Here is a 96,737-nt window from a genome sequence, read left to right as displayed (position 1 = left end):
CCTGTCAGGGCCGTCGCGTACCTCGCGCTAAGCGAACGCACGGTCGAACGCGCCAACCGGGCTGGGCAGCACCGTACCCCCGGTGAGATAGCGGTCTGCGGCGGCGGCGGATCGTCCCTCGGCGATTGCCCAGACGATGAGCGACTGCCCTCGCCCCGCGTCACCGGCGACGAACACTCCGGGGTGATCCGTCGAAAAGTCCCTCGCCCGCTCAAAGCTCCCCTCAGAGTTCATCGTGAGCGCGACAGCCGGGTCGTCGACTGCTTCGGGCCCGGTGAACCCCAGCGCGATCAACACCAGATCCGCCGCAATGAGACGCTCGGTTCCCGCAAGCGGCACGCGACCGGAGTCAGTGAACCCGGTCTCTGCGACGCGCAGGCCGGTCACGGCTGACTTCCCAACGAACTCGACGGTGGAAGCCAGATACTCGCGGTGTCCCCCCTCCTCGTGTGAGCTTGACACTTCAAAGATCGTCGGGTGTGTCGGCCAGGGCTGCCCCGTCGGCCTGAGCACCCCAGGCTGTTTGCCGATTGCGAGGCTCGTGACCGACAGAGCGCCCTGTCGATGCGCCGTACCGACGCAGTCGGCCCCCGTGTCGCCGCCGCCGATAACGACAACGTGCTTGCCCGCCGCGTCCACAACCGAGCCTGCGTGTTCCGCGGAAGGCAGCGCCCCGGACTGGACTCGATTCGCAGCGACGAGAAAGTCCATCGCGGGCATGATTCCGGACAACTCGCGGCCAGGCAACGCCAGTTCCCGCGGCACGGGAGCCCCCGTCGCGATCACGATGGCGTCAAAGCGTCTGCGTAGCTCCCCCCAGCTCATGTCGGTGCCGAGCTCAACGCCGCACCGGAATCGCGTGCCCTCCGCTTTGAGCTGCTCAATGCGGCGCGCCACGAGCGCCTTTTCGAGCTTGAAATCGGGGATGCCAAACCGCAACAGCCCACCGGGCGCTTCGTCGCGTTCGTAGACCGCGACTGTGTGGCCCGCGCGAGTGAGCTGCTGCGCGGCCGCGAGCCCCGCGGGCCCCGATCCGACGACCGCAACTGTTTTTCCGGTGAGCCGTGCGGGCGGTTGCGGTGTCACCCAGCCTCGCTCAAAGGCTTCGTCGATGATGTGGTTTTCGATCTGCTTGATCGTCACAGCGGGCTGGTTGATGCCGAGGACACACGCCGATTCGCAGGGTGCCGGGCACGCCCGTCCGGTGAACTCGGGGAAGTTGTTCGTCTCGTGGAGCCTGTCTATTGCCTCCCGACTTCGGCCCCGATGCGTGAGATCGTTCCATTCTGGGATGAGGTTGCCCAGCGGGCAGCCCTGGTGGCAGAACGACACCCCGCAGTCCATACAGCGGGAAGCCTGCCTCCCGATCACTGCGGCGTCGCCGCGCTCGACGACCTCGCGCCAGTCCATGAGCCGCAGCGCGACAGGCCGCTTCGGCGCGAGTTCCCGTTCGCGGACCTTCAGGAATCCGTGCGTATCAACCATGGGTCGCCTCCACAATCTCACTCCACACCAGCGCGCCGTCGGGGTCAGCCCCCGACGTCGTCGCCCGTTCGCGGATCTCTAGCACCCGGGAATAGCCGCGCGGGATGAGGCGGGTGAACCTCCGCGCCGTGCTCTCGGGATCAACGTTGAAGGCTTCGAGCAGCGCGGCGGCGGTGCGGGAGCCGGTCTGCTCGCCGTGACGGCGCAGCAGTGATCGAATCTTGGCAATCAGCGCAGACTCGGTAGGGTCCCCGTCAACAGCTCCGAGCGACTGCAGCACGAGGGCGCCCGAGGCGACCTCCGCCGCGTTCACGCGTGCGGGGTCGAGATCAAGGACCACGGCCTCGCCGCCGCTCATCCCAGCCCCGAAGTTACGACCAACGGGGCCCAGTACCAACGCAAACCCACCGGTGAAGTATTCGAGCGCGTGATCGCCGACGCCCTCGACGACGGCGGTCGCGCCTGAACCACGCACGAGGAAGCGCTCACCCACCGAGCCGGCGATCCACATCGCACCGCTCGTCGCGCCGTAGCCGATGACATTCCCGGCGACGACGTTGCTCCCGTCCGGCGTTTCGTCGGGGTGGGTGCGGATCGTGATCTCACCGCCAGAGAGGCCCTTGCCGACGTAGTCGTTCGCGTCCCCGATCAGCCTGAGCGTGATGCCAGCCGGCAGGAACGCGCCAAGCGACTGCCCCGCAGAACCCGTGAGTGTCACGTCGATCGTCTCGGGTGCGAGACCCGCGGCGCCGAAGCGCTGCGTGACCTCGTGGCCGAGCATGGTGCCGACCGCGCGATGCAGGTTGCGGATCGGGAGGTCAATCACCGTGGGGGCTCGCGAGTCAAGCGCGTCGCGCGCGAGGTCGATGAGGCGCACATCGAAATGCTCCTCGAGTTCGTGGTTCTGCGCCCTGCCGTTGCGGCGCGGCTCGTCCGCGTCGAACACGGGGCCACGTAACACGTCCGTCAGGTCAAGCCCCTCAGCTTTCCAGTGCCGCACCGCCTCGTCGACATCGAGCGCTGCCGCGTCACCGACGGCCTCAGCGAGCGAGCGGTACCCGAGTTCAGCGAGAATCTCGCGCACTTCTTCGGCGATAAACGTGAAGAAGTTCACGATGTGCGCCGCCTGTCCGGTGAAGCGCTCCCGCAGCTCGGGGTTCTGGGTGGCCACGCCGACCGGGCAGGTGTCGAGGTGGCAGACGCGCATCATGATGCAGCCGGAGACCACGAGCGGTGCCGTCGCAAACCCGAACTCCTCAGCGCCCAACAGCGCTGCGATGACGACGTCTCGGCCGGTCTTGAGCTGGCCGTCGGCCTGCAGCACCACGCGCTCGCGCAGGCCGTTGAGCATGAGCGTCTGCTGCACCTCGGCGAGCCCCAGCTCCCACGGTGAGCCCGCGTGCTTGAGTGAATTCATCGGGCTGGCCCCGGTGCCGCCATCGTGGCCGGAGACGAGGATCACGTCAGACAGCGCCTTCGCGACGCCGGCGGCGACGGGACCAATCCCACTCTGCGCGACAAGTTTCGTCGAGATGCGGGCTGCGGGGTTCGCTCGCTTGAGGTCAAAGATGAGCTGCTTGAGGTCTTCGATCGAGTAGATGTCGTGATGCGGCGGCGGCGAGATGAGCCCGACTCCGGGCGTCGCGTGCCTGGTGCGGGCAATCCACGGGTACATCTTGCCCGGTGGGAGCTGGCCACCCTCGCCAGGCTTCGCGCCCTGCGCGAGCTTGATCTGGATCTCGTCTGCGTGCGTCAGGTACATGCTCGTCACTCCGAAGCGGCCAGACGCGACCTGTTTGATCGCGCTTCGCCTGGCTGGGTCGGTGAGTCTCTCCTCTGCTTCCCCACCCTCGCCGGTATTCGAGCGCCCGCCGAGCTGATTCATCGCGATCGCGAGCGTCTCGTGCGCCTCCGGCGAGATCGAGCCGTAGCTCATGGCGCCCGTCGCGAAGCGGCGTACGATCTCGGAGACGGGCTCAACCTCGTCGAGCGGCACCGCGGGCCGCCGCGGGCTGAATCGGAACAGCCCGCGCAGCGTCATGAGCCGTTCTTGCTGCTCGTTCACGCGCGCCGTGTACTCGGAGAAGATCTCGCGCCGGCCCGTGCGGGTTGCATGCTGGAGCTTGAAGATCGTTTCCGGGTCGAACAGGTGCGGCTCCTCGCCGCGCCGCCACCGGTACTCTCCCCCAGTTTCGAGCCGTTTGTGCGCGAGCGGAGCGGTGTCGTCCGGATATGCCGCGCGATGGCGTGCGGCGACCTCTGCCGCGAGCACGTCAAGCCCGACGCCGCCGAGGCGCGAACTCGTGCCGGTGAAGTACCGGTCGACGACCTCACGGGACAGGCCGATCGCCTCAAAGGTCTGTGCGCCGCAGTACGAGGACACCGTGGAGATCCCCATCTTGCTCATTACTTTGAGCAGCCCCTTGCCGAGCGCCCCGATGAGCCTCCCGATCGCCTCCTCCTCGGTGAGGCCGGGGAGCAAGCCGTCGCGCACGAGCAGGCCGACGCTCTCCATCGCGAGGTAGGGGTTCACTGCGGCCGCACCATACCCAACGAGCACGGCGACGTGGTGCACCTCGCGCACATCCCCAGCCTCCGCGATGAGCGCGACCCGCATCCGTTCGCCCTCTCGAATGAGATGGTGGTGCACGGCCGACACCGCGAGCAGGGTCGGAACCGGCGCGAGATCCTTATTCGAGTCGCGGTCCGAGAGAATGATGAACTCGGCGCCAGCGCGGATCGCGGCGCTCGCCTCCCAGCACATCGCATCAAGCCGCTCTGCGAGCCCCCGCGCGCCGAAATCCACGGGGTATAGGCCGCGGATCGTCACTGCACGCTCGCGCTCGGGATCGTCCCCGAAGTGCTGAATCCGCGCGAGCGCCCCGTTGTCAATCACTGGGAAGTCGAGGATCACCTGCCGCGCGTGATCCGCTGACTGGCTCAGGAGGTTTTCCTGCGGACCAATTCCCGCGCGCAGACTCGTCACGAGTTCCTCGCGAAGCGCATCCAGCGGGGGGTTCGTGACCTGCGCAAACTGCTGCACAAAGTAGTCATGCAGGTGGCGAGGCCGCTCGCTGAGCACGGCGATCGGGGTGTCGGAACCCATCGCGGCGAGTGGCTCACCGCCAGCGGGCGCCATCGGGGTGAGGATAAGCCTGAGTTCCTCCTCCGTGTACCCGAAAGTCCGCTGTCGTCGACTGATGGAAGACGGTGGGTGCACGAGGTGTTCGCGCTCCGGCTCATCGGCGAGCCGGATCCGCGCCTCCTCGAGCCAGCTCCCCCAGGGAGCGAGGCTCGCAAGCTCATGCTTGACCGCATCATCCCCTCGGACGTGCCCCGTTTCGAGGTTCACGGCGAGCATCCTGCCGGGAAGCAGCCGACCGCGGCGCGCAACCCGCTCGGGGGCGAGGTCGAGCACACCCGTTTCGCTTCCGATGACGAGGAGGCCATCGTGCGTGACGAGATAGCGGCCCGGCCGCAGACCGTTGCGGTCAAGCAGCGCGACGAGTTCGCTCCCGTCGGTCGCGATCATCGCGGCCGGCCCATCCCAGGGCTCCATCACGAGGGAGTGATACTCGAGAAAATCGACGAGTTCTGCATCAAGCTCTGCGTTGGCCTCCCACGCCTCTGGCACCATCATCGCGAGGGCGTGTGGCAGCGACCGACCGCTCATCACGAGCAGCTCGAGCACCTCGTCGAAGCTTGCCGAGTCGCTACCTCCGGGCGAGCAGATGGGTAGCAGCGGCGCGATGTCGCCGAGCAGCGGGGACTCAAGCTGTGCCTCACGCGCACGCATCCAGTTCCGATTGCCCCGGACGGTGTTGATCTCGCCGTTGTGCGCCACGAGCCGGAGAGGCTGCGCGAGGTGCCACGAGGGGAACGTGTTCGTCGAATACCGGGAGTGCACGATCGCGAACCGGGAGCAAAACCGCGGATCCGCGAGGTCGACGTAGAACTCTGGGAGCTGTAGGGTCGTGACCATGCCCTTGTAGACGATCGTCCGTGTCGAGAGGGACGGGAGATACACCCCCGTTTCGTGCTGGATCCGCTTGCGCGCCCGGAACGCGCGGCGCTCAAGCTGTTGCGGGTCGCTCGCACTGCCAGTCGCCGCAGCAACGATGAGCTGCTCGATTGCGGGGGCGGCGGCCCGAGCGTTCTCCCCCAAGACAGACTCGTCTAGCCCGACCGGCAGCCAGGCGATGACGCGCAATCCCTCTTCCGCAGCGATCGCAGCGATGCAGTATCGAACCGCGCGGCGCTCGGTCGAGGGCCTGGGCAGGAACGTGAGCCCCGCGGCGTATTCCCCCGGTTCGGGCAGTTCCGCCCCAGCGGCTGCGCAGCGATCTCGGATCAGGTCGTCGGGCACGTCGCTGAGGATGCCCGCGCCGTCCCCGGTGCCCGCGTCGGACCCAACTGCCCCACGGTGCTCGAGGTGTTCAAGGGCTTCGAGTGCCAATTCGACGATCCGATGACTCGGCTCGCTGGTGAGAGACACCACTGCGGCAAGCCCGCACGCGTCGTGCTCGTGCGCCGGGTCGTAGAGTCCGACCGCAGGCGGCAAGCTCGTCGCGGTGACGCGTGTGGGGTCGATGGGTGTGCGCATCGACGTCCTTTCTCTCGGCGGGACGTCGGTGACCCGGTCGGATGCTGCTCTCGAAGGCATCGTTCCCCGGCCAAGCGGCCGCGATCCCCGCGGTTGCAGCTGCGGAGCTTTTGAATATAGCACCCGTTTATTCGGTCGACCGAATCTTTACGCGAAGTTTCTGCACATCGTGCGGCCCAAACGGAGCCAAAGCGCATGATTCTGCGGCCTCGCCGCCACCAGGCCGCACCATAGCCGCATCGGGCAAGGCACGGATGGTGCCTCGCCCGCCCGAGCGCCAGGGCTGCGTGCTCGTGCGACGCTATGCGGTTACGGGACGTCGCCGCAGAGCGGCGACGCTCACCCCAATTCCGAAGATAAGGAGCGCGCCGGCCCCGTAGAGCGCGGGCCAGGGCCGAGAACTACCGGACTGGGCTAGCGGCGTCCCCGAAGCGGTGGGTTCGGCTGGGCCGGGCGGCGTGGGTTCGGGCGGCGTTGGCCCTGGCGGCGTTGGGCCGGGTTCGAGCAGGGTCGATACTTCGAGCAGCGCCGGGTCGCTGACCCCCGCCGGATTGCGCGCGGCAAGCCGCACCGTGTACACCCCGCCGGGCACCAACCCCTCCACCTTGTGCGAGGTAGCTGCACCGTCAAGGGAAGTCGACACTACCGGCTGCGCACCGGCCGGCGCCGCTGTGCCCACGGCCGTGTGCGCAGTCGAGACTGCCACCAGTTCGACCTCCAGGTCGAGTGTCGTTGCCGCCGAGACTTGGTCCCATTGCAGTGTGAAGCTTGTCTGGGTGTGATCGCGAGCCGCCAATCGCTGCGGCGCACTCGGCTCGTGCGTGAGTGCCGTGAGCAGCGCCTCGGCGTCGACGAGCCCGGCACCAAAGACGTGTTCGTCCAAGATGCCGAAGCGTGTGTAGGGGTTCACCGGCCCGCCGTCTGCGCTTCCACGAGCGGACGCAAGTAGACGCGTGGTGAGCTCGGCACCGCTCAGGTCGGGCCGGTAGGACTGGGCCAACGCCGCTACGGCAGCGACATGCGGGGCGGCTGCGGAGGTGCCGTAGAAACGATACTCCGGGCGACCCGGCTCCCCTGCGTCCTGCCCAAAAAACGTCGTCTGCGTCCCGTCAACCGCCGCTATGTGCGGGGTGCCAGGCACCACTGGCTCGGGAAGCGGCGCGGCGGGCGCTGCCGCATCATCCCGCACGGGTTCGAAGAGCAGCGTCGACGGGCCGAGCGCACTGTAGTCACGCACGACACTGGGGTCCCGCCAATCCAGGGAGGCAACGCTCACCGCGCTGCCGTCGCCACCGTGCCCGAACGTTGTCGGCCCCACGACGTCGCTGACGCCGTCGCCAAGGAACGTGCGCTCGGCGATCTCGTCACCGCCCCGCTGGAAGCCGAACCGCACGGCGGGAGCCGGCGCGGTGGGATCGTGACCGGTGCGGACCAGGACTGCGCGCAACTCAGACCCCTGCGGCACCGTGATTTGCCCAATGGTGCTCGGGAGTTGCGCAGCGAGCTGCGGCGCTACGCCAACGAGCTCCGGGGTCTCCGCGCCGGCAACAACACGGAATATTCGCCACTCGTGGAATGTAGTGATGCCGAACATGGGCTCGCCAATGGATCCGAGCAATCGCATTGACACCTCGGAGTCGGTGTCCGATTCCCGTACCGTCAGCGTGTCATAGGGCACGGAGTTCGCGGGATCGGGATCGAAATCCATACAGTCGTACTCGTCAAGCGCTGCGAGCTCGTCGTCTTCCCCGGTGACGAGCCAGTCAGGGCAGGCCATCGGACGGTACGCGGTGGTACTCCAAGAGGAAATTGGCCGCCCCTCACTTGCCCCTCGCACCCCAAGACCAGTCCCGTTGCCAGCGGAAGTAAAGTAGGCGACCCCCTCGGCCTTCACCTTCTCGATCGTGGCTGAGAGCACACCCAACTGGTACGCAGGCTCCAGACCCCAGGAAATATCGTCCACGATGATGTCTGCGCCCGCGTTGGCGAGGTCAGCGACGTGGTCCGCCATTTCATAATCGCTCGTGCCAGCGTCCGCGAAGAGGAGCGTAGCTCCGGGAGCGATCCCGTGCACGAGCTGCGCCATCGCTCGGCCTTCATCTTCACCGCCGATGCCATCGGACAGCAGCGTCACCGGTGTTGTATAGCCGCACGGGTTTCCCGGGCCAGGGAGCGCGCCAGAGGCCACATCCTCCTCCCACGAGGTCGCAAGCGTCGTTGCGGCGAAGGAGTCCGAGATGATCCCGATCGTCACCCCGGTGCCGTCCACACCAAATAGCTCACGCGCCGAGTCCGCGCGCAGCGGGCTGTCCGCTTCGATAAGGATCGGCCCGCAGCTGTCTGCCGCCGCCGCCGCGTGCGGGAGTGATGCGGTCTGAGCGGGGGCGATTCTCCCCGTGAACGGACGAATTGCCGGGACGGCGCTCGCGACCCCGGGGATGGCGGAGAGCTCACCGAGCTGCGTGGGGTCGACGCGAACGGTTGCCGCGGGGAAGCGGTCAAATACCTCATCGATTTCTGCGAGCTTCGCGAGCGCAGCAAGCACGCGATCGCCCGGCGCCGCATCGAAGAGCACGGTGGCGGTGATGCGCTCAGCACCGTCAAAAGTGAGACTGCCGCCCCCGTCCACAGGAAGCGCGACCTCTGCTGCGAGCTTCTCCGGCTCCGTACTGCCCGCGCTCGCAGCGGCCACGATCTGATCTACCAGCGTGGTGCCAGTGTCGGGTTCGGAAGGTTCCTCGGCAGAGGCGGCCGGGCCGATCAGCGTGACGAGCAGCGGGACCGCAGCACAGACCGCAATCCCTTTCAGGAGAAGCGAACGCATGAGGCTACCTTTCGGAATCGCAGCGTGGGCCCCCATGCCAGCACGCCACTGTTGAGCGTAGCAAGAATTCCCGTTCACAGTCCAGTTTCCGCTCGACAGTCGACCGGCCCAGCAGCCAACGGCAGACGTCAGCGGGCCTGGCGCTTCGGGCGCTGCCGCCGTCACATGGTTGAGCCATTCCCCGCCCTCACTGCGGCTAGCCACTTTTTCGGCCTACCATGTTCGCACGTGTCCCGAGAAAGGCATTCGCGATGAAAACACTCTTCATCACAGCAGGCTGTGGCGGTAACCTCCCGCCAACCTTCGCGGTGGCCAACGCCCTCACCAGGCGCGGCGTCGAGATCGTCTTCGCCGGGTTGGAAGCCGACAGCATCGGGTTTCCCACGGCCAGCTTCGATGCGGCGCTTGCGGTGACTCCGGATCGCGGAGGCAAGGGCCTGCGAAAGGGCTTCGCAATGGCTGGCCTTCTCGCGGGACCGGCCGCCACCCGTACCGCGCGGACGCTCGTCGCAGCTGCACAACCCGACGGCACTGTCGTCGACTGTACGCTCATCGCTCCGCTGCGTGGCGCGCTCGCGGCCAGTCGGCCCGTCGCGGTGCTCTTTTACACCCTCGGCGACTACTGGGCCCAGCCATTCGATCGCGGCCCCGCCGGCCGCGGGCTCGCGCTGCTTGGGATGCGGCAGCGACCCGGCTGATGCTCACAGACGAGCAGCTCGACCCCAGCTGTTCCTCCCGAGGTATGCGTGGATACGCCTGGGTGGGAACGTCCGACACCGGCGTCGAACCCTCCGCAAGGAGTAGCCGCCGCCGGGTACTGGTGGTGCTCAGCGCCACGGATTGGCCGGGCATGCTTCCCACCTATCGGAGCTTTGTTGCGGCGCTCGCACCGCTACCAGTCGACGCTGTCGTCACCACCGGCGGGGTTGATCTTGGCGGTGAACTCCGGGGCGCCGGAACGTCGAGGTGCGTGGCTGGGTGCCGCACGAGACCCTGCTCCCCGCAACCGACCTCGTCATCGGTCATGACGGTCACTCGACAACGTTCAAGGCGCTCGCCCACGGCGTGCCAATACTCGTACTGCCGATCAATCCGATCTCGGATCAGCTACATGTCGGGCGCACGCTCGAGACTGCGGGGTTAGCGCGCCTGCTCGCGCGCACCGCGACAGCCAGTCAGATCCGCACATGCGTGACCGAGATGCTCGATGACGAGGAGTTGCAAGCGCGGGTTGCAGCCGCGGACCGCAGACTGCGGCGCGCTCCGCCAGGTGGCGAGGTCGCGGCTGCGCGGATCCTCGCCACCTTGAAGCGGACAGCTTGAACGATCGGGCGTTACGCGCCGAAGCTCGCGACGTCACCCACCAGGCGCGTGTTGTCCGCAGGCACGTCCTCGACAGCTGCGCGGGCGACCTCAGCGGCAAACTCCGCCACGTTGTAGAGCTTGCCGGCCTGCTCGCGACGCTCCTCGAGCGCGCCCGGGTTCATGCGGTTGAGCAGGGTCGCGGTGACGGTCCCCTCGATCATGTCGCCCGAGACGACGACGAAGCCGATGCCGCGCTCGGCAAGAGCGGGAATGCGCTCGCGCAGTGCGTCCTCGCCGGCACGCTTCGACAGCGCCACTGCTTCATACTCGGGCATCGTCGGCGTCGTACGGATGAAGTGTGCCTGGTGGCTCGTCACGAAGACGACACGCGATCCCTCACCCATGAGGGGCAGCGCGGCGTCGAGTACACGCAGCTGCGCGTCACGGTTGAGCTGCAGCGCGTAGTCCTCGGCCATCCCTGATTCCATACCACCGGAGGCGTTGAGCACGAGGATATCGAGCCCACCAAACTCCGCCTTGATGTCTGCCATCATGCCGGCGACCGATGCTTCGTCGGTGAGGTCTGCCCCCTGCACGAGCGCGCGCACGCCGAGCTCGCGCAGCTGTGCACCGAGCTTTTCTGCACGCGGCGCCTTGTTGCGGAAGTTCACGACAACGTCGGCTCCAGCCTCAGCAAAGTAGCGGACGGTATCGGCACCAACGCCACGGGATGATCCGGTAACGAGGGCCCTACGGCCTGCGAGGCTTCCGGCGTCGAGCGTTGGGGTGGCAGCGGTCTCAGTCACAGTGTGGTTCCCTCAGTGTGTGAGTGGGTGGGCGTTTGAACTCGTCTCAGCGTAGTCCACGAGCCGCGCGCTGGCCGCATGCCTCGCGCGGTTGCGGCAAGCCCGGAGCCGTCAAGCCCAAGGTTCGCTTCGAGCAATCAGGGGTGTACTCGGCACGCGATTCGCGATACGCTGCGAATAACTCGGCGGCAGTGCCAACCCAGATGGCGCGAAGCTTTACCGCCGAAGGCGAGGGAGGCTTCATTGGCCGATCGAACACTTAAAGGGTCCAGAATTGGCTCGACGAGCCTGCAGGGCGAGGCAGGCGTCGAGCTGTCGCCGCGCCGCACCGTCGAGTACATCACCGACAAGGGCGTCAGTTTTGCTGTCACGTTCGATGCCGATGCCGAGCCGCCGCCCGAGTGGACGGATCAGCGAAGCGGCGAGATCGGGTTTCTTGACGACGAGGCCGGCCGCACCGCGCGCGCTGAACTCGAAGCGAAGGAGTCCGCGCAGCGCACCCCGTGGGACATGCTCATCGAGCGCCGCTCCCGCGAGGAACTTGAGGAGCTCCTCGAGGAGCGGCTGAAGCTGCTGCGCGCCCGTCGCGGCACTGCGAAGTAGCGGTACCACCCAGGTCTAGCTGGCGCGGGCGTACCTGCGGCGTACGAGTGTGACGCTGCCGACAATTACTCCCGCGCCGCCTACGATCATCCACATCGTTGAGATGTGCGCTCCGAACCGGAGCGCCGGCGTCTCCCCAGTGACGAGCGGCACGTCAGCAACCATTGCGCCGCGTGTGAAGGTGTCAAGAGCGTCAAGGTTGCGCCCGTCGGGCGCGATGATCCGGCTCGTTCCAACGGTCGAAATGTTCACGACCGCGCGCCCCGTCTCGATCGCGCGGAGCCGCGCGATCTGCAGCTGCTGCACGCTCTCGTCGGTGCGACCAAAGTCGGCGTTGTTCGTCGGCGCGAAGATCACTTCCGCGCCCTCGTCGATCATCTGCTCGGCCTGATCATCGAAGATGATGTCGAAACAGATTGCGACGCCCGCGACGACCTCGCGGCCGAGCGCCTGGACGCCGTGCACCGGAGCGAACTCGCCGTGCTCGTATTCGAGCTGCACGAGATCGACGAGGTCGGGCGCGAGCGCACGGAAGAAGCTGCGGTTCGGCATGTACTCCGCGAACGGCACGGGGTAGCGCTTGTCGTAGCGGTTCCCGGCCTGCGAATCCTCGAGGCCCTCGGGCCCCCACACGACGGAGCTGTTCGTATAGGTGCCGTCGTCGCCAGCGAGGATCGTCCCGACGACGATCGGAGCCTCGGCGCGCCGGGAGAGCAGCGCGATCTCGCGCGCCCGCAGCGGATTGTCGGGGAGGGCAAACTCGGCCGAGTTCTCCGGCCACACGATCACGTCGACGCGATCGCCTGCGGCTTCAAGCTCGTCGAGGAGTTCCTCCGTGCCGCGCACGTGGTCGGCGTACACGTCGCCCGCTTCGCGATTGTCGAAGATCCCCGATTTCGAGTTGCCCTGCACCGCCCCAACGCGAAGCGTGCCGGTCTGTTCGAGGCCCGCGGGCGGCACGAACGCGAGCCCGAACACGGCGGCGGCCGCAACGAGCGCCGCAACCGTTCCGGATGCTGCCCTGCCGCCAAGCCCTGCCGAGGTGCGCGGCTGCGCAATGATCGCGACGATCACGGCGACCGCGAAGACGATGAGACCGCTCAGCCCGGCGAAGCCGAGCCACGAGACGAGCGCACCGAGCGGGCTGTCGGCGAAGAGGTGCGCGATGCGCGCCCACGCGAAGCCGTCATACGGCCAGTTCCCCTGCACGCCCTCACGCAGCACCCAAATGCCCGCAACCGCGAGCGCCTGCGCGAGTGGCAGCACCACCCGCGGCGGAAGATACTTCGCCAGCTTCCAGGGGCGTCCGCGGAGCGCAGCGAGCCCCCGGGTCGCCGCCGCGGTCGCGGCGCCCTGCAGCACGAACCAGGCAATCATCACGGCTGAGAGCCCGAGCCACGGCACAGGGCCCAGGTAGAGCGTCAGCCAGCTGAGTTGCGTCATCCAGAAGACCGCACCAGCGGCCGCGCCAGCGAGCATCGCGCCGCGAATGGACTGCTGCCACCAGCTCGCGACAATGAGAAACACCGCGGGAAACACGAGCGGCCAGACTGCGGCGCCCGGGTTCGCCACGTCGAGCAGCAGGCCGCCGAGCGCGGCAGCTGGCACCGCGATCCACCACGGAAGTCTCCCGGTCACGGACCGGGCCGTCGTCGGCACTGAGTCGAGGACCTCGGGTGTCATGACGAGCTCGACGCCTCAACGATGCCGCGGCGGATCGATCGCTTCGCGTCGCGGGCAAGCGCGCCGAGCACGCCCAGTCGCACCGCGTCGTCACTGAGATCCGGGTGCGCGATCGCAACGTCGCACGCCTGGGACACCTGGTCAAGGAGGTCAATGGTTTGCTTCGTCCAGCGCACGAAGTCGCCAGCGCCGAGCCCACTCGACTCAAGCACACGCTCGAGCGTCGCGCCCTTCGACCAGTCATACATGGTCGCGGCGAGACCGGCGTGCGGCATGTCGGCACGCGGCAGCCGGTAGTGTTCGGCGAGGTCGTCAAGGGCGACCCAGCGGTCGAGCACCCGATCAAAGGCCTGGCCGAACTTGCCGCCCGGGCCGCGATCCACTGCCTCATCGTCGCGGCGCGGCTCATAGCTCAGCGCGCAGCACATCGCGGCGAGACCATTGGCGTCGAGGCCACGCCACAGGTCATGCCTCAGGCACTCAGCGATCAGCAGATCGCGCTCACCATAGATGCGGCGCAGCATCTCCCCGTACGGAGCGACCTCGACCCCGCCGTCGCGCGTGTCTCCCGAGAGGTAACCCAGCTCGAGCAGCTCCTCCACGACCCGTTCAAACGTGCGAGCGATCGTGCCGGTGCGGTTCGCAACCTGCCTGCGGCCGCGCTCGAGCTGCCGACGCAGCTTCCTCGCGCGATCCTCCCAGCGTTTCTTGTCCGAGCCCTGCGCGCGCGCAGCGGCCTTCTCGTAGCCCTTGAGCGATGACTGTGCGGACTGCAGCTCCCGCGCCTGATCGACGACCGCGCGGTCGGCTTGGAACTGCGCAAACGAGAGCTCGAGGGCGTCGCGTGCCTGCGTATAGCTCAGGCGCTGCAGCAGGTTCACCGCCATGTTCGCGGTCGGCCTGAACGTCGACTTCACGGGGAACGAGCGGGTCCCCGCAAGCTGGGACAGCTCCTCCACGTCAACGGCGTCGCTCCACACCACGACCGAGTGGCCCTCGACGTCGATACCGCGTCGGCCCGCGCGGCCAGTCAGCTGCGTGAACTCCCCCGAGGTGAGCGGCACGCGCTGCTCACCGTTGAACTTGTCGAGCCGTTCGATGACCACCGCGCGCGCCGGCATGTTGATGCCGAGCGCCAGCGTTTCCGTCGCGAATACGAGTTTCACGAGCCGGCGCTGGAACAGTTCTTCAACGACAGCTTTGAAGGCTGGCAGCAGCCCGGCGTGGTGCGCGGCAACGCCGCGCTCGAGACCGGCGATCCACTCCCGGGTTTCTAGCACCCGGCGATCCTCTTCGCTCAGGCTGTCCACCAGCTTGAAGGCGACTCGACGGATCTCCTCGCGTTCCTCGCGGGTCGTGAGGGTGATGCCCTCGAACATGCACTGCCGCACGGCCTGGTCGCAGCCGTTGCGACTGAAAATGAACACAATAGCCGGGAGCAGCTGTGTCTCGTCGAGCGCGCGCGCGATGTCGCCGCGCGAGATCCGCCTGGTCCGCCGCTGTGGTGGGCCGCCGCGCGAACGACCGCGATCACGGCCACCGCCGCCGTCACGCCCGCCGTCGCGACCTCCCCGGCCACCGCGTCCGCGCCCGGACAGCATCCAGAGTTCCGGGTTCACCTTGCCAGCGCGCGCCAGCTCGCCCTCGCGGTCCACGAACAGGGGCATGAGCGCCTTCGTGGTGAGCACGTGCTGGTAGAGCGGCACGGGACGGTGTTCCGAGAGCACCACGTCGGTTTCGCCGCGGACCGCGTGCATCCAGTCGCCGAACTCCTCTGCGTTCGAGACCGTCGCCGACAGCGACACGAGCCGAACCGTCCGCGGCAGGTGCAGAATGATCTCTTCCCACACCGCCCCGCGGAACCGGTCACCGAGGAAGTGCACCTCGTCGAGCACGACGAAGGCGAGATCGGTGAGCGTCTTCGAATCGGCGTAGATCATGTTGCGGAGCACTTCGGTGGTCATGACCACGATCGGTGCATCGCCACGGAGGTTTACGTCGCCGGTGAGGAGGCCGACCTCGTCCTCGCCGTATTCAGCGCAGAGTTCGTGGAACTTCTGGTTCGAGAGCGCCTTGATGGGCGTCGTATAGAAAATCTTCGTGTTCCGCTCACGGCGAGCCAGATAGACGGCGAACTCTGCCACGGTCGTCTTTCCGGAACCCGTCGGCGCAGCAACGAGCACGCTGCGCCCGGCTTCAAGCCGCTCGCAGGCGTTGCGCTGGAACGGGTCGAGCGGATACTCCAGGCGGGATTCGAAGTGCGCGAGTGCGGTGTCTGCGGCGCCAGCTTCGGGCCCTGCTACTCCCGCGTCTGGCAGGGAGGGTGCGTCATTCACGAGTCTTGGCTCGCCTTTCGAGGCTTGGTGTTCTGGGATGCCGAGGAGTCCTCGTCGTCGAGTTCGCTGAGGTCAGGCTCGCTCATGTCGATGCCATACTCCTCGAACTCTTTCGCCCTGCGTTTGTCGAGTCGGCGATCGTGGATCAGGGCGATCCCGACGGCGATGAAGTACAGCAACACCATCGGGGCCGCGAGCAGGAACATGCTCCAGAGATCGGCGGCCGGGGTGGTGAGCGCAGCGAACAGTACGATGATGAGGATCGCGACTCGCCAGCTCTTGAGAATCGTCTTCCCCCGGATGATGCCGACAAAGTTCAGCATGACGAGCACGACGGGCATGACGAAGCCAACGCCGACCGCGAGCATGAGTTTCACCGCGAAGTCAACGTAGAGCCTCGCTTGCAGGAAGAAGGCGTCCTCACTGGGCTGGAACGTGGACATGAGTCTCACGATGTTCGGCAGCACCATCCAGGCGGCAAAAATCCCCGCGAGGAACAAAGGGACCGCTGCACCGAGGAAGCCGACCCCGTAGAGCTTCTCTTTGCGGGTCAGACCCGGCGCGAGGAACGCCCAGATCTGATAGAGCCAGATCGGCGCGGTGATGATGACGGCGATGAACAGCGCAATCTGGATACGAAGGTCAAAGCCCTCGGTGATCGCACTGTACGTGAGCACGGCCTCTCGACCCTGCAGCTTGAGGTCGTTGATGGGCTTGCGCAGCAAGTCCCAGACAGGGTTGACGAGAAAAAACCCGCCGACGAGCCCGAGGACGAGCCCGAGGGCGGCAATAATCAGGCGCTTTCGGAGTTCGACGAGGTGCTCTCCGAGACTCATACGCCCCTGCCGGTTGCGCGTCTCGCGCCCCTCTTTCGCCATGGCGACAGTGTACCGTTTTCCCGCTGCGAAGATCGTGGCTACTCGCCGTATGCCGCGAGCGCCGACTCCGCCCACGCGCTGACCGCCGCTCGGGCAGCCACCGGGGCGACAATCTCGATCTCGCCCGGCCCGTGCTGGGCGAGCCTCACCGCGGCTCCAGCGTGCCAGGCGTCGATCCGCACGAGCGTTGTGCCCGGGGTCGCTACGACGTCTCCGCCGGTCACCTGCTGGGGCGCGAAGCCGCGGATCGCGCCGAGAAGGCGCGTGGGAACGATCGCGAGAATCTCACTGCTCTCGCGCGCGCCAGCATCGATCGATGCGGGATCAGTGGCGCCTGTCGCAACTCCATCCGGCGGAGCGGCCGCTGCGGTGAGGCGTTCGTCGAGCACGGTCAGGTCACTGAGTTGCGGCACGCTGAAGGTCCGCTGGGCCGAGCGCTCAACGTTGAAGCCGTGGAGGTACCAGGTGCCCTCGCGCTCGGTCAGGGAGCCGGGGTGGACCGTGCGGCTGCTGACGGTGCCTGCAGCGTCGCGGTAGCTGAAGCGCACGGCACGCTCCGCTTCGATCGCGCGGACAAGCACCGCGAGGTCGCCCTGTGGGTCTTCCTGCGAGACGACGACCGCCGGCAGCTCAGCTGTGCCCATCATCGCGCCGAGCCGTTCACCGAGGTCAGCCGCGAGGCGCGCATCCTTGGCCGTGAGCAGGGGCCGCAGCGCGGCAAGCCCGGCCAGCAGGGCGGCGGTCTCCACACCGGTAAACCTCGGGGTTTCATCGACGGCGACGGTCTGCGTGAGCGAGACGATATCGTGCTCCTCGAACGCGTCCCAGTCGATGTCGAACAGGTCGTTGTGCTGGTACGCGAGCGTCTCACCAGGGATGCCCGCTGTGCCGAGAAACCCGATGAGGGAGCGGAGCATGCGTGGATCCGCATCAAACGTGCGGGCGAGCTCGGCGATCGGCGTCGGCCCGTGTTCGCGGAGGTACGGAACGAGCGAGAGCAACAGCAGCACGCGGTCGCTCGCCAGCATCTGACGGGACATCACTCCCCCTCCTGATCTGCGGCACTGGGAAAGCCGCCGTGCGCGGTGTCGACGGCGCGCAGCAACGCGATCACCGCGTCACGAAGCACCGGCGGATCCAGCACCACTGCCTCCGCACCGTAGCCGGCGATCAGGGCAGCAAGCTCGTGCAGGTCAACCGTGCCAAACTGCAGCACCCGCGAGCCGTCGTCGACGGGAACCACGGCCGCGTCACGGGAGAATCTCGCGTCGGCACGCGAACCGGGCTGCACCCGGAGCAGCACCTGGGTGTCCCGTTGGATCTGGTGCATGTCGGCGACGGCACGCTCGACGAGCGCCGCGGCGTCGCCTGGACGCGCTGCCTCTTCCGGGCGTCGTTCGCGCGCGACAACCTGCCCCGAGATCCGCGCGAGCAGAAACACGCGCGTGGCATCGCGGTCGAGGTCGTACGCGATGAGGTGCCAGCGGCCCTCGAAGCGGTGGAGCTGCAGCGGGTACACCCGCCGGCCGAGAGGAACCTCGCGCTGCGGCAGCTGGTATGAGAACTCAGCAATTTGGTGGGCCTCGATGGCCGCGAGCAGCGCGGGCGCTGACGGCTCAGACGTGCCGAACCCTGCACTCACGCCGAGGCTGAGGGGATCGCGCCCTCGGCCCAGGGACTCTACCTTCATCGCCGCGCGCCTGGCATCATCAGTCAGGCTGCCCTCGCGCCAGGCGAGCACCGCCATGCGCAGCATCATGAGCTCTCGATCGGTGAACGCGAGCCCCGTTGGCACCTGCAGTGCCGCCTTCGAGATGCGGTAGCGGGCGAGCTGGTTGTTGCCAGGCTCTCCCGGTGAGTCGATCGTTTCGACCGGGATGCCGAGCTGCCGCAGCTGCTCCTTGTCCCGCTCGAACTGTCGCTCGAGTGATGCAGGCTGCGCTCCCCGACGGTAGCGATCGGCATACCCATAGACGGACGACAGCAGCTCGTGCTTGGTCAGTCCCCCAGAACTCGCGACAAGCGCGAGCACCAGGCTAAAGACGCGTTCTTCGCTCGGAATCTGAGACCGGGCCACGACCGCCCCGTACTATCCCGCCGCGAGGATATCGAGCACGATCACCCGGGCGTTGTCGCCGCCCTCGGTGATGACAACCTGCGAGCCAACGGGCTTGCCAGTCAACTCTGCGCGGAACGCGAGCCCCTGCGCGGCAGACTCGGTCTCGCCGGGGAGCATCTGCGGGCCGCCGTCGGTCCACGTGTTCGTGAGGACGGAGCCGTCCCAGCCCACCGCGAGCATCTGCACGAGCAGGCGCCCCTCAGCCGACACGTCGTCGCCCTCGCCCGAAACGCGGACAGCTGAGGTCAGCCCAACCGGGGCTTCGCGCGGCGGGAGAACGAGCCCGGGCTGCCCCGTCTCATCGGTCACGACCGCGGGGAACCCGTTCGGGAGCCCCTTCTCGCGACCGGAAGCCTTGAAGCCGGAAACATCCTCGAGATCCATGACCGCGACGAGGGCTGACTCCGGGGTCCCACCGATCTGCTGGCGCAGGGGCAGCGCGTCCTCTGGGCTCATCGCGAGCACCACGCGCTCACCGGGCGCCGCACACTCAACGGCCGCGCTCAGCGGGTTCATCATGTCTGCTGCGAGCATGAAGAACTCGTTGGTTTCTGCTGCACCGCCGAAGCCGGAGCTCGCGAAGAGCTTCTCGCCCGAAGCCTGATCGTAGAACGCGAAGTTCACGGACGCGATGGTGTCGTTGCCGGCTACCTTCGCGCCGGCGGTGACGCCAGAGCTGTCAACGATCGAGCGCTGCGACACCGAGACCTCAGTCTCGGTCGGGATGGACACCTCCGGCTCAGTGCCGAACGCGCCGAGGACTACGACGCTGTCGCTGAGCGCGCCGGCGCCGAGCGTCGCGGCGCAGTCGCCACGATCCACCTCAACGGCGTCAGTCGAACTGCAGCCGGTGAGGACTGCGGCGGAGACAGCGACAGTAAGAACCGCCGGGGCAATGCGACGAAGCATGGAACACCTCTCGAGTGCGTCGAATGCGAACCTGCCCATCCTACCGGGTGGCCGCTGGGGTTCGGGCGTTAGTCGCCCGCGTGGTCAGGAGTCGCCGAGGGGGTGCCCTCAGCCGGCGCGTCGATTCCGGCGCGGTGATCCGCGATGCGCTGCGCCTCGCGCGCCTTCTTACGGAGAATCTTGTCGCTCTTCACGCGCTGACCGACGCTCTCCTCGCTCCAGGCGTCCAGGTCAGCGTCCGGGCCCATGTCGGGGAGCCAGTTGCCCATGTCGGCCTCAGAGAAGTCGCTCTTCGACGCGCGTCGCTTCAAGCTCGGCAACTGCGTGCCGGGAGCGAGCTTCCGCGCGGTCACCAGGAAGCCGGTGTGACCAACCATGCGATGGTCCGGGCGCACCGCGAGCCCCTCAACGTGCCAGCCGCGCACCATCGTCTCCGACGCCTGCGGGTGGGTGAACAGCCCCGACCGGCGGAGCTCCTCTACCGTGCGGGAGAGCTGGGTCACCGTCGCAACGTAACAAATGACGACGCCACCAGGTGAGAGCGCGTTCGCCGTGACGTCGACGCACTCCCAGGGTGCGAGCATGTCGAGGACAACCCGGTCGACCGACCCGGCCTCGAGCGCACTCGGGAGCTCCTCCTGCAGGTCGCCAACGCGCACCGTCCAGTTCGCCGGGTCCGCTCCGGCGTATGCGCGCGCGTTCGCACGCGCGATCTCCGCGAACTCATCTCGACGCTCAAACGAGTGCACCTCGCCCTCGGGGCCGACCGCACGGAGCAGGTGCAGCGACAGCGCACCCGAGCCGACGCCGGCCTCAACGACCCTGGCCCCGGGGAAGATGTCCGCGAGCGACACGATCTGGGCGGCGTCCTTCGGATACACGATGGCGGCTCCGCGCGGCATCGACATGACAAAGTCGGAGAGCAGCGGGCGCAGCGCGAGGTACTCCTCGCCGCTGTTGTTCTCGATCACCGATGCGTCCGGGATCCCGACGATATCCTCGTGGCGGATCATGCCCTTGTGGCTGTGGAACTCGGCCCCAGCCTCGAGCGTGATTGTGTTCATACGCCCCTTTGGGCCGGTGAGCTGCACGCGGTCGCCGAGGCGGAATGGTCCGCGCAGGGCCGGGGCAGGCTGCGCGCCTGACTGCTCGGGGAGGTGCTGGTCGTGTGCGTCGTGTGCGTTCATAGTCTCGGTGTTCTCCTCGGTTGCGAGGGTTGTGGCGCTCGCGCCGACGGATGCAGAGTGGGTGCGGTGCTGAGCCCAGAGCTGAGCAACCGCGGCCACGGTCAAGCCCGTGAGCGATGCACGTACCTCATGAGCGGCAGCGTCATCAAGCGGCACGAGCCCGGGTGTGGCGATCACGACGCAGCCGGCGGCCATCGCCGCTGTCGCGCCGGGCAGGGAATCCTCGAAGGCGATGCAATCGTGCGCAGCTACGCCAACGGCTGCAGCGCCACGCAGGTACGGATCCGGGTGGGGCTTCTCGTGTTCGACCTCGTCGCCGGCAATAATCGCGTCAAAGCTGCCCTCTGGCAGCAGCGCGACGACAGCATCGGCGATGCGGCGCACAGACATCGTGACGAGCACGTTCGGCACGCCCAGTTCCCGGAACTCGGCGAGCAGCTCCCGCGCACCCGGCATCCAGCGCGGCTGCTCCGAAGCGAGACCAACAATGAGCGCCTCGGTCCACTCGCCGATGATCTCGTCGACCGAGAGCGGGACACCCATTTCCTGAAAATGTGTCGCCGCGGCGGTGAGCCCAAGCCCGACGAGCTGAGTCTCGAGTCCCTCCGGGAAGCGCAGCCCGAAGCGTGCGAGCATCGCGACCTCGGCGCGGATCCACAGCGGCTCTGAGTCGATGATGGTGCCATCCATGTCCCACAGCGCAGCAGCGGGAATCAACGCGGTCGTCATTCCAATGATCTTACCGGGAGCTTTCGGAGAGAACGGGCCTCCTGAGCGCGTGCGGCTTGCCGGTCTGCGTCCTCGGGCGTGGGAGATAGTCTGGAGGGCGTGAATAATTCGACAGGACCTGACCTCGCGCCGCGCGTACTCATCGCAGCGTTCCAAGGTTGGAGCGATGCGGGTGACGCCACATCGGAGGCTCTGCAGCACCTCATTGGGTTGCAGCAGGCCGAGCTCCTTCACGTCATAGGCGGCGAGAGCTTCGTAGATCTCCAACTCCAACGCCCGCGGATGCAGCGTGACGAACAGGGGCAGCGTGTCATCGACTGGCCCGACACGCGGCTGTACGGGACGGTCCACCGGCCGTCGCCCACGCACGGGCTCGCAGCAGCCGAGAGCGCCGCAGACGCCACCCCAGCGCATGACAGCGACGCGATCACACGCATCGACGGCAGTCCCGTGCACGACCTCTTCTTTATGCCCGGCTACGAGCCAGGCCGCGATTGGGAGAACTTCGCCGACGAGGTTGTCGAACTCGCGGAGGTGTGGGGCGTCGATCTCGTCGTGCTGCTCGGCTCCATGTACTCAGACGCTCCGCACTCCCGCCCGATCATTACGAGCGTCACCTCGGAAGACCCGATCCTGCGCGACCGCTACGGCGCCGAACGCAGCGACTACGAGGGTCCCGTCGGCATCGTGACCGCAATCGACATCGCGCTCGAGGCCGCAACCATTGACAGCCTCTCGCTGTGGGTGCAGGTGCCGCACTACGTGCACTCGGCGCCGTCACCAAAGGCGACGCTCGCGATTCTCGACAAGCTCGAAGAGCTGCTCGACATCGTCATCCCCCGCGGCGAGCTCTTCGCCCAGGCGACCGACTGGGAGAGCAATATCAACCGGATCGCTGAGAACGACGACGATATGACCCGGTATATCCGCAGCCTCGAAGAGGCACGGGACGACGCGCTTGCAGCGGAGACCACGGGCGATGCGCTCGCGGCCGAGTTCGAGAAGTTCCTCGAGCAGGACTCTCGCGGGCAGTTCGGAGCGATCGACGCCGAGACGCTGTCCGGCAGCGACGGTGAACCGGAAGCCGACGACCCTGCAGACACCGACGGCCCGTCTGACGCCGCACCGCCAGCCGGCCCCGCAGGCCCCTCAGACGCCGACGGCCCAGCCAGCACACGCTAACTGGGCCATCGGGCGACTCGTCTGGCGTTACTCGCCGGGCTGGAGCTGCACACCGAGCAGCGCATGCACGGCGTTGGCGATCAGGCACGGATCGTCGACACCAGCATCGAGCGCCGCGTCGAGCGTCGCGAGCATCACGGGGGTATCGAGGTCGTTCGCCATCGCTGCACGAAGCTGCTGCAGAACGACCGCGGCGGACGCAGGCTCCTCAGGAGTGCGCTCAAGGCCCTCGCGCCAGGCCGCGAGTCGACGCTCGGCCCGTTCGAGATCAGTGTCGAACCACTCCCACTCGGAGCGGTAGTGGTTGGCGAGGAGCGCGAGACGGATCGCCGACGGGTCAACGCAGTGACCCGCGTGCGCCCCGTCGAGCAGCTTCGACACAAACACCAAGTTGCCGCGTGACTTCGACATTTTATGGCCGTCGTATGACACGAGTGCCGCGTGACAGTACGCGTGCGCGAGCGGCTTGCCCGAGATCGCGGTGGCGTGCGCAGCGGTGAACTCGTGGTGCGGGAACACGAGGTCGTGCCCGCCGCCCTGCACAGTGAACAGCTCGCCGAGCGCCTCCCGTGCGATCACGGTGCACTCGATGTGCCAGCCGGGACGGCCAACGCCGACCGCAGATTCCCAGCTCGGCTCACCGTCGCGTGCGGCGCGCCACAGCAGCGGATCGAGCACGTCACGCTTGCCCTCGCGTTCGGGGTCTCCCCCGCGCTCTGCGCTCAACGTTTCGAGCAGGTCACGCTCGTACGGGGCAACATCTCCGAGCCGCCACTGCGATTCCTTCTGCGCACCGCGAACGTCGAAGTAGATGTCGTCGCCCTCCGCATCAGGCGTCGGCACGGTGTACGCGAAGCCACGCTCGATGAGCTGCTTCACACCGTAGGCAATCTCATCGATGGCTTCGGTCACCGCAACGAAGTGAGCTGGCGGGATCATGCCGAGCCGGTGCATATCGGAACGGTAGAGCCCGATCTGCTCGTCGGCAAGCGCGCGCCAGTCGACACCGGTGTCGTTCGCCCGCTCGAGCAGCGGGTCGTCGATGTCGGTGATGTTCTGCGCGTACACCGTCTCGATGCCAGCGTCGTGCCAGGCACGCTGCATGATGTCGAACGTGAGGTAGGTGAAGGCGTGACCAATGTGCGTCGCGTCGTAGGGCGTCAGCCCGCACACGTACAGCGTCGCGCGGTCGTCTTGGATCGCAGGGTGTTCCATGCGTCCCGTCGCCGTGTTGAACAGCTTCGGCGCTTCACCCGATCCCGGCAGTTCGGGGATCACGGGCGGGGTCCAAGTTCTCACGGGGTAGCTCCGATCGCAGCCTGGGCAGCGACCTCGCCGCCGGGGGTCAAGACTCCGGTAAGCAGCAGCGCGATGATCACGCCGCCGATGAGTACGCGGTAGATCACGAACGGCATGAAGCTGCGCTTCGAGATGTACCGCATGAAGAAGCCGATCACGACGAGCGCAATGGCGAAGGCGACGACGGTCGCAACAATCGTCATGCTCCACGGCGCCTGGTTCTCCGGAGCCTTGATGACTTTGAAGACCTGGTAGAAGCCAGAGCCGAGCACAGCGGGGATCGCCAGCAGGAACGAGTAGCGGGCTGCCGCCTCACGCTTGTAGCCCATGAAGAGGCCTGCGGTGATCGTGCCGCCCGAGCGGGAGACCCCGGGAATGAGCGACGCAGCCTGCGCGAGACCGTAGATGAGGCCGTGCTTCCAGGTGAGCTTCTCGATCGGGCGCACCTTCGAGCCGACCCTGTCGGCGACGCCGAGCAGCAGGCCGAATACAATGAGGGAGATAGCGGTGAACCAGAGCGAGCGCAGCGTCGTCTCAATCGCGTCCTGGAACAGCAGGCCGAGCACGACGATCGGGATGGTGCCGAGAATGATCCACCAGCCCATCTTCGCGTCAGGGTCGTTCCGCGGAACGGTCTTGCCTGACAGCGAGCGGAACCATCGCCCAATGATGCGCACAATGTCTCGCCAGAAGAAGACGATGACCGCCGCTTCGGTGCCGATCTGGGTGATCGCGGTGAACGCTGCACCGGCGTCGCCGATGCCCAGGAGTTCGCTCGTCACCCGGAGGTGTGCGCTCGAAGAAACCGGCAGGAACTCAGTGAGCCCCTGAACGATACCGAGGATGATCGCCTCGAAAATACCCATGCGGTGGTGGCCTTCCGTCTCATGGCACGCGCTGCGGGCCGTCGTCCAGACTAGCCCAAGCGCAACTGAGGGATCAGTAAGCGCGCAGCAAGTCCGCGAGCACGCGGTGTCCAAAATCAAGCGCGTCAAGGGGCACCCGCTCATCGACACCGTGGAACATCCCGGGGAAGTCGAGATCTGCCGGAAGCTTGAGCGGGGCAAAGCCGTACCCGGTGATTCCGAGCCGCGCGAGCGCCTTGTTGTCCGTGCCGCCCGAGAGCATATACGGGAGGACCTTCGCACCGGGGTCGTGCGCTTCGAGTGCTGCCTTCATTGCGTCGACGAGCTCACCCGAGAACGGCACCTCGAGCCCGATGTCCGAGTGGACGATCTCGATTTCGATGTCGTCGCCGACGATGCGCTGAATCTCCGCACGCACCTCTTCTTGTTCGGTCGGCAGCGTGCGCACGTCGACGAGCGCCTCAGCAGTGTCAGGGATGACATTGTGCTTGTAGCCGGCGGAGAGCACCGTCGGGTTCGAGGTGTTCCGCAGGCTCGCCTGGATGAAGCCGGCCCCCGCGCCGAGGCTGAGCACGAGCTCCTCGGGGTTGATCTCCTTCGGGTCCTCGCCAACAAGCTTCGCGATCTCATCGACGAGTTCGCGGGTCGTGTCACAGAGCGCGATCGGCCACTCGTGCCGACCGAGCGCGGCGATCGCCTCGGCAAGTCGGGTCACCGCGTTGTCGTGCCAGACGCGCGAGCCGTGGGCGGCCGTACCGCGAGCACGCAGCCGAATCCAGTCGAGCGCCTTCTCGCCCGTCTGGATGAGGTACGCGCGGTTGCCCGCGATGTCAATCGAGTAGCCGCCGACCTCGCTGATGGCGGTGCCGGCACCCGCGAACAGTTCGGGGTGGTGCTCGACAAGGTGGTGCGAGCCGTAGATACCGCCGTTCTCCTCGTCCGCGAAGAACGCAAGGATGACGTCGCGTCTGGGCTGTTCGCCGGCGCGAAGAATCTCGGCAATCGAGGTAAGGATCATGGCGTCCATGTCCTTCATGTCCACGGCGCCACGCCCCCAGAGCAGGCCGTCTTTGACGACCCCGGCGAAGGGATCGACGGACCAATTTGCCGGATCCGCCGGGACCACGTCGAGATGCCCGTGCAGCACAAGCGCTGGCAGGTTCGGTTCCCGGCCTGCCACGCGCGCAACGACGCTCGCTCGCCCAGGATCCGATTCGATCGTGACGGGATCGAGCCCGAGTTCACGCAGGTAGGCCGACACGTAATCGGCCGCTGGGCGCTCGGGATTCGCATCGCCACCACCACGGTTTGACGTGTCAATCCGGATGAGGTCGCGCGCGATCCGCGCCGTTTCGGACAGGTCTACATCGAGCTCGCTTGCCATGCCTCCACCATAGCGGGACGAACGCGATAGCCTCAGAACTATTCACACCAGCACAGCACCGATAGGCAATGATGCAAGCGAGCGCTCCCCTACCCCATGTTGCGGCGCAGGCCCCGGCGGTCACCGGCTTTCTCCTGGCAATCGGATCGGCCGCGTCGTTCGCGCTGTCAGGCATTTTCGCGAGCGCGCTGATGCAAGCCGGATGGTCCGCCGGCGCTGCGACCACGGCACGCATCGCGTTCTCTGCAATTGTGCTGCTCGGCCCAACGATTGCGCTCATGCGCGGTCGCTGGGATCTCGTGCGGCGCGCATGGCCACAGCTGCTCGCCTTCGGCGTCCTCGCTGTCGCAGGCTGCCAACTCGCGTTCTTTCTCGCGGTGCAGTACATTCCACCCAGCCTCGCCCTCCTCATCGAGTTCACGGGCCCCGTCATGCTCATGCTGTGGATGTGGGCCCGAAGCCGCGTGGCGCCGTCGTGGGTCACACTCGCCGGAGCCGGGATCGCGGTGCTCGGGGTCGTGTCGATCTCAGGCGTGCTCGCCGGGGTGTCGCTGCATCCGCTCGGCATAGCGTTCGCGCTCGTGGCCGCAGCGGGCAACGCAGCGTACTACGCAACGGGAGCAGCAAGCGACCACGGCATCCCCACGCTGCCCTTCGTCGGACTCGGGCTGCTCGTTGGCGCGGTGCCCCTCATCGTCGCCGGCGCCATTGGCATGCTCCCCTTCGAGGTGACGTCGGCTCCCGCCACCATCGCCGGCGTTTCCCTGTCGCCTTGGATCGTCGTTGCTGGCATGGTGCTCATCTCGACGGTGCTCTCCTACCTGCTGGGGGTCGCTGCCTCACGGCGTCTCGGCGCAACAGTGTCGAGCTTCACGGGCTACTCGGAGCCGCTATTCGGGATCGTATGGACCATCGTGCTACTCGCCGTCGTGCCCACTCCGCTGCAGTGGCTGGGAGCCGCCCTCATCGTCACAGGCGTGATCACGGTGAAGGCCGGTGAGCTGCGACACTCTCGAGCGCTCAAGCGCGCCACGCTCGTGCCTGAGTAAACTAGACTCGCCCAGTCCCCCGAGCAGAGGAAGATCGTGAACAGCTCCGCACTGTCCCAGCACACCGCGTGCTGACATCGCAGCCAAGAGATCCGAGATCCAGGCAGCGTTCAGCGCCCGCACACGTCTCAGGAGCTCTATGTCCAATTCACTTTTCTCTGCCCATCTTCGGTTTGACAGCGTGTCCAAGTCGTTCGGTGCGCGCCGCGTACTCACCGACATCTCGTTCGCCGTACCGGCTGGCAGTCGAGTCGGCCTGATCGGCGAGAACGGCTCAGGCAAGTCGACGCTGCTGCGCATCGCCGCGGGCCTGACCGGAGCGGACGCGGGCTCAGTGACAGCTATCGCGCCCGGTGGCCGAGCCGCGAGCATCGGACTGCTGCACCAGGAGCCCCCGTTCGGTCCGACGGACACGATCCGCACCGCGATCCACGCCGCTACCGCTCCGGTGCGTGCGGCTCTCGCAGCGCTCGAGCAGCTCAGCGAGGAACTCGCCGTGCACCCAGAGGCCCCCGATGCAGGCGACGCCTATGCGGAGGCGCTCGACACGGTTGAGCGCCTAAGCGCGTGGGAGCTCGATACGCGCGTTGAGCGGATGCTCGCCGGGCTCGGCATTGCGCAGATCCCGCGGGATCGCGCGACGAGATCGCTCTCGGGCGGGCAGCGCGCCCGGCTATCACTGGCATGGCTGCTGCTCAACGCGCCAGACGTTCTACTGCTCGACGAGCCGACAAACCACCTCGACGACAGCGCGAGCGAGTTTCTCACCCGCACCCTCACTACCTGGCGCGGCCCGGTGCTGTTCGCCAGCCACGATCGCGCGTTCCTGGACGAGGCCGCGACCGCGCTCGTCGACCTCGATCCGGCGCCACTGCCCGAATCCATCGCGGCAATACTGGTTCAGGACGGCACCGGCAGTGGGATTGGGATCACGAGGTTTACGGGGAGCTACACCGACTATGCCACCGCGCAGCGCGACGCACGCCGCCGCTGGTCGCAGCAGTATTCCGACGAGCAGGCTGAGCTGCGCCGTCTCCGTGCAGCTGTTGGCGACAATCAGATCGTTGGCCACATCGATTGGAAGCCGCGGTCGGAGTCCCGGATGGCCCAAAAGTTCTATGCGGATCGCAACGCGCGCGTCGTCGCGCGTCGCGTCAACGACGCTCGCTCGCGGCTCGACACGCTCACGGCGCGCCAGATCAGCCGGCCGCACGCACCCCTGACGTTCGCGGGTATCGCAGCCCCTTCGGCGACGAATGGCGCCGCACGCGAGCCTGAACGCTCTGCGGGCGGGCCTCCTGTGAGCTCGGGCAATACCGTCCCGGCGGTGACGCTCATGCGCGTGGCAGTCGAGGGCCGACTCCCGGCGACGTCGCTCGAGGTACTGGCGGGTGAGAAGTGGCTACTGACCGGCGCCAACGGCGCAGGCAAGTCCACGCTGCTCCGCACGATTGCCGGGCTCGTGCAAGCCGATGAGGGTGCGGTGACGATTGCGCCAGACATGCGCGTGGGCATCCTCGAACAAGAAAACATGTTCGCCGATCCGCGCGGCGTCGGCACGCATCGCACAGTCCAGGAGACCTACGTCGACGGTGTTGGGATCGAGCGGGCGACCGCGATCCCGCTCGAGCGGTTCGGCCTCCTAGCCCGCCGTGATGAAGCACAGCCGCTCGCAGCGCTGAGCACCGGTCAACAGCGCAGGCTCGCGCTCGCGATCCTCATCGCTGACCCGCCGGACATCTTGCTCCTCGACGAGCCGACGAACCACCTGTCCTTGACATTGGCTGGCGCCATCGAAGAGGCGGTCGCCGCATTCCCTGGGACTGTGATCGTCGCCTCGCACGATCGCTGGCTTCGGCGCCGATGGCAGGGATCGCATATCGAGCTCAAGCCGACATCGTGACGGTGCTTGCGGGGCGGCCCTACTGTGCGCCGCCCCGAACTCGCTGCTCGGTGTCGGGAAGCACCAGCCGTTTCGGTTTCCGTTGTGGAGACCCGAACACTTCCCACCGCGGCCAAGATTGGTCTGCTATGGTTGCACAATTCCAGCTTCGGGGGGCCGGAGACAAGCGGTCCGAGCCCTTCGAGAACACAAACTGCCGCTGCTTTGTACTACATGCCTTATTCTCCGCAAGAGCCCACGGCGTATCCGAGTCGACGTTCCATTAGGGAAGCTCGCCTCCGCGCCGAGTCGCGGGAGTCCGCAGCGTCAGCAGCCGACTCACACACAGCGACTGCGCACGCGGCACACACTGACACGGCAGCAGCGACAACAATGCCGGCTGCGCCAGCCGCAGCAGACGCACCCGCTCCCCCGGCAAATCCCGCTTCCTCGGCCGAGCCCGCTGCACCGTCGCAGCCAGCCACGCACACGAAGCAGACTGACCCGCTCAAGGGACTCCTCCTGACACCGCTGCCCGAGTTCACGCTGACATCCGGCACTCAGAGCACTCAGCACGACGCCGCAGCAACCACGTCGCAGACCCGACCGAAGCGCCGGACAGCCAGGAGACTCGCAGCCGCCACATTCTCAGTCGCGTGCGTCGGCACCCTTGCGCTGACGACCGCGCTGCCCGCATTCTCCTCGGCATTTGGTGACGCAGCAACGGTCGCCGCACGGACGGATCAGCAGCTGCAGAGTTCGGACGTCGTCGCCGGGCAGGACGCACTCGACGCGATCGGTTCGGTCGAGCTCGGCGTCGATCCCGGCTCCTACAAGCAAATCACTCCCGAGGCTGGGCTCATTGATCCGGCGCTGCTCGAGAACACCGAGATCCGCAACGCCTTCGACCGGGAGTTCCCACTCACCGACGGCTTCGCGTACCGCACCGCTCCCGTCGAGCAGTTCCACGATGCGCAAGACATTGCTGCCCCTGGCGGTACCCCAGTCCTCGCGATCGGCTCCGGTGAGGTTATCGAGGCGGGCTATGCGAGCGACGGCTGTGGATTCAGTGCGAAATTGCAGCACAAGGTCAACGACGAGACGCTCACCAGCCGCTACTGCCACATGCAGGTTGACTCGCACGACCTCAAGGTCGGCGACAGGGTCGAGATCGGTGATCCGATTGGGCGAGTCGGTAACACTGGCATGTCGTTCGGCGACCACCTCCACCTTGCACTTCGCCGCTCGGGCGTGCCCATCGATCCGCTCCCGTACATCCAGGAGCAGATCGAGAAGGCAGCCAAGCGCGCGGCAGCCGCCAAGTAGTCGGGCACCACAGCCCCATGGCGTTCCGAGCGCTCATCACCGGAGCCTCTGCGGGCCTGGGTGCCGAATTTGCCCGGCAGCTTGCGGCGCTCAAGGTTGATCTTGTGTTGGTCGCGCGCGATGGCGCCCGGCTCGAGCGTCTCGCCCACGTACTGAGAAGCCGGCATGGCGTCGCCGTGGACGTACTCACGGCAGACCTCACGCAAGCGAGCGACCTCGACACTGTCGCTGACCGGCTCGCAGACCCCGACTGCCGTGTCGACATTCTCATCAACAACGCTGGATTCGGCGTCTACGCCGGCTTCGAGGAAAGCCGCATCACCGACGAACGCAGGATGCACGAACTCCTCTCGTGGGTGCCCCTACGGCTCGCGCACGCGGTCGTGCCTGGGATGCTCGAGCGCCGCTCGGGCTGGATCATGAACGTCGCGAGCGCTGCAGCCTTCATGCCGAGCGGAACATACGGTGCGGCCAAGAGCGCGGCGGTGTCGCTCTCACGCTCGCTCAACGCGCGCTACCGGACTCGCGGAGTGCGGGTCACCGCGCTGTGTCCCGGACTCCTTGCGACCGAGTTCCATGAGCGCATGGGTGAGGATCACCTCCCCGCACTCCCACGCATCGCCTGGGCGGACACGGCGAAGGTCGCACGCGAGGGCCTCCGCGCGCTGCACCGCGGAACCCCCGTACTTGTCTCCGACTGGCGATATCGCCTCGTGCGCCCCCTGATCGCAGTGATCCCCGACCGGGTGCTCGAGCGCCTCGGGTCGACGAACGACCCACTGAGGTAGTTCCCCACCTGTGATCTCGGCCGAGGCCTCACAGCAACAACCGCCAACAGCAACAATCGCCAACGCGCCCTCTAGCCGCCGTAGCGTGGGCGAACACGGATCTTGCGGCACAGTAGTGGTCCGCAAGCCTCTCTGGAGTCCCTGAGAGCGTCTGAGAGCGTCTGAGTGACGAGACAGCCGCTTGCTGCCACCGAGAAGGAAGCCGGGTGGCCTACAAGCCACCTCGGCAAGACTGCTCCGCTTCCCTGCTGAAACGGGGAGGCCACGACCAGCACACGCTCAAGGCCAAGGCATCCCCCGGCCTGAATCGCTCATGAGCCATGACCTCAGCGAGGTCAGGAGTGATTTGCAGTACAAGGCTCATGACCTCGCTGAGGTCATGGCAGGTGAGCGTCCGTACTCGCTGAGGTCTACACCTGCAATTGTGCAGAGCAGGAAAAGCAGTAAGGCCCCTGCCGAAGCAGGGGCCTTACTGTTCTTGCGACTCGTGCGCGAAGGGGGACTTGAACCCCCACGCCCTAATACGGGCACTAGCACCTCAAGCTAGCGCGTCTACCAATTCCGCCATCCGCGCGAATCTTGTTCATTTCCTTGCGGCCGAACAGAGAATAACTTACCACGGAATCTCAACACGAAGCGAATTGAGCCGCGATTCCGGGAGTGTCACGACACGTCCTGAGGGGAACAACCGCACAAACACCTCAGACACGCCCGACATTCGCGGTCACCGCACGGGTTACCCGCACCAGGTCTTCGCCGCGGAGCTCGATATCGAGTCCACGTCGCCCGCCTGAGACGAGCACACGCTCTCGGGCTAGCGCCGAGGCGTCGACGACCGTTGGCAGCTGGCTGCGCTGCCCCAGCGGGCTGATGCCGCCGACAACGTATCCGGTCTTCCTCTCGGCGGTCGTGGGATCCGCCATCACGGCGCGCTTGCCTCCACAGGCGGCCGCCAGAGCCTTGAGATCGAGCGTTCCCGCGACCGGCACGACCGCGACAGTGAGCTGCCCGTCGACCTCGGTGAGCAACGTTTTGAAGACAACTGAGGGGTCAAGCCCGAGCTCTCTGGCGGCCTCTCCCCCGAAGTCCGTCTCTTCGGGGTCGTGGTGGTAGCTGCGAACCGTGAATGGCACACCAAGCTTCGTCAGAGCGCGCATCGCCGGAGTCGCCGCAGCAGCTTTCGCGGAGTCCTGCTTTGCCATGCCAGCAAGCCTACGGCCGCAGGCGCCGCCGCAGCAGGTCGATGCGCTTCTGCAACTGCGTCACGGAGGCCTGCGGCACTGCCGGACCACCGCAGACCCGTCGAAGCTCGTTGTGTACGTCCTTATGGGGCTCGCCGCTGACTCTGGCGTACATCCCGACCAGGCTCGAGAGAAGCTTGCGCTGCTCACCCAGGGTGCGGTGCAGGGCTTCGGGGGCCTCCGCCCGCTCAGGCGGGTGGTCCACGATGCCCTGGCTCGCCGCGCTGCGTCGGGCCTGCTTCGACTGGCGCTGCTGGAGCAGCGCTTTCACCTCTTGCGGTTCGAGGATGCCAGGGAAGCCGAGGAAGTCGAGCTCCTCCTCGCTTTCCACCTCCGCGTAGCCTCCGAACTCGGCGCCGTCGAAGACCGCCCGGTCGAAGTGGGCGTCAGACTCGAGCGCCTGGTACTTGAATTCGTCTTCGATGAGCTCGTCTGAGGCCTTGTCCTCGCGTTCGGCCTCGGCCATGAGGGCCGCTTCTGCGTCCCACATTTCCTCAGCAGACCCGGGGCCTTCAAGCACGTGATTGCGCTCTTTTTCAAGGGTCGCAGCGAGCTCCATGAGCGGCGGCACGTTCGGGATAAAGACTGACGCCACCTCGCCGCGACGCCGTGAACGCACGAAGCGGCCGATGGCCTGGGCGAAGAACAGTGGCGTCGATGAACTTGTTGCGTAGACGCCGACGGCGAGGCGCGGTACGTCGACACCCTCGGACACCATGCGAACCGCAACCATCCAGCGGGACGTTCCCGCAGAGAAGCTATCGATACGTTCCGATGAACCTGAATCGTCCGAGAGGATCAGCGCGACTTCCTCGCCCGAGATCTCGTGCAGCATGTGCGCGTACGCCTTCGCTGAGGCGTGATCCGTCGCGATGACGAGGCCACCGGCATCCGGAATGTGCTCCCGCACCTCCGTGAGGCGCCGATCCGCGGCCCGCAGCACCTTCGCCATCCAATCCCCCATGGGATCGAGGGCGGTCCGCCAGGCCTGGCTAGTGACGTCCTTCGTGTTGCCCTCGCCGAGCCGGGCTTCCATCTCCTCGCCGGCGCTGGTCTGCCAGCGCATCTTGCCCGCGTAGACCATGAAGATCACGGGCCGGACGATGCCGTCGGCAAGCGCGCGGCCGTAGCCGTAGTCGTAGTCGGTGAGCGACATCATCGTACCGTCACCCTGCGGCGCGTACTGTACGAACGGGATCGGCGCCTCATCCGAACGGAACGGCGTTCCCGTGAGCGACAGCCGACGTTTTGCGGTGCCGTAGGCCTCGCGGATCGCTTCGCCCCAGCTCAGCGCGTCACCGCCGTGGTGCACCTCGTCCATGATGACGAGCGTGTCGGTGAACTCAGTGAGGAGCCGGTGCTGCACGGGCTTCATCGCGACCTGCGCGTAGGTGACAACGACACCGTCGTAGTGTCTGCCGTACCCCAACCCGTCGCTGTTTGAGTAGCGCGGGTTCAGCCGAATGCCGGCACGTGCGGCCGCGTCTGCCCACTGCACCTTGAGGTGCTCGGTGGGGGCGACAACGATGATCTGGGAGATCGTCTTGTTGCCGCGGAGCGTCGCCGCGAGACGAAGCGCAAACGTCGTCTTGCCTGCGCCGGGGGTCGCCGAAGCGAGGAAATCACGCGGGTTACGTTCCAAGTAGAGGTCGATTGCCTCCTGCTGCCATGCCCGGAGACTGCCGGCGGTACCGCGCGCGGCCCGATCTGGATATGCGGGCGGCAGGTGCTCGGCGGCGAAGGTCCCCGGCAGGAGAGTCCCGTCTTCTGCCGATTCAATCACAACGTCCTAGACTACCTCTCAACGCTTAGACATGCCTCGGCACCCACCCCGGCTCCGCGCATCACGCTTGGCGACGCGCCGGGCACAGGGGCCGGTAACAAAGGGGTGCGCCCTACCCCACGTGTCGAGTAGCGTGGGAGCTCAGTAAGGAAAGGCACCGCAACGATGGTTCACGATGCAGTTCGCGCAGGCGAAGCCCCACAGCCACCGGCAGAGAATGTCGAGCTTCCCTGGTCACGTTTCGTTGCTATCGGCGACTCGTTTACCGAGGGACTTGGGGATCCCGACCCCGAGAGCCCTGGCGGGCTTCGCGGCTGGGCCGATCGCTTCGCTGAGGTCCTCGCGGAGCACAGTGAGGAGTTCTCGTACGCCAACCTTGCAGTACGGGGCAAGCTCATCCAGCAGATCATTGACGAGCAGCTCGACCAGGCGATGGAGCTTCGCCCCGATCTCGTCAGCGTGTGCGCTGGCGGCAACGATGTGATCCGTCCGGGAACCGATCCAGACGAGGTCGCAGAGAAACTCGACTACATCGTCTCGAGGCTGAAGGAGACCGGGGCAACGATCCTCATCTTCACCGGCGTCGACGTGGCCTTCCAGCCTGTCTTCCGCACGATCCGCGGCAAGGTCGCGATCTTTAACGAGAACGTTCGCAAGGTGGCGCTTCGCCATGACTGCTTCGTGGTCGATCAGTGGGCGATCGAGGAGCTCCAGGACAGCCGCTACTGGGCTGGCGATCGACTGCACCTCAACGCGCTCGGCCATCACACGATCGCCCGCACCGCGCTTGATGCACTCAACGTGCCACACGAACTGGAGCCGCTCGACCCTGAACCGCTCCCCGATCGCACCTGGCGACAGGCACGCAAGGAAGACGTCGTCTGGGCGCGCGAGCACCTCGTGCCGTGGGTTGTGCGACGCATCAAACACGTGTCCTCTGGTGACGACGTTGAGCCGAAGCGGCCGGAACCCTCAGCGTTGCGCCCGCGACACGGCAACGCTGACGACACGGAATAAGCCCTTCACCCTTTCAGCGCGGGCAAGTAGGCTGAGGCCATGGCTAACATCACCAAGCACATCGCAGACACCGTTACTCAGACCGGCGTGAACACGGCCTACGGCGACGCCGTCGAGGTTGACGGCGTCACGATCTTGCCTGTTGCCGTCGGCAGCTACGCCTTCGGTGCGGGCGAAGGGGGCGGTGGCGCTGGCGCAGATGCCACGATTTCGGGCGAGGGCTCGGGCGGCGGTGGCGGTGGCATGTCGCTTCCGATCGGTGCGTACGTCACGCGCGATGGGCACACCAAGTTTGAACCGAACCTCATCGCGCTCCTCACCGTCGGCGTTCCGTTCGTGTGGGTTGCGGGCCGCGCCATCGCGCGAATCATCCGCGCGCTCAAGCGCTAAGCGCCGATCGGGCAGGGCGCACCTGCTACTCGGCGAGCCACACCCACGGTTCACGCGGTAGCTCGGTTGGATCGAAGCGGGCGATGAGCTGCTCAGCCGTCACCCGTTCGCCACGGGATGCGATCCCGAGCGATTCGGCGAGCGTGCTGAGGACCGCGGCAGCGTCGGTGCCGCTCTCGGCCAGCTGCCGCAGCGTGACCGCACCGTCGCGCTTCGCGAGCCGTGCCCCGGTCGGGCCGAGCACCAGGGGAACGTGCGCGTATGCGACGTCCGGGGGTGTGCGAAGCCCGAGCAGCTGTTGCAGCAGAATCTGCCGCGGCGTCGACGGGGCGAGATCGTCGCCTCGGACGATCTGATCGACACCCATCGCATCGTCGTCGACGACCACTGCAAGGTTGTAGGCGACAGTGCCGTCGCCGCGGCGGAGCACAAGGTCGTCGATGTCTCCGGTCACCTGGCCGAGCACAAGGTCGTCGAAGCTGAGTGAAGACATCGCTGCCGGGGCCCGAAGCCTGAGCGCGGGCTGCCTGGGCGCGATCTCACCTCGTGCTGCCGCGCGTTCTGCCGGGGTGCGATCTCGGCAAGTCCCAGGGTACGCACCAGGCGGTGCATGCGGGGCGGTCGGTGCGGCGAGGATATCCCGCCTGGTGCACGTGCACTCGTAGACGAGCCCCGCTGCGTCGAGCCGCGCGATGGCCGCGTCGTGGGCTGCACCCCGCTCAGTCTGCAGGACGGGCTCACCATCCCAATCGATGCCGATGGCACGAAGGTCCGCAAGCTGCGCTGCTGCCGTGCCCGCGTCGCGAGCGCGATCCAGATCCTCGATCCGCATGAGAAAGCGTCGACCGGTCGAGCGGGCGAGCAGCCACGCGACCAGCGCGGTGCGGAGGTTTCCGAGGTGGAGCTCCCCCGATGGGCTCGGCGCATACCGGCCGGCTCCCTGCTGCTCATTCACCAGGCCATTCTCCCATGACACCCGACTGGCACCGCCGCGCTACGCTGGAGCCAGACGGCTAAAGGAGGCCCCGGGTGGACACGAAGAACGCGGATCTTGCTGCACTGCGCGACGCATTGGGCGAACGACTCGTGACGGAAGCGACGATCGTAAACGGCTACGAGAACGACTCATCGCGCGCCGTGTTCACGGGCGCGACGCTGGGTCTCGTCCTCGCGGAGACCGCGGACGACGTCTCCCTGGCGCTCGCGTGGGCGCACGAACGCGGGATCCCGGTGAGCATTCGTGGCGCCGGCACGGGGCTCGTTGGCGGCGCAAAGGCCTACGACGGCGGTCTCATCGTCTCGCTCGAGCGCATGAACCAAATCGTCTCGGTCTCCCCTGACGACCGCCTCGCGGTGGTGCAGCCCGGCGTCATCACCGCCGAGCTCGATGCCGCTGCGCACGAACACGGGCTGTTCTTCCCGCCGGACCCCGCAAGCGCACGCACGTCGACCGTTGGCGGGAACATCGCAACCAACGCCGGTGGACTGCGCTGCGTCGCGCACGGCGTCACCTCCGATTGGGTGTCGGCGCTGACGGTCGTGCTCGCGGATGGGCGGATCCTCCGGACCGGCGCGCTCACGCGGAAGAACGTCGTCGGATACGACCTCACCAGACTGTTCGTCGGATCGGAGGGCACGCTCGGCGTCATCGTGGAGGCAGCGGTTCGCCTGGAGTCACTGCCCGAAGGGGATCCTGTGACCTTCTGGGCCGAGTTCGATGGGTTGGCCGAGGCTGGCGCCGCCGTGACCGAGATCGTGAACTCCCCCGCACGGCCCGAGGTACTCGAGCTGCTCGATGCGCTGACCGTGCAAATCATCGAGGACGTGTTCCCGAGCGGCATGCGGATTCCCGCAGGCGCGCTCCTGGTCGGCCAAACCGTCGGCTCGGACGCCGCGAAACACGCTGAGACGATCCTTGACATCTCGCGCCGGCTGGGCGCGAGCGCCGCTCAGATCGCGGCCGACGATTCGCTCGTGGAAGCCCGCCGCATGTCAAACCCCGCGCTGAGCGCGCGCGGCCTCAAGGTATCGTGCGACGTCGGCGTTCCGGTGTCGGCGCTCGCCGAAGTGTTCACCGGCATCGCAGCGATCGCTGAACGTCACGGTATCGAGGTTGCGAGCGTCGCGCACGCAGGTGATGGCAACCTGCACTGCAAGGTCGCCGCCCCCGACACCCCGGCGGGTCTCGCCCAGGCCGACGCACTCATCGATGACATCACCCGACTTGCGCTCTCGCTCAACGGCACGATCACCGGCGAGCACGGGATCGGACTGGTCAAGCACCATGAGCTTCCGTGGCAACTCGACGAGGTGGCCCTCGATGTGCAGCGCGCGATCAAGCGCACGCTCGATCCCCGGGATATTCTGACACCGGGGCGGGCGGTGTAGCGCACAGCGCGCTGCTTGGTTCACCCGAGAGCGCGCGAAGTGGACCACTAAGTGGTCCAGTGGCAGCATCGAAGCATGCGTATTCTCTCGATCCAGTCTTCCGTTTCCTACGGGCACGTCGGCAACTCTGCCGCGGTGTTCCCGCTGCAGCGGATCGGCGTCGAGGTCATGCCGATCTTTACGGTGTGCTTTTCAAACCACACCGGGTACGGCGCGTGGCGAGGCCCCATGCTCACCGGCACCGATGTGCGGGAAATCGTGCTCGGGATCGAGGAGCGCGGCGGCCTCGTCGGAGTCGACGCTGTGCTGTCCGGCTACCAGGGTGGGGACGACATCGGCGACGCCATCCTTGATGCTGTGGCCCGGGTCAAGCGCCACAGCCCCGACGCGATCTACGCGTGCGACCCGGTGTTGGGGAACGCGAAGTCGGGTTGCCACGTCGCGCCCGAAGTGCAGAACCTCATCCGTGACCGGGTCATTCCCGCGGCGGACCTCATCACCCCGAACCAGTTCGAGCTCGGCTTCATCACGGGCACTCAGCCGGCGTCGCTCGAGTCGACCCTCGAATCCGTTGAGTTGGCGCGCGATCAGGGACCCCAGACCGTGCTCGTGACGAGCGTCGAGCGCCCCGAACGAGCAGCAGACAACGTCATGGAGATGCTTGCTGTGACGGGTGGCCGAGGCGCCGAGGCCGAGGCCTGGCTCATCGAGACGCCGCGGCTCCCGCTGAAGGCAAACGGTTCGGGTGACGTGACCGCGGCGCTCTTCACCGCCCACTTCCGCGCCACCGGCGATGCCGGTGAGGCGCTTGCTCGGACAACCGCGTCAGTCTTCACGCTACTCGAGAACACGCTGGCGTCCGGCGAGCGCGAGCTGCGGCTCGTCGAATCGCAGGAGGCGTACGCGCACCCGAGCATGCAGTTTCAGGCGCACCGAGTCCAGTAGTGCTCTGCGCGCGGGTACCGGTGCTCTGCGTGCTGGCACCGGGCGAATCTTCGGGTGCCGGGGTGGCCTTTGTTGTAGATCTCTCAACAAAGATCCGCGTAATTTCACCGAAATATTTGGATCGGAAACCCGCCTCTGCGACCCCAAAATGTCGGTGGTTGGTGGTGGACTATGTCCATGTCCACCTCAGCAACGCAGCGAGAAGAGCTCCTCTCGGAGCTCGAGAACATCGTGCGTGCCGAGCGGCAGCTCGCCGCCCGCCGCATGGATGTCATCGCTCGCGCGCTGCAGGCCGCCACCCACACAAACGCTGACGCGAAGGTCAAGACGCTGAGCGGCCCGAAGACCAACGCTGAGATCAGCTACCGGTCGCTCCGTGCCGAGGTCGCTGCGATCCTCCGCGTCACCGAATTCCGTGCCGATACCGAGCTGGGACTCGCCTCGTCGCTCACTGCCGACTATCCAGACACCCTGACCGCGCTCCGCGACGGCGAGATTGACCTGCAGCACGCGAAAGTGATCTCGAAATCGGGTTCGGTCATTCACGCGGCTGAAACGATGGTTCCACCGGTCGGAGCGGATGGCATCACATCACCTGCGGACGCGCTTGCCGCGGCGGTCGAGTCGGCCAGGGCCTCAGAAGATCTCGCTACGGAACATCGTGCGATCTACGAGCGGGCCGTGCTCGAGTTCGCACGCGAGGAGACACCGAATCGACTCACGCCGATTGCAGAACGGATCGCCGAACAGTGGTCGGTCGAATCCATCGATGAGCGGCATCACCGCGAGCGTCAGCACAGGCGCGTCATCGTGAACGACCGCGAGGACGGGATGGCTGACCTGGTCGCATATCTGCCAGCACTTGAGGCACACGCGATCAAGCACCGTCTCACCGACCTCGCAAAGAGCGGTCAGCGACAGGCTAAGAAGGCCGCGAGGGCGCGTGCAGCGGCAGGCGAGACTGCCCTCGATACCCCTCAGGCCGACACACGAACGCTCGACGAACGGCGTGCGGACGCACTTGCAACGCTGATTCTGCGCGACGCAGCAGGCACACCAGACACTGACGAGGCGTTGCTTCGAAACGCTGGCCCCGTCAAGACCCGGGTCCAGATCACCGTGCGGGCAGAGGCCATCGACGCGATCCTGGCTGGCACCGCCACCGGAGGCAGCACGACATTGGGCACGCGAACAGTGACCGAGCTCGTTGGCTACGGCCCCATCAGCCTCACAGAGTCACTGGCAAGTATCGGCGAAGCGAAGCATTGGAATGTGGCGGTCGTGCGCACGTGTGACGGCCAAGTATTGGGTGTGGACAGCTATCGAGTACCCGCAGTCATGCACCGAGAGCTTGCAACGCGGGATCTGCATTGCAGATTCCCAGGCTGTCGGGCCCCGGTCTACTACTGTGACCTCGATCACACAATTCCTGCTTCAGAGGGCGGGCCAACCGCGACAAACAACCTTGCGTTCCTCTGCTGCGGGCATCACACCATGAAGCACCACGGCGGCTGGCGAGTGAAACAGGTCGAGGGCGGTGTGCTGCAGTGGACGACCCCGTCTGGCCGATCCCTTACCGATCGGCCGCCGAACCAGCTGCCCGAACTCCGCGCAACCACAACACAGTCATGCACTCCCAAACCGAAGGGCCGGGGCCAACCGCGCCGCCAGGTGAGATTCGAGTCACCGGCAGAGGAGCCGTTTTGACCCCGGCAGTTGCCTGCCCGGGTACCCGGGCAGGCTCACGAAGCCCGAAGTCCGAAACCAGAAACCAGAGGCTCCAAGCCTGCTCAGCTGACGCCCGTGGCGAAACTGACTCCGGCCCCGGCGATGGCGATGCCAGCGACAGCGGCGGCCACGGACACCCCGAGCGTGCCGAACGCATTGGCCGTTGCCGCAGCCACCCGGCGTTCCTGCGCAAGCCGCACGGTGTCGAGGCTCGCCGTGCTGAACGTCGTAAACCCGCCCAGGCAGCCAATGCCTAACGCCAGCCAGAGCACGTACGCCCACGCCCCGCTCCCCGCGGAGGCAGCCACTGCCGCTTCCCCACCAGTCACCTGGCCGGCGCTCAGTCGCCCCAGCTCGCCCGACCCGAGAACGCTTCCCGCGGCGGCGAGGCCGTCCGCTCCTGCAGCCGCAGCGAGAGCCCCGATGAGCAGCCCGAGCAGCAACGAACCCGTGATGTTCACAACCGTAATTCCCCACGGGAACGGTCGCGACCCGATCCAACGGTCGACCGCATATCGCGCCATTGATCCAACGCCGCCGCCGAGAGCGACCGCGAAAATGACGCCAACCGTGCACCAGTTCATGCAGCCTCGGTCGTTCCCGCGACGTCTGTTACCCCACGCCGCGTTCGCTCGCCACGCCGCGCTCGCCCGCCGAGCCATACCCCGAGCACAGTCGCTCCGGCACCGAGCAGCACCGTGCCGAGTGCAAGCAGCACGGCGGCTGCGAGCTGCCCGGTGAGCAGCAGGCCCGCAGTGCCAGCAGCAAACGCGCTGTAGGTCGTGAACCCGCCGCACAGCCCCGTGCCAAGCAATAGCTGGGCCACGGGCCGCTGACCAGCCAGCCGAGCGGTCACGAACCCGAGCAGCAGCGCGCCAGCCATGTTGACCGCAAAGGTCACCATGTTTCCGCCGAGCGGCAGCAGCTCTCCAGCGCCGAAGCGCAGCAGCGTGCCTGCGGCACCACCGACTCCGACCAGCGCAAGCGCGCGCAGCCACCCCACGGGAGCCGGGACTTCATCGGTGCTATTCGCCACGGATCCGATCGTACTCGCGAACTGCCACATCGGCCGCCGTGAGCTCGCGCGTGACCCGCGTCATACCGTGATGAAAGCCGCGCTCAGCGCATCCCGTCCCGACCCACGCACTGGCTTCGGGGTGCTCACACCAGACGGTCCAGTACCCAGCGTCGCCCAAAGCGCGGAGGCCCGCGTCGAAGCCAGCCCACCAGGCGGGCTGCGAGTACTCGTCGGCAACCGTACCGGTGACCGCAAGCGTCGCCACGCTCGCCGCGGTCTCCCAGGTGTCGTCCGGATGCCCGGTCGCCTCGAGTCGCACACCGATTTCCGCGAACCGCGCAGTTGCCTCAGCAAGGTCCCCGAGGTCAGGGACAGCTCCCGTGGGAAACTCGGAACGCATCCACGTCCGCGAGTACGGTGCGTATCCGGCGCGGTGATAGAACCTGAGTGCCCGATCGTTGCCGCCCATCACATCGATTACGCCCCTCGCTATCCCGCGCTCCTGCGCAGCAACCTCGACCACGGCGACGAGTTCACCACCGAGGCCGTTCCCTCGCGTTTCCGGAAGCAGCGACAGGCTCTCGAGCACCTCGACCCGCTCGCCGTCGAGCGTGTCCTCGAAGCTCAGGGCATATCCGACCGGCGCGCCATCATCGGTTGCGATCCAGAGCGACGCCTGCGGCGATCCGCCGATGGTGTCGAGGTAGTGCCCCCTCCGTTGCTGCCAGCTCCCGGCGCGCGGCCTGGTCGGCATCCCGGCCGCACCGGTCGCGACGTGGTGGTCAAACAGCGCGAGCCAGAGCGGTTCAAGGACGCTGGGGTCCGCCGCAAGCGCTGCGTGGGGGTCGTGCCGGTCGATGTGGATCATCCGTGAGTCCTCGTTCCGTCGTAACAGTGTGCGGCGTGCACTCGCTCAGGGACACCGCATCTCCTATTGTGGTCGGTATGGGTGCCAGGTGGAAAGACGTCGCGATCGCAGCAGGGCTCGCCGGGGGCGACGGGGTCGTACGACCCACGATTTTTGCGGAAATGAGCGCGCTCGCCGCTCGCACGGAATCGGCGAACCTCGGCCAGGGGTTCCCCGACGGGGACGGGCCGGAGTGGATCCGCGAAGCCGCGATCAATGCGATCCGCGAGGGCGAGAACCAGTACCCGCCCGGCCGCGGCATTGCGGCGCTGCGCGAGGCCATCGCCGCGCACCAGGCGCGGCACTACGGAATCGCGCTCGATCCCGACACCGAAGTCCTCGTGACCGCGGGCGCGACCGAGGCGCTCACGGCCGCCATCCTCGCGCTCGTTGAACCCGGCGACGAGGTGCTCACCCTCGAACCCTTCTACGACTCGCACGCCGCCGCAATCGCGATGGCCGGCGCCACCCACACGACCGCTCCCCTCGTTCCGCACGAGGGTGGTTTCAGGCTCGATCTCGAGGCAATGCGCTCGGCGGTGACCGTTGAGACGCGCCTGATCCTCGTGAACACGCCGCACAACCCGACGGGCACCGTGCTCTCGCGGGACGAACTGCAGGCAATTGCGGAGGAAGCCACACGCGTCGACGCGGTCGTCGTCACCGACGAGGTCTATGAGCACCTCACGTTCGACGGGGCGATCCACGTCCCCTTCGCGACCCTGCCGCACATGCGCGAGCGCACCATCACCATCTCGTCAGCGGGGAAGACCTTCTCACTGACGGGCTGGAAGATTGGCTGGGCGACCGGCCCTGCCCACCTCATTGAGGCCGTGCTCGCCATCAAGCAGTTCCTGACGTACACGGGCGGAGCGCCATTCCAGCCGGCAATTGCCCGCGCTCTCACCGAGGGTGACACTGATATCACCCGGTTACGAGACACGCTCAATGCGCGGCGTGAGCGCCTCGTCTCGGGGCTCGAACAGGCCGGCTTCACCACAGTGCGTCCCGCGGGGACCTACTTCGTGTGCGCGGACGCGACCCCGTTTCTGTCGGCCGGCGTGCCGGATGGCGCGGCATTCGCGCGCTGGCTCCCCGAGCACGTCGGTGTCGCTTGTGTCCCGCTCGCTGCGTTCTGTCGAGATGGATCCGCGACCGCAGCACAGCTACGGAACTGGGTGCGCTTCACCTTCGTGAAGGACGACGCAACGCTCGCAACGGCGCTCGAGCGGCTCGCGCGACTCCCGCAGCTCCCGCAGCTCTGAGGGGACGGCCTACCGGTGCCGGCTGAGACCAGCGCCGGCCCAGGCCAACGCACACTCTGAAGAGTGTCGACTCAGAACAGCGCCAACTCAGAACAGCGTCGGCTGCTCGTCGGTCGGGCGCGACGACCGCGTGGTCGAACTACCAGGGGCGCTGCCCGGAGCCCTGCCTGGCGCGCTGCCCGGCGCACTGTCGGGCCCGATCGGACGCAGCTCGCGGGAAATCTCTTCCGACCGGGCAATGACGGCGCGCACGAGTTCGGCATCGCCGGCGCGTGCCGGATCGAGCCACTCGTCATGCAACTCCCTGGGCAACACGAGCGGCATCCGGTCATGCACCTCGGCCGCGCCCCCGAGCGCGCCCCGGGTGACCAGCGAGTAGCTATCAAGATTCTCGGCGGCTGGCGAGGTCACCGCAGCCATTCCGAACTGCTCGCCCTCCGGAAGCGCGAAGCGCACCCCTTTCTCGAGGTACCAGTTCGCCGGCAGCAGCGCACGGTGTTGGAACGGCGCATGCCAGGAGCTGACCAGGCGGTCAGATCTGGAGTTAAAGGCGCTGAATTTCGCTGGCTCCCCACCAACGTGCAGCCACCACCAGCCGAGCACCAACTGGCGTTCACCGTCGTGGACCCGGATGAGCGGATTCAGGTTGTGCGCGTTACGTCCAGTAATGCGCGCACGACCGTGCCGCTCGGCCACCCACGCTTCGAGCAGTGCGCGCCCGTGGGCGGTATCGCCGGGCGGGATCGCCCCCAGACGCCCGGCGCGGTCACTCCTGTCGGAGTTCGGCCCGGAGAGCTCGAGCCCATAGCCAGCACACATGCGGCTAGCTTAGTCTCCGGCCTCGACCCGTTGCACCAGCCGAGTCAGCCGTTCATCGGCACCGGTAAAGCGGTCCGCGACCTCTCGGATGAGGGCTCGCATTGCAGCGCCGGCGTGTGTCGGCGCCATGTCTTTGCGGCGCGCGATACTCACGGTGCGGGCGATGCCCGGGTGGGCGATGGGAGCTACGCGGAGGGCAGGCCTGTCGATCGCGACCATTGCGGGCACGACGACGACGCCGAGTCCGCGTTCGGCGAAGCGGAGCGCGGCGTCCATCTCGACACCCTCGACCGCGAACGTTGGGGTGAGTTCGCGCGCCCGGAACTCGGCGTCGAGCGCGGCCCGGAGATCATAGTTTGTGGGGAACATGATCTGCGGTACGCGGGCGAGCGTTTCGAGCGAGACTGGAGTCGCGAGCTCGGGTGGCCACGGCGCGTCTGCCGCACCGGCGACGACGAGCTGCTCGGTCAGGATCGGCTCCCGCACGAGCACTGCACGCTCCGATTCCGAGGAGACACTCGTGACAATGAGCGCCAAGTCGAGTTGCCCCTCGACGAGCGCCACAATGAGGCTCTTCGAGCCACGCTCGAGGATCTCAATGTCCACGCCCGGGTAGCGCCGCCCGAACTCGGCGACAACCTCCACCACGATTGAGGTGCAGAGTGTCGGCGTTGCGCCGAGCCGAATTCGGCCGCGTCCGAGCCCTGCGAGCTCCGCCATCTCGCTTGCCGCCATTTCTGCGTCAGCGAGCATCCGCCTCGCGATGGGTAGCAGTCGCTCGCCAGCTGCGGTCAGGGTGACGTTTCCTCTGGCCCGGTGGAAGAGCTCGACGCCGAGGGTGCCCTCGAGTGTCGCAATCTGTCTACTCAACGACGGCTGCGTCAGGTGCAACGCCTCGGCGGCACGGGTGAAGTGGCTGGTCCGCGCGATCTCAACGAAACCGCGAAGCTGCTCAAGGTTCATGCGTACAAGCGTACGCCCTCGATAGCCAAACCACATCGTCCTGATGATAATCATTCATTGGACGAATGGCAGCCGCGTCTCTAACGTGATTCCCATGACAGCAACGCGTACCCAAGAACGACTCATTTCCACCTCAGCCCTCGTGATCGGAACCGGCGGCGCCGGCCTTCGCGCCTCGATCGAACTCGCCGAACGCGGCGTGCAGGTTCTCGCAGTCGGCAAGCGCCGCAAGCACGACGCTCACACGACGCTCGCGGCCGGTGGCATCAATGCCGCCCTCGGCATGATGGATCCCGAAGACAGCTGGGAGCAGCATGCCGCCGATACGCTGCGCGAGTCGTACTTCCTTGCCGATCCGCACATCGTCGAGATCGTCGCGAAGAACGCGGCCCGCGGCATCGAGGATCTCGAGCGCTGGGGCATGCCGTTCGCGCGTGAGGCCGACGGGCGGATCAGCCAGCGCTTCTTCGGCGCGCACCTCTACCGCCGCACCTGCTACGCGGGCGACTACACAGGACTTGAGATCCAGCGCACCCTGCTGCGCCGCGCACAGGAGCTGCAGGTGCCCATCAATGACTCGATCTACATCACGCGCCTGCTCGTCAGTGACGGCCGGGTGTTCGGCGCGTACGGCTTCGACATTGTCGACGGTACCCCAGTCGTCATCCACGCCGACGCCGTGATCCTCGCCGCAGGCGGCCACACGCGCATCTGGCGCAACACCTCCTCACGCCGCGACGAGAACACTGGCGACTCGTTCCGCCTCGCCGCGCTCGCGGGGGCAAGGATCCGCGACGCCGAGCTCGTGCAGTTCCACCCCTCGGGCATTCTTGAGCCGGCCGACGCCGCGGGCCTGCTCGTGTCGGAGGCCGCCCGCGGTGAGGGCGGGATCCTCCGCAACGCCCTCGGCGAGCGCTTCATGGAGAAGTACGACCCGGAGCGCATGGAGCTCTCGACCCGCGACCGCGTCGCGCTCGCGAGCTACACCGAGATCACCGAGGGTCGCGGCACCGCGAACGGCGGCGTGTTCCTCGACGTCTCACACCTGCCGCGGGAGCAGATCCTCGAGAAACTCCCCCGCGTCTACCGCAACCTCATCGACCTGCAGATGCTCGACATCACGCAGAGCCCCATCGAGATCGCCCCGACCGCGCACTATTCGATGGGCGGCGTGTGGGTGAGCGCCGAGGAGCATGCGACCGGCGTCGACGGCCTCTACGCGATCGGCGAGGCCGCGAGCGGCCTGCACGGCGCGAACAGGCTCGGCGGCAACTCGCTCATCGAGCTCCTCGTCTACGGTCGCCTCACCGGCGGCGACGCGGCCGACTACATCACGGGGCTCAGCGCGATCCGCCGCGACCCACACGCCGTTGCCGCCGCCCGCGCCGAGATGCAGGGGCTCCTCACCGGCACCGGCGAGGAAAGCCCGCGGCTGCTGCAGCGCCAGCTGCGCAACGTCATGACGGAACACGCCGGGGTCGTCCGCAGCGAGGCAGGCCTCACTGAGGGCCTCGCAAAACTCGACGCGCTCGCCGAACGCGTCGACAACCTCACCGCCCACCCCGACATCGCCGGCTTCGACGATCTCGCGCACGCCTTCGACCTGTACGGATCCATGCTCGCCGCCCGCGCCACCCTCGAGAGCGCGCGCGAGCGCCGAGAGACCCGCGGCGCCCACAACCGCTCGGACTTCCCCGAACAGTGTGACGAGCTGCGCGGCAACATGGTGTGGACACCCGACGGCGGCGTCGTGTTCGAACCGGCGAACGCGGCACCCGAATCCTTCCGGGCCCTCGCCGAGCAGGGCATCGACGACTCCCCCGTCGGCAAGCTCGCGGAGTAAGCAACCCAATGCGAATGGGCGAGAGGGTAGCGGCCTTCCCGCCCATTCGCACGCGTGGATCACTGAGCCCGGCGCGGCTCGGCTAGGCTCGGCGCGCCGGCACGGGGCTCGCTAGAAGTGGGTGCCGCCGTCGATCCGCACCTCGGTGCCCGTGATGAACTTGCCATCCTCACTCGCAAGCATCGCAACGACGCTCGCCACCGACTCGGGCCCGGCGTACCCCTGTCCGAGCACCGGGCTCATCTTCATGAACAGCGACATGTCGGCGTCTTCGGGCAGGCCCGGTCCGCGGTTCTGCCCGCTCTCGCCCGAGCCGTCGGTCATGCCCGAGGAGATCGACCCGGGCTGCACTGCAGTGAAGCGGATGCCACTCTTCGAATACTCCGACGCGAGCGCGTGCGTCATCGACTGCACGCCGCCCTTCGACGCCGCGTATGCGGCCATGTACGGGTGCGCGAAGTCCGCAGACGTCGAGCTAAAGTTCACGACCGCTGAGCCGTTCCCCTGCTGCAGCGCCGGGATCGCCTCGCGAATCACGATGAAGGCCCCGACGAGGTTCACGCGGAGCACCTGCTCGAATGACTCGACCGTGGTCTCATGCGTGTGCGATGAGCGCAGGATCCCCGCAGCGTTCACCAGCACGTCGAGGCCGCCAAGCCAGTCGACAGCGGCGGCGACGCCCTCGCGCACGGTCGCCTCGTCGGCAACGTTCATCACGACCGTGTGCAGTCGATCTGCGGCGGCTCCCGCGCGCACGACGGTGTCGGAGAGCCCTGCCTCGCTCATGTCGGCCGCGACAACACGGCCCCCCTCGGAGAGCATCCGGAGCACGGTGGCCTGGCCGATGCCGGAGCCGCCTCCGGTGACGAGCGCGCGGCGACCTTCATAGCGGTTCATGGTGAGTCCTTTCGGTGAAAGCCAGGGCCGCCTCAACGCACGGCAGCCGTGGCACGTCATGCCATCATGGCACGTTGTGTCATAGAGTGTAACCATGCAGCCCCAGGATTATTCCGCCGCAGCGGCAGACGCGCCCCCGGCACAGTCGCTCACCGAACGCCGCCGCGAGGCAACGCGTCTCGAGATCGCGCGCGCAGCCGCTGGGTTGTTTGCGGAGCACGGAACCGTACACGTCTCCGCCGAGGCGATCGCCGCTGCGGCCGGCATCTCACTCCGCACCTTTTACCGATACTTCAATGCCAAAGAAGACGCGATCGTCCCGCTGCTCACCTCTGGCGCCGAAAACTGGGTGCACCTGCTCACGACCGCACCCGAGCGCGATCCGCTGCAGCTTTTCCCGCGACTCATCGACGAGGTCCTCATCCCGACCAGTGCAGCGGAGCGCGAAGAGCTGCGCATCACCCGGGACGTGCTGCGCACCGTCGCCTCCGCCCCGACCCTGAAGGCCACCTGGTATCGGGTCAACCTCGACTCCGAGGCGCGGCTGCGGCCGATCCTCACCGAACTCCTCGGCGCAGACTGGGCTCCGTTCGAGATCCGCCTCCTCGCCACGATCGCCACCGACGCGATTCGCCTCGGCCTCGAGCACTGGGCCGCGAGCGAGACTGACCCGGACGGGTCAGCTGGCACACCCGCCGCGCTCGCGCAGCAGGTATTCGCACGGCTCGCCCGGGCCTTCGACACGCCCGGGGAGCCGCGTGGAGCAGGCGTGTTACGCTAGCTCCATGGAGATGATTGAGGTGGATGGCATCTAGCCATCGCGCTACCACTGACGTTCGCATGCCCGGGCTCGGCCCGCATGCTTGGAGCACCCTTCAGTAGCGCACACCCGCCGGTCCGGTTACACCGCTGGCGAACAGATCAGGCACTATTTCGGCACCCCATTTTGCGGTCGCCGACGAAGGACACTCTCCCATCATGAATCTCAAATCAGCTATCGCCCTCCGCGACCTCTCGTTCGAGTGGGCCGACGGCTCAATCGCACTCAATAGCGTCACCGGCTCGTTCAGCACCGGCCGCACCGGCCTCGTGGGGCGCAACGGCGCTGGCAAGTCGACGCTCCTCAAGCTCATTGCCGGCGAGCTCACCCCTACGTCGGGGCGCATCGATACCAGCGGCGATGTTAGCTACCTCCCGCAGACGCTCATGCTGCGCAGCGACGCCACGATCGCCGAACTCCTCGGCATCCACACGACCCTCGCAGCCATACGCGCAGTCGAATCCGGTGACGTCGACCAGCAGCACTTCGACGCCATCGGCGACGACTGGGACATCGAGTCGCGTGCCGACGAGGCGCTCGACCGCATCGGCTTCTCAGGCGCGGACCTCGATCGCCGCGTCGCCGAAGTGTCGGGCGGCGAGGCGATGCTCATCGCGATTACGGGGCTGAGGATCCGCCGCACAGCCATCACCCTGCTCGACGAGCCAACGAACAACCTCGACCGCGCCACCCGCGCAAAACTCGCCGAGTTCGTCGATGAGTGGCCAGGCACCCTCGTCGTCGTGAGCCACGACCTCGAACTACTCGAACGCATGGAGCACACGACCGAGCTGCACGCAGGCACGCTCACCACGTTCGGAGGCCCGTACAGCGAGTGGCAGGCGCACCAGGAGCAGGAGCAAGCCGCAGCACAGCAGTCGGCGAAGGCCGCGCAGCAGGCGCTGAAGGTCGAGAAGCGGCTGCGTCAAGAGGCGGAATCAAAACTCGCTCAGCGCGCACGAACCGCGAAAAAAACCCAGCGGGACGGTGGACTCCCCAAGATCCTCGTGAACAAGCGCGCAAGCAGCGCACAGGAATCCGCCGGCGCAATGAGATCCACACTCGACGACAAGGTGCTGGCGGCCCAATCTGCACTCGACGCCGCCGACGCACGAGTGCGTGAGGACGAACACATCCACCTCGTGCTGCCCGACCCCGGGGTGCCGCGCGGCCGCCGCATCGCCGAGTTCGCCGACGGCGACACCTCGGTGACCGTGCAGGGGCCCGAGCGGGTCGCCCTCGTCGGGGCGAACGGCAGCGGCAAGTCAACGTTCATTCAGAAGCTGCTCGACGGCACCGAGGCGAGCCCCGACCGCCCGTCGGGCAGGATCGTCACCGAATTCGTTGGGCATCTCCCCCAGCGCCTCGACGGCCTCGACGAGGACGCGAGCGCGATCGCGAACGTGCAGGAGGTCGCTCCGGCAACCCCCGCGGGCGCGATCCGCAACCAGCTCGCCCGCCTGCTGCTGCGCGGCGACAGCGTGGATCGCCCCGTGCGCACCCTCTCGGGCGGCGAGCGGTTCCGCGTGGCCCTTGCGAAGCTGCTGCTCGCGGAGCCGCCAGCGCAGCTCCTCATCCTTGACGAGCCGACGAACAACCTCGACATCGCGAGCGTCGAACAGCTCGCACAGGCGCTCGATGCGTATCGCGGTGCGCTGCTCGTCGTGAGTCACGACTTCGCGTTCCTTGAGCGCATTGGAGTCGACACGGTGCTCGAGCTCGATTCCGCTGGCCGGATGCACCGCCGAGGCGAACTCACGGACGTCAGGGACAGCTAGCGGCGCGTTGCCCCGCGGGTACCGCATCGGGTCGAGGGGTCCCACTCACGTGTTGAAGTGGGGTGGCTTCGGCCCGCCCGCTGCGGGGGGATGCCCGCGTCCAGCGCGCAGCTGGCGATACCCGCTTGCGGTGAGGGGTGTGCTTCGGAGCCAGAGGGTCGAAGCAATTCCCGTGCTCGTCACGGTCGCCACCCTCGCAAGGCGAAGGCACTCCCAGCTCGAGTCGCTCAGCAGCCATGCCCTCAGCGAAGTCAGGAGCTTTCTGCTGCTGATCGCTCCTGACTTCGCTGAGGTCATGTCGCTTGAGCACTCCTGGTCGCTGAGGCCTGCACCCTCACACATGGAGAGCCCCAGTAGTGACCCCGCGAGGGATGAAGGGCCGGCTGCGGGACGCTGCAGCGCGGCCGGCTCAGCTCGGCGGGCTCAGCTCGGCGGGCTCAGCTCGGGTAGCTCAGCTCGGCTAGCTCAGCTCTGGCTATTCGCCCGACTCCGCCTCAGGCGTAAAGAGCTCTTCGATGTGGCAGCCGAACACCGCCGCAAGCCTGAAGGCGAGCGGTAGCGACGGGTCGAAACGCCCCTTCTCGATCGAGAGGATGGTCTGCCGAGACACCCCCAGCTCTTCGGCGAGCCGCTGCTGCGACCACCCGCGGGCCTGACGGCGCTCAGGGAGGGAATTCTGCATTACTTCGCCGCCGAACGCTGCCAGAGGTAGCGCACACCGAAGTCGAGCATCGCGAAACCGATGACGATGGCGGCGACGAGCATCACCGGAGCGTCGATCTGCATAATGGAGAACCCGACTGCGCTGATGCCTCCGACGAGCAAGATGTCGCCAAATGCACCGCTTGCAGCCTTCTCGTACCAGACGGACTCGATCGACTCTTCGGGCCGCTCAACGGCGCCGGCGAGGGTCGAGCGGTCGACGAAGATCGCCCAGCCAAGCATCGTCGCGACGGGCAGCACCCCGGCAGCAACGAAGGCGAAGCCGATGCCTGGGCGGTCTGTGAGCGCGAAGCTCGCGAACAGCCATCCGATGCCTCCTGCGAGGAGCGCGCCCACGGCGATTGAGGCGAGGGCGAGGCCGGCGAAGCCACCGCCGAAGCGCGCACGGCCCCAGCGACTGGCGGCGGTCGTGGTCATCGTTGGAGTCGTGGAGTCTTGCATGGCGCGGTCCTTCGCTGTCTGCGTTGCATCGCACGGCCTGCGCGACGTACAGCAAACTTTACAGACAAGCTCACTTTACGTCAAACACGCTTTACATCCCGGGCGCCGTTCGCGACACCCTGCGGCTCGCTGTCCAGCGCGAGAACGCCGAGCAGCGCGAGCGCCGCGGGCGACGGATTGAACGCGCTCCACGCAAGGTACGACACCCGAGTCGGCCCGCCACCAAGGGCCACTGCGCGCACGCCCGGCTCGCCGGCGACAAGCCCCCGAGGAAGGATCGTCACCACTAGCCCTGCACGGACGAGGTCGAGGAGCAACGCAACGTCGAGCGCCTCAAACGCGACTTCACGCTGCACCCGGGCCCGGGCAAAGGCAAGGTCGGACTGCTCACGACCGGGGGTGCCAGCCGGGAAATCCGCAAACGTCGCCCCGCCGCCCTCGACGTGCGCCGCGAGCGCAGCAAGCGTGATAGCGGGGGCGCCACCACCAGGGCCTCCCGCAAGCGCGTGCCCCTCGGGCACGACGGCGACAAGCTTCTCTCGGGCGAGCTCGCGCGAGGCGACACCCGTCACCGGAGCCCCCTCCGGCAGCCCGAGCACCGCGACATCGAGCGTGCCCGCCGCGATCGCCGTCATAAACGTGTCGGACCCGCCGCCGCGCAGCGAGATCCGCACGGCCGGGTGCGCGCGGTGAAACGCAGCAAGCGCCGCGGGCACGTCGACGGCGGTCACCGTCGGGATGAGGCCCACCTCGAGCGTGCCGCGCACTTCCCCCGTCGCAGCAGCGGCCTCGGCCTTCGCCCGCTCGGCGGCGGCCAGGCTGGCCCGTGCTGCGGGGAGAAAGGCCTCACCCGCGGCGGTGAGTTCGACGCGGCGGCTCGTGCGCGCGAAGAGCGTGAGCCCAAGCTCGCGTTCGAGCGCCTTGATCTGGTGGCTCAGCGCCGATTGGACAACGCGGCAGCGCTCGGCGGCGCGGGTGAAATTGCCGGTCTCGGCGACCGCGACGACGTAGCGCATCTGTTGAAGCTCCATCGTTCTATGATCACAGTTCATAGATGCCCTGACAACAATGTGTTGGACTGATTGGTAGCGCGGGATCGACGATTGAAGCGTGAATGGATCTTCAAACCGCGCGGGCAGCATCGCGCTTACCGCCCTCGCCCCGGCAATCTGGGGCACCACCTACGTCGTCACTACGCAGCTCCTCCCCGAGGGGCACCCGCTGTTCGCCGCGCTCATGCGCGCGCTCCCCGCGGGCCTCGTCGCGCTCGCCATCACGCGCACGCTGCCGCGCGGCTCCTGGTGGTGGAAAAGCCTCGTACTCGGCACCCTGAACATGGCCGCCTTCTTCCCGCTGCTGTTCCTCTCCGCGCAGCACCTCCCGGGCGGCGTCGCCGCAACCCTGGGCGCTGCGCAGCCCATCGTCGTCGCGTTTCTCGCGGTGTGGATCCTCGGCGAGAAACTCTCGGGGTGGCGGATCCTCTGGGGCCTCGTCGGCGTCGCAGGGGTCGCCCTCGTCGTGCTCGGCCCGAGCGCGGCGTTCAGCCCGCTCGGCCTTGCCGCCGGGCTCGCGGGCGCAGCCTCGATGGGGGTCGGCGTCGTGCTCACCAAGCGCTGGGGCCGCCCCGAGGGGGTCTCCGCAATGAGTCTCGCCGGCTGGCAGCTCACGGCGGCCGGCCTCGTGCTGCTCGCGCCAGCGCTCGTCGTCGACGGCGTGCCCGCGGGCATCGACGGCGCGGCCGTGCTGGGATATCTCTGGCTCGGGGTGCTCGGCGCGCTCGTGAGCTACACGATCTGGTTCGCCGGCATCCGGCAGCTCCCCGTCACCTCGACGGCACTGCTCGGGCTGCTCTCACCGCTCGTGGCGGCGCTGCTGGGCGTCCTCATTGCGGGCGAGTCGCTTGCTCCGCTGCAGCTGCTGGGCTTCGGGGTTGCGCTCGCGGCGATGCTTGCCGGCCAGCTCGCTCCGCCTCGCCGCGCAGCACCGCAACGACCCGCGCAATCGACTCGGCGGGCAGCGGTGCGGGAAGCGTAAACCGCAGCGCGGTCTGCGCCAGTTCTGGATCGATGCTGAGCGCCAGCAGCACCGGCGACGGCTCGGACTGGCCCGCGGCGCAGGCCGAGCCCGACGACACGGCAAACCCCGCGGTGTCGAGGGCAACGAGCAGCGACTCCCCGCTGACGCCGGCAACCGTGAACGAGGCGTGACCGGGGAGCCGCTCGCTCGCATGTCCAGTGAGCGCGGCCCCCGGCACCTCCGCGAGGATACGCGCCACGAGCGCATCGCGGCTCTGCATGAGTGCGAGCGCGCGCTCGCCGATCCCCCGCACCGTCGCAGTCACGGCGGCGGCGAAGCCCGCGATGCCGGCGACGTTCTCCGTACCCGAGCGGGCCCCGCGCTCCTGCCCGCCGCCGTGGATCACTGCCTCGATCGGCAGGTGCGCCCGCACGAGCAGCGCGCCGACGCCCTGTGGGCCGCCGAACTTGTGTGAGGCGAGCGTCAGCGCATCGACCGCGTCGCCGGGCCAGCTCTCAGGCGACGAAGCGAACGAGACGGGCAGCGTTGCTGCGGCCTGCACGGCGTCGGTGTGGACGAGCACGCCGAGTGCGCGGGCCCGCGCAGCGAGCTCCGCGAGCTGCTGCACCGTGCCGATCTCGCCGTTCGCGAGCCCGATCGAGAGTAGCGTCGTGTTCGGGCGAAGCGCGGCCACGGCAGCAACCTGATCAACAACGCCCGCGCCGTCAACCGGCACCACCGTGAGCTCGAAGCCGAACACCCGCTCGAGGTAGCGCGCAGACTCGAGCACGGAGGAGTGCTCGATAGCTGTCGTCACGATGTGCCTGCCGCGCGGGTTCGCGAGCGCGAGGCCGACGATCGCGAGCGTGTTGGCCTCCGTTCCGCCCGAGGTGAAGACGATCTCCCCCGGCCGGGCACCGACGGCCAGAGCGACCTGCTCGCGGGCGCGCTCGACAGTCTCGCGGGCGCGGAAGCCTGGCCCGTGCACGCTCGACGCGTTCGCCTGGCCCGCTTCCCACACAGCGAGCATCGCGGCGCGCGCCTCCGGCCGCAGCGGGGCCGTCGCGGCCGCGTCGAGGTAGTGGCTGCTACTCATTCCGCGTCGAGCCCGAGGTCAAGCGCACGCGCGCCGTGGGTGAGCAGGCCGACGGAGATGACGTCGACGCCGGTCTCCGCGATGCCCGCGACCGTGTCGAGGTTCACGCCGCCGCTCGCCTCCGCGATCGCGCGATCCCCGATGAGTGCGACGCCCTCCCGCAACTCCGGGAGCGAGAAGTTATCGAGCAGCACACCAGTGGGCCGGGCGGCGAGCACGGGTTCGATCTGGTCGACGCGATCCACCTCGACGATGATCGACGTCGTGTGCCCCGCGCGCTCGCGCAGGCCCCGCAGTGCTGCCGTCGTCGATGCCGCGTCGACCGCGCCGAGGGCCACGAGGTGGTTGTCCTTGATCATGATCGTGTCGGAGAGGCCGAAGCGGTGATTCGATCCCCCGCCCGCGGCGACCGCGTGCTTCTCGAGCGCCCTGAGGCCCGGGGTCGTCTTGCGGGTGTCGGCGATCCGCGCGTTCGTGTGCGCGACGAGGGCGACGAAGCGCGCCGTCAGTGTCGCGATGCCGCTCATGCGCTGGCTGAAGTTCAACGCGACCCGCTCCCCCGTGAGCACGCCGCGCGCGGGCCCCGCGATGTGGGCGAGCACGTCGCCGACGCCGAACGCCGTGCCCTCGGGAACGAGCTCGGTGACAGCGATCCGGGGATCCACCTGCCGGAACGTCTCGGCGATGAGCGGTCCACCCGCAAACACCCCGGCTTCGCGGGCGACGACGCGCGTCGCCACCGTCGCGGTTTCGGGAATCGCGAGCTCGACCGTGAGGTCACCCCAGGGGGCGTCCTCCGCGAGCGCGCGTGCGACGACATCGGTGATGATCTGTGGGGTGAGCACGGGGCGGCTCCTTCTGTGAGGGTGTCTGGGGAAGCGCGGGGCGCAGGAGGGGCTGTGGATCAGCTCACGCGGCAGTGCTGGCAGTGGCAGGGCTTGCGAAGGCAGGGCTTGCGCAGGCGGGGCTTGCGGAGGCGGTACTTCCAGCGGCGCGGCCCGCGGCCGCAGCTGGCACCACGCGGACCGCCGAGCGCCTCGCGAGCGCTGGATCACTCTGCGGGAAGTCCCGGCGTTGGTGCGCGCCGCGCGACTCGCGCCTGGCGAGCGCGGCCGCGCAGAGGAGCCCTGCGAGATCAGCCTGCGATCCTATGCCGCGTGCGAAGACGGCGGCCGCTGCGCGCAGGCCTTCTTCGTCGCGGACAATGCCAAGGCCTGCTTCTATCGCCGCCGAGATCTCGGCGGCCGTGGCGGTCGAGCTGAGCGCGGAGCTTGCGTTTGCGTCTGCGGAATCGCCCGCTGCGTCTGCCGAGCCCTTGGACGCCCCGACCTCCGCAAGCGTCACGTCGACCGCGATCTGTGCGAGCGCAGTCAAGGAAGCGCCGGGCGCCCAGCGAGACTCGCCGGCGGCAGCGTAGTCAGCCGCGGCACGGCCCGAGCACTCCCCGAATACGAGGCCCTCGAGCAGCGAATTCGAGGCGAGCCGGTTGGCTCCGTGCACGCCGGTGGAGGCAACCTCTCCGGCGACGAAGAGGCCCGGCACGCTGCTGCGTCCGTCGAGGTCGCTCGCGACGCCACCCATTGTGTAGTGGGCGGCGGGCGCGACCGGGATTGGGTCGCGTGTCCAGTCGAACCCGTTCGCGGTCACAGCTTCAGAGATGGCGGGGAAGCGTCGTTGGAGCGCACCCGGGCCGCCCTCACGTTCGATGCCGGTTGCGTCGAGCCACACTGTGTCCGCAGTGCCGGTGTCGGCATTCCCCGTGTCGGCAGTTCCGGCGTCGGAGCTCCCGGGGCCGCTACCCGCGGCGCGCGACCGCTCGAGCTCCCGGTGGATCTCCCGTGACACGACGTCGCGCGGGGCGAGCTCTGCGAGCGGGTGTCGATGCAGCATGAAGCGGTTGCCACCGCTGTCGAGCAGCACCGCGCCCGCGCCGCGCACGGCCTCCGAGACGAGCTCGCCGGAGGGCAACGCCGTCGGGTGAAACTGCACGAACTCAAGGTCAGCGAGCAGGGCTCCCGCGCGGGCGGCGAGCACAATGCCTTCGCCGCGCGAGCCAGCGTGGTTGGTGTGACGCGGGAACAGCGCGGCATAGCCGCCGGTCGCAAGAATCACGGCGTCGGCAAGCCGTTCGAACGAACCTGCGGCCTCATCGGTGTGCGCGCTATTACTCGCACCAGTCGCCGCCTCACGTAGCTCGACGCCGATCACTGCCCCGCCTCGCAGCAGCAAAGCTTCCGCCCGGGTGTGCTCAGTGATCCGCAGCGCGCCACCTGCCACCGCCGCGAGTGCCTGCTCGGCGAGGAAGGCGTGCAGCGCGGCACCGGTGCGGTCGCCGCCGGAGTGGAGGATCCGAGCGACGCCGTGTGCCCCCTCGAGGCCGAGCAGCGGCGCACCGTCGGGGCCGCGATCCACCGGGAGTCCGGCCGCGAGCAACTCCCGCATGATGCGGGCCCCGTCTTCGGTGAGCACGCGGGCCGCTGACTCATCAACAAGACCTGCTCCGGCGACCAGGGTGTCGGCGAGGTGAGCGGCCGCGGTGTCGCCCGGGCCCACGGCAGCGGCGACGCCGCCCTGCGCCATCGCCGTGTTGCCACCGGCCAGCCCGCCAGGTGTCGCCAACGTTCCCGGTGTCACCAGTTCGACCTCTGCCCCGGCCGCGACCGCGGCAAGCGCGGCCGACAGCCCGGCGACGCCCGCCCCAATGACGAGGATCACGGCTTCGCCGCAAGCATCCGCTCGAGCGCGATGCGCGAGTCCCCCGCGACGACTTCGGAGACCCTGATCTGGTTCGGCGTCTCGCCCGCGAGCAGCGACTCGAGCGTCCACGCGAGGTACGCGGGGTGGATGCGGTACATCGTCGAGCACGGGCAGACCACCGGGTCGAGGCAGAAGATCGTGAGGTCGGGGCGCTGCTGCTGGAGCCGATTCACGAGGTTGATCTCGGTGCCGATCGCGAGCACCGATCCGGGGGCCGCGGCCTCCACCTCCTTGCGAATGTACTCGGTCGAGCCGGCACCATCGGCCGCCTCAACAACCGGCGCCGGGCACTCGGGGTGCACGATGACGCGCACGCCCGGGAAATCGACGCGGGCCTTGTCGATCTGCGCGACCGTGAAGCGCTTGTGCACGGAGCAGAAGCCGTTCCACAGGATCACCTTCGAGTCATGTAGCTGCGCGGCGGTGTTGCCGCCGAGGGCGAGGTGCGGGCGCCACAGCGGCATCTCGGCTTCGGTGATGCCCATCGCCTTCGCGGTGTTGCGCCCGAGGTGCTGGTCGGGGAAGAACACGACGCGCTGGCCGCGCTCGAACGCCCACTCGAGCACGGTCTTCGCGTTCGATGAGGTGCAGACGATGCCGCCATTGCGGCCACAGAACGCCTTGATCGCGGCCGAGGAGTTCATGTAGGTGACCGGGATCACCGGCTGCAGCCCGCCGTCGACCGCGGCCATGCTGCCGTCGACGCCGAGCACGCTCGTGAGCTCGCGCCAGCACGCCTCGACCTGCTCGATCGTCGCCATATCGGCCATCGAGCAGCCCGCGGCGAGGTTCGGCAGGATCACCGACTGCTCGGGCCCCGAGAGAATATCGGCGGTCTCGGCCATGAAGTGCACGCCGCAGAACACGAACGACTCTGCCTCGGGGTGCTGCTTCGCGGCCTGCGCGAGCATGAAGGAATCACCGACGAAATCCGCGTACTTCACGATCTCATCGCGCTGGTAGAAGTGGCCGAGGATCCGCACCCGCTCACCGAGCTCCTCCTTCGCGGCGACGATCCACTCGTCGAGCTGCTCGTCGCTCGCGTCGGTGTAGCGCGCGGGCAGCGGGCCCTGCCGCGGGGCCGAGCGCGGGATCTCGTCTGCGACGGAAGCTCCGGGGCCGTAGCCGGGCGCGGTGTCGATGGCCCAGGGGTCGTCCGCGAGTTCAGTGCCGCAGGTGGAGAGCTCGCTGCCCGCAGCCGTCGTCGCGGTGAGCGCGATGGGGCGGCGGTGCGGGGGCACGGTCGGGCGGCCAGCCGGGCGAGATGCTGCGGGGCCGGATCCCGGAGCGGCCTGACGCTCGGCCGCTTCACGGGCGGCAGCGCCCCGGATGAGTTCGTGCACGCTGGTCATTGGGTGTTCCTCGCGTTCGTTGGGAGTGATGCGTTGAGTGGTGTGGTCTCGCTGAAGCGGTACAGCCTCGCGGGTCGGTGGGCGCCGCCGGACTCGACCTTGCCCGTGTCGACGAGGCCCCCGCGGGCGAGCGCTTGGCGGCGGAAGTTCGCGGGGTCGACGGTCTGCCCGAGGACCGCCTCAGTGACCGAGCGCAGACGACCGAGAGTGAATTCGGGTCCGAGAAAGCGGTGCGCCACGGCGGCATACTCGGCTTTTGCTCGCAGCCGGGAAACCGCGTGGTCAATGATCTCGGCGTGGTCGAACGCGAGATCTGGCAACTGATCAGCCGAGAACCAGGCGACGTTCTCACCGGCCGGTTGCGTGAGTAAGCCTGCCGTGTCCTCGTGCTGCTCAGGGACACCCGGCGGGCTCGGCGGATCATCCCAGCGCCGCGGACGTTCGGGCGGCTCCGGCATGCTCGCGGGCTGATGCGAGTGCGGGCGCTCCCCCGCTACGGCAACCGGCTCGGCGGCAAGTTCGTGCTCCCCGTACAGCGCCCAGTACGCGATCGTCACGAGCCGCTGCGCTTCAGCCGAGCGCTCGACCCCGCCGAACGAGTACAGCTGCTCGAGGTGCCCGGGTTCGCGGCCCGCGGCAGCGCGAAGGGTGCGCAGCGCCGTATCTGCGAGGGTCTCGTCCCACTCCGTCGGACCGCCGGGCAGAGCCCATTGCCCGAGAAAGGGCGCTCGAGTGCGGCGGACCAGCGGCAACCAGATCGTCGGCGATGCGGGCGCTGCACCTGCCTTACCTGTCTGGGACGCATGACTCGCGCACTCCGCGTCAGCCGGGGGCTGCAAGGCAAATGCCACCACGGAGACCGCGACCGCAGGCGGCAAGTAGCGGCGTTCGGTGACGCTAGCGCGTTCGTACTGCATCCCTGCCCCGTTCTGCTGCGCACAGTGGCGCATTATCGCCACCCGAATCCGACTTATAGTCAAAGTGACTTTAACTCAGCATACGCGCTCGCGCTGTACTGTCAAACTCCGGCGCCGGGGGGCAGAAGATCTGGAAATTCCGTTCCCCATGTCGGTTTCCCGGCAATTCGACATATCTTGCGGAGTTTCCAGATCTACCGTCGCCCCGAACCTACCGGCGCCCCGGGCTACTCGCGACCAGCGCCTCCCATACGCCGCACCATCCGCTGCAGACCCCGCACGGCGCGGTCTGTTTTGGTGCCGAGCGGATTGTCGACGAGCATGTAGGTCCACGTCGCCGAGGGCCGGTGCACGGCAGCCGTGACCGCAGCGGCGAGGTCGCGAGCCGGGAGCCGCGCAAGCTCGCCGACGACTGCGCTGTACAGGCCGTCAAAGAACCCGTCGAACGCCTTGAGCGCTTCAAGGTGGAATGCGTCACCCGGGTCCGCGTCGGCGAGGGCCCGGAGGTGGATCCCGTCGCGGATCTCGCCGAGCACAGCGAGATGCTCACTCCAGGCTGCGTCGAGCTGCCACAGGGCGACATCGCGGCTGGCGCGCGCCGCGGCTCCCGATCCCGCTTCCGCGATTAACCTGGACGCGAGGTGCGGATCCAGGTCGGTGACGGCGGTCAGTGCGTGGCCTTCGGCGAGGATGCGCGCGCGTTCGGCGAGCACCCGGTGCCGCTGCAGCGAGATCGCCTGGCTGTAGCGCCAGGTCGCCCGGTGTTGATCCAGCCGGCCTGCCTCAGCGATCCCCTGCGACGTCGCGGCGATCTCGGCGAGTCGCTTGGAGGTGAGTGCCTGCCCGCGATTCGCCAATCGCGTGCGCAGGAAGCCCGGGGCATTCTCTGCGACGATAACGTCCTCCATAGATACGAACGATTGGCTGGAGCCCGGGTCACCCTGCCTGCCAGCGCGGCCGCGGAGCTGCGCGTCGAGCCTCGCCGACGGGTAGAGCGAGGTAGCGATGATGTGGAGCCCGCCCAACGCGAGCACCGCGTCGCGCTGCTCTCCATAGGGCCCGCCGAGCACGATGTCGGTCCCGCGCCCAGACATCTGCGTGGAGATCGTGACCGCGCCCAGGTCTCCCGCCCCCGCAACAACGGCAGCCTCCGAAGCATCGTTACGGGCATTGAGCACACTCGCTCGCACTTCTCTCCCGGCGAGCGCTGCGGCGAGCGCCTCCGACTCTGCGACGGACTGTGTGCCGACGAGGACCGGTCGGCCCCGGCGGTGGCAGGCGGTGACGGCGTCGACAATGGCTCGCTGTTTCGATGCGCGATCGAGCACCGGTGTGGGTGGCTCGTCACTGCGGATGTTCGGTCGGTTGGGCTGCACCCTGCCCGTGTGTATCCCATAGAACTCGTGCAGCTCGGAGGCCACGGCGAGGAGGGTGCCGCTCATCCCTGCGAGCGACCGATAGCGTCCGAGGAGTTCTTGCACGGTCATGGAGTCGAGGATGACTCCGGGTTCGCTGGGCGGGATCCCTTCTTTCGCTTCGACGGCTGCGTGAAGCCCGTCGGGCCAGCGCTGGAGCTTGGTGGTTCGGCCTCGGCTTGCGCTGACGAGCTGGATGCTTCCGCCGCGCTGTGGGTTGCCGTGTACGAGGTAGTCGATGTCTTTTTCGGCGAGCGTGACGGCCATCAGGGCGACGTTGATGCGTGAGAGCTGCTCTCCGTCGGCATGCGCGTAGAGGTTCTCCCCGTGGAGTGCGGTCTCAGCCCGCGAGATTCCCTGCTCGGTGAGGGACGCTGTGGATCGCTGGTCGTCGAACTCGTAGTCGATTCCCTGCCGAAGCGTGCGCACAATCGCGACTTCGCGACTGAAGTCGAGAGGTGCGTGCGGACTGTCTCCAGCTAGCACAAGTGGGGCAACGGCCTCGTCGATCATCACTGCGTCGGCTTCGTCCACGATCGCGACGTCGAGCAGCGGATCGACGCGCTCGGCTGCCTCCCAGGCAATCCCGTCACGGAGCACGTCGTACCCGATCTCCGTGACTGGTGCGTAGAGCACCTGAGCGCGATACGCGGCCCGGCGCGAGTCATGCGCGGTGTCGTGTCCGATGGCTGCGACCGTCACGCCGAATGCCGCGAACAGCGGCCCCATCCAGTCCGCGTCCCTGCGTGCGAGATAGTCGTTCACGGAGAGCACGTGTACGCGTCGGCCACGGAGCGCATGGCAGGTTGCGGCAATTGCTCCGACGAGCGTCTTGCCTTCGCCAGTGTCCAGCTCAACGCCGTGCCCCGCGAGGAGTGCGCGGGCGGCCACAAGCTGCGAGGCATTCGGTGTGAGGCCGAGGCTGTCCTCGCAGGCGGCGGCGACTGCCGCGAGGTCGCCGCTTGGGGTCTCGCGGTACCGCTGGAAGGAGACATTTCCGGGCGCACTGACGAGCCGCAGTGCCCAACGGGGTATCGGACTCATGCGTTCCCGCCGCCCGCCGCGCAGTTAGGCAACTGCCGCCTTGGGACGACGGACGAGGCCGACGATCCCGAGAATGAGCAGCACCAGGCCGACGACCCCGGTGATGGTCCCGCCGAGCGCCCACCAGGCGAGCGGCCGAAGTAGCACCCCAGGGTTGAACGCGGGCATCGTCATCACCGGTACGCGGGCGTCCGCACACGTGATCGTCACCATCCCAGCCTCGGCCGCGGTGACCGTCGCGAAGGATCGGTAGCGCTCGCCACTAAAACTCGTCGTCCACGCCCCTGAGGGTGCGGCGGCGACAGGGAGGGTCGTGCCAGCTTCAGTGCTCGCCACACACGCGTCGGCACCGATGCCTGGCGTCGCAGCTTCGGGCGCCATGAGGTAGACGGATGCGCCCCGGCGGAGGTCGACGGTGCCGCTGGGCGAGACCGACACGACCTGTGTCGCGGTGTCGAGGGCGGGAGGGATCATGGCGAAGCTGCCGATGAGCACGCCCAGCACTGGCCCGACGACGAGGAGCACCGCACCGATCACGAGTGCCGTGATAGCGCCGGTGCGTGACGGAGTGCTCGCGACGGCCTGGGGTGGCGGGTACGGAGCGTAGTACGGCTGGGTCATGCGGCCTCCCAACGTAGGTGTGGCCCGCCCGCTGCGAACGAACGAGTCGGTCAGTGCCCCCAGCGTAGACACACACACGCCCGTGCCGCAACGGGTGGGCAGGGTTCTCCCCCGCTGCCCCCTCCCGGGTTCCCACGCCCACGGCAGGGGTGCGGGCCAACAAAACCAATGCTTGAGAATTTCCCTAGACATGGTTATGGATTTACCTAGTGGAGCTGCGCGGTCGGCCGCGGATTCGTCCTCAGCGTGGACACACGGTCTATGCCAATACTGCCCCGGGGAACCACAACTCCACCTGATAGAATTCGATTGATTGGAACAAAGGAGACAAATAGTGACTACTTCACAGACGATGCAAGCGTACCGCGTTCCGGCCTGGGGAGAGCCGGCCCGTTTCATGGAGGTGCCCATCCCTACCCCCGGACCAGGCGAGATCCTAGTCAAGGTCGCAGGAGCAAGCCTCTGCCACTCGGACTTCAGCATGCAGCAGATGCCACAGGCGTACGGAGAGGCGCTGGGCTGGCAGATGCCATTCACCCTCGGCCACGAGACAGGCGGCACCGTTGCCGCGGTCGGGGACGGCGTCACGGCGCTCGCCGCAGGGCAGCCCGTTGCGCTCGTGTCTCCGAGCTCGTGCGGAGCATGTGATTTCTGCTTGCGCGGCCAAGACAACAACTGCGTCTTCGGCGCGGCAGGCCGCGGCTACGGCCGAGACGGCGGGCTGGCACCCTACGTCCTCGTCGACTCCGAGCGAGGCATCATCCCCCTCAACACTCTCGACCCGGCCACCGCTGGGCCCCTCACCGACGCGGGCGCGACCGCGATCCACGCGGTCAAACGCGTGCTGCCGAAGCTCGGCGCAGGATCTACCGCCGTGATCATCGGCGCGGGAGGGCTCGGTGCCTTCGCGATCCAGTTCGTGCGAGCACTGTCGGGAGCGACCGTCATCGCTGTCGACATGAACCCAGACCGCCGCGCGATTGCGGAGGAGCTCGGCGCGCACCACGCGAGCGAGGGCGTGAACGAGCACACTGCCGCCGAGCTCGCGAAGCTCACGGGCCCGCACGGCGCCACGGTCGTGCTCGACTTCGCCGGTTTCGACGCGACAATCGCTGCCGGTATCGCGACACTCGCGCCCGGCGGCTCGTACGGCCTCGTCGGCGCAGGCGGCGGCAAGCTCGACGCACCCTGGTTTGGTGGTCTCCCCCGCGACGGCGAGGTGTTCACGTTCCAGGGCAGCACGATCGCCGACGCGCACGACGTGATCCGGCTCGCTGAGTCCGGCGCTCTGCGCAACGAAATCGACACCTACCCGTTCGCGAAGGTCGCCGAGGCATACGCAGATCTCGAAGCAGGTCGGTTGCGCGGGCGTGCGGTGATCAAGCTCTAGTCGAGCACGCTGCTCGGGCCAGTCATCTCGACGCGCCCGAGCAGCTCCGCAACGTCGTCTGCGGTGAGCGCCTGCGCGAACAGCTCTTCATCGTCGATGACCGCGTCAAAGAGTGCGCGCTTGCGCCGCTGCAGCTCGAGCACTTTCTCCTCGATGGTGCCGAGCGCGATCATGCGCAGCACGTGCACTGGCTTCCCCTGCCCGATCCGATGGGTTCGGTCGATCGCCTGTGCCTCGCTCGCGGGGTTCCACCACGGGTCGAGCAGAAACACCGTGTCAGCCTCCGTGAGGTTCAGCCCAACGCCGCCTGCCTTCAGACTGATCAGGAACACGTCGGCCTCACCCGCGCGGAACCGCTCAATCACGGCATCGCGGTTGCGCGTCGAACCGTCGAGCGTGACTGTGCGCACACCTGCGTCGTGCAGCCGAGCACGCGCGCGATCCAGGAACGACGTGAACTGGCTGAACACGAGCGCACGCCGCCCCTCGCCCGCGAGCGCCGACGCGTGCTCCGCGAGCGCCTCGGGTTGCGCCGAGGGTATCGCCGCGTATTGCTCATCGAGGAGAGACGCGTCAAGCGCGAGCATGCGCAACAGCGTGAGGGAGCGGAACACCGTAAAGCGATGCTTGTCGAGATCCGCAATCAACCCAAAGAGCTTCTGGCGTTCCCGCTGCAGAAAGACATCGTAGAGCTCGCGATGCGCGGGATCGAGCTCAATCTCGAGAACCTGCTCCTGCTTTTCGGGCAGCTCGGACGCTACGAGATCCTTCGTGCGGCGGAGCAGGAACGGGCGCAGCCGCTGCCGGAGCTCGGCGGTACGCCTGCGTCGCAGCCCGGCCTGGGTTTCAGGCCCGCTTCCGGCGCCCACGCCAACCGACGCACCCGGCGCTGGACGCTCGATGGCACGGACATACTCCTCCTCGCACCGGCGGGCGGAGGGAAACAGTCCGGGGGCGACGACGCGGCAGAGCGCGTGCAGCTCGCGCAGCGAGTTCTCCATCGGTGTCCCCGTCACCGCGAGTTTCCAAGACACGGGAAGCCGTTCGGCGAGTTCGTTCGCCTGCGCGAGGGCGTTCTTGGCGAACTGTGCCTCGTCGAGGATGAGCCCGGCGACGCCACGATCAGGGTCCGCCGCAACAGCCTGGTAGGCGGCAAAGTCGAGCCGGAAGAGCGCATAGCTCGTCACGATAACATCGGCTTCCGCGGCGTCCCGCTCGATACTGCGCCCCGAGGTCGCCTCGGTTGCCGTGCGCACCCGGACGGTGAGGCCCGGCACAAACTTCGCCGCCTCGGCCGCCCAGTTGCTCATCACCGATGTTGGTGCGACCACGAGAAACGGCCTGCGCTCGGGCGCGATCGCCGCGCGCCCCTCCCCCGGCGAGCTGCCCTCGATCGCGTGCGCGATGAGCGCGAGGCACTGCAGCGTCTTGCCGAGGCCCATGTCATCTGCGAGGATCCCGCCCAGCCGATTGCGCCAGAGGAACGAGAGCCAGTAGAAGCCTTCGAGCTGGTAGCTCCGCAGCTCCGCCGTGAGCTGCGCTGGCAGGGCCACCGGCGTCGGCCGCTCCTCCCCAAGCTCGCGCACAAGCGCCCGCCATTCGACCGCTTCGACGCTCTCATCAGCGAGGTCTTCGAAGTCAGCCCAGCGCGCGACCTGGTGTCGGCTCACGCGCAGCCCGGTCTTCCACTCGTCGAGATCCTGGGCTTCCGCGATGAGCGCCGCCAGCGGCGCGAACGCCGGATGATTGAGCTGCAGGTAGGTGTGGTCGACAAGCAGCAGTCGCCGCTGTCCCTTCGCGAGTGCTCTGAAGAGGGGCACGAACGGAACGGTCGTGCCGTCGACGGTGACGAGCACACCGAGGTCGAACCAGTCCTCCTTCTCGCTCGGCACCGCGGTGAGCTTGAGGTGCGGCGTGCCGCTCCGTTCGCGGTAGTCGGGCGCATCGCCCGTCACCCGCACCTCGATGCCGGGCACCCGATTCAGTGCGGGAACCACGCCCCCGAGGAACGCGGCAGCGGCCACGCCCTGAAGCTCGGTGGCCGGCGGCAGCGGCGTGGCCAGCCAGCCCTCGGGCACGAAGTCGTCACCGATGAGATCACCAGGCAGCACATCGGCGAGTGGCACCTCCGGCGCACCCTGCGGCCCCTCAGTCTGCCAACTCAGCGCCAGTGCCGGCCCCTTCCTCCAGGCTGCGGTGAGCACGATGAGTGCCGGTTGCGGGGCGGGAAGGATCACGCTCCCGTCAGCGCTCTCCACCGCAAAGCTTGCTCGTAGTTCGGGCAGCCCCTCGGCGAGAAACACTGGCCGTTCGGACACCGGAACCGCAATCGCCCCGGCCTGGGCCGGCGCGGTGAGGAGCGTTCGTTCCGCGGTCGTGAGGGTGCCAGCAACCGGGGCGAGCCACACCGACCGGTCGGCCCCGCGGCCGGCGAGGTACAGCCCGTGATCGCTCACGGCCCCGCCGTCGCGCAGCGGCACTTCCGCTCCGTCGAGCAGCAGCCTCGGGGCGAGTGTGAGGGAGCCGTCGAGCTCACCCCGCACGTCAATCGTGAGCTCTGCCGCCGCGCAAAGCTGCACGGTGGCTCGTTTCGTCGCGCCCACGAGCGCGATCCCGTGCGTCTCAGCCTGCGCGAGGAGCGTCCACAGCGCCGGACTCGCGAATTCGTCGAGGAACACCCAATCGGGGTCTTGCCCGAAGGTGATCGCCTCGGCGGCCCGGTGCAGTGCGTGGAACTGGCGAAACCAGCGCTGCTGCGCGGGATCGAGGCTGAGTCGACTCCCGTGGTGACCGATATTCGCCCAGGTCAGCCCGCCCCTCGCCCATCCGCGCTCGGTCCGCATCGCGGGGCGGGTACCCAGCCGAAACACCCCGCTTCCTGGCGCGTTACCTGGCTTCAGGGCTCGGGAGGTCGGCCCGTTCCAGTTCTCAGCGGATCGCGGAATCAGCTCCCGCAGTTCGAACTGCAGCGCGAGCTGGGTAGGCGCGCCCGCGTCTGGCTCTGCCTGCCGCAGCAGGCCGGGGTGGCTCGCCCGCGTCGGATCAGACACGCTCGCCAGCGATCCGTCAAGCCCGACGAGCTTGTCGACCTGAGCCCGCCAGGCTCCGTGGCCGCCGGTCATTCCGTTGGGATCGCGCATAGTTACCCCCATCGTAAGACCTCTTTCTGCCAAGAATCGCCGCTGAACGGGCCACGCGTGAGCTTCGAACGTCTCGGAGCGGCTTGCGCACATCTTCGAACGGGTATATTTGATAGGAGACGTCTGCGGCCCTTCGGCCACGGCGACTGGCAGAGCCAGCGTTGCAGACACGCCGCACAGCACGCGGCAGGCCCGCAGCCAAAGGTCGCGCGGGCTTGAGAAAGGCTAGATTCGTATGCCCGTGAGTGGGTCCCCTGAAGACAAACAGCAGCTCCCGAACGTCCCCGGGGCTGCCCGCGGCGACCGCGAAGCCGCCGCGCGACAGAGCGAGACCGCGCCCGAGTTTTCCGAGAACGCAGACGCTGTCGTGTTCTCTGAGCGCAGCCGAGGCACCGACGCAAAGATTGCATCGAAGGCAGACGGCAACTCGGTGCGCGCCACCATCGCGCGCTATTACTCGCTCACCAAGCCCGGAGTGCTGTACGGCAACGTCCTCACCGCCGCAGCCGGCTTCCTGCTCGCGGCCGGCATCATCCGCGAGTTTGACTGGCCGCTGTTCCTTGCCACGATCGTCGGCACGACGCTCGTCATCGCTGCCGCCTGCGTACTGAACAACGTCCTCGACCGCGACATCGACGACCGGATGGAGCGCACCAAGAAGCGCGCAACCGTGTCCGGCAGCATCAGTGTGCGAAACGCTGTGATCTTCTCGATCGTGCTGTTCGTACTCGGTAACGGGATCCTCGTCGCCTGGACAAACTGGCTCGTCGTCGTCACCGGACTCGTCGGTTTCTTCACCTACGTGGTGCTCTACGGCATGCTTTCGAAGCGGATGAGCGTGCACGGCACCCTCGTCGGCAGCATCTCGGGCGCAGCACCGATCTTTGCGGGCTACGTTGCCGTGACCGGTGCCGTCGATGCCGCGGCGATCTTTGCCTTCCTCGCGATCTTCTTCTGGCAGATGCCCGAGTTCTACTCAATCGCCGTGTACCGTCGTGACGAGTACGCGCGTGCGGGAGTGCCAGTCATTACCGTGGTGCACGGGATCCCGGCAGCGAAGGTGCAGATCCTCATCTACACGATCGCCTACGTCATCTCGTCGCTCGCGCTCACCTTCCTCGGGTACACCGGCTGGGTGTACGCGATCGTGATGGGCATCGTCGGCGTCTGGTGGATCGTCATCGGCATCCAGGGCTTCCGGGCCAAGGATGACATCGCGTGGGCACGCCGGATGTTCCGGTTCTCGCTCATCATCATCATGGCGTACAGCCTGATGATCTCAATCGGTCCGCTGCTTCCCTAGCCTCGCTGGACGTCGCGGGCTACATCCACCTCTTGCGTTTGAAGATGACATAGAGGGTGACGGCCAGCGCGGCCATCGCCGCGATCGCGAGCGGATAGCCGAAGCGCCAATGTAGTTCGGGCATGATGTCGAAGTTCATGCCGTACACAGCCCCAATGAGCGTTGGCGCAAACAGGATCGCCGCCCAGCCGGAGATCTTCTTCATGTCCTCGTTCTGACGCTGCGCGACGAGCGTGGCGTTCACACTGAGGATCTGCGTGAGCGCCTCGCGCAGCTCGCTCACGCGGGTCGTGACGCGGGTGAGGTGATCGTCGACGTCTTGCAGGTAGGCGCGGAGTGGCTCGGGGATGCCATAGCGCTCAAAGCCGCCACGCAGCGCTGCGACGACATCCTGGAGTGATGTTGTCGCGTGCTGCAGTTCGATCACTTCCTGGCTCAGGCGGTAGACGCGCTCGGTGACCGCGGAGTCGCCGCTGAAGACCTGGGTTTCGATCTGCTCTTTGTCGACCCCGAGGCCACGCAGCACCGGCTGATACCCATCGACAATGGCGTCAAGCAGCCGATACAGCACCGCCTCCGGCCCCAGACCGAGCAGGTGCGCGTCGTCCAAGAGCGTAACGTCGCCGTGTGCGACAGTGTCGCGAGAGTTCTCGTAGAGGTCGCCAACCTCCTGGCCGTCGATCCATCGATCGTCCTGGCACAGCACCGTGATCGCGTTCGGACGCAGCAGGACGTGGAACTCGGCAAAGTCGACGTCTTCGATGTCGTCGAGATACCGCGCAGACCTGACAACGAGGAAGACCACGTCGCCGTAGCGTTCGAGCTTCGGTCGCTGGCCGGCGTTGCGCAGATCCTCGACGAGCAACGGGTGCAGCTCCCACGCTGCCGCGATGCTGTCGACGTCGCCCGCGGTCGGTCTCGGGAAGATGCTGAGCACCATCCGGTGTGGGGCCTCGGCTGCGAACGCCAGCGACTCCTCAACTGACACGTGTTCCGGAGCCGGCGTGAGGTGCCCGTCCACGACGTAGCGGGTGCGGGGCGAGACCCGCGGATCGGTGGTGGCCGGTCCCGAGGCGCGCTGTCGAAACATGCTGGAACGGCGAGCGGACGGGTGGGAGCTCTGACGATTCGGCACAGTGTCCTCCAAGCTGCGTGACGGAACTGCCTCAGCTTATCGGGGGCGATCGCCGCTAGGCATAGGAGGCGTGGAGGTGCGCGAGCTGCCAGGAGCCTCCGCTGTCGAGCGCCGACCGCTCGAGCGCCGTGGTGATCCACATTCGCCCCTGAGAGACGTCTCCGGACGCGAGCGTCAAGTCGTACACGATCACGCCGTGCGCCCAGGCACCGGTGCCGGCGATACGGATCACCGGCGGCTCCTCCCAGTCGAAGGTCCGCGCAGCCACCGGGTAGCCGCCGGCTGCCCAGCCAGCGCGGTACGCATCCATCCCCACGGTGTATTCACCGGGATCTGTGCCGATCACCGTCGCAGGTCCGTCGTCCTGAAAACACCCGGCGATCGCCGAACCGTCCAGACGTTTCCAAGCCGCCGCGAACCGGGTCAGCACCGCCGCAACCTGCTCGGTTGGTGAGTCGTACATCTCGCTCCTCGTTTCTTCACGTCGCCCAACTGCGACACGAACGCGCGCTCGGGCTCTCGGATCCCATTGTGCGGCCGAGCCGAGGAGCATACCCTCAGCACAACGCACAGTAGAGGGCTGCTAGATGAGCCTTCAGCACATATTGCTGGCAACGCCAAGCGCCTAGCGTGTCATCCACACCCGAACCACTTAGAAAGGCGCAATGATGCGATTACTCGATGTCGAGGATCTCGATGCGATCACGCTGGGGGCTACGCTCCTGGGCAACGGGGGCGGCGGCGACCCCTACCAAGCCAAACTCATGGCCCACCAGGCGATCGAGGATTTCGGCGCGGTCGAACTCGTCAGCCTCGACGAACTCCCCGACGACGCACTCATTGTGAGCATCGCCGTGCTGGGAGCACCCACGGTACTCATTGAAAAGATCCCCTCCGGGCAGCTATATGTCGACGCGGTGAAGTCCCTCGCCTCCTACCTTGGCAAGGAAATCGCTGCCATCATTCCGGTCGAGGTCGGCGGCATGAACACCCTCGTCCCGCTCATGGTTGCGGCTGAGCTGGGGCTCCCCTGTCTCGACGCCGATGGCATGCGTCGAGCCTTCCCGCAGATCGAGATGACTGTCTTCACGCTGGCGGGCATCTCGGCCTCACCCGTCGCACTCGCCGACGAACACGGCAACACGGTCATTGTCGTCGCGAATTCGAACGCCACCGCAGAGAAGCTCATCCGGTCATCCTCGATGAACCTCGGCCTCGCGAACTCATTCGCGTCGTATCCGATGACGATTGCGGAGGCGAAGGGCGCGGCGATTCGCGGCTCGCTCACTTACTGCGAGAACATCGGCCGGATGCTGCAGCAGATTCAGCACGGCACGAAGTCGTGGGACGACATGTATGAGATGACGGGCGGACGCACCCTCTTCGAGGGCAAGATCGTCGACCTTGACCGCCGCACGACCTCCGGCTTCGCGCGAGGCACGGTAGTCATCGAGAAGTTCACTGATCAGAGCACCACGATGCGCATTGAGATTCAGAACGAGATGCTGCTGGCGATCGAAAACGGGAAGACCGTCCTCACCCCGCCCGACCTCATCTGCATGGTGGACCACGAAACCGCGGAGCCGATCACCACGGAGCAACTTGCATACGGCCAGCGGGTCCGAGTCATCGGGATGCCGTGCGCCCCGGAGTGGCACCGCGACGGGATGCTCGAAGTCGCAGGCCCCCAAGCGTTCGGTTACGACGTCGACTACGTCGAGTTCAACGGAGGAACAGCATGACTAAGGATCTACGCATCGGCATTGATGTCGGTGGCACCAACACCGACGCCGTCGTTGTTGACGCTGACGGGAACGTCCTCGCATCGACGAAAGCTGCGACGACACTCGATCCCTTCGACGGGATCAGGATGGCGCTGGCACAGGTACTCGAGGGAATCGACAAGGGGCGGATCGGCCAGGCCATGCTCGGCACGACCCACCCCGCAAACGCCGTGATCCAGCGGCGCGGGCTTCAGCGCGTCGGCGCCCTCAGGCTCGCGGCCCCCGCGTCCATCGGTGTGCGCCCCGGCGCGGCGTGGCCGAAGGACCTCGCGCAGACGATCCTCGGCCCCACCCAGATTATTCGGGGTGGCAACAATTACGACGGCTCCGAGATTTCGCCGCTGGATGAGGACGCAGTGCGCGCATTCGCGGCCGAGGCCAGCGGTGTCGTGGACACGATCGCGCTCTCCGCGCCGTTCTCCCCCGCGAGCCGGGACCACGAGCTTCGGGCCGAACAGATCCTGTTCGAAGAGCTCGGCGATGCCGTTGCGGTGAGCTTGAGCCATCGCGTCGGCGCGCTCGGTCTCCTCGAGCGCGAGAACGCGACCATCCTCAACGCCTCGCTGCTGGACGTTGCTCGCGGAGTCGTCTCCGGGTTCAAAGCGGCGCTCGCCGAGCAGGCGCTCGACGTTGAGTCGTACATCACGCAGAACGATGGCACGCTCATGTCCGAGGAAGACGCGATGCGACTTCCCGTGCTGTCGCTCGGCTCCGGCCCGACAAACTCCATGCGCGGCGCATCGTCACTCGCCGGGCTGAGTGATGCGATGGTGATTGACGTCGGCGGCACGTCCGCAGACGTCGGCATCCTCTCCGACGGGTTCCCCCGCGAATCGGCTTCCGCCATCGAAGTGGGCGGTGTCCGCACGAACTTCCGTATGCCAGATCTCGTGTCGATCGGGCTGGGCGGCGGCACCGTCGTCAGGGGCAGTGGGGCCGGCGTGACGGTCGGGCCCGACTCCGTGGGCTACCGTGTCTCCACCGACGCGCTCGTGCGCGGCGGCACAACGCTCACGCTGTCCGACATTTCGGTGAGCGCCGGCCGGCTCGCCGGGTTCGGCGATCCGGCGCTGATCGAGGATCTTCCCCAGGAGATCGTCGAGCAGGCGGTCGCGTGGGTCGACAATCAGATCGCCATCATTGTTGAGCGGATGAAGGCGAGCAAGCATCAGCTCCCGCTCATCGCCGTCGGTGGCGGATCGCACCTCGTCGCGGACAGGGTTGCTGGCGCAAGCGAGGTCATTCGCCCGAACCATCACCCCGTCGCGAACGCGTACGGCGCGGCCATCTCCGAGGCCTCTGGGAGCATCGATCAGGTGTATCGCTACAGCGAGGGCGGGCGGGACGCCTGCCTGGAGCAGGCGCGGTGGGCTGCCATCGACGCGGCGGTGAGCTCGGGTGCCGATCCCGCATCGGTTCGCGTCACCTCCATCATTGAGGTGCCACTCACCTACGTTCCCGGCGAAGCGTGCCGAGTCCAGGTCAAGGCGGCAGGACCGCTGCTCCGATGAGTATCTCGGTAGCAGACTGCCACAACGACCTGCTGCTGGCGGTGCGGTATCAACGGGAGCGAGGCGAACGCGACCCGTTCGGTGACTACTGGCTGCCACAGTTGCGGGAGGGAAACGTCAAGCTTCAGGTGCTCCCCGTCTCCACCGAGGAGCAGTACGTCGGAGAGGGGGCGCTCCGTCGCGCACTGCTGTTGTTTGAGGAGGCACGCAGGATCGCCGACGAGCACTCCGCCGATGTCGCAATCGTCGAGTCGGCGGCTGAGCTCGACGCGGTGCTCGATTCTGGGCGGATCGCGCTGCTGCTCGCGATCGAGGGGGCAGAACCCGTCGGCCACAGCCTCGAACTCATCGACGCCTTCTGGCGGGCCGGGGTCCGCATGACCTCGCTCTCGTGGAACCGCCGCACCATGATGGCTGACGGCGTGGCGGAGACGGATACCGGGGGCCGGCTCACCACCCTTGGGGTCGACGCGGTGAAACGCATGGAACAGCTCAGGATGGTGGTGGACGTCTCGCACCTGTCGAAGCGAGGCTTTTTCCATCTCGCTGAGGTCGCCGAGCGCCCATTCATCGCCTCGCACTCGTCCTGCGACGCTGTCCATGCGCACCCGCGCAACCTCGATGACGAACAGCTGACCGTGATGCGCGAGACGGGCTCGCTGCTGTGCGTGAACGCCTTTGGGCCGTTCCTCGATCCGGAGGCAACTGTCGACAGCTACATCGATCATGTTGAGCACGCGCTCGAGCGGCTCGGCGGCGAGGGGGTGGCGTTCGGCACGGACTTCATCAAGGACACCGCTGAGGTTATCGACCCGGTGTTCACGGGACTCCTCGTGTCACTCGACGAGATCGCGCACACCGACGGCCTGGTCCGCCCGGCTGACTTCCGCTCGCTCACGGCGCGGCTCGCCTCGCGCATCGGAGAGCCTGCCGCACGCGCGGTCGCTGCCGAGAACCTCGTGTCCTTCCTGCGGACCGCGCTGCCGTAGCTATGAGCTGCATCGCTCCGCGTGGCAGAATCTAGCCATGGCTCTCGGACACGCGGAGGCGGACCGCATCACCGTCCGCCAGCTCTTGAGCGCCCCCGTGCTGCACGCGGGGGCGCTCCTCGGCGGCCAAGCAGGCCTAGACATGCCAGTCACTGGCGTACAGATCGCCCCACGGGTCCGTGAGTCGTTTCCGATCCGCCCGGGAGTCATCCTCGTGCTTGACGGGGATCGGATGAGCACTGACACCTATTTCCTTGACCTCGCGTTACGGTGGGCGGCCGACGCAGGCGCAGCGATGGTGCTCGTCACCAGTCCGAGCCTCGAGATCCGGCTGTCACCACGCCGACTCGCGAGCAGGCTCTCGCTCCCCCTCGTCGAGGTGGACGCTGACCTGCTGACCATCGCAGATGAGCTCCGCAACCTGATTTCTGAACCCGAGCGAAACCTGTCTCGGCTCATCGTGAGCGCGGTTGCTGGGATGAGCCGGATCGGCAGACGGGAGACACCGGCTGCGGTGCTGAGCGTCATCGACGCCGTCCTCGACGCAGCGTCCTGTCTCGTCGGGATCGACGGCGCTGTCGTGGCTGGCCCTGCTCTCGAACGCCCGCTGAGCAGGCAGGAACGAATTCCGGTCTCCACCTATCACGTTGCAGACCACCGGGCACGAGCGGTCCACCCCATTGCGCTCGCGGGCAGCGAGCTGCCGAGCTTTTGGCTCGTCACCGAAAAACACGCTCCGACTGCCTTCTGGCGTGAAGCAGCAGCGACGATCCTCGAGATCGCGAGCAGGTATCTCGTTGCCGGGCTCATGTCTGAGCGTCTCTCACAGGAACGCGACGCACGATTCCGCCTCGGCGTGCTCAACGCGATCATTGCGTCCGAGGGCGCGGAACCGGCACTGCTGCATCAGATCGGAGTCACGGGCTGGAAAGTCGAGGGCTGGTGCACAGCGGTGCACGTCAAGCTCACGGGCGACGGCGATGAATTGCGTGTGCTCGCGCGCACCGAGAGCCTCCAGACTGCGCTCGCCAAATTCGGGATCATCGGGGCACTCATCGAGCGCGCTGATGGTTGGACGTTCTGGACGTTCGCCGACCGAGAGCCTTCGACCAGCGCCCTCGTGGATTTCACCAGACGGATGCGGCGTGCAATGTCGACCTTCGCCGAGGGGTACGAGGACATGCGGCTCGCGACCGGGGTCGGGCGCCCAGCGTACGGGATCGCCGGGCTCCGCCGCAGCCTCTCGGAGGCCCAGCAGGCAGCAACGCTTGCCCAGGCCGCCGGCGGCGCCTCGGTCGTCCACAACATCGACGAGCTCGGAGTCGAACGCATCCTGCTCGGCTGGTACTCGTCTGCAGAGTCCGCAGAAATCGCGGAGGTGATGCTCCGGCCCATCACCGAGAACGATAGCGATGGCTCGCTCTTGCGCACGCTGGAGGTGTACCTGGACTCAGAGTCGTCTCCGACGATTACCGCCGATCTGCTCGGACTGCACCGCAACACGGTCATGAATCGGCTCGCCAGGATCCGCGAACTCCTTCTCATCGACTTGGATGAGGCTGACCAGCGGCTCGCGATCCAGCTCGCCTGCCGCACCGTCAAGATCGGTCGGTAGCCAGCCACAAACGCGTTGGGCGCTGCGCCCATCGCGGTGTTTTTGACTGAGCTATCTGCCCCGCTGTGACAGCTCTGGCCGCTCATAAGATCGGTGCATGCTGCGACGGGATCCTCCTCGCGGTCCCGCTTTGAGAGGTCACTACAATGAAGTATTCCTTGACGTCCCGTCCACTGTTCGCGACCGCGGCGCTGTCTGCCCTGGCAGTATCCGCGCTCGCCCTGGCTGGCTGCGCCGCCCAGGCTCCCCCGGCCACCGGCGAAGGTGATGGCGCCCCCACCGAGATCGCATTCCTCAGCGCTAGCTCAGCAAACACGATTCTCAGTGCCGCGTCCGGCGCGATGGATGAGTTGGCCACGGCAGAGAACGTGAAAATCACTGAGTTCGACGCGACGTTCGACGCGGCAACCCAGACGGCGCAGATCCAGGACGTGCTCGCCTCAGGGCGGTACGACGGCGCAATCGTCGCTGCGATTGATGGCACGGGGATCATTCCGGGCATCCAAGACATGCTCGATGCTGGCCTCGAGGTCGTCGTATTGAATCAGTTGGTCGGCGAACGCTACGACACCGCGGACGTGCAGGTCGAGGGCGTCGCCGCGTCGATCCTGACACCTCCCACCTCGACCGGCAAGCGACTCGGCCAGCTCGCCGTGCAGGCGTGCGACGGCGAGACGACCTGCGATGTGGCGTACATGTTCGGGATCAAAGGCCTCATCTACGACGAGGCCGTGCGCGCAGGCTTCGACGAGGTCATAGCAGCTCACCCGAACATCACGGTCGTCGCGGAGGTCGAGGGAGGGTTCCTCGGCGCCGACGAGCCGATGACCGCCACCCAGGATCTCGTGCAGTCCCGAACCGACTTCGACGTGTTCGTTGCCACCGGTGACCAGCAGGCCAGGGGCGCGCTGCTCGCGCTCACCGACGCCGGGCTCGCCGACACCAAGGTGATCGGCGTCGGCGCGTCAGCACCCGCGCTCCAGGGCATTGCGGACGGGACGTGGTTTGGTTCCGTCGCGGTCGCGCCGGCAGACGAGGGCCGCTTGGCACTGCAGGCGATGCTCGACGCCGTTCGCGAGGGCACCGTGACAGGCGGCATCGACCCGGTCACCCAGCTCGCAGACGACGGCCTCGTCATCGGCACCAACGTCGACAAGTTCACGGCGCAGTGGAATGGCTGACCGCTTGGCCGCAGCGTCGGCCATTCGCCTGAGCAATATCAGCAAGTCGTTTGATGGCGTGCGGGCGCTCACCGATGTGTCGATCGAGATCCGCGTCGGTACGGTGCACGCGCTCGTCGGCGAGAACGGTGCCGGGAAATCAACACTTGGGAAGATCATCGCCGGCGTACACCAGGCCGATAGCGGCTCGCTCGCCTTCGACGGCGCATCCGTCGCGTTCGCCTCGCCGCGGGATGCGATTGGGCACGGCGTGACAATGGTTGCCCAGGAGCTCGCGTTGATTCCCTCACTGTCAGTGCTCGAGAACGTCTATCTGGGCAACGAGGATCATCGCGGCCCCTTCGTGCGCACGAGCGCACTCCGCGAGCGCTTTCGCGCGCTCTCTGAGCGCACCGGAATCACCCTCGATCCAGCAGCCACAGTGAGCAGCCTGCCCGTAGCAGATCAGCAAAAGGTGGAAGTGCTTCGAGCGCTCGCCAGCAACGCCTCCGTCATCGTGATGGACGAACCGACCGCGCGGCTCGCAACCGATGAGGCGCTCGGACTGCGATCCATCATCAAGCGGCTCCGCGAGTCGGGAACCACGATCGTGTACGTGTCTCACTTCCTCGAGGAAGTGCTCGACCTCGCAGATGACATCACCGTGCTTCGCGATGGCGAGCTGGTGCACTCGGGCGAGGCAGCCGGGCACACTCCCGACTCGCTCGTCGAACTCATGATCGGCCGGGCACTCGACAGCGTCTTCCCCGGCAAGCAGCCCCCGGCGCCTGGGGCGGAGGTTCGCCTGAGCGTCGCGGGGCTCACGGGCACGGGGTTCAGCGGGGTGAGCTTTGACGTGCACGCGGGAGAGATCGTAGCGATTGCCGGGCTCGTCGGCTCCGGGCGGAGCGAGGTGCTCCGGGCCGTCTACGGGGCCGACCGAAGTGCCGCTGGCGCGGTCGCCGTCGACGGTGGGCGCTACCAGCGGCGTTCGCCTGACCGCTCCGTCAGCCTCGGGGTCGTCATGCTGCCCGAATCCCGCAAATCACAGGGGCTGTTCCTCGACGCGTCTATTAGCGACAACGTATCGATCTCGGCGCTCCCGCAAGTGTCAACGTGGGGCGTCGTCCGTAGCGGTGCCGAACGCAGCCTCGTGGCCTCGTTCTTGGACGACGTCGACATCAGCATGCGCCACATGGGGCAGGCGATCGGTACCCTCTCGGGCGGCAACCAGCAGAAGGCGCTGTTCGCTAAAGCACTCATCACGGGGCCGCGGCTACTCATTGTGGACGAACCAACGCGGGGCGTCGACGTCGGAGCGAAGCGCCAGATCTACGACCTATTGGCGCGCCTCGCCGCACAGGGCCTCGCAATTCTCATGGTGTCCTCCGAGATGGAGGAGGTCATCGGCTTAGCCCACCGAGTCGTCGTCATGAACCACGGACAGGTCGCGGGCACGCTGAATCACGGCCAGGTCACCGAGCGACGTATCGCAGACCTCGCTTTCGGCTCCGCTGTAGCCGTCGAAACCATTTAACGAAGGATCCTCAATGACACTCACTGCAACGCTGCAGTCCATGTCCCGCTACGCCATCCTCTGGGTAACGCTCCTGCTCTTTGTGGGGCTGGCAGTTTCGACCCCGGGGTTCTTCACGGCGGGCAATCTCAGCAACGTGCTGCACCAGCAGGCCACGATCCTCATCGTGGCGGCCCCGTTCACCCTCACCCTCATTGCTGGCGCATTTGATGTCAGCCTCTCGGCGATCTATATCCTCAGCCCGCTGGTCGCCCTGCAAACGCAGATCGCAACCGGGTCAATCACCGCCGCCGTCGCGGCCGGGATCGCCACGGGAGCGCTGTGCGGGGCGCTCAATGCGCTGGCAGTCGTCGGCATGAAGATCAACTCATTCATCGCGACCCTGGCCACCTCATTCATCTTCTTCGGAATTGCCTACCTGGTCAGCAACCAGTCGATCCTCAGCCCGACCGACCCGGCGTTTCGCAATCTGTCGATGCTGCGCATCGGACCGTTCACCTCGGCGACTGTGATTGCGATCGTGGTAGTTGCCGCCTTCTGGATCCTGCTCGCCAAGACCCGCTACGGACGCTATGTGTACGCCACAGGGGCGAACCCGGAGGCCGCCAGGCTCTCGGGTATACGCACCCGAGGTATCCTCGCGTCGACCTTCGTCGTCGTGGGTGCGTGTGCGGGACTGGCTGGGGTGCTGAACTCAGCACAGAGTATGAGCGCCCGAGCCGGGGACGATTTCACGTTTGTCTTCGCCGTTCTCGCGGCAGTCGTGGTCGGTGGCACTTCAATCTCCGGCGGTTCAGGTGCCGTGTGGCGGACGGTCATCGGTGCCATCTTCATCGCCATCCTCGGCAACGGCTTCAACCTGAATCAGGTCGACCCGATTCTGCAGCGCGTGGTCCTCGGCGTCGTCATCCTCCTCGCGGTCGGTGTCGACGTCATCAGCAAGAGCAGCCGCGCAACGCGCTGACGCTCCGCGCAATACCCCCTCCCGCTCGTGTCGTCCACCGACACGAGCGGGAGGCAGACTCAGCGGGCATCATCGCCCACCCCATCGACAGCAATCGCGACGAGCGTCGTTGACATGCGAGACATATCGCGCCTAATATCGGGCAGCGCCCCCGTGGCGGGTCACCGCCCGACCCGCGAGGCGAACCGCAAAAATCCACGCACTCCCAAACCCCTGCGTTTCCTATGTATAAACTGTGCGTAGACTGTCTATCGACAAAGCGCCCGCTGGGTTTCGTGGCGGGCATAGCTTACCGAAGGGATTTCTGCACAATGAGCGAGGCAGTGACGCCGGGGCATCCGGACGGTGCCGACCCAGCCACACAGGACGACACGCTAGCGGTCGCCGCGGGAGGGTCGGGCATCACCCACGACACGGCTCACGGGGAACCCGACGTTGACACGGACGGAGGCGCCCAGCCGGACGCCTCGCTGGAGGTAGAGACTGACACGAAAGTCGACACTCCCCCCGCAACGTGCACCGACACAGGCGTGCCCCTCGAGACCGCAACAGACACACCCGAGCCGACGGCGGCCTTGGCAGCTGCAGTCTCGGCCGAGATCGCGCCGATACTCGCTGGGATTGGTGCCGCAATTGATCGGTTTCACGATCGCACCTCGGCGCAGGAGCAGAGCGCTCGAGCGCTCCAGGCCCACGTCGAAACGCTGCAGCAAGACCAGGTGCGTCAGCTCCTGAAGCCCACGTTTGAACGCCTGGCCACCCTCCACGCAGAGGCGCAGCGCGCGGCCGAAGGCAACAGCGAGAACACACAGGCCGCGGATGATTTTGCATTCTTCGCAGAATCAATTGAGGAGCTGCTTGCCCTGTATGACCTTTCCTCCGTGGAAGCCACAGTCGGCGGGGAGTTCGACGCCAAGCTCCATCACGCGCAGCGTGCCATCCAGACAGCAGAGGAAGAGCGGTCTGGCAAGATCCAACGCGTGCTCCGTCAGGGGTTCGGGTTTGCGGGTGCCGCGCGAGTGCTCCTCCCGGCCCGAGTCACTGTCTTCACGTTCACTCCCCCTGCCGACGCCACGGTGAACGGCCCTCCGAGCGACGTCGCGCCCGCTGAGTCACCCGCTACGGCCGACTCGGCCCAGACCGCCTCCCTGACTCCAGAGCAGCACAGAAACGAGACAGCATGAACGACTCCGTCTACGGTATCGACCTCGGCACGACGTACTCCGCGATTGCGCGGATCGGTGAGCACGGGGCCGCAGAGGTCATCGCCAACTTTGAGGGCGAACAAACCACCCCGTCAGTGGTGTATTTCGAGAGCCCCTCGAATGCAATCGTCGGAACCGAAGCCAAACGAGTCGCCATCAGTGACCCCGAGAACGCCTGCCTACTGATCAAGCGCCACATTGGCACTGAGTACCCACAGGAGTTTCAGGGCACCACATACACCCCCGAGGCGATCTCCGGGCTCATCCTCAAAGAGCTCGTAACGGCGGCGAACAACGAGTCGAGCAGCGAGGTGTCGAAGGTGGTGATCACCGTTCCCGCCTACTTCGGTGTACGCGAGCGCGAAGCCACTCGGCAGGCCGGCCAGATCGCTGGCCTTGAGGTTGTCGGCATCGTCACCGAGCCCGTCGCTGCGGCACTCTCCATCAGCGCCCGCAGCGAGGGGAACGAAACGATCATGGTGTATGACTTGGGCGGTGGCACCTTCGATACCACGATCATGAAGATCGGCGACGGCTCCGTTGAGGTCGTAGCCGTCGACGGAAACCGCCTACTCGGTGGAGCAGACTGGGATGCCGCGCTCGTAAACCTCATCGCCGAACGCTTCATCGCTGAGGCAGGCCTCGGTGATGACGACCCACGCTACGACGAAGAGTTCATGCTCGACCTCCAGCTCGGTGCAGAGGAGCTCAAGAAGACACTGTCCCGCCGGGACAGTGCTTCCATGCGGCCAACCTACGATGGTCGCCGCGCAAGCATTGAGATCACCCGCGCGGACTTCGAAGAGGCGACTCAGCACCTGCTCGCCCAGACCATCGAGATCTCCGAGCGAACCCTGGCGACCGCAACCGCGAAAGACGCAAACATCACGGTCGACCGGGTACTGCTCGTGGGCGGCTCGTCACGCATGCCCGCGGTGAAAGCGGCGCTCAAGGACAAGCTCGGATGGGACGCTCAAGACACCGATTTTGATCTTGCCGTCGCAAAGGGGGCTGCAGCGTACGGCCAGGCCGCCGTCAACGAGGTACTGAGCACGGGCGACGAGGACACACCCGTCGAGGTGGCGGCTGACGCGGCGCCGCTCGCGTTTATCCCGGGTTCCTCTGCGACGCTGAGCATCGCGAATGTCCTCTCCCGCGGCGTTGGCGTGCAGCTTGCACGCGATGAGGCTGACGAAACAGGGTACATTCACTTCTTTGCGAGCGCCAACGAGAAGATTCCGTACACCGCAGAGCCGCTCCATGCCGGAACTGTCGTCGCGAACCAGGCCGAGCTCGACATCAAGATGTATGAGCAGGGAGGCGAACGCGAATCCGATGTGGTCGCTGACAACTCGCTGCTGAAGAACGCAGAGCTCCCACTCCCGAGCGGCCTGCCGGCCGGAGCGCCGGTTGATATCACCGTTGAGATCAGCGCTGAGGGTCTCGTCACGATGCTCGTCACCGATGTCACGAGTGGTGCCTCCGTCGAGCTCGAAGCTCAGGTGAGTGTCCTCGACGAAGAGCAGGTGGCTCAGGAGACCTCCAAGGTCGCCATGCTCACCCTCCGTTCATAACCACACCCCGCTCCCCGAGAAACGAACCCGAAGGTACCGTGGCTACATTCGACGCAAAGAAATACCGCGATACGGTGCTGAAGCCGCACTCGCGCGGGGAGGGTTACGAGCAGCTCCGCGAGGTCCTCGCGGAGCTGCACCGTGACCCCGGCAGTGGCGGCTACGCCAAGCTCGACCTCGGGATGTTGTTTGGGGTGCCCTCCCCAGTTTCAGAACCGGAGCTCAAGGAGTGGCGCACCAAGATCGAACCCGCGCTGAACCGAGCGCAGCAGTTGCCGGCAGCAAAGCTCCTCAAGCAGCTCCTCGATGTGCTGAGCACTCAAGGAAAGCCGCTCACTGAGCCCTCATTTTGGGGCGGGCTGCAGGCCGACAAACACAAGCTCCAGCTCGCGGCTCTCGACACCGGCATGCAACAGCTACGCTCTGAGTATCCGCTCGATGTAGTCGCTCTCGATGAGCTCAAGGCCCGGCTCGCGACCATCGGTATCTCTTCGGTGACTGATGGCAGTATCGCCTCAGTCGCGACGCAGCACGGCCTGAACATTCAGCCGAGCTTTACGTTGCCAACTGAGGGGATTCCTCCCGCGATACAGCCAGTCTGGAAAGAAACGAGCCAGTTCACTGAGTTCCGTTCGATGGCTGAAGTGGTGCTTATGCATCGCCCGGAGGACCTGCGCGATGTCACGTTCATCGAACGGCTGGGCACGCCCCTTGGCCCCATCACCACGGCCGATATCGAACATGCCCGCCTGAAGAGCGAGCAGGGGCGGGACACCAACGCACTCCAAAACGCGCAGAAGCTCCTCGGCGCTATGAAGGCCGCATGCCCGTCCGACAGCGCGTTGCACGCAGTGATACTCTCATCCCTCGCCGAACTCGCTACGGCGCATCTGGGCCGCGGAAGACCACAGCTTGCGGTTCGAGATCACCTCCACGCCATCGGCTTCGACCGTGTTGATGCCTCGCGGCTAGTCGCGGCGCTCGGCGCGAGCAGCGGGGCTGCGGCAGGGCCAAAGCTCGGGCTCAACGACGTCCGCGAGCTTGTGAGTCGCGGCGAACTCGACGAAGCTGAACGAATGCTCAGCGCGCTGGAGAGCGACAGCGAAGAAGCGGCCGATCACGCATCGCTCACCGAGCAAATCGCCCAGCTCCGCGTGAAAAAACAGCAGGCTGTGTCGGAGTATCACACCGCACTCTCGGCCCGCGACTTCACCGCAGCCAGCGCTGCGATGGCGACGGCGATCAGCATCGATCAGGGCGACGCCACCCTGCCCCCGCTCAGAGACGCGCTCCCGCCGGCAGCCCCGGTGTCCTTCCAGGCGCGCGAGCAAGGCCCAACAGTCCAGCTCACCTGGACGCCGTCGCCCGGAGGTGAAGTGAGCTACACGGTAGTTCGCTCGCTCGATCGCGCCCCGGCTACGGTCGGTGACGGCGACCGGGTAGCTGCGGGGGTCGCCGCCCTCACGTACACCGACAGCGCTCCGAGTATCGGTAGCCGTTCTTTCTACGCGGTCTTTGCAACGCGCGACGGCACACTGTTTTCCGACGGCACCACGGCCGAGGTCACCGTGTTGCCCCCTCCGACAGCCCTCGCCTCGGTCTCCGCGGAAACCAGTGCGCAGCTGACATGGAGCAACCCCAGCGGCGCTGCGGGCACCAGTATCACTCAGACGATGCCAGACGGTACGCGTATCGAGCACGAAGTCCACCAGGGCTCGACACTGCAGATAACCGGGCTCACCTCCGGCGCGACCTACCGTTTCGCGGCCCACTCTTGGTACCTCCTCGACTCGGGACGACAGTTGTCTGCACCGGTCTCGATCTCGGTCGTGCCGCGCGGTGCGGCGAGCACAGTCACCGATCTGGAGGTCGCTGCGGACCCTGCGGGCGGCGGCGAACAACTCATCGCTACGTGGACGCCCAGTGCAGGCTTCGAAGTCGAGCTGTGGCGTTTCCCTCGAAATGCTGCACTGCCCGAGGGGACGCTCACTGACGGCGCGGCTCTCACTGCGCTGCAGGGCGTGAGACTCAATCTTGGGGGCGTTCGCGCTACCGGAACGCGTGCCAGCGGACGGCTTCCCGAGTTGCACGAGGTCGTACGGATCGCCCCCGTCACGATCACCGACGACGGCTACCTGGTCGGCTACTCCCAGGTCACGGGCAACGCTCCCCGTGCCACCCAGATCGTCACTGAAGCATTCGGCGACGAGCTGCGCGTATCGTGGGAGTGGCCAGAGGGCGACTACATCATCGAGCTGGGCTGGCATGACGGCGAACGACAGCGCACGCGTCGCGTCACGAAGGCTCGCTATCGCTCGGACGGCGGCGCAAAGCTGGCCGGTGCGGCGAGCATCGCTGCGCTCACCATCGCGACCGTTGTCCGCGTCGACGGTGATGAGTGGGTGAGCACCCCCGCCACCGTTCCGCTGAGCGATCCACGGGCGGCGCACGCAGCGACGTACCGGATGAGCATCAAGCGTGCACTGTTTGGCGGCAAGATCACGTGCCATATCACCGCGACCGCCGATGCGACGGGCTTTACGATCCCGGCAGACATCGTACTCAAGCGGGGTGCTGTCATGCCGTTTGACGCCACCGATGGCACGCTGCAAGCACACATCGACCTTGATTTTCGCGAGTCGACCACGTTCGAACACACAATCCAACTGGCGAAAGAAGCCTCGCCGTTCTGGGTGTGCGTGTTTCCCCGAGACGGATCGTTACTCGATCCGCCCCCGACCTCTGAACTGAAAGGGTGAGAGTGCTCAGCTCGATCTTTGGCAAGAAAGCCACGGCTTGCCCCTACTGCTACGCATCGCTCGATGTGAACAAGGTGGCCTTTCGCTGCTCCGGCCGCGGTCTGCCGGGACGCACCCCGTGCGTCACACTGTCTGACAGTCGTCGCTTGGAGGCGTTCGGGGACAGTACCCCGGTCATGCCGTCAATCGGCCCCGTCGATGAAGCCGGCAACCGGAGCGACCCCTCCGGTGGGCACGCGGTCGACATCCTCGCGAAGAGTTCTGCGATCTGCCAGGGGTGCGGAGGCGAGAGCGGCGTACGCATGTGCCCGGCCTGTCACAGTCTGCTCCCGCGTAGCCTCGACAACTCATCACCCATGTTTGGGCTCGTCGGGGTGCGCAGCTCAGGCAAAACCGTGCTCCTCTCAGTGCTACACAAGGAACTGATCCGCACCGTGGCGCGCCGATTCGACGCCTCGATCGATACCCCCGGGGGCTCCGCGGGGTTCGCGCGCGAGCTCGCGAACAATGAGGAAAACATGGGACGCTCCGGGGGCGTGCTGCCCAGTCAGACGCAAGCGACTGGCCGCACGAAAAAGGAGCCGGCGGTGTACGAGTGGAAGTACACACGCAAGGGGAAAACGCAGTCAACTATTTTCTCGTTCTATGACAGCGCCGGTGAGGATATTTCGAGCCAGGCGGCCGCAATGGAGCAGCAGTATCTCGGCGAGTCTTCAGGGGTCATCCTGCTCCTCGACCCATTCGCGTTCCCCGAGAATCAGGTGGCCGCGCGTGAGAAGGGCATCACGACCGATCCGCACAACACCCCGGAAGATGCGCTCGACGGCATCACCTACGTGCTGCAGGAGAAGCACAAGGTGAAGCCGAACAAGAAGATCAAGGTTCCGCTCGCGGTTGTGGTCTCCAAAATTGATGCCTTCTTCGATCAGGTGCCCGCAAACCATCCACTTCGGCAGGCGCAATCGGCCGAGAACACCTTCGATGAAGCGGAGTCGCAGACGATCCACGACCACATGGCGTCCCTGATTACCCAGTGGGGCGGCGACAACCTGCTCAGGAAACTCAACGAGAACTACGAGACCTTCCGACTGATCGGGGTGTCTGCGCTCGGAGCGGAGCCCGACTATCAGAGCGGCACGGTGAGCAGCCGCGGCCTTCTTCCCCACCGCGTGGCGGATCCGATTCTCTGGCTGCTCTCAAACTCGGGGTTTATCCCGGTGAAGAAAGTGTAGGTGTGCCATGGCGTTTCACACAGCGATCTATACCGATGTCACCCGGGACGAGTCGGTGGACGGCGAGGATGGTTTCAACTTCCAAGCCATCTCAGAGGGGATCACCGGCCGCGAACGGCAAGCAATCCGCGAGCGGATGCTTCATCGCATCAGCGGTCAGTGGCCAGTCGAACGTGATGAGCGAGAGCATCCGCCATCTTGCGCGTTCGCGGTGATCGACGACGGCTACTACTTCTCGCGCGGCATCTCTACCGGCACAACGAACAACGGCCGCCGAGGCAACCAGCTTACGCAGGCCGCTGTCACGGGGGCGGCCGACGATCTCCAGCCCCACCGCCCGGCACAGCTCTACGGGGCAAAGCGCTGGGCGCTCGAGAAAGCAGACGGCACAGTGTGCGAACCCTGGTTCGCACCGTTGGAACTCGATCCTGCCTTCGAAGCTGAGGCGCTGCTCTCCGCGCTCCGGAACGATCCGTGGATGCTGCAAACGCTTCCCGCGTTCCTGAGCATGATCACCGACGCGCTCGCAGCGCACCCGAAGAAGACCGTGCTCGTGCACGACGACCTCGACACCGTGATGCGATGGATTGCTACAGGCACGCTCCTCATCTCGAACAGCGACGCGCTCCGACTCGAATACCGCGCCTTCGTCGCAGACCCGTTTCGCGCGCAGGGACACATCATTGGCACCCACCCTGACCTGCTACAGGGTTCGCTCGCTGGCGCGCACGTTATCAACCTGCTCGACCGGACCGTGACCGACATTGACCTGACGCCGCTCTCCCGTAAAGCAGCGGAATGGGTCAGCGATCTCGACGCGTTCGACGCACTCGAGATCATCGAAATTGCGCAGCGGTGGGAGCCCCACCTCGGCGCTGAGCTCGCAGTGTCGGGCGCAGAATTGGTCACCGGCGCACGCACCACCATCTCAAGCCGCGAGGAATGGAAGCTCGGGGTGCGGATCGTTGAGGCGCTTGCCGCTGCCGGTCTGACCGACGATCTCGAGATCTACGTCGACGAACTCGGTGACGCAGTGTCGATGCACCAGCTGAGCGGTGAGGAGGATTTTCGAGCCGCCGCCCGCGCCGCCCGGTTCACCATGGGCGCTGGGCTCGAGGCACTTGCCGAGGCAGTAGTACTGCCAACGCTGTCTTCGCTGGCCGAGGACACCGAACTCCAATGGTCGGGCATCTGGGCGCGGGAGCTCAGCCACTCCGGAGATTGGGCGTGGCCCGCGACCGCTGAGCCGGAGCAATTCACGGCGCCGCTGACCGAGCTGCTGCTGGGTGCGCCGGACGAAGCCCTTCCTGCGCTGTTCCAGGTGGCACAGCCGCTCGCCGCGACGCTCTCCACGCAGCAGCTTCGACCAGCACTCGACAGGGCGGTCGACCTGATCATGCGAACCCCGGCTGTGGCAGCGGCGGGCGTGGGCAGTTGGTACGAGGCTGCCGCGATCGAACGCGGGCTCATGAAGAGCCTGGTAGCAGCGTCCGAACACAACGATCCTGGCATCTCCGGTCGATACCGACGGCAGTTGCAGGAAGGCACCTGGGACTTCCTCAATCCCGAGGCTGCTGGGACGCTCGTCCCCGCGGCTGTCCAGTTTGAGTCCCTGCGTCGAGCCGCGCAGATCGCGCGAGTCCCGGCAACTGAACGGGCCGAATTCATCGCTGGAACCCCCCGCCTCCCCGGACCGGAGAACTGGCGGTTTGCACTCACGGGCCTCACACTCCCGGAGCACATCGCCGCTTTCGCGATCTGGATCGAACGCGTGGGGATCACCGATTCGCTTGACGCTGTCGTGTTTGCGAGCCTCGGCCCCTTCCTCGCACAAGAGCCACGCAACGTGAAGCGACGTGACGCCGAGGCATGGGAGCCACTCGTTGAAGCGCTCCAGGGGACGGTTCCGCCCCAGCCGCACTACCAGGAGAGCGGCCAGCGCCTCACGCAGTTCATTGCGGACATTCCCACGGCTCGAGAGCGCGCGAAAGAAAAGTCCGATGCGTTCATGAGCATCTTCAAGAACAGAAAAGAGGACTAGCGATGCCGCTGCTCATAATCCTGCTGCTCGCAGCACTCGCCATCTTCTTACTCGTCATGGCGCTGTGGATCGGCTTCGTGCTCGTCGCTCGACTCCTCGGCATCATCATCGGTGTGAGCGTCATCGTCGCTGGGGTCGCCCTGATCGTCGGCACCGGCATCGGCCTGGTATTTCCGTTCCGCGTGATGCGAGGAAAGACTGAGAACGAGCCCGTGATCGCCTCTGCCAGTGCAGTGCGGAGCAATTCGGTGTTCAAAACCGCCCCGACAGGAGCCTCACGAGACTTCGGCTGGGACGCTGCATGGCCGCTGTACGCGCCCTACCAGTTGCGAAACGATCAGGTCGCGGTGATTCAGGAGGCCCGGCGGCTGAGTGCGAGCATCTGGCGAAGGAGTCGCGGCTGGTGGCCCCAGGGGACCGCCCTACTCGCCGTGATGTTCTCTACGATTACCTGGGCGATCGTCCTCGGCATTCCGACGCTCGGACTCATCGCAGGCGTCGCCCTCGGCACGCTGCTGTGGCTCGCGATTACCTCGGTGTTTCGGCTTGTCGTGAACGCCGCACAGGCAGTCTCGCTGCGTGTCATGCGTTGGCGGGAGGCCCGGTTCATGAAGCGACACAACGCGGCGGTGCGGTGCACGCGCTGCTACCAGTCGACCACGATGCCAAGCTTTCGCTGTTCGAACCCTCAGTGCAGCATCGTGCACCGCGACATGGCTCCGGGGCGTCTGGGGATTCGCCACCGAATCTGCGCCTGCGGAGAACAGCTTCCGGTGACCGTCGCCAAGGCTTCGAAGACCCTCGTCGCGGTGTGCCCGTACTGCGACGAGGAGTTGCCGCAGGGCAGCGGTACTCGACGAGTGGTTGTCGTACCGGTATTCGGTTCGGTCGGCGCCGGCAAGACACAGTTTCTCGCGAGTGCCGCCGTGGCGCTGCACGAGGGTAGCTCAGGGGTGTCCTCAGGGCTGAGCATCACGGCCCTGAATCCGAGCGCGCAGGAGTTCCTCGCTGCTTCCGTTGCCGAACGAGCAGCGGGGCAGGCACCCGTCAAGACGCGGCATGAGCAGCGCCCCGAGGGCCTCCCGTACCTCGTAGAGCGCCCGGAGGGGGAATTCGAACTGCACCTCATGGACGCAGCCGGTGAGAACTTTGTCGGAGCGGACGGCACGACGCAGCTTGGATACCTCGACATTTCGCAGTCGCTCGTCTTCCTCGTTGACCCGTTGACGATCCCCGAGGTGCACGAAGAGCTGGAGCTCAGCGCGATGGCCGGAAAGATCCAGGTCGCTCAGGGAGGAACCAGCGATGCCTACGCAAGCGTGGTCGATCGGCTCCGAAACAGTGGCGAGGACCTCAGCAAGCGGCAGCTCGCCGTTGTGGTGACGAAGGCGGACGTGATTGCTGAAATCATGCCGGCCACGCCGTTGCCGGACACGAGCGCCGGAGTCAGAGATTGGTTGTATACCCACGGCGAGGACCGGTTGATCACCAGGCTCGAAATGGACTTCGCAAACGTACGCTATTTCGCAGTGTCTTCCGCTGTAGAGAGTGCGCCTACCGCTTCCCTGCGCCCCATGCACGTCATCGATTGGACGATCATGCAGCACGGCGGCACGTCCGTGTTCCCTACCCCGGCGGCTCCGCACGGACAGGGGCACCAGCCCAGTTCCGGTTCTCCCGAGAAGAGTGAGGTTGGAGCGTGAAGTTCAACGATCACGGCACACAGAATCAGCCGTTCACCGACAGCATCACGAGTGCCCACGCAGACGACACGATGCGCGATGGTATTCCGAAGAAGTACTGGGTGTTTCGAAATCTTGTGTCCATCGCGCAGATCCTTATCGTGCTGGGTGGGCTCTTCGGGGCGGTGTCATGGGTATTGGCAGACAACAACGGCGCACGCCTCTGGCACAACTACTTCTCCTTCTCCCAGGGAGTGTCCGCATGGGCCAATAGCGAGCTCCGAATGCCGTGGGATCCGTCGGGCTCCGACAGCCAGGCGGAGATGAGCGAAGACGACGCCAGCGATGCCTCCTGGTTCTCGATGTGCAATCTCGGCACCCAAGCGGTGTTCGAGGCGCAGACGACGAACGTCACTGCCGTCGTGTGTCAGGACTCCGACGGCGCCCTCACATTCATTGCGTCGGGGCCCGACGACGCATGGGCTGAGCTCCCCGCCGAAGACCGCGGCGACTACTGGGCGGCCACGGACGGCACCGTTACCTACGGTCTCGGCGAATCTGGTCTGAGTGTCATTGACAACGCGACAAATGAATACACCTATAACGAATCGCTCGAGGCATCGATCAGACACGAGGCGGAATGATGATCGAATTTATCAAGCAGCTGCTGGGCATACGCGGAGCGAAACCGCGCTCACGAGCGCACCAGTCTCGCACCACTCCGCAGCGCTCGACACCTGTGCAGCACCAGCCGCGAACGACGAGCGGCGCGCCGCGCACGTCGCCTCCGCCTCCGCGAGTAAACGGTCAGATTGATCGTCCCTCCCGGCAGGGCCACACCACCGGCTTTGAACCGCGCGTGCTGCGCGACTACCACGCCCCGATTTCGGTGAACGCGCGCGGCATCGCCGGCCTCGGGCTCTTTGACACCTCGTTCGAAAAACACCGGGTGTACACCGGCCAGCTGGGCGAGGTGGCGTTGTACAAGGCACTCTGCAAAGAGGACCTCATCGACAACGTCTCATCGTTTTGGTCCGTGGCGTTGCCCGGAGACGACGGTCGGGCCGTCGCCGACGCCAAGTTCCAGACCGATGTGGACTGCGTTGTCGTGCAGGGCAACGAAATCTACCTCATCGACCTCAAGTACTACAGCTCGGGCGACGTGACCTGGCATTCGGAGGACGGGGAGTGGCTGCTCTGCCGCGACAATACATCCGGCAGCCAGGTTGGCAAGCCCCGCAAGATGTCACGCAATATGGCGATGGCTCAGCAGCGGTTCCCGAAGATCTTTCCGCAGCACCGCGTGCGCTCCTTCGTCGTGCTCGTCCCAACGAATGCGGGTATAGGTCTCGTCGCGCCAGGCACAGCGTGGCCAGGCGCGGTTCCCCTCATCACGCTCCCTGACATGCTCGCCATCATTCGCAGCGCGCCCGCAGCGCTGGCAGACCCGGCAACCGTTTCAGCGCTCTCCGGCCTCGTACAGGAATAGCGCTTTACTCCCCTCTCGGAAAGAACACCATGGCCATCAGCATCGGTATCGACCTCGGCACGACCTATTCGTGTGTCATCCACTACGCAAGCGACGGCACTGAGCAAGTGATCGTCACCGACTCAGGCGGTGAGCTCACGCCGTCGGTCGTGCACATCTCCGGAAGTGGCGACGTCACAGTCGGAGAGGACGCGAAGGAGCTCCTCCTCGAGGATCCTGACAACGTGGTCGTGGGTATCAAACGCCACATGGGCAAGGACTATCCGCTGGAATACGCGGAGCGGACGCTCACGCCTGAGGGAATTTCAGCACTCATCCTCAGTAAGCTTGCCGCTGACGCGGCGACGGCCCTCGGAGTCACCCCGGCAGATCTCCAAGCGGTCATCACTGTGCCCGCCTACTTCGGCATCGCCGAAAAGGAGGCGACGGCCGCCGCCGCGCGCATCGCGAACCTTGACTGCCCGGAGTTGTTACCGGAGCCAGTTGCCGCGGCCTACTCGTACGGCCTCGCCAGTGATCCGACGAAAACATCACTCGTGTACGACTTGGGTGGCGGGACCTTCGATGTTGCGGTTGTCGGTATCGACCGTGGACAACATCGGGTGTGGGCGGTTGATGGCGAATCCAAGCTTGGTGGGCTCGATTGGGACGAACGCATCCAACAGCTCATGTGGGAGGAGTTTGACACCCTCGAGGACGCTGAAGAGTTACGGTTCGATGAAGAAGTCATTGCCGCAATTCACACCGCCTCGGAGCGCATCAAACGCAAACTCACCGGGGCAGAGTCCGTCACCGAGCGGATCCGAGTGGCCGGTCGCACCTTCACCCTGTCGCTGACGCGCGAAGGCTTCATCGCGGTCACGCAGGATCTCATGCTCCGTTCACTTGCGGCCGTAGACCGCGTCCTGCAGTCAGCTCAGAACGCCGGGGCGCCGGAGGTTGACCAGATCTTGCTGGTAGGCGGTTCGACACGCATGCCGATGATCCGCCAGCTCCTCGCTGAGCGGTTCTCGCTTCCGGTGTTGCTCACGGATCCCGACAAGGCGGTGGCGCGCGGAGCAGCGATCCACGCCGAGCAACTGCTCGCAGCGCGCGAGCGGCGCGCCATCACCGTGAACGGCATCAAAGCCATGGCGAGCGATTCGGCCCGTATCACCTCGGTCCTACCACGGTCGATTGGCGTGCTGATCCACACCAGCCGGGATCCATATACCGAGGAACCCTACGTGGCGCACTTCATTCACGCAAACACGCCATTGCCGGTAACCCGGTACGAGCACGCTGTCGCCACCATGGTCGCGAATCAAGAGCACGCACGTATCCAGATCTTTGAACAGGCCGGCAATGTCTCCTCCTCGCAGGTCGCGGACAATCGCCCACTGATCGAGGGCGAGCTCAGCGGCATCCCGGCCTCGCCTGCCGGCAGCAAGGTGTCACTGTGGGTGACCGTGTCAGCCGACGGGCGCGTGCGTCTTGAGGCCACTGCGGGGCACCAGCAGCAGCCCGTCGTCGTCGAGGCGTTTATGCACGGCGTGCTCGACGAAACCGAAGTCAGCGAACAACGCCAGGCCACCAGCGGTCTGCGGATGAGAAAGTAGCGGCGATGACAACCTGGATGAAGAAGGTCATAGAGGCTGAGGGCGTGACCGAGTTTGCACCCGGCCCCCATTTGAAGAAGCTCGAAGAACGTTTCGGGGGTTCGGGGGCAGTGATGCTTCTCCTCGATGTGAGCGGGTCCATGAGTGGCAACATGCGGGCTGCCATCACAGGCGCACTGGGCTTCGTCGAGGAGGCGACCGGCGGCGGCTACCTCGTCGGCGCGGCACTGTGGCACACCAGAGTTGAGGATTACGTTGCCCCGGCCCCGGACGCGACCGCAGTGCGGCAGTTACTCGAAGGGGCGTCGCCGATGGGCGGCACCAACATTTCGAGTGCGCTCGAGCTCGCCGGCGATCTGCTCATGAAGATCGACGTTACTGATCGAGTCGTCGCCGTGTTTGGCGATGGCGACTTGGGAGACGAAGACGCGGCGCGCGCAGAGGCGCACAGGCTCACCCGTCACGGCATCAGGATCATCACCCTCGGGCTCGGCTCCGCGAGCGCTGCGGCGCTGAGCGTCATCTCTACCGAATCCCTACCGACCGCCGCGGCGACCACGACAACCCTCAGCGACGACATTCGTGGCCTCGCCCGCGGCCTCTCAGTGAGAAAGCAGCGATAGCCGTGTCCGGACTCTTCACCGTCGTCGGTTCGGTCCTCGCCCTCCTCGCGTTTGGCATGCTGACAGCGTGGATCCTCACCCCGAAACGGCAACCTGCCCGCCGCAGCCGTCGCGGCTGGGGAGGAATATTCCTGTTGGCGGCGGCCGCCACAGCCATGTATCTCAGCAGCCTGTTCAGCTCAGAGTGAGCGGCGCTCGGCCCGCCGCCGTGTGCGCATCCCGCCACACGCGCGTCGGTGGCAAGGCCGCCGACGCGGGTCGGCATCGCTGACGTGCTACCGCTCACCGCGACCGCACCGCCGCAAACCAGCGGCTTGAGAATGGGGGCGCAGGCGGATCGACACCCAGCTGAGCTCCGGATCCTCTCGCGGTGTCGGGGCCAGCGGCGCTGCCTTGGCAATGCTCTGCTGGAACAGCGCCCCGCCCTGGCTCGGCTTCTCTGCTCCGGCCGGAACGAGGAGGCTGTCGAGGCTGCACGATAGCCCTGCGGTCACCCAGCAGCAGCTCACGTCCGAGATTCGATTGCAGCAGTGCGTCCGCGCACTGTATACCCAGTACGCCAGACCCAGAGCCCGACCACACCAAGACCGGCCGCGTAGCCGAGCGCCCAGTAGGGGAAGCCGGGAACCTCAGGCCGCGCTCCTGCAGCATCGAGGTCAGCCTGCGGAGTTGGGCTTACCCGCTCGCCGGTCACGAGAATGCGATGCGTGTTCACACCGAGCGGGGTGCATGTAATGAGCGTCATGAGGTCTTTGCCCGCAACCGCACGAATCTCCTCCGTGTCCTCAGGCTCGACGACCTTGCTCTCGAAGACGCGATACGTCAACACTTCGCCAAGGACCTCGACGCTGAACGTGTCACCGGTCTTCACCCGGTCGAGGTTGCTGAACATCGTCACATTTGCGAGACCCCGGTGCCCGGTCAACACCGACCTGGTGCCTTCTCCGCCGACCGGAAGCGAAGTGCCTTGCAGGTGCCCGACGCCCTTCAGCAGGGTCGCGTCGCTCGTTCCGTGATAGACAGGAAGATCGAGACTGATCGAAGGATTCCGCAAACGGGCGAGCGTGCCAGTTGGGTCAGCGTTCAACAGGTTCCAGTAGTCGTGCGGATTCACCAGCCCTGGTACAGCCGCTCCCGTACCCTCAGCGATATTCGCTCCGGACTCGAGGAATGCCCCCGAGACCAGCGCCTCGTTGTACTCGGAGGCTTTAAACAAGGCCTGCTCGATTTCCGCTCTGGCAATTTCCGAGTTTGCTCGCGTCTGATCAAAGACGATATTGGACTGGTTGCGCTGTGAGACCCATGACGCGGCGGTCGGGTAGAGCAGGAGCGTCAGCCCGCCCAGGAGCAGCACCGCGATGATCATGTTCAGCAGCCCGAACCGCCAGCGCCGTGGCTCCGGTGGCGGCGCCTCAGCTTCGCCAGGTGTCACTGCTGGCGCATCTATCGTTGTCACTCGGTCCCCCTCTATCCGCCCGGACGTCATGTTCGCGCTGCCTGTTCACCGGTTTCTCGTTCGCAGCGAGACCGCGTCTGCCCTGCCCCACAACGTGGTGGGCCAGGGCAGACGCGTTTCCTCGGTTCCTTTCTAGAGCTGCTGCTGCTTGCGTCGCGCAGCAATCAGCATGCCGGCCACAACCAGCAGTGCGGCGCCGCCTGCGACGAGCAGAACATTGCCCACTGCACCAGTGATCGGTAGATCCGGCAGGTCGCCCTCGTCCGCGCCAACTTGGGTGTTGACGATAGTGACGAACGAGTCCTCTCCGTCGACGGTCATGAGCATGCCGCCGTTGAGACCCTTGTACCCGGCCGGCACACCGGTCTCGTACACGCAGTAGACACCTTCGGCGAGGACCTCGTTTGGCGTCTTGCCATCGGCGCCCGATTCCGCACCCGATACGACCTTGGCCGCAGCGGGGTCAGGCTCGGTCGGGCACTCGGTAGAGCCGCTCGCTGCCTCGTACACGTCGAACTGTGCTCCGGCAAGCGGGACGTTTGCGGCGGCCCCCTTGTTCTTGGCTTCCTTCATGATGTGTGCGCCCGAGAAGAACTCTTTAGGATCTGTGACCTCAGGCCCGGTTCCGGGATCGGTCGTTGTCCCGTTGATGGTGATCTGGGCCTCGTTGGCGGTCGATCCGCTGCCGATCGCCTTCGCCTCGATAGTAAGAACAAGCTTGCCACCGATGTTTGCGTCGAGCTTGGCAAGGCCAGGGGCGAGCATTGTCAAAATGACCTCGTCTCCCCCGCTACCTGAGGGCGCGCTCAGGGTGTAGTCGGTGCCCTCTACCAGCGTGACATCGCCTCCAGTAGCATCCTTCAGCACAACGGTACCGCTCGTGTACTCGACGAAGCTCGCGAGCTGATCGTTGATTCGCAGCTCGCTGTAGACCTCGCCGTCAGCGAGTGCCGCAATCGGGACCGTGACGTCCCAGGTGATCTGATCGCCGACGATCTCGCCGTCATTCGTCGCGCCCGCTCCCGCGAGCGAGTTCTTGGGATAGATGTGCGGATTGTAGTTCCACTCGGGCTGTCCCGCTTCCCCGTTTCCGGGGTACGGAATGGTGATGAGCGTCGGCGCG

Annotated in this window: 74 protein-coding genes, 1 tRNA gene and 3 pseudogenes (1 of these 78 cut by a window edge); 38 read left to right on the top strand and 40 right to left on the bottom strand. The window is 66.6% G+C overall.

Features of this window, described 5'->3' with window-relative positions; genetic code table 11:
- Positions 1–27 precede the first annotated feature (27 nt).
- The 3 genes from AUL38_RS10710 to AUL38_RS10700 all read right to left on the bottom strand — a co-directional run bounded on the left by AUL38_RS10710 (position 28) and on the right by AUL38_RS10700 (position 8,912).
- On the bottom strand, positions 28–1,485 hold the full coding sequence (locus AUL38_RS10710; protein ID WP_059061991.1) for a glutamate synthase subunit beta: 1,458 nt from the start codon (positions 1,483–1,485) through the stop codon (positions 28–30).
- The gene (gene gltB, locus AUL38_RS10705) at positions 1,478–6,088 is read right to left on the bottom strand and encodes a glutamate synthase large subunit (RefSeq protein ID WP_059061989.1); all 4,611 of its coding nucleotides are present in this window, start codon (positions 6,086–6,088) and stop codon (positions 1,478–1,480) included. Before gltB ends, AUL38_RS10710 begins: the two co-directional genes overlap by 8 nt.
- 301 nt (positions 6,089–6,389) lie before the next feature.
- Positions 6,390–8,912 carry a S8 family serine peptidase gene (locus AUL38_RS10700; protein WP_059061987.1) on the bottom strand — a complete coding sequence of 841 codons (2,523 nt, stop codon included), beginning with the start codon at positions 8,910–8,912 and terminating at the stop codon, positions 6,390–6,392.
- Positions 8,913–9,163: 251 nt separating this feature from the next.
- Here AUL38_RS10700 and AUL38_RS10695 point away from each other — a divergent pair, with 251 nt between their 5' ends.
- Together AUL38_RS10695 and AUL38_RS10690 are read left to right on the top strand one after the other, a co-directional pair.
- Positions 9,164–9,610: a hypothetical protein gene (locus AUL38_RS10695; RefSeq protein WP_059061985.1), complete on the top strand. Its 447-nt coding sequence runs from the start codon at positions 9,164–9,166 to the stop codon at positions 9,608–9,610.
- 268 nt (positions 9,611–9,878) lie between these two features.
- Positions 9,879–10,235: a glycosyltransferase gene (locus AUL38_RS10690; protein ID WP_059061982.1), complete on the top strand. Its 357-nt coding sequence runs from the start codon at positions 9,879–9,881 to the stop codon at positions 10,233–10,235.
- A gap of 11 nt (positions 10,236–10,246) precedes the next feature.
- Here the strand turns inward: AUL38_RS10690 and AUL38_RS10685 are convergent, their stop codons facing one another.
- Positions 10,247–11,023: an SDR family oxidoreductase gene (locus AUL38_RS10685; RefSeq protein WP_059061980.1), complete on the bottom strand. Its 777-nt coding sequence runs from the start codon at positions 11,021–11,023 to the stop codon at positions 10,247–10,249.
- A gap of 243 nt (positions 11,024–11,266) precedes the next feature.
- On the opposite strand from AUL38_RS10685, the gene AUL38_RS10680 reads away from it, so the two are divergent.
- Positions 11,267–11,626 carry an RNA polymerase-binding protein RbpA gene (locus AUL38_RS10680; protein WP_059061978.1) on the top strand — a complete coding sequence of 120 codons (360 nt, stop codon included), beginning with the start codon at positions 11,267–11,269 and terminating at the stop codon, positions 11,624–11,626.
- 15 nt (positions 11,627–11,641) lie between these two features.
- On the opposite strand, the gene lnt is transcribed toward AUL38_RS10680, so the two are convergent.
- The 8 genes and pseudogenes from lnt to AUL38_RS17770 all read right to left on the bottom strand — a co-directional run.
- The gene (gene lnt / locus AUL38_RS10675; protein ID WP_059061975.1) at positions 11,642–13,309 is read right to left on the bottom strand and encodes an apolipoprotein N-acyltransferase; all 1,668 of its coding nucleotides are present in this window, start codon (positions 13,307–13,309) and stop codon (positions 11,642–11,644) included.
- Positions 13,306–15,645, bottom strand: coding sequence for a DEAD/DEAH box helicase (locus AUL38_RS10670; RefSeq protein ID WP_369795304.1), 2,340 nt, complete (start codon positions 15,643–15,645; stop codon positions 13,306–13,308). Before AUL38_RS10670 ends, lnt begins: the two co-directional genes overlap by 4 nt.
- A complete protein-coding gene (gene tatC / locus AUL38_RS10665; protein WP_235590687.1) occupies positions 15,642–16,523 on the bottom strand; it encodes a twin-arginine translocase subunit TatC in 882 nt (293 codons plus the stop codon). Before tatC ends, AUL38_RS10670 begins: the two co-directional genes overlap by 4 nt.
- A 38-nt stretch (positions 16,524–16,561) precedes the next feature.
- A complete protein-coding gene (locus tag AUL38_RS10660) occupies positions 16,562–17,563 on the bottom strand; it encodes a YafY family protein (protein ID WP_059061973.1) in 1,002 nt (333 codons plus the stop codon).
- The gene (locus AUL38_RS10655; RefSeq protein ID WP_083506793.1) at positions 17,563–18,600 is read right to left on the bottom strand and encodes a YafY family protein; all 1,038 of its coding nucleotides are present in this window, start codon (positions 18,598–18,600) and stop codon (positions 17,563–17,565) included. Before AUL38_RS10655 ends, AUL38_RS10660 begins: the two co-directional genes overlap by 1 nt.
- Positions 18,601–18,612: 12 nt before the next feature.
- Positions 18,613–19,551, bottom strand: coding sequence for a hypothetical protein (locus tag AUL38_RS10650; protein WP_083506797.1), 939 nt, complete (start codon positions 19,549–19,551; stop codon positions 18,613–18,615).
- A 68-nt stretch (positions 19,552–19,619) separates the two neighbouring features.
- The gene (locus tag AUL38_RS17775) at positions 19,620–20,738 is read right to left on the bottom strand and encodes a tRNA (adenine-N1)-methyltransferase (RefSeq protein ID WP_235590689.1); all 1,119 of its coding nucleotides are present in this window, start codon (positions 20,736–20,738) and stop codon (positions 19,620–19,622) included.
- Positions 20,739–20,918: 180 nt separating this feature from the next.
- Positions 20,919–21,467, bottom strand: a pseudogene (locus AUL38_RS17770) (HAD family hydrolase); the annotation flags it as partial.
- 99 nt (positions 21,468–21,566) lie between these two features.
- Here AUL38_RS17770 and AUL38_RS10640 point away from each other — a divergent pair.
- Positions 21,567–22,649 (top strand): PAC2 family protein, encoded by a 1,083-nt coding sequence (locus AUL38_RS10640; RefSeq protein ID WP_059061966.1) that lies wholly within the window; start codon positions 21,567–21,569, stop codon positions 22,647–22,649.
- 27 nt (positions 22,650–22,676) lie between these two features.
- Here the strand turns inward: AUL38_RS10640 and mshC are convergent, their stop codons facing one another.
- The 3 genes from mshC to AUL38_RS10625 all read right to left on the bottom strand — a co-directional run bounded on the left by mshC (position 22,677) and on the right by AUL38_RS10625 (position 26,198).
- The gene (gene mshC / locus AUL38_RS10635; RefSeq protein WP_059061964.1) at positions 22,677–23,948 is read right to left on the bottom strand and encodes a cysteine--1-D-myo-inosityl 2-amino-2-deoxy-alpha-D-glucopyranoside ligase; all 1,272 of its coding nucleotides are present in this window, start codon (positions 23,946–23,948) and stop codon (positions 22,677–22,679) included.
- Positions 23,945–24,814 carry an undecaprenyl-diphosphate phosphatase gene (locus AUL38_RS10630; protein WP_059061963.1) on the bottom strand — a complete coding sequence of 290 codons (870 nt, stop codon included), beginning with the start codon at positions 24,812–24,814 and terminating at the stop codon, positions 23,945–23,947. Before AUL38_RS10630 ends, mshC begins: the two co-directional genes overlap by 4 nt.
- Positions 24,815–24,887: 73 nt before the next feature.
- Positions 24,888–26,198, bottom strand: coding sequence for a M20/M25/M40 family metallo-hydrolase (locus AUL38_RS10625; protein WP_059061961.1), 1,311 nt, complete (start codon positions 26,196–26,198; stop codon positions 24,888–24,890).
- A 68-nt stretch (positions 26,199–26,266) separates the two neighbouring features.
- Between AUL38_RS10625 and AUL38_RS10620 the strand changes: the two genes are divergently transcribed.
- The 4 genes from AUL38_RS10620 (at position 26,267) to AUL38_RS10605 (ending at position 31,243) form a co-directional block, all read left to right on the top strand.
- Positions 26,267–27,247: a DMT family transporter gene (locus AUL38_RS10620; RefSeq protein ID WP_235590686.1), complete on the top strand. Its 981-nt coding sequence runs from the start codon at positions 26,267–26,269 to the stop codon at positions 27,245–27,247.
- A gap of 139 nt (positions 27,248–27,386) precedes the next feature.
- Positions 27,387–29,150, top strand: a complete 1,764-nt coding sequence (locus AUL38_RS10615; RefSeq protein WP_059061959.1) for an ABC-F family ATP-binding cassette domain-containing protein — start codon at positions 27,387–27,389, stop codon at positions 29,148–29,150.
- Positions 29,151–29,522: 372 nt separating this feature from the next.
- Positions 29,523–30,455 (top strand): M23 family metallopeptidase, encoded by a 933-nt coding sequence (locus tag AUL38_RS10610; RefSeq protein WP_083506791.1) that lies wholly within the window; start codon positions 29,523–29,525, stop codon positions 30,453–30,455.
- Between the two features lie 17 nt (positions 30,456–30,472).
- On the top strand, positions 30,473–31,243 hold the full coding sequence (locus AUL38_RS10605) for an SDR family oxidoreductase (RefSeq protein ID WP_059061957.1): 771 nt from the start codon (positions 30,473–30,475) through the stop codon (positions 31,241–31,243).
- 488 nt (positions 31,244–31,731) lie between these two features.
- On the opposite strand, the gene AUL38_RS10600 is transcribed toward AUL38_RS10605, so the two are convergent.
- The 3 genes from AUL38_RS10600 to AUL38_RS10590 form a co-directional block, all read right to left on the bottom strand.
- A tRNA-Leu gene (locus AUL38_RS10600) sits at positions 31,732–31,817 on the bottom strand.
- A 127-nt stretch (positions 31,818–31,944) separates the two neighbouring features.
- Entirely contained in the window at positions 31,945–32,445 is a 501-nt protein-coding gene (gene ybaK / locus AUL38_RS10595) for a Cys-tRNA(Pro) deacylase (RefSeq protein WP_059061956.1), read from the bottom strand.
- Positions 32,446–32,455: 10 nt separating this feature from the next.
- Complete coding sequence (locus tag AUL38_RS10590; protein WP_369795302.1) at positions 32,456–34,267, bottom strand: DEAD/DEAH box helicase; 1,812 nt, start codon at positions 34,265–34,267, stop codon at positions 32,456–32,458.
- 165 nt (positions 34,268–34,432) lie between these two features.
- On the opposite strand from AUL38_RS10590, the gene AUL38_RS10585 reads away from it, so the two are divergent.
- Together AUL38_RS10585 and AUL38_RS10580 are read left to right on the top strand one after the other, a co-directional pair.
- Complete coding sequence (locus tag AUL38_RS10585) at positions 34,433–35,284, top strand: SGNH/GDSL hydrolase family protein (RefSeq protein WP_083506790.1); 852 nt, start codon at positions 34,433–34,435, stop codon at positions 35,282–35,284.
- Positions 35,285–35,323: 39 nt separating this feature from the next.
- Positions 35,324–35,674 (top strand): hypothetical protein, encoded by a 351-nt coding sequence (locus AUL38_RS10580; RefSeq protein WP_059061937.1) that lies wholly within the window; start codon positions 35,324–35,326, stop codon positions 35,672–35,674.
- Positions 35,675–35,699: 25 nt separating this feature from the next.
- Here AUL38_RS10580 and gluQRS read toward each other — a convergent pair whose 3' ends face one another.
- Positions 35,700–36,632, bottom strand: a complete 933-nt coding sequence (gene gluQRS / locus AUL38_RS10575) for a tRNA glutamyl-Q(34) synthetase GluQRS (RefSeq protein ID WP_369795305.1) — start codon at positions 36,630–36,632, stop codon at positions 35,700–35,702.
- A gap of 71 nt (positions 36,633–36,703) precedes the next feature.
- Here gluQRS and AUL38_RS10570 point away from each other — a divergent pair, with 71 nt between their 5' ends.
- The 3 genes from AUL38_RS10570 to AUL38_RS10560 all read left to right on the top strand — a co-directional run bounded on the left by AUL38_RS10570 (position 36,704) and on the right by AUL38_RS10560 (position 40,714).
- Entirely contained in the window at positions 36,704–38,062 is a 1,359-nt protein-coding gene (locus AUL38_RS10570; protein ID WP_059061932.1) for an FAD-binding oxidoreductase, read from the top strand.
- Positions 38,063–38,137: 75 nt separating this feature from the next.
- A complete protein-coding gene (gene pdxY / locus AUL38_RS10565; protein ID WP_059061930.1) occupies positions 38,138–39,007 on the top strand; it encodes a pyridoxal kinase PdxY in 870 nt (289 codons plus the stop codon).
- A 177-nt stretch (positions 39,008–39,184) separates the two neighbouring features.
- Entirely contained in the window at positions 39,185–40,714 is a 1,530-nt protein-coding gene (locus tag AUL38_RS10560) for an HNH endonuclease signature motif containing protein (protein ID WP_059061928.1), read from the top strand.
- An 83-nt stretch (positions 40,715–40,797) separates the two neighbouring features.
- Here AUL38_RS10560 and AUL38_RS10555 read toward each other — a convergent pair whose 3' ends face one another.
- Genes AUL38_RS10555 through AUL38_RS10545 form a run of 3 tightly spaced genes read right to left on the bottom strand, consistent with a single transcriptional unit; the run spans position 40,798 to position 42,621 of the window.
- Entirely contained in the window at positions 40,798–41,319 is a 522-nt protein-coding gene (locus tag AUL38_RS10555; RefSeq protein WP_059061926.1) for a CrcB family protein, read from the bottom strand.
- A complete protein-coding gene (locus AUL38_RS10550) occupies positions 41,316–41,771 on the bottom strand; it encodes a CrcB family protein (protein WP_201023734.1) in 456 nt (151 codons plus the stop codon). The genes AUL38_RS10555 and AUL38_RS10550 overlap by 4 nt, the downstream gene beginning before the upstream one ends.
- Positions 41,761–42,621 carry a GNAT family N-acetyltransferase gene (locus tag AUL38_RS10545; RefSeq protein ID WP_059061922.1) on the bottom strand — a complete coding sequence of 287 codons (861 nt, stop codon included), beginning with the start codon at positions 42,619–42,621 and terminating at the stop codon, positions 41,761–41,763. The genes AUL38_RS10550 and AUL38_RS10545 overlap by 11 nt, the downstream gene beginning before the upstream one ends.
- Positions 42,622–42,698: 77 nt before the next feature.
- Here AUL38_RS10545 and AUL38_RS10540 point away from each other — a divergent pair, with 77 nt between their 5' ends.
- A complete protein-coding gene (locus tag AUL38_RS10540; RefSeq protein WP_059061920.1) occupies positions 42,699–43,925 on the top strand; it encodes a pyridoxal phosphate-dependent aminotransferase in 1,227 nt (408 codons plus the stop codon).
- 87 nt (positions 43,926–44,012) lie between these two features.
- On the opposite strand, the gene AUL38_RS10535 is transcribed toward AUL38_RS10540, so the two are convergent.
- Together AUL38_RS10535 and AUL38_RS10530 are read right to left on the bottom strand one after the other, a co-directional pair.
- Positions 44,013–44,744 carry an SOS response-associated peptidase family protein gene (locus AUL38_RS10535; RefSeq protein ID WP_059061917.1) on the bottom strand — a complete coding sequence of 244 codons (732 nt, stop codon included), beginning with the start codon at positions 44,742–44,744 and terminating at the stop codon, positions 44,013–44,015.
- Between the two features lie 9 nt (positions 44,745–44,753).
- Complete coding sequence (locus tag AUL38_RS10530; RefSeq protein ID WP_059062010.1) at positions 44,754–45,707, bottom strand: LysR family transcriptional regulator; 954 nt, start codon at positions 45,705–45,707, stop codon at positions 44,754–44,756.
- A gap of 94 nt (positions 45,708–45,801) precedes the next feature.
- Here AUL38_RS10530 and AUL38_RS10525 point away from each other — a divergent pair, with 94 nt between their 5' ends.
- On the top strand, positions 45,802–47,550 hold the full coding sequence (locus AUL38_RS10525; protein WP_059061916.1) for an FAD-binding protein: 1,749 nt from the start codon (positions 45,802–45,804) through the stop codon (positions 47,548–47,550).
- A gap of 111 nt (positions 47,551–47,661) precedes the next feature.
- Here the strand turns inward: AUL38_RS10525 and AUL38_RS10520 are convergent, their stop codons facing one another.
- Entirely contained in the window at positions 47,662–48,447 is a 786-nt protein-coding gene (locus AUL38_RS10520; protein WP_059061913.1) for an SDR family NAD(P)-dependent oxidoreductase, read from the bottom strand.
- 94 nt (positions 48,448–48,541) lie between these two features.
- Between AUL38_RS10520 and AUL38_RS10515 the strand changes: the two genes are divergently transcribed.
- Complete coding sequence (locus AUL38_RS10515; RefSeq protein ID WP_059061911.1) at positions 48,542–49,228, top strand: TetR/AcrR family transcriptional regulator; 687 nt, start codon at positions 48,542–48,544, stop codon at positions 49,226–49,228.
- Positions 49,229–49,425: 197 nt separating this feature from the next.
- A complete protein-coding gene (locus tag AUL38_RS10510; RefSeq protein WP_059061910.1) occupies positions 49,426–51,045 on the top strand; it encodes an ABC-F family ATP-binding cassette domain-containing protein in 1,620 nt (539 codons plus the stop codon).
- A gap of 475 nt (positions 51,046–51,520) precedes the next feature.
- Here the strand turns inward: AUL38_RS10510 and AUL38_RS10505 are convergent, their stop codons facing one another.
- From AUL38_RS10505 to AUL38_RS10495, 3 genes are all read right to left on the bottom strand, one after another.
- Positions 51,521–51,727, bottom strand: a complete 207-nt coding sequence (locus tag AUL38_RS10505) for a helix-turn-helix transcriptional regulator (protein ID WP_059061908.1) — start codon at positions 51,725–51,727, stop codon at positions 51,521–51,523.
- Positions 51,727–52,209, bottom strand: coding sequence for a hypothetical protein (locus AUL38_RS10500; protein WP_059061906.1), 483 nt, complete (start codon positions 52,207–52,209; stop codon positions 51,727–51,729). The genes AUL38_RS10505 and AUL38_RS10500 overlap by 1 nt, the downstream gene beginning before the upstream one ends.
- Before the next feature lie 80 nt (positions 52,210–52,289).
- Positions 52,290–53,240 (bottom strand): LysR substrate-binding domain-containing protein, encoded by a 951-nt coding sequence (locus AUL38_RS10495; protein ID WP_059061905.1) that lies wholly within the window; start codon positions 53,238–53,240, stop codon positions 52,290–52,292.
- Between the two features lie 79 nt (positions 53,241–53,319).
- Between AUL38_RS10495 and AUL38_RS16885 the strand changes: the two are divergent.
- A pseudogene (locus tag AUL38_RS16885) lies at positions 53,320–54,099 on the top strand (EamA family transporter); the annotation flags it as partial.
- Here the strand turns inward: AUL38_RS16885 and AUL38_RS10485 are convergent.
- From AUL38_RS10485 to AUL38_RS10455, 7 genes are all read right to left on the bottom strand, one after another.
- Positions 54,092–55,321: a cysteine desulfurase family protein gene (locus AUL38_RS10485; protein WP_083506787.1), complete on the bottom strand. Its 1,230-nt coding sequence runs from the start codon at positions 55,319–55,321 to the stop codon at positions 54,092–54,094. The pseudogene AUL38_RS16885 and the gene AUL38_RS10485 overlap by 8 nt on opposite strands.
- Positions 55,318–56,166, bottom strand: a complete 849-nt coding sequence (gene nadC / locus AUL38_RS10480) for a carboxylating nicotinate-nucleotide diphosphorylase (RefSeq protein ID WP_059061900.1) — start codon at positions 56,164–56,166, stop codon at positions 55,318–55,320. The genes AUL38_RS10485 and nadC overlap by 4 nt, the downstream gene beginning before the upstream one ends.
- A 64-nt stretch (positions 56,167–56,230) precedes the next feature.
- Positions 56,231–58,036 (bottom strand): L-aspartate oxidase, encoded by a 1,806-nt coding sequence (locus tag AUL38_RS10475; RefSeq protein ID WP_059061884.1) that lies wholly within the window; start codon positions 58,034–58,036, stop codon positions 56,231–56,233.
- Positions 58,033–59,430 (bottom strand): quinolinate synthase NadA, encoded by a 1,398-nt coding sequence (gene nadA, locus AUL38_RS10470; RefSeq protein ID WP_083506786.1) that lies wholly within the window; start codon positions 59,428–59,430, stop codon positions 58,033–58,035. Before nadA ends, AUL38_RS10475 begins: the two co-directional genes overlap by 4 nt.
- Complete coding sequence (locus AUL38_RS10465; RefSeq protein WP_059061881.1) at positions 59,427–60,347, bottom strand: NUDIX domain-containing protein; 921 nt, start codon at positions 60,345–60,347, stop codon at positions 59,427–59,429. The genes nadA and AUL38_RS10465 overlap by 4 nt, the downstream gene beginning before the upstream one ends.
- A 227-nt stretch (positions 60,348–60,574) precedes the next feature.
- On the bottom strand, positions 60,575–62,806 hold the full coding sequence (gene secA2 / locus AUL38_RS10460; RefSeq protein WP_059061879.1) for an accessory Sec system translocase SecA2: 2,232 nt from the start codon (positions 62,804–62,806) through the stop codon (positions 60,575–60,577).
- Positions 62,807–62,830: 24 nt separating this feature from the next.
- Complete coding sequence (locus AUL38_RS10455) at positions 62,831–63,427, bottom strand: hypothetical protein (protein WP_059061877.1); 597 nt, start codon at positions 63,425–63,427, stop codon at positions 62,831–62,833.
- A 334-nt stretch (positions 63,428–63,761) separates the two neighbouring features.
- On the opposite strand from AUL38_RS10455, the gene AUL38_RS10450 reads away from it, so the two are divergent.
- Positions 63,762–64,817 carry an NAD(P)-dependent alcohol dehydrogenase gene (locus tag AUL38_RS10450; protein WP_201023733.1) on the top strand — a complete coding sequence of 352 codons (1,056 nt, stop codon included), beginning with the start codon at positions 63,762–63,764 and terminating at the stop codon, positions 64,815–64,817.
- On the opposite strand, the gene AUL38_RS10445 is transcribed toward AUL38_RS10450, so the two are convergent.
- A complete protein-coding gene (locus tag AUL38_RS10445; protein WP_059061874.1) occupies positions 64,814–67,957 on the bottom strand; it encodes a DEAD/DEAH box helicase in 3,144 nt (1,047 codons plus the stop codon). The genes AUL38_RS10450 and AUL38_RS10445 overlap by 4 nt on opposite strands.
- Before the next feature lie 241 nt (positions 67,958–68,198).
- Between AUL38_RS10445 and cyoE the strand changes: the two genes are divergently transcribed.
- Positions 68,199–69,260 (top strand): heme o synthase, encoded by a 1,062-nt coding sequence (gene cyoE, locus AUL38_RS10440; protein WP_161937433.1) that lies wholly within the window; start codon positions 68,199–68,201, stop codon positions 69,258–69,260.
- A 19-nt stretch (positions 69,261–69,279) separates the two neighbouring features.
- Here cyoE and AUL38_RS10435 read toward each other — a convergent pair whose 3' ends face one another.
- Together AUL38_RS10435 and AUL38_RS10430 are read right to left on the bottom strand one after the other, a co-directional pair.
- The gene (locus AUL38_RS10435) at positions 69,280–70,350 is read right to left on the bottom strand and encodes a magnesium and cobalt transport protein CorA (protein WP_059061870.1); all 1,071 of its coding nucleotides are present in this window, start codon (positions 70,348–70,350) and stop codon (positions 69,280–69,282) included.
- Positions 70,351–70,450: 100 nt separating this feature from the next.
- On the bottom strand, positions 70,451–70,858 hold the full coding sequence (locus tag AUL38_RS10430; RefSeq protein ID WP_059061868.1) for a nuclear transport factor 2 family protein: 408 nt from the start codon (positions 70,856–70,858) through the stop codon (positions 70,451–70,453).
- A 202-nt stretch (positions 70,859–71,060) separates the two neighbouring features.
- On the opposite strand from AUL38_RS10430, the gene AUL38_RS10425 reads away from it, so the two are divergent.
- From AUL38_RS10425 to AUL38_RS10340, 18 genes and pseudogenes are all read left to right on the top strand, one after another.
- Complete coding sequence (locus tag AUL38_RS10425; protein WP_235590684.1) at positions 71,061–72,137, top strand: DUF917 domain-containing protein; 1,077 nt, start codon at positions 71,061–71,063, stop codon at positions 72,135–72,137.
- Positions 72,134–73,690, top strand: coding sequence for a hydantoinase/oxoprolinase family protein (locus AUL38_RS10420; protein WP_059061866.1), 1,557 nt, complete (start codon positions 72,134–72,136; stop codon positions 73,688–73,690). The genes AUL38_RS10425 and AUL38_RS10420 overlap by 4 nt, the downstream gene beginning before the upstream one ends.
- A complete protein-coding gene (locus tag AUL38_RS10415) occupies positions 73,687–74,679 on the top strand; it encodes a dipeptidase (protein ID WP_059061864.1) in 993 nt (330 codons plus the stop codon). The genes AUL38_RS10420 and AUL38_RS10415 overlap by 4 nt, the downstream gene beginning before the upstream one ends.
- Before the next feature lie 37 nt (positions 74,680–74,716).
- Positions 74,717–76,294, top strand: coding sequence for a helix-turn-helix domain-containing protein (locus tag AUL38_RS10410; protein ID WP_059061862.1), 1,578 nt, complete (start codon positions 74,717–74,719; stop codon positions 76,292–76,294).
- A gap of 158 nt (positions 76,295–76,452) precedes the next feature.
- Entirely contained in the window at positions 76,453–77,475 is a 1,023-nt protein-coding gene (locus tag AUL38_RS10405; RefSeq protein WP_059061861.1) for a sugar ABC transporter substrate-binding protein, read from the top strand.
- Positions 77,468–78,991 (top strand): sugar ABC transporter ATP-binding protein, encoded by a 1,524-nt coding sequence (locus tag AUL38_RS10400; protein ID WP_059061859.1) that lies wholly within the window; start codon positions 77,468–77,470, stop codon positions 78,989–78,991. Before AUL38_RS10405 ends, AUL38_RS10400 begins: the two co-directional genes overlap by 8 nt.
- A gap of 13 nt (positions 78,992–79,004) precedes the next feature.
- Positions 79,005–79,955, top strand: a complete 951-nt coding sequence (locus AUL38_RS10395) for an ABC transporter permease (protein WP_201023732.1) — start codon at positions 79,005–79,007, stop codon at positions 79,953–79,955.
- Between the two features lie 311 nt (positions 79,956–80,266).
- Positions 80,267–81,139: a nucleotide exchange factor GrpE gene (gene grpE, locus AUL38_RS10390; protein ID WP_059061857.1), complete on the top strand. Its 873-nt coding sequence runs from the start codon at positions 80,267–80,269 to the stop codon at positions 81,137–81,139.
- Positions 81,136–82,734: an Hsp70 family protein gene (locus AUL38_RS10385; protein ID WP_059061852.1), complete on the top strand. Its 1,599-nt coding sequence runs from the start codon at positions 81,136–81,138 to the stop codon at positions 82,732–82,734. The genes grpE and AUL38_RS10385 overlap by 4 nt, the downstream gene beginning before the upstream one ends.
- Positions 82,735–82,772: 38 nt before the next feature.
- Positions 82,773–85,493 carry a hypothetical protein gene (locus tag AUL38_RS10380; RefSeq protein ID WP_059061851.1) on the top strand — a complete coding sequence of 907 codons (2,721 nt, stop codon included), beginning with the start codon at positions 82,773–82,775 and terminating at the stop codon, positions 85,491–85,493.
- Between the two features lie 176 nt (positions 85,494–85,669).
- Positions 85,670–86,725 carry a hypothetical protein gene (locus AUL38_RS10375; protein ID WP_201023731.1) on the top strand — a complete coding sequence of 352 codons (1,056 nt, stop codon included), beginning with the start codon at positions 85,670–85,672 and terminating at the stop codon, positions 86,723–86,725.
- 7 nt (positions 86,726–86,732) lie between these two features.
- Positions 86,733–88,766 (top strand): hypothetical protein, encoded by a 2,034-nt coding sequence (locus AUL38_RS10370; RefSeq protein WP_059061848.1) that lies wholly within the window; start codon positions 86,733–86,735, stop codon positions 88,764–88,766.
- A 2-nt stretch (positions 88,767–88,768) separates the two neighbouring features.
- Complete coding sequence (locus AUL38_RS10365) at positions 88,769–90,469, top strand: hypothetical protein (protein WP_059061846.1); 1,701 nt, start codon at positions 88,769–88,771, stop codon at positions 90,467–90,469.
- Positions 90,466–91,092 (top strand): hypothetical protein, encoded by a 627-nt coding sequence (locus AUL38_RS10360; protein ID WP_059061844.1) that lies wholly within the window; start codon positions 90,466–90,468, stop codon positions 91,090–91,092. Before AUL38_RS10365 ends, AUL38_RS10360 begins: the two co-directional genes overlap by 4 nt.
- On the top strand, positions 91,089–91,937 hold the full coding sequence (locus AUL38_RS10355; RefSeq protein WP_083506781.1) for a nuclease-related domain-containing protein: 849 nt from the start codon (positions 91,089–91,091) through the stop codon (positions 91,935–91,937). Before AUL38_RS10360 ends, AUL38_RS10355 begins: the two co-directional genes overlap by 4 nt.
- Before the next feature lie 29 nt (positions 91,938–91,966).
- On the top strand, positions 91,967–93,535 hold the full coding sequence (locus AUL38_RS10350) for an Hsp70 family protein (RefSeq protein ID WP_059061840.1): 1,569 nt from the start codon (positions 91,967–91,969) through the stop codon (positions 93,533–93,535).
- Positions 93,502–94,158, top strand: a pseudogene (locus AUL38_RS10345) (VWA domain-containing protein); the annotation flags it as partial. The gene AUL38_RS10350 and the pseudogene AUL38_RS10345, both read left to right, overlap by 34 nt.
- A gap of 2 nt (positions 94,159–94,160) precedes the next feature.
- On the top strand, positions 94,161–94,346 hold the full coding sequence (locus AUL38_RS10340) for a hypothetical protein (RefSeq protein WP_059061835.1): 186 nt from the start codon (positions 94,161–94,163) through the stop codon (positions 94,344–94,346).
- A 317-nt stretch (positions 94,347–94,663) separates the two neighbouring features.
- Here AUL38_RS10340 and AUL38_RS10335 read toward each other — a convergent pair whose 3' ends face one another.
- Positions 94,664–95,614, bottom strand: coding sequence for a class C sortase (locus tag AUL38_RS10335; RefSeq protein ID WP_235590683.1), 951 nt, complete (start codon positions 95,612–95,614; stop codon positions 94,664–94,666).
- A 132-nt stretch (positions 95,615–95,746) separates the two neighbouring features.
- Positions 95,747–96,737, bottom strand: partial view of a SpaH/EbpB family LPXTG-anchored major pilin gene (locus tag AUL38_RS10330; protein WP_235590688.1) — the 3' portion only. The gene runs 287 nt beyond the window's last position; 991 of the gene's 1,278 nt are visible here — the last part of the coding sequence; its start codon lies beyond the right edge, outside the window; the stop codon is at positions 95,747–95,749.

This window comes from Leucobacter sp. G161, assembly GCF_001482305.1.
Lineage (GTDB): Bacteria > Actinomycetota > Actinomycetes > Actinomycetales > Microbacteriaceae > Leucobacter.
Note: the sequence above shows the minus strand (reverse complement) of the source record. Positions and strands in the feature narration are given on the sequence as shown.

Excerpts from the sequence above, each read along its gene's own strand:
- AUL38_RS10710 (WP_059061991.1), bottom strand. The coding sequence starts at position 1,485 with ATGGTTGATACGCACGGATTCCTGAAGGTCCGCGAACGGGAACTCGCG.
- gltB (WP_059061989.1), bottom strand. The coding sequence starts at position 6,088 with ATGCGCACACCCATCGACCCCACACGCGTCACCGCGACGAGCTTGCCG.
- AUL38_RS10700 (WP_059061987.1), bottom strand. The coding sequence starts at position 8,912 with ATGCGTTCGCTTCTCCTGAAAGGGATTGCGGTCTGTGCTGCGGTCCCG.
- AUL38_RS10695 (WP_059061985.1), top strand. The coding sequence starts at position 9,164 with ATGAAAACACTCTTCATCACAGCAGGCTGTGGCGGTAACCTCCCGCCA.
- lnt (WP_059061975.1), bottom strand. The coding sequence starts at position 13,309 with ATGACACCCGAGGTCCTCGACTCAGTGCCGACGACGGCCCGGTCCGTG.
- tatC (WP_235590687.1), bottom strand. The coding sequence starts at position 16,523 with ATGGCGAAAGAGGGGCGCGAGACGCGCAACCGGCAGGGGCGTATGAGT.
- AUL38_RS10660 (WP_059061973.1), bottom strand. The coding sequence starts at position 17,563 with ATGTCCCGTCAGATGCTGGCGAGCGACCGCGTGCTGCTGTTGCTCTCG.
- AUL38_RS10650 (WP_083506797.1), bottom strand. The coding sequence starts at position 19,551 with ATGCTTCGTCGCATTGCCCCGGCGGTTCTTACTGTCGCTGTCTCCGCC.
- AUL38_RS17775 (WP_235590689.1), bottom strand. The coding sequence starts at position 20,738 with ATGAACGCACACGACGCACACGACCAGCACCTCCCCGAGCAGTCAGGC.
- AUL38_RS10630 (WP_059061963.1), bottom strand. The coding sequence starts at position 24,814 with ATGGGTATTTTCGAGGCGATCATCCTCGGTATCGTTCAGGGGCTCACT.
- AUL38_RS10625 (WP_059061961.1), bottom strand. The coding sequence starts at position 26,198 with ATGGCAAGCGAGCTCGATGTAGACCTGTCCGAAACGGCGCGGATCGCG.
- AUL38_RS10620 (WP_235590686.1), top strand. The coding sequence starts at position 26,267 with ATGATGCAAGCGAGCGCTCCCCTACCCCATGTTGCGGCGCAGGCCCCG.
- AUL38_RS10615 (WP_059061959.1), top strand. The coding sequence starts at position 27,387 with ATGTCCAATTCACTTTTCTCTGCCCATCTTCGGTTTGACAGCGTGTCC.
- AUL38_RS10610 (WP_083506791.1), top strand. The coding sequence starts at position 29,523 with ATGCCGGCTGCGCCAGCCGCAGCAGACGCACCCGCTCCCCCGGCAAAT.
- AUL38_RS10605 (WP_059061957.1), top strand. The coding sequence starts at position 30,473 with ATGGCGTTCCGAGCGCTCATCACCGGAGCCTCTGCGGGCCTGGGTGCC.
- ybaK (WP_059061956.1), bottom strand. The coding sequence starts at position 32,445 with ATGGCAAAGCAGGACTCCGCGAAAGCTGCTGCGGCGACTCCGGCGATG.
- AUL38_RS10585 (WP_083506790.1), top strand. The coding sequence starts at position 34,433 with ATGGTTCACGATGCAGTTCGCGCAGGCGAAGCCCCACAGCCACCGGCA.
- AUL38_RS10580 (WP_059061937.1), top strand. The coding sequence starts at position 35,324 with ATGGCTAACATCACCAAGCACATCGCAGACACCGTTACTCAGACCGGC.
- pdxY (WP_059061930.1), top strand. The coding sequence starts at position 38,138 with ATGCGTATTCTCTCGATCCAGTCTTCCGTTTCCTACGGGCACGTCGGC.
- AUL38_RS10560 (WP_059061928.1), top strand. The coding sequence starts at position 39,185 with ATGTCCACCTCAGCAACGCAGCGAGAAGAGCTCCTCTCGGAGCTCGAG.
- AUL38_RS10555 (WP_059061926.1), bottom strand. The coding sequence starts at position 41,319 with ATGAACTGGTGCACGGTTGGCGTCATTTTCGCGGTCGCTCTCGGCGGC.
- AUL38_RS10545 (WP_059061922.1), bottom strand. The coding sequence starts at position 42,621 with ATGATCCACATCGACCGGCACGACCCCCACGCAGCGCTTGCGGCGGAC.
- AUL38_RS10540 (WP_059061920.1), top strand. The coding sequence starts at position 42,699 with ATGGGTGCCAGGTGGAAAGACGTCGCGATCGCAGCAGGGCTCGCCGGG.
- AUL38_RS10535 (WP_059061917.1), bottom strand. The coding sequence starts at position 44,744 with ATGTGTGCTGGCTATGGGCTCGAGCTCTCCGGGCCGAACTCCGACAGG.
- AUL38_RS10530 (WP_059062010.1), bottom strand. The coding sequence starts at position 45,707 with ATGAACCTTGAGCAGCTTCGCGGTTTCGTTGAGATCGCGCGGACCAGC.
- AUL38_RS10525 (WP_059061916.1), top strand. The coding sequence starts at position 45,802 with ATGACAGCAACGCGTACCCAAGAACGACTCATTTCCACCTCAGCCCTC.
- AUL38_RS10520 (WP_059061913.1), bottom strand. The coding sequence starts at position 48,447 with ATGAACCGCTATGAAGGTCGCCGCGCGCTCGTCACCGGAGGCGGCTCC.
- AUL38_RS10515 (WP_059061911.1), top strand. The coding sequence starts at position 48,542 with ATGCAGCCCCAGGATTATTCCGCCGCAGCGGCAGACGCGCCCCCGGCA.
- AUL38_RS10510 (WP_059061910.1), top strand. The coding sequence starts at position 49,426 with ATGAATCTCAAATCAGCTATCGCCCTCCGCGACCTCTCGTTCGAGTGG.
- AUL38_RS10505 (WP_059061908.1), bottom strand. The coding sequence starts at position 51,727 with ATGCAGAATTCCCTCCCTGAGCGCCGTCAGGCCCGCGGGTGGTCGCAG.
- AUL38_RS10500 (WP_059061906.1), bottom strand. The coding sequence starts at position 52,209 with ATGCAAGACTCCACGACTCCAACGATGACCACGACCGCCGCCAGTCGC.
- AUL38_RS10495 (WP_059061905.1), bottom strand. The coding sequence starts at position 53,240 with ATGGAGCTTCAACAGATGCGCTACGTCGTCGCGGTCGCCGAGACCGGC.
- AUL38_RS10485 (WP_083506787.1), bottom strand. The coding sequence starts at position 55,321 with ATGAGTAGCAGCCACTACCTCGACGCGGCCGCGACGGCCCCGCTGCGG.
- nadA (WP_083506786.1), bottom strand. The coding sequence starts at position 59,430 with ATGACCAGCGTGCACGAACTCATCCGGGGCGCTGCCGCCCGTGAAGCG.
- AUL38_RS10465 (WP_059061881.1), bottom strand. The coding sequence starts at position 60,347 with ATGCAGTACGAACGCGCTAGCGTCACCGAACGCCGCTACTTGCCGCCT.
- secA2 (WP_059061879.1), bottom strand. The coding sequence starts at position 62,806 with ATGAGTCCGATACCCCGTTGGGCACTGCGGCTCGTCAGTGCGCCCGGA.
- AUL38_RS10455 (WP_059061877.1), bottom strand. The coding sequence starts at position 63,427 with ATGACCCAGCCGTACTACGCTCCGTACCCGCCACCCCAGGCCGTCGCG.
- AUL38_RS10445 (WP_059061874.1), bottom strand. The coding sequence starts at position 67,957 with ATGCGCGATCCCAACGGAATGACCGGCGGCCACGGAGCCTGGCGGGCT.
- AUL38_RS10435 (WP_059061870.1), bottom strand. The coding sequence starts at position 70,350 with ATGTTTCGACAGCGCGCCTCGGGACCGGCCACCACCGATCCGCGGGTC.
- AUL38_RS10430 (WP_059061868.1), bottom strand. The coding sequence starts at position 70,858 with ATGTACGACTCACCAACCGAGCAGGTTGCGGCGGTGCTGACCCGGTTC.
- AUL38_RS10425 (WP_235590684.1), top strand. The coding sequence starts at position 71,061 with ATGATGCGATTACTCGATGTCGAGGATCTCGATGCGATCACGCTGGGG.
- AUL38_RS10420 (WP_059061866.1), top strand. The coding sequence starts at position 72,134 with ATGACTAAGGATCTACGCATCGGCATTGATGTCGGTGGCACCAACACC.
- AUL38_RS10415 (WP_059061864.1), top strand. The coding sequence starts at position 73,687 with ATGAGTATCTCGGTAGCAGACTGCCACAACGACCTGCTGCTGGCGGTG.
- AUL38_RS10410 (WP_059061862.1), top strand. The coding sequence starts at position 74,717 with ATGGCTCTCGGACACGCGGAGGCGGACCGCATCACCGTCCGCCAGCTC.
- AUL38_RS10400 (WP_059061859.1), top strand. The coding sequence starts at position 77,468 with ATGGCTGACCGCTTGGCCGCAGCGTCGGCCATTCGCCTGAGCAATATC.
- AUL38_RS10395 (WP_201023732.1), top strand. The coding sequence starts at position 79,005 with ATGACACTCACTGCAACGCTGCAGTCCATGTCCCGCTACGCCATCCTC.
- grpE (WP_059061857.1), top strand. The coding sequence starts at position 80,267 with ATGAGCGAGGCAGTGACGCCGGGGCATCCGGACGGTGCCGACCCAGCC.
- AUL38_RS10385 (WP_059061852.1), top strand. The coding sequence starts at position 81,136 with ATGAACGACTCCGTCTACGGTATCGACCTCGGCACGACGTACTCCGCG.
- AUL38_RS10375 (WP_201023731.1), top strand. The coding sequence starts at position 85,670 with ATGCCGTCAATCGGCCCCGTCGATGAAGCCGGCAACCGGAGCGACCCC.
- AUL38_RS10370 (WP_059061848.1), top strand. The coding sequence starts at position 86,733 with ATGGCGTTTCACACAGCGATCTATACCGATGTCACCCGGGACGAGTCG.
- AUL38_RS10365 (WP_059061846.1), top strand. The coding sequence starts at position 88,769 with ATGCCGCTGCTCATAATCCTGCTGCTCGCAGCACTCGCCATCTTCTTA.
- AUL38_RS10355 (WP_083506781.1), top strand. The coding sequence starts at position 91,089 with ATGATGATCGAATTTATCAAGCAGCTGCTGGGCATACGCGGAGCGAAA.
- AUL38_RS10350 (WP_059061840.1), top strand. The coding sequence starts at position 91,967 with ATGGCCATCAGCATCGGTATCGACCTCGGCACGACCTATTCGTGTGTC.